Origin of the sequence: Lonsdalea britannica, assembly GCF_002111595.1 — a bacterium.
Lineage (GTDB): Bacteria > Pseudomonadota > Gammaproteobacteria > Enterobacterales > Enterobacteriaceae > Lonsdalea > Lonsdalea britannica.
This window is the reverse complement of record NZ_LUTN01000002.1, coordinates 173,015-288,357: the sequence shown is the minus strand read 5'-3', so window position 1 is coordinate 288,357 and position 115,343 is coordinate 173,015. Positions and strand designations below refer to the sequence as shown.

The following is a 115,343-nucleotide window of genomic DNA, read 5'->3' as shown; positions in this document are numbered from 1 at the left end:
TCCGCAGACTGTCGCAGTTCCGCCCCAGCTTTCTTTCCGGCCTGATCTTGATCATCGGTTTATTTTCCCTACTGCAGCTGCTGTCCATCGGCGTCCTCTCGCAGACCGTGACACAGGTAAAGCAAGGCAGCCACACACAGGATATTCAGGGACAACAACAGGCATTGATGGATCAGACCCGCATGGAGGTCATGAACGCCAGCGATAAACTTAACCGGGCGGGCATTTACCTGCTTTATGATAAGGAGAGTGGCTCGGTTGGCAGCTGGCAGAGCCTGATGGAAGAAGCCGAAACCTCATTAAAACTGGCGAAGTCGCACTATCAGCAGTTAATGAACGCGGTGCCTTCCGACCAGCGCGACGCGGCGTTTTCCGAGTTGACCACCCATTATCAGCAGCTTTACGACGGTCTGGTTGAGTTAGCGCAAGGCATTAAACAGACCAACGAAATCGATATTTTCTTTGCGGTGCCCATTCAGGCTTATCAAAATATGTTCACCCAAAGTTATGCCAGATATCTCAAGGACAGCGATCAGCGTCAGCAGCAAACCGCTCAGCAGTTGATCGGTCAGTTGGACCGGACGCAAACCGTGTTTATCGCGGTGCTTGCCGCCCTGCTGGTGATTGCGGCGCTGGTGTGGTCCGGCGTGACGCGCCTGATCGTCCGACCGCTGCACCATATCCACCAGCATCTCCAAAACATTGCCGCAGGCGACCTTTCTCAACCGCTGACGCAAAGTGGTCGCACTGCACGGGAGATTAATCAGTTAAGTCAGAGCATTATCGTGATGCAGACCGGGCTGGTCACCCTGATCGATCAAGTCCGCGAAGGAATGGAAACGATGTTGGGCCACGTTGCTCAGGCCAATGACGACAACCAAAAACTATCAACGCAGGCCGAATGTCAGTTCAAAGAACTGCGCGCGGCGACAGAACACGTTGAGGAACTTAACCAGCACTTGGAAAAACACGAGCGGCATACGCAGCAAGCCAGTAGACACGCCGAAGAAACCAGCCACATCGCCGGAAAAGGCGAGAAAATGATGGACGACGTCAGGGTCGCCATGCGGGCAATATCCGATCGCAGCCAGCAAATGACCGATGTCATCAGCCTGATCGACAATGTCGCCTTCCAGACGCATATCCTGTCATTGAATGCGGCAATCGAAGCCGCACGGGCGGGCGTTCAAGGACGTGGTTTCGCGGTTGTGGCGCGTGAAATCGGCACATTGGCGTCACAAAGCAGTCACTCGGCGCAGAATATCAACGCCCTGATCAGTCAATCGGATCAGAGCGTATCCAGCGGTGCGCAGCGAGTTAATCAACTCAATGACAGCTTGCAGAACATTATTCGCGCGGCGAGAGAAACGAGTTCGTTTCTGAATGAGATAACGACGATTGCGCAGCAACAAAACCGCAGCATTCACGAGGTCACGCATCGCATTAGCTCATTGAATGAATCCGTGAAGCAAAATGCCGGTCAGGTCGCCGCGTCGGCCGACACCTTCTCGTCGTTGTTACAGCAGGCGGCGCAGTTAAATAGCGCCGTCTCGGTGTTCCGTTTGCCGGAACCCTCGCAGAATGAGGTGGATTATTCCGCGCCAGAACGACACGCGGTGTCAAATGCCAGCGTTATGGCAGACGGGCATCCATCGGAGCCTCAAGCCAGAGTTAGCGTTTTGTCGGTGAAAAACCCAATCGCGTCAGCGGATTACCATTCGTAGGCGACGGCGTAGAGCAGCGCACGGCGCTGTTTCTTCTGCTGTAAATAGCGAGCGGAGTGGATATGACGATAGCCGCGGGACTGGGCCTCTAGCCAGCGGCGTCGGCGGCGCTGAACCTGGCGTTGCATACGCCAGCGGCTGACTTCGTTAGGGCTGCGTTTCATGGAAGACTCTTTTTGTCAGAAAGCGGAACGCCGCACATTATACGCCCCCGACCGCATCATCCAAGTCGTCTTTGCGTTTTTCGCCCCGTATTGCCGTCAGTCGTCGCCTATTCTATTCAGACTCAAGACATTTCCTCTTTCGGTCAACTATGCGTACACTTTGCTGATAAGCATTCGCTGAAGGGAACGGTGCGCTTTGCCATGACTACTTTTTATACGGTATTGAGCTGGATGTTGGTATTCAGCTATTGGCTGTTAATCGCCAGCGTCACGCTGCGCATTTTGATGAAACGACGGACTGTTCCCTCCGCCATGGCCTGGCTGCTGGTGATTTTTATCCTTCCGCTTTTTGGTATCGTCGCCTATCTGTCTTTCGGCGAACTGCATCTGGGTAAACAACGCGCCGAACGCGCTCGCAAAATGTGGCCCTCCACCGCAAAGTGGCTGCGAGAACTCAAAAGTTACAGCCGAATTTTCGCCACCGAAAACAGCGAAGTCGCGAGCGCCCTGTTTCAGCTTTGCGAGCGACGTCAAGGGATCGCCGGCGTCAAAGGCAACCAGCTACAGCTCATCACCTCCTTTCCAGACACCATCAAAGCCTTGGTGCGCGACATTGAACTCGCGCGCAACAATGTTGAAATGGTGTTTTATATCTGGCAACAGGGCGGGCTCGTCGATGAGGTCATGGCCGCGTTGCAGACGGCGGCGAAACGAGGCGTCCACTGCCGTATTCTGCTGGACTCCGCGGGCAGCAGAACCTTTTTGCGCAGCACGTATCCGGACATCCTGCGCACCTCGGGCATTGAGGTGGTTGAAGCGCTGAGGGTCAATATTTTCCGTGCATTCCTGCGCAGGATGGATCTGCGCCAGCACCGCAAAGTCATTCTGGTCGACAACCGCATCGCCTATACCGGCAGTATGAATATGGTCGATCCCCGCTACTTCAAGCAGGAGGCTGGCGTCGGACAGTGGATCGATCTGATGGTCCGCGCGGAAGGGCCCGCCGCCACGACGATGGGCGTGATTTACAGCTGTGACTGGGAGATGGAGACCGGTAAACGCGTGCTGCCGCCGCCGCCGGACGTCAACATCATGCCGTTTGAGCAAGAGAGCGGTCATACCATTCAGGTCATTGCCTCCGGGCCCGGCTACCCTGAGGACATGATCCATCAGGCGCTGCTGACCTCCGTTTACGCCGCCCGCCGCCGTCTGATCATGACGACGCCCTACTTCGTTCCCAGCGACGATCTGCTGCACGCCATCTGCACGGCGGCGCAGCGAGGCGTAGACGTCAATATCATCGTGCCGCACAAAAACGATTCGGTTCTGGTGGGATGGGCCTGTAAAGCCTTTTTCAGCGAACTGCTCAGCGCCGGGGTAAAAATCTATCAGTTCCAGGGTGGGTTGCTGCATACCAAAAGCGTCCTGGTCGACGATCAGCTGTGTTTGGTCGGCACCGTCAATCTCGACATGCGCAGCCTGTGGCTCAATTTTGAGATCACGATGGTGATTGACGATGCGGACTTCGGCAACGACTTGGCCTGTGTGCAGGACGACTACATCGCCCGTTCGCGCCGGCTGGAAGAAGGGAAATGGCAAAAGCGGCCCTATTGGCAGCGCATTGTTGAGCGCCTGTTCTACTTTTTCAGCCCGCTGCTGTAAACCCCGTGCCCTTCATGGTCTAATAACACGCCTTGTGGATGAATAGGACTGTCTCATGGATTTAAATAACCGCCTGACTGAAGATGAAGCGCTGGAGCAGGCATATGACATCTTTCTGGAGTTAGCCCCGGATAATCTCGACCCCGCTGACGTCTTGCTGTTTAACCTGCAGTTTGAGGAGCGCGGCGGCGCCGAACTGTTTGACCCGGCAGAAGACTGGCAGGAGCACGTCGATTTCGATCTGAATCCGGACTTTTTCTGTGAAGTTGTGATCGGCCTGGCCGAAAGCGAAGACGCGGAAATTAATGATGTGTTTGCTCGCGTGCTGATTTGCCGCGAAAAAGACCATAAGCTGTGCCACATTTTGTGGAAAGCGTAATCCCTCTTTTTCAGTGTCACTCCGGCCTGAATCAGGCCGCCAACGTCGCCGCAAGCTAAGCCTCTTTCCTACTCTGCAACATAGCAGGCGCTGTGCGGCGATAGCCTCTCCCTGCCAACAGGGAGAGGCTGGTACAAACGCGACCGTACAACCTTGAATTACGACAAAGGCGAGACTTTAAGACACGAGACCGCGTGCTCAATTCCGCCTTCTAATTGCGGACGCGTTTGGCTGCACTCGGGGCCGACGATCGGACAGCGCGTACAGAATACGCAGCCCGACGGCGGGTTGATGGGGGAAGGAAGATCCCCTTCCAGCAATTGAATCTGCTTGTTGCGCTCTTTGTCCGGATCCGGGATCGGCACGGCCGACATCAGTGCCCGAGTGTAGGGATGCAGCGGATTGCGATATAGCGCGCTGTCTGTGCCCAGCTCCACCGCATGTCCCAAATACATGACCAGAACACGATCGGAAATATGCTTCACGACCGACAGGTCATGAGCGATGAAGATTAGCGCCAGCCCCATTTCCCGCTGCAACTGCTGCAACAGATTTACCACCTGAGCTTGTATAGACACATCCAGCGCGGAAACCGGCTCGTCGCAGATAATCAGCTTGGGCTGCAAAATCAGCGCCCGAGCGATGCCGATGCGTTGGCATTGGCCGCCGGAAAACTCATGCGGGTAGCGGTTGATGTGACTCGGCAGAAGTCCGACTTTTTTCATCATCGTCTTGACCCGCTCTTTGACGTCGGCACGGGAAAGCGCCGGACGATAGGTTTTAAGCGGTTCCGCGATGATTTCACCTACCGTCATCCGAGGATTCAGCGACGCCAACGGGTCCTGAAATATCATCTGGATATCGCTACGCACATCGTGCCATTGTTTGTCGTTGAATCCCTGCAGATCCTGCCCCAACCAGCTGATTCTGCCGCCGCTGGCTTTGACCAGCCCAATGATGGCCCGCGCCAATGTTGATTTGCCGCAGCCGGACTCGCCGACGATCCCTAAAGTTTCTCCTTCATAAAGACGGAAAGAGACGCCGTCGACCGCTTTTAATTTCTGAGGCGGCTGCCAGAACCACTGTTTTTCGCTGCGCACATCGAAATGGACTTTCAGGTCATCGACCTCAAGCAGCGTCTTGCGTTGTCCTATTGAACTCATAGCGTCACCTCCTCGACACGACGGAAGCAGGCGCGCATCCGCCCCTCTTCAAACTCGGTCAACACGGGCGTCTGCTCGCACTCCGGCAAGGAGTACGGACAACGCGGTTGGAAAGGACATCCCAACGGCAATCGCAGTAAGTTTGGCGGATTACCGGGGATCGTCGCCAACACGTCATTCTCGACATCCAGCCGCGGCACCGCATTCAACAGCCCGATCGAATATGGGTGCGTCGGCGTGTAAAAAATATCGCGCGCGGACCCGTATTCCATTGTGCGTCCAGCGTACATTACCAGCACTTTGTCGCAGATCCCCGCGACCACGCCAAGATCATGCGTGATCATAATAATGGCCGTATTGAACTCTTGCTGTAGCTCGCCGAGCAGCGTCATGATCTGCGCCTGCACGGTCACGTCCAGCGCCGTCGTGGGCTCATCGGCGATCAGCAGTTTGGGCCGGCACAACAGGGCCATGGCAATCATGACGCGTTGACGCATTCCTCCGGAAAACTCATGCGGAAACATACGCATCCGCTTTTTCGCTTCCGGCATTTTCACCGCATCCAGCATCTGCACTGACTGGGCGAAAGCATCATGTTTACTCAGTTTTTTGTGCAACATCAGGACTTCCATCAGCTGCTCGCCTACGCGCATGTAAGGATTCAGGGATGTCATCGGGTCCTGAAAAATCATGGCGATCTCCTGGGCACGCAGACGATTAAGCTGAGATTCTGGTAGGTTGAGTATCTCGCGTCCGTCGAAGCACGCGGAGCCACTCACTTTCCCATTAGCCGCCAGTAGCCCCATCAGCGCAAACGCTGTCTGCGACTTTCCGGAACCCGATTCGCCCACGATGCCCAGCGTTTCGCCCGCATGGAGCGAGAAGTTCAGGTCATTCACCGCCGTGGCCGCGCCATCCGGCGTATTAAAGACGACCCGCAGGTCGTTGACGCTGAGCAGCGGTTCGCGGGATTGTGTCGTTGTTATCATCTCGCCTCTCCTCAGCGGTCTTTCGGATCGAGGGCGTCACGTAAGCCATCGCCGATAAAGTTGAAACAGAACAGCGTCACCACCAGGAAACCCGCCGGGTAGAACAACAACCAAGGCGCCACTTCCATCGAGTTGGCGCCATCGTTCAAGAGCGCGCCCCAACTGCTCATGGGTTCTTGCGTGCCCAACCCCAAAAAACTCAGGAAGGATTCAAACAGGATCATGCTAGGAACCAGCAACGAGGCATATACCACAACCACGCCCAACACGTTCGGGACGATGTGTCTGAGGACGATGCCGCGTGTCGACACGCCGCCGACCAACGCAGCCTCGATAAACTCTTTGCGCTTGAGACTTAGCGTCTGCCCCCGGACAATGCGCGCCATGTCCAGCCACGACACCATGCCGATGGCGACAAAAATCAAGAGCATGTTCTGCCCAAAAAACGTCACCAGAAGAATCACGAAAAACATAAAAGGAAATGAGTTCAGAATTTCCAGAATACGCATCATGATCGAGTCGACCGCCCCGCCCATGTAACCGGACAACGCGCCATACAACGTGCCTACCACGACCGCCACTAACGCCGCAGCCACGCCCACCATCAGCGATACCCGACCGCCCACGGCCACGCGTACCAGCAAATCGCGTCCTGAAGAGTCCGTGCCGAAATAGTGTCCACTCGCCCTATCCGGCGCGGCCGACATCATGTTCCAATCCGTATCGGCATAATCAAACGAAGAAAATTGCGGCGCGATCGCAACAAACAGCGTGATTAATAACAGTAACAGAAGGCTCGTCAGCGCCGCGCGGTTATGTATGAAACGGCGACGGGCGTCCTGCCACAGACTGCGGCCTTCCACATCCAGCTGTTCGCTAAAGCGGTCCAACGCATCACGATTTTTTTTATTCCAAAACATCTGCGCCTCGACTTAATAGCGAATTTTGGGGTCGATTACCGCGTACAGCACGTCAATAATCGCGTTAAACAAAATGGTTAGCGCCCCGACCAAAATGGTCAGGCTCAACACTAGCGAGTAGTCTCGGTTCTGCGCGCCATTGACGAACAGTTGGCCAATACCCGGCAGGCCGAAAATAGTCTCTATGACCATCGATCCCGTGATGATGCCGACGAAGGCGGGCCCCATGTAAGACAACACCGGCAACAGCGCCGGTTTCAGCGCGTGGCGCAGGATAATCTTGCGCATCGGCAATCCTTTAGCGCGCGCGGTACGAATAAAGTTGGAATGCAACACTTCGATCATGGAACCGCGTGTGATGCGGGCAATACTGGCGATATAAGAGAGCGAAAGCGCGACCATCGGCAAAATAATGTATCTGGGCGCCCCGCCATTCCAGCCACCGCCAGGCAGCCATTTCAGTATGATCGCGAAGACCAATACCAGTAGCGGCGCGACGACAAAGCTCGGGATCACCACGCCCGTCATCGCAAATCCCATCACCGTAAAGTCCCATTTCCCGTTCTGGTTTAACGCCGCCACCACGCCCGCGGATACGCCCAAAATGATAGCCAGCAGAAACGCAGCGGCGCCAAGTTTGGCTGATACAGGAAAGGCGCGTAGCACCAGATCGTTCACCGAATAGTCTTTGTATTTGAACGAGGGTCCGAAATCCCCGTGCGCGAGCTGCACTAAATAGTGCCCATACTGCGTGAGAATAGGATCGTTCAGATGGTATTTGGCCTCGATATTGGCCATGACTTCCGGCGGGAGATTGCGCTCGCCGGTAAAAGGACTGCCGGGGGCAAGCCGCATCATGAAGAAAGAGAGGGTGATGAGTACGAAGAGTGTCGGTATCGCTTCCAGACACCGACGAAAAATAAATTTAAGCATGGGCCTTACCTATCAAACCGGTCAAAAAAAGCGGTTTTTATTATTGCAAGGCTGCCGCCCGTGCTGGCGCGGCAGCAATGAGCTTATTGTTTGATAATGTAAAGATCTTTGACTTTTACGTAGTCCAGCGGATCTTTCCCGGTCAATCCGCCGACGTACGGTTTAACCAACCGCAAATTGGCGTAATAATAAATTGGCGCGATCGTCGCATCCTTATCCAGCTGCGCTTCCGCCTGCTGATAAAGTGCGGCTCGTTCAGCATCGGTTTTTGCCGCCAGCGCTTTATCCATCAATTGGTCAAACCGCGGACTGTTATAGTGCGAGGTATTACTACTGCTGTTAGAGACCATGCTATTCAAAAAGCCGGACGGCTCGTTGTAATCCGCACACCATCCGCCCCGCGCCAGGTCGTAATTGCCCTGATGTCGATTATCCAGGAAGGTTTTCCATTCCTGATTTTCCAGTTTTACATTGACGCCGATATTGCTTTTCCAGATTGACGCCGCCGCAATCGACATCTTTTTATGTAAATCGGAGGTGTTGTACAGGAGTGTCAAAGTCAGCGGTTTTTCCGCGCTGTAGCCGGCCTCGGCCAATAATCTTTTCGCTTCTTCGTTACGTTTCTGCTGAGACCAGCTTGCCCACTCCGGTTTCAACACGGCCATACCATCAATATATGGCGGGGTGTAACCAAAGGCTGGCGTATCGCCCTGATTTTTTACCTTGTTGGTCAGGATGTCCTGATCGAGTCCCAGACGCAGCGCGTTGCGCACTCTGACATCATTAAACGGCGCTTTCTGATTATTGATTTCGAAATAATAGGTGCACAGATAAGGATCGGCGTGAACTTCGCTCGGGATCTCTTTTTTTAATTTTTGGAACAATTCGATCGGAAGGTAATTATAGGTCATGTCGATTTCACCGCTGCGATAGCGATTGACGTCGGTCACTTCCGAAGTGATAGGCAGGTAAACGACTTTGTTGATGACGGTATGCGCGTTGTCCCAATAATTGGGGTTTCTCTCAAGCACAAGTTTCTCATTGACCACCCACTCTTTCAGCTTATAGGCACCGTTACCGACCCAGTTTGCAGGCTGCGTCCATTTTTCGCCGAATTTTTCGACGGCTTTTTTATATACCGGGAAGGTCGCCGGATAGACCAGCAATTTATAGAAATAAGGGACCGGCTGACTTAATGTGACCTGTAGCGTGTGATCGTCTAGCGCCTTAATGCCCAACGTATCGGTGGCTTTTTTACCGGCCACCACATCGTCAATATTCACGATATGGCCGAATTGCAGGTAAGAGGCATAGGGAGAAGCCGTTTTTGGATCGGTCACTCGCCGCCAACTATATACAAAATCGTCTGCGGTCACCGGATCGCCATTAGACCAACGGGCATCTTTACGCAGATGGAAGGTCCAGACCGTAAAATTCTGGTTATCCCAGCTTTCCGCCACGCCAGGAATGATCTTCCCGTCGGGGTCGGTGTTGACCAGCCCTTCCAACAGATCGCGCGACACATTGGTTTCCGGTACGCCTTCGATTTTATGCGGGTCCAGCGACGCAACTTCTGCGCCGTTATTTCGCACCAGCTCCTGTTTATCCGCCAGCTGCACACCGGGCGGGACCACGGCAGCCCAGCTCGACATCGATACTGCTGCGCTAAACATGCCCAGTGCCGTCATGAACCGCCGCGGTTGAAATCTGAGTTTTGCCATTGTTGATTATGCTCCTGTTGTGCTTTTTTATTGCACGACGTCGACCCACCACGCGGCGCTTTCAGGGAACGAGTCTGATGGTCGCCACGTGCTGCCCCTATCGTTTTCATCATTAAGGAACACAATGCGTTCCCCAGCAATGAAATCAGGCTCATCGAGTCTCAGTCATGCGTCTACCCTAACCTCGCCGTTTACAGAGAAACGCAGCGTCTCGCTATCCCCTGAGAAAAATGGCTGAAGAGAAACGGCATGGTAAGTTTAAATTAACTTACCTTTAGTAATGATTAAACACCTAATCAAGCCGACGCTAGCAAAAGAATGACGCTACGCCAATAGAATTCACGTGCTGTTACTTAATTTTCTATTGTGAGAAAACTCTGCGGAAAATATGAACAAAGCCTTCCGTCATCACATTAAAATTATAGCGTTATGTAGGTTATTTTTTATGTAAAACAGGATATCAACCTACCATAAGAAGTTGTTATTACTGATTCACGCATTTGCTCCTACAGAGCTCAGCGTGTCACTTTTGATAATCATTCGTCAATGACTGTGGGGATAATCACAAAAAACAGAGTGCGCGGTCTCAACCTCGCACGCTAACATCAAGATCCATGCCGTTATTTGTTTCGCTCCGCCTCAATAAACCATCAATATTTTTTATATAAAAAACCGGCTGACGCATGGGCGACAGCCGGTAAGTCCAGTGATCGAATAATCAGATAATAGAAACGGCGCTTATAACAATCCGGGGAACGTCGATCTCAGGCCGGTCACAATAAATTCGATACCGAGCGACATCAGTAATAAGCCCATGATACGAGTGACGACGTTAATACCGGTTTGCCCCAGTAGCCGGACAAGCATTGGGGCGGCACGAAATAATAGCCAACAACAAAATGAAAACAGGGCGATGGTTAATGACAACCCAACCAGGTTGGGCCAACCATGATATCGAGAGCTCCATACAATGGTGGAGCTGATAGCACCGGGTCCCGCCATGAGCGGTAGCGCCAAAGGGACGACCCCAACGCTTTCGCGGTTGGCGTTTTCCGTTTTTTCCTGCTTATTCTGTTTATGCTCACCCAGCTTACCGCCAATCATCGACATCGCGATCGTCATCACCAGAATGCCCCCGGCGATACGAAATGAATCAATGGAAATACCGAACAACCGCAGAATGCCATCACCGAAAAATAAGGAGACCCAGAGAATAAGAACAACGGAAACATTCGCCGTTAAATTCGTTCTGTCTCGTTCATTATTATCCTGATAACTGGTCATCCCTATAAATACGGGTAAAACGCCGATAGGGTTAACGAGGGCGAATAAGCCGACGAAAAATTTTATAAAACTGGAAAAATCCAGCACAGAATGCATCACACCGCACCTCAGACAGTCTTCAGGAAGATAAGAGAATTACGGGCGCATTGTAATGAAAATAAGACGACACGTCCCTCTCGATAATCGAATATTCCTCTGTTTTTTTCTATGTAAGTAAAATAAACAGGTAAATACACTTTTCAACCAAAAACGTTAACTTTTCGAAATGACCTGATTTTGATTGGTTTTAACTATCAATCAAAATAAGCTGAATGGAGTCAGCCGGTAAAATATTGGACCAGGATCACAAAAAGACGATTGATAACCCTGTAGTCTGATCGCAATCGCTAAAACGAGACCCACAGAATAAATAGCCAAAAAAGTATTTGGCTTCAGCCCCCCATGGGGGGTAGCAGAGCAGCAGCCAACAACGACCCGTGTTGACTTCGGTAATGAGTATAGCGCGAGCTCTTTGAGTCAATGGGGCGCGGACAGATGCCACGGCATTGCCCCCCGTAATACCAGCATGTCGACAGACGTGACTGCCCGTTAAGCGGCAACTATTGACTGAAAGAGTTTGAATAATTACAGGAGATCATTATGGCCGTAACCAATGTGGCAGAACTTAACGCACTGGTTGAACGTGTAAAACACGCTCAGCGCAAGTTTGCCAGCTTTTCACAAGAGCAAGTGGATACCATTTTCCGTGCTGCCGCTCTGGCTGCCGCAGATGCCCGTATCCCTCTGGCGAAAATGGCCGTTGCCGAATCAGGCATGGGGATTGTCGAAGATAAAGTGATTAAAAACCATTTTGCCTCCGAATATATCTACAATGCCTACAAGGATGAAAAAACCTGTGGCGTTCTGTCCGTCGACGATGCTTTCGGTACCATCACCATTGCAGAACCTATCGGTCTAATCTGCGGTATCGTCCCCACGACCAACCCGACCTCCACGGCGATTTTTAAAGCATTAATCAGTCTTAAAACCCGTAACGGCATCATATTCTCCCCTCACCCACGCGCCAAAGACGCCACGAATAAAGCGGCGGATATCGTGCTGCAAGCCGCCATTGCGGCGGGCGCGCCGAAAGACATTATTGGCTGGATCGATGCGCCTTCCGTCGAGCTGTCTAATCAATTAATGCACCATCCGGATATCAATCTGATCCTGGCGACAGGCGGTCCCGGCATGGTGAAAGCAGCCTACAGTTCCGGTAAACCGGCTATCGGCGTCGGCGCAGGCAATACGCCGGTCGTAATTGACGAAACCGCGGATATCAAACGTGCGGTGGCTTCCATCCTCATGTCCAAAACCTTCGATAACGGTGTGATTTGCGCGTCGGAGCAGTCCGTCGTCGTCGTGGATGACGTCTATGACGCCGTACGTGAACGTTTCGCCTCCCATGGGGGCTATTTACTGCAAGGTCAGGAGCTGACGGCCGTTCAGGGCGTCCTGTTGAAAAACGGCGCGCTGAACGCCGCAATCGTCGGTCAGCCAGCTGCAGATATCGCTAAACTGGCTGGCATCACCGTGCCGGCAAAAACCAAAGTGTTGATCGGCGAAGTCAGTAAAATTGATGAATCTGAACCGTTTGCACACGAAAAACTGTCTCCGACACTGGCGATGTACCGCGCGAAAGACTTTGACGATGCGGTAGCGAAAGCGGAGCAACTGGTCGCGATGGGCGGTATCGGCCATACCTCCTGCCTTTATACCGATCAGGACAACGAAAAAGCGCGCATTGATACCTTCGGCGACAAAATGAAGACCTCGCGTATTCTGATCAACACCCCGGCATCTCATGGCGGGATCGGTGATTTGTACAACTTCAAACTGGCGCCGTCATTGACGCTGGGCTGTGGCTCATGGGGCGGTAACTCGATTTCAGAAAACGTCGGGCCGAAACACCTGATCAACCGTAAAACGGTAGCGAAGCGAGCTGAAAATATGTTGTGGCACAAAATTCCCAAATCTATCTATTTCCGCCGGGGGGCTTTGCCGCTGGCGCTTGAAGAAATCGCGACGGAAGGCGCCAAGCGCGCTTTCATCGTCACAGACCCGTTCTTGTTCAACAATGGCTACGTCGATCAGGTCACCAGCGTGCTGAAACGCCATGGCATGGAAGTGGACGTGTTCTTTGAAGTGGAAGCCGACCCCACCCTGAGCGTTGTACGACGCGGCGTGGAGAAGATGAACGTATTCAATCCTGATGTGATTATCGCGCTGGGTGGGGGTTCCCCGATGGATGCGGCGAAAATCATGTGGGTACTATATGAACATCCAGACGCACACTTCGCGGACCTGGCTCTGCGCTTTATGGATATTCGCAAACGCATCTATAAATTCCCCAAAATGGGGGTCAAAGCGAAGATGGTGGCGATTACGACCACTTCCGGTACCGGTTCAGAAGTGACGCCGTTCGCCGTCGTCATCGACGATGCGACAGGTCAAAAATACCCACTGGCAGACTATGCGTTGACGCCGGACATGGCCATCATCGATGCCAATCTTGTGATGAATATGCCGAAATCGCTGTGTGCATTCGGCGGTCTGGATGCGGTAACACATGCGCTGGAAGCCTATGTTTCCGTACTGGCTAACGAATACTCGGATGGTCAGGCCTTGCAGGCATTGAAACTGCTGAAAGACAATCTGCCGGCAAGCTACCACGAAGGCGCCAAGAATCCGGTTGCCCGTGAGCGTGTGCATAACGCCGCCACTATCGCCGGTATCGCATTTGCTAACGCCTTCCTCGGCGTATGCCACTCCATGGCTCATAAGTTAGGGTCAGAGTTCCATATTCCACACGGCCTAGCCAACGCCCTGTTGATCTGCAACGTTATTCGTTATAACGCGAATGACGTACCGACCAAGCAGACGGCGTTCAGTCAGTATGACCGCCCGCAGGCACGTCGTCGCTATGCTGAGATTGCCGATCATCTGGGTCTGAGCGCAGCAGGCGACCGGACGGCGCAGAAAATTGAGAAGCTGCTGGGCTGGTTGGAGTCGCTGAAGAAAGAGCTGGGTATTCCTGCTTCTATTCGTGAAGCGGGCGTTCAGGAAGCTGACTTCCTGGCCAAAGTGGATAAGCTGTCTGAAGATGCTCTGGACGACCAGTGCACTGGAGCAAACCCACGCTTCCCGCTGATTGTCGAAGTGAAGCAAATTCTGCTGGATAGTTATTATGGCCGCACGTTCTCAGAACAAGACGACGCGGCCCCGGCCGTTGAACAAACAAAAGCGCCCGCTAAAAAGCGCAAAAGTGGTAAATCGTAAGTTAATTAAATACCCACTGTTGTGACTCTCCAAACCCCGTGTCGTTGACGCGGGGTTTTTTATTAACCGTCAGCAAAGCCGCACATAAGCCGACATTGCATGCAGGGCTAAAAGAACGTGGCGTCACAAGAACACGGCGCCAGCGTTGTATTGAGGCTACGGATGGGAAGGATATGCCTGGGAGAAGCGTTGACGCGTTATTTTTTATCAGTGGGAAGGTATCGCCCTCCTGCGCCAATTAAGATTCTGTGGTTGTTCGTGATGAGCCGTTTGTGTATGCCTAGCCATAGGCGTGAATCTTTTAAACACAGAAACACGACTAACATGCGCGACGTAACGTGATGCACCCCAACATAATACGGAGTAAAAACACCACAATTTCAGGTTGAAACGGTCAGGCCGAAAGATTCATGGTGCTTATTAATATGACTTAACTGAAAAGTGTGGACGGGATAAAATTTTCTTTATATCAATAGTTACAAAAGTAAGTATGTCCTAGGGTTACTCAATTATTTCATACCTTTTGCTATAAAACCGTTAACCTGCGGACTCATTTGGCGTGAAAATAATATGGATAAATTAAGGGTAACGCCGTATGGCGACCTTCCGAATGAAGGATGGCGAGATGCCAACATATAATTTATGAGTCAATAGTTCTGGTCAGAGGTTCTTTTCTTATTCGGTTTTAAATAGACCTTCATAATCCACATGATACGTTGTTCATCAGGCTAAGAAGTGCGCCCATAGCGCAATCTTTTGCGTTGTATTGTAAATAGCCTCTCTCTGGGAACACTTGGCTTATTTACGCGAAGAACGAGTCTTTGGGCTCTGGTTAGCCTTAAAATAAATTCGACCGATATCAAATACAGTGAGGATCTCTACATCACGCGTCATGATTTGGAATTGATTGTAACAATCTCACTAAAGAGACTTTAGGCGAGCAGCATTTACGCTATTCCCTGCGGAGACAGCGCGAGTAATTGAGCCGTTTAAACAGGACAAATTGCGATTAATTGTTGGCTAAACAAACCGTGACAACAGGTCGGACCATAATTCATCCAGCAGGACGTAACCAAATGTATTAGCAATTCTGAAAGATTTATATCGGTCACCCGATACGTGATGACTGTATTAGATTTGTTATTTTTGGGGATAATACAAATCTACCTATTGCAGAAAATAAAATAGCGCTCTATTATCTCTCGTACAGCCACTAATTAAATATATTTTGAGACTAATACAATGAGCGAAGCACTAAAGATTCTAAACAACATCCGTACCCTGCGCGCCCAGGCAAGAGAATGTAGTCTGGAAACGCTGGAAGAAATGCTGGAAAAACTGGAAGTCGTGGTTAATGAACGCCGCGAAGAAGAAAGCCAAGCTCAGGCAGAAATTGAAGAACGTACCCGCAAATTGCAGCAGTACCGCGATATGTTAATTGCAGACGGTATCGATCCGAATGAACTGCTTCAGTCTTTAGGCTCTACTAAAGTTGCCGGTAAAAGCAAACGCGCTGCTCGCCCTGCTAAATACCAGTACACTGATGAAAATGGCGAAGTCAAAACCTGGACTGGTCAGGGCCGCACTCCGGCAGTGATCAAAAAAGCTATCGAAGAACAGGGTAAATCTCTGGATGACTTTCTGCTGTAATAGCATTACATAATTAATTCTTATGAAATACCCCCTGCATGCAGGGGGTATTTTTTTATCTTGATGACAGGAGAATTACGCTGGGCGGGATAAGGTGAAAGCCTCTGTACTTGCACAGAGGGCTAAAAATAATTAGCTATTTTCTTCCTGAACAGCAGTTTTCAACCACTCGTTGAACTCTGTACCCAGCGTTTTATGACGTAACCCATATTCAACGAAAGCTGACATGTAACCCAGCTTATTACCGCAGTCATGGCTGATACCTTTGAGGTGATAAGCCTCAACGGTCTCTTTATCCATCAACATGGCGATAGCATCGGTCAGCTGAATTTCGTTACCCGCACCCGGAGGCGTTTTCTTCAGGAAGTCCCAGATTTGATCTGAAAGGACATACCGCCCCACCACGGCCAAATTAGACGGCGCCTCATCCGCTTTAGGTTTTTCAACCACGCCAACCATTGGTGCGCTATCACCGGGCTTCAGCGCCCTTCCCTGACAATCCACAACGCCATAGCTGCTGACGTCTTCAACAGGCTCAACCATAATCTGGCTGTGTCCTGTTTCTTCGAAACGTTGTAGCATTTCGCTCAAATTGTCTTTCTTCAGGTTACTTTCGTATTCATCGATAATCACGTCCGGCAAAATAACCGCTACGGGTTCGTCGCCTACCAGCGGGTAAGCACACAATACGGCATGCCCCAGGCCTTTAGCGACGCCCTGACGTACCTGCATAATAGTGACATGCTCAGGACAAATAGATTTAACCTCATCCAACAACTGACGCTTAACGCGCTTTTCCAACATAGCTTCAAGTTCAAAGCTGGTATCGAAGTGGTTTTCAATCGAGTTTTTGGAGGAGTGCGTAACCAGAATAATTTCGTTAATGCCTGCCGCAATACATTCATTGACTACGTATTGAATTAAAGGTTTATCAACCAGCGGTAACATTTCCTTAGGAATAGCCTTAGTGGCTGGCAGCATACGCGTACCCAGCCCGGCCACAGGAATGACCGCTTTTTTTACTTTTTTATTGACAGCTGACATAAACAACCTCGTATATTTCGTTCAAATAATGAGCTTTATTTATCTTCTAAACATAAGCACTGAGTATATCAGTTCCGATACGCATTGCCCGGTACTGACTCATACTCGGAAAAAGAAAGCGCATTACCCCTCAAATTGTAGAAAATCAAATAATCACAATGCGTCGCTACAGGTTGAAGTATGCTTATCTCGGTGACCATCGGATTAATCCGTAGAAACCATTAAACGTAACTGCCCACCACTTCCCCATATCTGACACTGCCACGATTCGCACTGATAGCCGAGTTGATTGAGATAAGCGCTGTCCTTTGCACCCAGCGGAATACCGCTGTGCAGCATCAACTGATTTTCTTTTACGCTAAGCGTCGCATGTAATCCTGCAGAAATAAGAATCAGTTTTTTTACACTGTGATGGTAATACCCAACCAATAATGGAAACTCGCCTTTAAGCCCGGCATGGCGCAACAATTGATTCACTTGTCTTAACAACATAGATAATTCAGGTTGCTTCCGCTGCTGGTTAGTAAGGTGCTCACGTAACAGCCCATTGAATAATGCGCGTAATAACAATGCAGCCACCACACCATTATTATGATCGGCCTGTGTCACATCCAGACAGTAAAAAGCCAGTTCATCTTCCGATAACGCCACGATATCCAATACCAACCCTGGATGATCCGCAACGGTTAGCTGCCGATAATTAATACGACACTGGGCAATCGTTTGATTAACGGGCGGCTGTAATTGCTCGAGAAGCTTGTTGACATCGGCCGGGCATTGATTCAGCGATTCCATATCCTGCATTAATTTGTCGACTTCACTGACTTGGGAAGTAAACATGTCAGGATAGAGGCATGACATTACCGTTTCACGTAATCGGTTATAATCATTGACCGGTTTCAGCAGGACATCCTGCACGCCGAGCCGTAATATTTTCGCCACATCCGCCATATGACTGGTCGCCGAAATAACCAGAATGGGCGTTTCTGTATTCTGCTGACGAAATCGATCGACAAACTCAAATCCACCCATCGTAGGCATATTCAAATCGCAGATGATCAAATCCGGCTGTTGGTGAGTAATCATATCGAAGGCATTCTGGCCGTTGTCCGCTTCAATGATGTTGGCACCCAGTGAAGTCAGATAACCCGCTAGCACAGAGCGGAAAACAGCCTCATCCTCAACGATTAAAATCTCTTTCCCCGTTAATGGTCGTGCCATTAGTTACCCCTTAAAACTCAGTCTGTTCATATTCATCTTGCTGATGTTGTAATTCAGGCTACCCGACGGTGATCAGGTAGCCCGGTAAACCAATGGCAATAACATCTCTCGTTGTTTTTCCACCGCCAGTCTGCCCGCATCCATGGCTTCCTGCGCGCGATGAAAATCCAACGTCGCTATCTGCGGGCAGTAGGGTTGAATCAGCACGTCTGGCGGATCGCCGGCCATACGACTCATTTTCAGACGGTTCTCGAGCACCTGAATTGAGGTGCTCATAATCTCCATCGCCGTGGGTCTGACTTCCGCAGGCTGTCGCCCTCCCAGATGAAGTCGTTCACGTATTCGCTGCGACCATCCCCCCACAGACACGACATCCATCTCCGGTTGCGGCGGTTTCACTGAAAGCAAATCGTGACTTTTCAGACTTGCATCATGCTGTAAGTCAACGGCAATCACGATATCTGCCCCCATCGCCCGCGTTAATGACACGGGGACAGGATTGACGACCGCGCCGTCCACCAGCCAGTAGCCGTTGAACGCAACCGGCGATAGCAATCCCGGCATACTGCATGAAGCGCGTATAGACAGGTGTAGGTCACCTTCTGTTAACCAGAGTTCACGACCTGTACTCAAATTGGTGGCGACCGCGCCAAACTTGATCGCGCAATCTTCAATACACTGGGTACGCAACAGCCGACGAACCTGTTCGAAAACGCGATCGCCCCGCAGTAATCCCCCTCGCGCCAGGATAGATCCATCAATCGGATCACATCCCAATAGCCAAAACCACCGACCCAACGGGCCATGCTGTCCAACTGGTTGGTCGCATAAGCAGCGCCGACCAACGAGCCGACCGAACATCCGGCGACGATCTCAGGCTCAATGCCGAGTTCCTTTAACGCTTTAATGACACCAATATGTGCCCATCCCTTTGCGGCACCGGACCCCAAAGCCAATCCGACCTTGACCTTACGCATGGTTTCCCCCCTGCCTGCTTTATTCTAGACTACATTGCCATGCGTCAAACTCGCTGGGTACTATATGAAGCGTTTTTAAGATACGTCTCAATTATTTAATTCATAAAAAAATTATTAAGGTAGATATTGTGTCCGAATGTTGCTTTTGCGGCAATCAACAACCTTTTTCACGCTGCTGTGAGCCTTATATCAACGGTGTAAAGACTCCTCCCACCCCTGAATCCTTGATGCGATCGCGTTATAGCGCTTATGTTCAGCAAAACGTCGACTACCTGATCGCCACATGGCACCCCTCGTGCCTCGCCGAGAATTTCAGAACAGAGATCGCGGCAACCTGCAACAACACCGAATGGCAGGGTCTAAACGTATTGGCGAAGCGTGAGGGAAAGGAGGCTGATGAGGGATTCGTCGAGTTTGCGGCACGCTATGCAGACAAGGACACGCCTCAGCGCAACGTGTTGATGAGAGAGCGCTCACGCTTCCTTCGCCATCACGATCGCTGGTACTATGTCGACGGCGTTCATCTGTCGACCGGCAGAAATGAAGCCTGTCCCTGCGGCTCAGGTAAAAAATACAAAAAGTGCTGCGGACAATAGAGTAACAGCCCGCCTTTTCGGCACGGCTCAATAAAAATGATTGATATTTGCTTTGGACAGGATCGACACCCCCATGCAATCCCATAATATGCAAAGAAAAGTTCTACGGACTATCTGCCCTGATTCAAAAGGGTTGATCGCGAAAATCACCAATATTTGCTACAAGCACGAACTGAACATCGTGCAAAACTCCGAGTATGTCGACCATCGTACCGGACGTTTCTTCATGCGCACCGAATTGGAAGGCATCTTCAACGATACGACGCTGCTGGAAGATCTGGACAGCGCTTTACCGGTAGGCTCTGTTCGTGAACTGAGCGACGCAGGCCGTCGCCGCATTGTGATTCTGGTGACCAAAGAAGCCCACTGCCTGGGCGATCTGCTGATGAAAAATGCCTATGGCGGTTTGGATGTCGAAATCGCGGCGGTCATCGGGAATCATGAAACATTACGAACATTGGTTGAGCGTTTCGATATTCCGTTCCATCTGATCAGCCACGAAGGGTTGTCCCGCGACGAACACGATCAACAGATGATCGCTCAGATCGACCAGTATCAACCGGACTATGTTGTGCTGGCGAAGTACATGCGTGTCCTGACCCCGGCATTCGTTCAGCACTATCCGAATCAGGTCATCAACATCCACCATTCATTCCTGCCCGCTTTTATCGGGGCACGCCCATACCATCAGGCGTACGAGCGCGGCGTTAAAATCATCGGCGCCACCGCTCACTATGTAAACGACAGTCTGGATGAAGGCCCGATCATCATGCAGGACGTCATTCATGTTGATCATACCTATACGGCTGACGACATGATGCGCGCAGGTCGCGACGTGGAGAAAAACGTCCTTAGCCGGGCTCTCTACCAGGTGCTGGCTCAGCGTGTTTTCGTCTACGGAAATCGCACGATCATCCTGTAACGCACAGCCTCATGCCGTATAGCTGCTCAAGACAGCGGCAGAAGGCATAAAAAACCGGCAAACGAATCTGATTTTACCGGTTCAGACTTTACAGGGGCGCGGCATTTGATATGATGCGCCCCGCTTAACACAAAACACGTTTCAGGCCAGTGGTGGGGTTCCCGAGCGGCCAAAGGGAGCAGACTGTAAATCTGCCGTCACAGACTTCGAAGGTTCGAATCCTTCCCCCACCACCATCTTCCAAATAGTCCCCTCAAATTAATCCCATATTAAGAAATTACCTGTTCCCATTAGGGGGAAGGTGAGAACCTTCGACAAGGTTCGAGTCGAGCATCGCGAGACAACGTGCGCAGCACGGCCCGAAGGGCGAGGAACGGAGTGACGAGTCACCCTTCCCCCGCTACCATCTCCGAAAGATACTGGTTTACCCTTTCCACCGTCCGGGCATATAGGTGAATACCGGTAATTGCCATGACCAACGGATGGCCGCCAGTCGGACAGCGAGTCCAATAAGGAAGGAGATCAGTTGATTGATATCGTGATTGAGACCGACGTGCCGGAAACCGAGATAAAGCAGGGCCACCAGTAGCGAAACACAGGCATAGAGCTCTTTACGCAGCACCATCGGCGTACGGTTGCAGAAAATATCCCGTAGAATCCCACCGAAAATCCCCGTCGTCACGCCCGCGATAACCACAATCGTCAGCGAATAATTCAGATGAAGCGCCACATTGCAGCCAATAATGGTGAATGCGATGAGCCCCATCGCGTCCAGGACCAAAAACAGGCGATGCAGATGCTGCATGAAACGCGCGATGATGACGGTAAACAGACCCGCACCAACCGTGAGATAGATGTACGCCGGATGTTGTGTCCAGCCAATGGGGAAATTGCCGAGAAGAATGTCGCGGACGGTGCCGCCACCCAATGCCGTGATGAAGGCGATTAGCGAAACACCGAAAATGTCCATATTGCGGCGACCTGCCGCCAGCGCGCCGGACATCCCTTCGGCAGTAATGGCAATAAGATAGATATAGGTCAGCACACGAGCCTCTCGTAATTGTGCCCCTCCCTCTGTCCTTTTACCTGAGAGTTTGTGCAGCTTACGCCGCTTGCCCCTTCGGTGGGTTGTCTGGCAACCGCTCTCCAGTTGGCGTCTATAGAAGAATATGCAGTAAGGTGACCTGAGCGATTATGGGAGTTTGCGCCTTCGGCGGGATGGCTTGTGATGGCCTCCTCTCTCCTGCGAGTCGCGGAGTATACGGACTCTCCCGAGCGCCATCAACCCTGCAATATCGATGGTTACTATCGGCGTTTATGCCGGGTCATGACCGTGACTCACCGCCCGCATTTCTGCTACCATCTCGGCACATTTTCATTACAACGGCAGCGAACATGAAGTTTGTTTCTTTTAACATCAACGGCCTGCGGGCACGACCTCATCAACTAGCCGCAGTGGTCGAACAACATCAGCCAGACGTCATTGGTTTACAGGAAACCAAGGTACACGACGACATGTTCCCGCTGGAAGACGTCGCTCAGCATGGCTATCACGTCTTTTACCATGGACAGAAAGGCCATTACGGCGTGGCGCTGCTGACGAAGAAAGCGCCACTGGCGGTTCGACGCGGATTTCCGACCGATGAGGAAGACGCGCAGCGACGCATCATCATGGCGGATATCGACACGGTTCAGGGTCCGTTAACCGTCATCAACGGCTATTTCCCTCAGGGAGAAAGCCGCGACCATCCGACAAAGTTCCCCGCGAAAACGCGCTTTTATCAGGATTTGCAGAACTATATCGAAAACCATCACCCACAAGGGCAACCGCTGGTAATCATGGGCGATCTGAATATCAGCCCAACCGATCTGGATATTGGAATTGGGGAAGAGAACCGTAAACGCTGGCTGCGCACCGGCAAATGCTCTTTCTTGCCGGAAGAGCGTGAGTGGCTGGCCCGACTGCAAAACTGGGGACTGGTGGACACGTTCCGCGCCGCCAATCCGTCCTGTAACGACCAGTTTTCGTGGTTTGACTATCGTTCCAAAGGTTTTGATACCAACCGTGGCCTGCGCATCGACCTGATACTGGCGGACAAATCTCTGGCGGAGCGTTGCACTGGCACCGGTATTGACTACGTCATCCGCGCGATGGATAAACCATCTGATCACGCGCCTATCTGGCTGAGTTCTCACTCTAACGCGCATATTAGCGGGGCCGTCATTCCGCCCCGCCATGCGGTTATTTCACCATCCGCCACACCAGATTATTGGTGCTGAGCCGCTGCTTATCCTCAGCACACTGCAACAAAACGCCTTCCATCTTGATGACCGCTCCTTCGGAATACTGCTTGTTCTGGTAAGTGCAGCAGCGAATACATTGCTGACCGTTATCCTGTTGACCCGAATTGTTGCCGTTGCCCCAAATCACCTGCGGCGGTACCGGCACCACAATGTCCGTATTGGTATGACTTCCCGGATTGGCTTGCCCCCAGATAGGCAAAACCAGCAGCGTTGCCGCCAGAAACTGTCCCCATCGTACCGTCATGAATTTTACTCCTTCACCTTGGGCTGAGACTTACGCCGCTTGTTGGTTTTCGATTTGCCGGGCGCAGGCGGCAGGCCTCGTAATAAAGGCATACTGCCACGATGCCTGACCTGCTGGATGATGTCGCACAGAGAGTCGGTCAACGGCTGCATAAAGTCCTGATAGCGACACTGCTTTTCGCTGATTTTAGTCAGCGTGGACTCCCAATGCGCGGTCATATCCGGATGCGCCGCGCTGGGCGGCAACGAGTGAATCAGCGCTCGCCCGGTTTCGCTGGCGTGAATATAACGCCCTTTTTTCACCAGAAAAGCGCGTTTGAACAGGAGTTCGATGATCCCGGCTCTCGTCGCTTCCGTCCCTAAACCATCGGTCGCACGCAGAATTTTCTTCAGCTCTTTATCCTGTACGAACCGTGCGATGCCGGTCATGGCAGACAACAATGTAGCATCGGTAAAATGTCGCGGCGGCTGCGTCTGACGTTCTACCACCTCGCCCCGCTCGCACAATAGTTCATCGCCTTTGCTGACCACGGGCAGCGGCGTCCCTTCGTTCTCTTCATCCCGCTCTTTGCCGCCAAGCAACGTACGCCAGCCCGCTTCCGCCAGAAAACGCGCCTTAGCCACGAACTTACCGCCGGCGATATCCAGTTCGATCACACATTTGCGGAAAACCGCATCGGCGCAGAACTGCATCAGATACTGTCGGGCGACGAGTCCGTACACCTGACTTTCCTGCTGGGTCAGGGTGGTTTTGGCCGTGCGCGCCGTCGGAATGATTGCATGGTGAGCATCCACCTTGCCGTCATCCCAGCATCGATTGCGACGTTCACTATCGAAAATGGGTTCCGGCGGTTGTAAATCTGGCTGATGAACCCCTATCGCCTGCAACACGGCCTGCCGTCCCGCAAAATGCTCTTCGGGCAGATAGCGGCAATCCGAACGGGGATAGGTAATCAGCTTATGGGTTTCGTATAACCGCTGACAGGTATCCAGCACCTGCTGGGCGCTTAAGCCAAAGCGCCTCGCGGCTTCGATCTGCAACGTCGACAGCGAATACGGCAACGGTGCGATTTCTGATTCCCGTTTATCATTATAGCCGGTGACTCGCGCAGGCTGACCGGCAATACGGTTCACCACGTGCTCCGCCAGAGGCCGATGCAGCAAACGCCCTTCTTCGTCCTGATAAGGTTCGCAGGATTCGCTGGGCTGCCACAGCGCCGTAAAGCGTTCATCCGCAGGCGTCACGATGTGCGCTTTAACATCGAAAAAGTCTTTAGGCACAAAGTTCTCGATATCTTCATCGCGCCGAACCACCAGCCCCAACACGGGCGTCTGCACCCGGCCTACCGACAACACGCCGTCGTAGCCGGCATTGCGTCCGAGTATCGTGTAGGCGCGCGTCATATTGATGCCGTACAGCCAATCCGCGCGCGAGCGGGCCAGCGCCGAGACACACAATGGAATGAATTCGCGGTTTTCTCGCAGACGGGCGACCGCTCTCTCTACCGCCTGCGGGTTGAGATCGTTGATCAGGCAGCGTTGTACGCGTTGCCGTTTTTCGTCAGAGAGATCGAGGTATTCCAGCACTTCATCGACCAACAGTTGACCTTCCCGGTCGGGGTCGCCGGCATGGATCACGTCATCCGCCTGCTGTAATAGTTTTTTAATGGCATTCAGCTGCTTACTGACGGAAGGCCGCGGTTGCAGCCGCCATTTCTGCGGCACAATAGGCAGGTCGTCCAGCGCCCAGCGCGCATAGCGAGGATCGTAGGCGTCCGGCTGGGCCTGTTCCAGCAAATGGCCTACGCACCACGTCACGACGTCGTGTTGGCCGCAGGCAATATATCCCTCACCCCGCCGATGGGGTTTAGGCAAAACATCGGCGATAGCCCGCGCCAGGCTGGGCTTTTCGGCAATAAAAAGTCGCATGATTCACCGCACTACCGGCAGTTGTTATTGAGGCGCCCCTTCTCTCGTGATAAAGGGCGCGACATCGCGATTCGCCGCAGCGAAACGCATCAGAAATAGCGGACGATCTTATTCGGATCGTTCGGGGTCAGCGTCGAGGAGGCTTTCAGTTGAGGAGTACCCAAATAGAGGAATCCGACAATTTCATCCTGTGGACGACAGTCAAAGGCTTCACGCACCCGCTTGCTGTGCGTCCAGGCGCCGCTACGCCAGATACCGTTGAATCCCTGAGCCTGCGCGGCCATCTGCATGGCGTGTACGGCGCAACCCGCAGAGACCACCTGCTCCCACACGGGAACTTTGTGATTCTCTTCGCAATGCGCGATGACGGTGATAATCAGCGGCGCACGGAATGGCGACTTACGCGCCTTTTCGATCGCCGACTCATCCAGTTGGTTCTGCTGCGCCGCTTCAACCAGCACGTCGCTGAAACGACTGAGTCCTTCATCCTGAATGACAAAGAAGCGCCACGGCTGTAATGCGCCGTGGTCGGGAGCCCGCATGCCGGCATGAATGATATTGTCCAGCGCAGCGCCTGCGGGGGCCGGAGCCGTCAGTCGGGAAGCCGAACGACGATTAAGCAATAATTCCAGGGCATCCATCACACATCTCCTGTATTTCATCAGGTAGCAAGGGTTGAGACGAGATTGCGCGCAACGGTAGCACAGCCAGAAGTTTTGTTACAAGTTAACAACCTACCACACCCCGCTGGGCAAGATAAAAAGCTGACTTTTACCTGTCCGCTCATTAGGATACTAAACTGTTTTTCCCATTTTCGGAGTTATCATGCGCACGATGTGGCGGATTTTCAGCGGATTTTTTAAGTGGGGCTGGCGCCTGCTTAACTTCATCCGGGAATTCATCCTCAATATTTTCCTTATCATGCTGATCCTGGTCGGCGTCGGTATTTACAGTCAATTTAAGGCAACCCCGCCGGAAACCGCCAAGGGCGCGCTGATGTTGAACATCACCGGCGTCGTCATCGACAAACCGTCGGTCAATAATAAGCTGCGTCAGTTTGGTCGCGAGCTTTTAGGCTCCTCCGCCAACCGAAATCAGGAAAACTCGCTATTTGACGTGGTCGAGGTGATTCGGCAGGCCAAAAACGACCGCAACATTACCGGCATGGTGATGGACCTGTCCGACTTCGTCGGCGCAGATCAGCCGTCTTTACAGTATATCGGCAAAGCGTTGCGCGAATTCCGAGATGCAGGCAAGCCAATTTACGCCGTGGGCGATAACTACAACCAGCCGCAATATTATCTGGCCAGCTACGCCAACAAGATTTTCCTGACGCCTCAGGGCGGCATCGACCTGCACGGTCTGGCCACCAACAACCTGTACTATAAAACGCTGTTGGATAAGCTGAAGGTCACCACGCACATCTTCCGTGTCGGCACCTACAAATCCGCCGTTGAACCTTACATCCGGGATGACATGTCCCCTGCGGCACGCGATGCCGACGCTCGTTGGGTCAACGGTCTCTGGCAGAACTACCTGATGACGGTGGCCGCGAATCGTGAGATCACTCCTCAGCAGCTCTTCCCCGGCGCAGAAGCCCTGCTCACCGCCCTACGTTCAGTGGATGGCGACACCGCGCGCTACGCACTGGATAATAAACTGGTGGACGAAGTCGCCTCTCGTACGGCCATTGAGCAAAAGCTGATCAAGACTTTCGGCTGGGATGACAAGAATAAGGACTTTAACTACACCTCCTTGTATGACTACACGCTGAGCGATCCTCAACCGGATAACAATCAGATCGCCGTCATCTTCGCTAACGGCATGATCGTCGATGGTAATGAAGCGACCGGCTATGTGGGCGGCAATACCACTGCCGGACAAATCCGCGACGCGCGACTCGATCCGAAGGTGAAAGCGATAATCCTGCGGGTCAACAGCCCCGGCGGCAGCGTGACGGCGTCAGAACAAATTCGCGCCGAACTGGCCGCGGCACGCCAGGCGGGCAAACCGGTGGTAGTTTCAATGGGGGGTATGGCCGCCTCTGGCGGTTACTGGATCTCCACGCCGGCTAACGCCATTATCGCCAGCCCCACTACGCTCACTGGCTCCATCGGCATCTTCGGCGTGATCAACACCGTTGAGAATACTTTGGATAGCGTCGGCGTTCATACCGACGGCGTCGCCACCTCGCCTCTGGCCGATCTGTCCATGACGAAAGCACTGCCGCCGGAGTTTGGCGAACTAATGCAGGTCAACATTGAGCGAGGCTACAAAAACTTCCTCTCTTTGGTCGCTCAGTCACGGAATAAAACGCCGGAGCAGGTGGACGAAATCGCGCAGGGTCACGTCTGGATCGGCAGCGATGCTAAAGCCAACGGCCTGGTCGATACGCTCGGCGACTTCGATGATGCGGTGAAGAAAGCGGCTGAGCTGGCTAAGCTGGATCATCATCAATTGGTGTGGTTCGAAGAGAGTGATGGGCTGATGGATGCGATCTTTAGTCAGGTTCGTAGCTCAGTCTACGCACAGCTGCCGGACGCTTTGCAGACGCTGTTCCCCGCGCCTGTCGCAGAGCTGAGCGAGATGCTTCGCACTCAACCGTCCCTGTCGAATAAACTGACCGACCCGCAACATCGCTATGTGATTTGTCTCAGCTGCGGCAACGTTCGTTAATCGCACTACCCGCCCGGCGCACAATCGCCGGGCTGCTTTTCCCCTCGCTTCGCTCTATAATCCATTTTTTGATTTTGACGTAATCACATCCATGCAAAAGAAATCCATTTATGTCGCCTACACGGGCGGTACGATCGGCATGCAACATTCCGCTCAAGGCTATATCCCGGTTTCAGGCCATCTCCAGCAGCAGCTGGCGCAGATGCCCGAATTTCATCGGCCGGAAATGCCGTCCTTCACCATTCATGAATATACGCCGCTGATCGACTCCTCGGACATGACGCCGGAAGACTGGCAGATCATCGCCAACGACATCCGGCAGCATTACGATGACTATGACGGTTTCGTCATTTTGCATGGGACCGATACGATGGCCTTCACCGCGTCAGCGCTCTCGTTCATGCTGGAGAATTTGGCCAAGCCCGTTATCGTGACAGGGTCACAGATTCCGCTGGCCGAACTGCGTTCCGATGGGCAAACCAATCTGCTGAATGCGCTGTATGTAGCGGCCAACCATCCCATTAACGAAGTCAGCCTGTTTTTCAACAACAAGCTGCTGCGCGGCAACCGCACGACCAAAGCCCATGCCGACGGTTTCGATGCGTTCTCCTCCCCTAACTATCCTGTGCTGCTGGAGACCGGTATTCATATTCGCCGCCTCTCCTCGGCGCCGCTGATAGAGTCGACGGAGCCGCTGATTGTTCATGACATAACCCCTCAGCCTATTGGCGTTATCACGATTTACCCCGGCATTTCCGCGGACGTTGTGCGCAATTTCCTGCTTCAGCCGGTTCGCGCGCTGATCCTGCGCTCTTATGGCGTCGGCAACGCCCCACAGAACAAAGCGTTCCTGAAAGAGCTGCGGGAAGCGTCCGATCGCGGCATCATCGTCGTCAATCTGACGCAATGCATGTCCGGCTGCGTCAATATGGAAGGCTACGCGACAGGCAATGCCTTGTCGCAGGCGGGCGTGATCAGCGGATTCGATATGACCGTTGAAGCGACGCTCACCAAACTGCATTATCTGCTGAGTCGAGACGACCTGTCGCCTGATGATATCCGTCGTCTAATGCAGCAGGATCTGCGGGGTGAGCTCGGCAATAGCTAACATCCGGAGACAATATGAACAAAGCGCTGTTACTGATCGATTTACAGAATGACTTTTGTCCCGGCGGGGCTCTGGCCGTTGATGAGGGGGATAGCGTTATCCCGGTGGCGAACCGGATGATGGCTGCCTGCACCGCCGCCCAGATTACCGTGATCGCAAGCCTGGACTGGCATCCTGCCGATCATCGCAGCTTTGCCGTCAATTCCGGCACGACGATCGGTGAGATCGGCGAGCTGGAAGGATTGCCTCAGGTATGGTGGCCCACGCACTGCGTCGCTGGCGAAACGGGCGCGGAGTTTCACCCCGCTCTGGCGCAGCGAGCCATTGACCGAATCGTCCGTAAAGGCACCGATAGCGCCATTGACAGTTACAGCGCTTTTTTTGATAACGGTCACCGGGTCAAAACCGAACTGGACGACTGGCTGCGCGCCAATCACATCGATTCCCTTGCCATCATGGGATTGGCGACAGATTACTGTGTAAAGTACACGGTGCTGGATGCGCTGACGCTGGGGTATCGTACTGAGGTCTTGGTGGATGGCTGTCGCGGGGTCAACCTACGCCCCGCAGACAGTCAGAATGCGCTGCAGGAGATGCGAGCGCAAGGCGCGATCCTGACGGACTCACACTCTTTCATCAGCGCGCTCTCCTCCTCATAGGGCTAAAACGGCTGTGCGGTGACGATAACGTCATTCGTCCTGTGGTTTTAACACCGCAATCGACTCGGCTGAAGCGGCAAAACGTTGTTTAAGCGCCTGCTTACTTTTGATTTCGATTTCGCCCTGCTGATTGATGCTCATGTGATCCGCTTCCGCGTTATGTCGCGATTGCCACAGTAGAACCATCTGCAGGGCGTTGTCTTTCTGTTCCGACGTCAATGCCACACCGTCAGGCCATTTACCCAGCTCTACCGCCGTGACTAATCGCTGATAGATGTCCGGCGTCATCACCTTTAGTACATCCTCCATCTGCATATCCAGATTCCTTCTTGATGCGTTTTAGATTGTTGTTCAGACATTCCGCAGGGCGATTTCGTTGTCTGCATTTATTCTGGATTAGCGCCTGATTGGCCCTTAAACACCTCATCAGCTGAAACGTTTCAATTAAATAGACATCTAGCCGTCTATTTCGTGATTATTTTCAGCATTGATGAAACTCAGCGAAGCCGAGTTGACGCAATAACGTTCACCCGTGGTTTCCTTTGGACCATCAGGAAACACATGTCCGAGATGCGCATCGCAATGGCCGCAACGAATTTCCACTCGATGCATATTGTGCGAATTATCATCGAGATAACGAATGGCTTCCGCAGAGACGGGCTGATCAAAGCTGGGCCAGCCACAGCCGGAGTCAAACTTGTTGTCCGAATAAAACAGCGGTTGTTTACAACATAAACAATGGTAGACGCCGGTCTGCTTATTATGCAGCAGCTTGCCTGTGAACGGCGGTTCAGTCCCCCGCTGCTGGGTGACATATCGTTGTATTTCCGTCAGGTTATCGCGCTCAGGGGAGCCGGGAAGGTGTTTGTCCATATCATCGCTCACGAAAGAAGTTAAAACAGGTGTTAAAGAGTATAGACTGTTAGCGCTACAAAAATTTAACACTCAAAACGTTATTCGGCCTCTCATTACGATAGGCGAGCGTCTGACGGGGTGCTAATTGTGATCTGGGTCACAATAATACCCCCATCGGGTGTTCTCATCCCCGGCCAATGCTCCTATCATGTTGTCCAACAACTTAAATGACCGAATAGATGATTTATCGTGCAAGGGTTGCCCATAGTTTTGACATACAGCAACTATTGACACGATTCCGCTTGACCCTCGGGAAGGTTTTTGTAATTTTACAGCCAACCTTTTATTCACAAACCAAATAGCTGGTGGAATATATGACTATCAAAGTAGGTATCAATGGATTTGGCCGTATCGGCCGTATTGTTTTCCGCGCTGCCCAGGAGCGTTCAGACGTTGAAATCGTTGCAATCAACGATTTGTTAGATGCGGAATACATGGCTTACATGCTGAAGTATGACTCCACTCACGGCCGCTTCAACGGTACTGTTGAAGTTAAAGACGGTCACCTGGTAGTTAACGGCAAAACCATCCGTGTTACCGCAGAAAGAGATCCGGCTAACCTGAAATGGAACGAAGCAGGCGTTGACGTTGTTGCAGAAGCTACAGGTATCTTCCTGACTGACGAAACTGCACGTAAACACATCCAGGCTGGCGCGAAGAAAGTCGTACTGACTGGTCCTTCCAAAGACAGCACTCCGATGTTCGTTATGGGCGTAAACCATAAAGAATACGCGGGTCAGGATATCGTTTCTAACGCATCTTGCACCACTAACTGCCTGGCACCGCTGGCTAAAGTCATCAACGACAAATTCGGTATCGTTGAAGCGCTGATGACCACTGTTCACGCAACTACCGCGACTCAGAAAACCGTTGATGGCCCGTCTCACAAAGACTGGCGCGGCGGCCGCGGCGCATCTCAGAACATCATCCCTTCTTCTACCGGTGCTGCTAAAGCTGTAGGTAAAGTTATCCCGGCTCTGAACGGTAAACTGACTGGTATGGCGTTCCGCGTTCCTACTCCTAACGTATCCGTCGTTGACCTGACTGCACGTCTGGAAAAAGGCGCTTCTTACGACGCTATCTGTGCTGCGATCAAAGAAGCTTCTGAAGGCGAACTGAAAGGCGTTCTGGGCTACACCGAAGACGCAGTTGTTTCTACCGATTTCAACGGTGAAAAACTGACTTCCGTATTCGATGCTAAAGCCGGTATCGCTCTGAGCGACAACTTCGTGAAACTGGTTGCTTGGTACGATAACGAAACGGGTTACTCCAACAAAGTTCTGGATCTGGTTGCTCACATCTCCAAATAATGAGCTGAAGATCGGTAACTGATATCAAGGGCGACGCAAGTCGCCCTTTTTTATGCACGTTTGTTTACATGCTCGCCCCAGTGCCACGCCCCCTGCCCCAGCGGTGTTTTCATGCTTCCTCCGACAGACTTAGCTCGCCGTTTTTAATGACTTTACCGCCGCTCCGTTAGGGATGTTCTGCCGCATGCACGCCTTGTTCCGCCTGCAGCTAGTGTAGATGAGTCAATTCAGTCCGATTGAAAAATGTGATAGCCGGTACCACTATAGTTAACGCGGCTCAATGAGACAGCGAATTCCTATTGGGGAATGACGTTATGAGTGCCACAATATTCATTATCGATTTCTACTCATAGATGAATAGGCCCGCCCATGACTGATGCCATTTTCTCCCTTCCCGTCAGCAAAACCATTTCTCCCCACATCACGTTACGCCAACAGGACCAACTGTCGATCGTCGTCATCGATCATCCGCAGTTGAGAGCCGCCGTCGCGCTGCAAGGGGCTCATCTGATCGCCTGGCAGCCCACCGACGCCGCGCCGGTCATTTGGCTCAGCGACAACACGCTGTTTCAGGAAGGGAAAGCGATTCGCGGTGGGATCCCCATCTGTTTCCCGTGGTTTGGTCCCGTTGCCGAACCGAGCCACGGCTTTGCGCGCATCATGCCTTGGACCTTTTCATCGCATATTGATGATGCTGACGGCGTAACGCTGACTCTGACGCTACGGGACAATGAGGAAACGCGCGCCGTCTGGCCGCAAGCGTTTAAAGTGGATGCCCGTTTTGCACTCACTAAAACGTCTTGCGATGTTGAGCTGGAGTTCGAAGGGGAATACAGCATGACCAGCGCCCTGCACACCTATTTCAATATCGGGGACATCAGCCGCGTGAGCGTGAGCGGGCTGGGTGAGCGCTTTATCGATAAGGTCGACCCGGAAAATCCCGGTCTCCAGCAAGGCGATCTCTCGTTCCCCAACCGCACCGATAGGATCTATACCGAGCCTGAGACGATCAGTGTGATCCACGATCCGGTTCTTGAGCGCACTATAGAAGTGCACCACCATAACCATAGCGATGTCGTAGCCTGGAACCCGGGGGAGCAGTTGTCAAAAACGATGTCGGATCTCACCGATGAGGGTTACAAAACGTTCGTGTGTGTGGAAACTGCCCGTATCAGTCAACCATTTAACATCACCCGGCATGCGCCGGCTAAATTGGCGACCTCGATACGCGTTCATACCACACAGGCGAATTAATCCTTTTTTTAAATATAAAACAGCACGCTTATGGTTTCACCGTGCTGGTTATCCAAACAGACTGCGCCTCACCATAAAGCAAACGCACCGTAAACTGACGTTCACGGTGCGTTTAAAGCACAAAGATAGTGCATTCCAGCTTAGAAGGCGTAGCTGATTCCGCCGCCGAGCATCACACTATCGCTTTTCTCTACCATCGGGCTACTTTTCACTTCATCGCTAAGACGGGTGTAGCGACCGATAATCCAGGTGTTCCAGCGCGGCGTAATGGTGTACCCCACGCTCAGCTCCAGATACGGATCCCAACTGTCTCCCGGACGGTAGGTTTGAATGCCTGAACGCGCTGACTCACCGCTGCTGACGCCGTAGTAGTAGCGGTTCTGACGTTCACTCGACCAGTTAACGCCAATCCCCGGCGTAATATGCCACTGGTCAGCGTCAATGCGGTAAAGATAAGCGGTATCCCACACAATGCCATCGCTGTTGCCCAGCGTGTCAGCGGCCAGGACGCTACGAATCGTGCCCCATTGCGCATCATGACGGTAAGCCAAACCACCCATCAACGTGCCGCGGCGTTTGTCCAGCTGTTTCATACTGCCGTCGTCACTGTCGCCCGGCTTGAATCCGAACGGATTGTAGTAGGCGGTCAGAGAAAGTTTATTTTGCTCGTCATTCCACAGATAGTAGCCGCCGCCCAGCCCGCGAAAATAGAAGTTATCACTCTCATAAACCACCTGCGGGAAGGGGTAAATGTGGTTATCGTCGCCGCGATAAACCGACGTTTCCCCGATGGCGCCCACCCCCAGAGAAAAGGTATCCGCCAGTGCCGGCGACGCCGCCGTAACGCCCAGCGCCAGCATTACACCTAATGATTGAAGTTTTTTCACTGCTGACTTTCTCCTGTTCCAATCGAGCCTCCCGTAGGAGTAGGCTGACATTATGGTCACGCCGGGGAAATAACGCTACTACAGACTGAATCGGATAACTTATAACCATTTTTTCTAGTGCCGAAAAGGCGGTCTGGCATACTCGTTCAGACCCGCTGCAAAGGGGAATCGCCCCTACTTCGACAGACTGAGTCATTGAAATTTATTAAAAATCTGAAGGAAGAATAGAGGAAATTTCACCGAGGCAAACTACGCTTTAAATTGAAGAGGACATTCCCTTACCGTGCACGCCGATGTTGAACCTGCGCGGCGCGTCACAAGTTGGCATAAGGGTTGCTGTACTCTGAAGGGGAATTCTTCTTTAGGAGAGCCAACCATTATATAGACGGTATTCATACTCTCGCTCTCTTATTCTGTGTTGTTAATCGACGAAGGACGGGCATCGCTATGAACATATTTGATCATTACCGTCAGCGCTACGACGCTGCCAAGGACGAAGAGTTCACACTGCAAGAGTTCCTTAACATCTGCCAGCAGGATCGCAGTGCTTACGCGAATGCTGCCGAAAGATTGTTAATGGCTATCGGTGATCCAGTCATGGTGGACACCGCGCAAGAACCGCGTCTTTCCCGTTTATTTTCCAACCGGGTCATAGCCCGCTACCCTGCTTTCGAAGAGTTTTACGGTATGGAAGAAGCGATCGAGCAAATCGTCGCTTATCTCCGCCATGCTGCTCAAGGTTTAGAAGAGAAGAAACAGATTCTGTATCTGCTCGGCCCCGTGGGCGGGGGGAAATCCTCTCTCGCCGAACGGTTAAAAGCCTGATGCAGCTGGTGCCCATCTATGTACTCAGCGCCGACGGCGAACGCAGCCCGGTCAACGACCATCCGCTAAGCCTATTCAACCCGCATGAAGACGCCGCCATATTGGAAAAAGAGTATGGCGTGCCACGTCGTTATCTCGGCACCATTATGTCGCCGTGGGCGGCCAAGCGACTTCAGGAATTCGGTGGCGACATCACCAAGTTCCGCGTCGTCAAAGTCTGGCCTTCCATTCTGGCGCAGCTGGCTATTGCCAAGACCGAGCCTGGCGATGAGAACAACCAGGACATTTCCGCGCTGGTCGGGAAAGTGGATATCCGCAAACTGGAGCATTTCGCCCAGAACGATCCTGATGCCTATGGCTACTCCGGCGCACTCTGCCGCGCCAACCAAGGCATCATGGAATTCGTGGAGATGTTCAAAGCCCCGATCAAAGTCCTCCACCCCCTGTTGACCGCGACGCAGGAAGGCAACTACAACGGGACGGAAGGGATTGCCGCCCTGCCGTTCAACGGCATCATATTGGCTCACTCCAACGAATCGGAATGGGTACAGTTCCGCAACAACAAAAATAACGAGGCTTTCCTCGACCGTGTGTATATCGTCAAGGTGCCTTACTGCCTGCGCGTGTCGGAAGAGGTCAAAATCTACGACAAGCTGCTGCAAAACAGCGAGCTGAGCCAATCGCCATGCGCCCCCGGCACACTGGAAACCTTGGCGCGTTTCTCTATCTTGTCGCGACTGAAAGATCCTGAAAACTCCAGCACCTATTCGAAGATGCGGGTTTACGACGGGGAAAGCCTGAAAGATACGGATCCGAAAGCCAAGTCTTATCAGGAATACCGCGACTATGCGGGCGTCGATGAAGGCATGCAGGGATTGTCCACGCGTTTTGCCTTTAAGATTCTCGCGCGTATTCAACTTCGATCATAGCGAAGTCGCCGCTAACCCAGTGCACCTGTTCTATGTATTGGAACAGCAGATTGAACGCGAACAGTTCCCGCAGGACGTCGCGGAAAAATATCTGGAGCACCTGAAAGGCTATTTGATTCCTAAATACGCGGAGTTCATTGGTAAAGAGATTCAGACCGCCTATCTCGAATCGTATTCGGAATACGGCCAGAACATCTTTGATCGTTATGTCACCTACGCTGACTTCTGGATTCAGGATCAGGAATATCGCGATCCCGATACCGGGCAGCTGTTTGACCGTGAAGCGCTCAACAGCGAGCTGGAAAAAATCGAGAAACCGGCAGGCATCAGCAACCCTAAAGACTTCCGTAATGAAATCGTCAACTTCGTGCTGCGCGCGCGCGCGGGCAACAACGGGCGCAATCCTAACTGGACCAGCTACGAGAAATTGCGCACGGTGATCGAGAAGAAAATGTTCTCCAACACCGAAGAGCTGCTGCCGGTAATTTCATTCAACACGAAAACTTCTACCGAGGAGCAGAAAAAACACGATGACTTCGTCGACCGTATGATGGAAAAAGGCTATACCCGCAAGCAGGTTCGATTGTTATGCGAATGGTACCTGCGCGTGAGAAAGTCGTCTTAATGCGACAGACCGACAGGCAACGTCGTTTGGGGGAAACATGGCTTATTTCATCGATCGCCGGCTAAACGGTAAAAACAAAAGCGCGGTTAACCGCCAGCGCTTTATACGCCGCTATAAGTCGCAGATAAAACATTCGATCGCCGATGCCATTAACAAGCGTTCGGTAACCGATGTGGACAATGGGGAGTCAATCACGATTCCTAATTCGGATATCAGTGAGCCGATGTTCCATCAGGGCCGCGGTGGCGTACGCCACCGCGTACACCCTGGCAACGACCACTTCGTGCAGAATGACAAAATCGAGCGGCCGCAGGGAGGCGGTGGCGGCGGTTCCGGTCAGGGTGAAGCGAGCCAGGACGGCGAAGGCCAGGACGATTTCGTTTTTCAGATCTCCAAAGACGAATATCTTGACCTGTTGTTCGAGGATTTGGCGCTTCCCAACCTGAAAAAAACCGAACATCGCCAGATGGCGGAGTACAAGAACCATCGCGCGGGCTACACCTCAAACGGCGTGCCCGCCAACATCAGCGTTGTACGTTCGTTGCAGAACTCCCTCGCCCGCCGTATGGCGATGACGGCGGGAAAACGGCGCGAGTTGAGTGCGTTGGAGGAAAATCTCGCGTTGCTGAAGAACTCCGAGCCCGCCCAGCTTTTGGAAGAGGAGCGGCTGCGCGCGGAGATCGCCGAACTTCGACAGCGCATTGCGCGCGTACCGTTTATCGATACGTTCGACCTCCGTTACAAGAACTTCGAGCGCCGACCGGAGCCTTCCAGTCAGGCGGTGATGTTCTGTCTAATGGATGTTTCCGGCTCTATGGATCAAGCCACCAAGGATATCGCCAAACGGTTCTACATCCTGCTGTACCTGTTCCTCAGCCGGTCTTACCGGAATGTGGATGTGGTCTATATCCGGCACCATACGCAGGCCAAGGAAGTGGACGAGGAGGAGTTCTTCTACTCGCAGGAAACCGGCGGCACGATTGTGTCGAGCGCCCTGAAATTGATGGAGGACGTCGTCAAGGAGCGTTACGACCCCGCGCTGTGGAACATCTATGCCGCGCAGGCGTCGGACGGCGATAACTGGGCGGACGACTCACCGCTATGCCACGATTTGCTGGCCAGTCATCTACTGCCGTTCGTGCGCTACTACAGCTACATCGAGATCACGCGGCGTTCTCATCAAACATTGTGGCGTGAATATGAACGCCTGCAGGAAAAGTACGAGAACTTCGCCATGCAGCATATTCGCGATCAGGACGATATTTATCCTGTCTTCCGCGAGCTGTTTCACAAACAAACCGTCAACAACTGACCCCTATTCAGCCAGCAGCAACCGTGCTGGCTGATTTTCTTCATTCCATCATCTTCAGAATTTCCCTCAAGCAAACTTCCGCCGTGCATGCATACCGCTTTATCTTTGATGATGGAATTGTTATGTTATCACATATCAATAGCCACCTATGTGAGTCCGCCTCGTGCTTGACGTTACCCACCTGCAGTTAGCGATCCAGGGCCAGACAAAAGTTCACGACATCAGCTTTTCTCTCGCCGCCGGCGAACGCGTCGGCTTACTGGGCGCCTCCGGTTCCGGGAAATCGCTCACCGCCCGTGCGTTACTGGGCGCACTCCCCGCCAGCACCCAGGTGAGCGGCAGTATTCAATTCTGCGATGAAGAGATCGCTCACCGTCCGGTACAGCGGCGTCCTGCCCGGTGCCGTCCCGCCGCCTTATTTCAAGACGCTTCGACGGCGCTCAATCCGCTGGTCACGGTAGAAAAACAGCTGCGAATGGCGATGCAGCCAACCGTTCTCGATCATCATCAGGCGCGTCAGTCGCTTCGCGCCCTGCTGCTCTCCGTCGGTTTTGACGATCCCGAGGCGATTCTTCCTCGCTATCCCGGAGAGTTGTCTGGCGGCCAGCGTCAGCGCGTATGCCTTTCGCTAGCGTTGCTGTGCCAACGCCCCCTGTTGATTGCCGACGAACCCACCACCGCACTCGATGTCATTTCACAGGCACAGGTCTTGAGCACGCTGCGGGCCTATAGTTGCAGCAACCCGGATTCCGCATTGTTGTTTATCACGCACGACATCGCCGTGGCCGCCTCACTGTGTCATCGCCTGCTGGTCATGAAGGACGGACATCTCGTCGAACAGGGGGATACCCGCACGGTGATCGAGCATCCGCAGCATGACTACACACGCGCTCTGGTGCAGGCCGCTCGGCAGCTAGACCAAGCGTTGACTATCTCCTCGCTACCGACGCTGCAATGGGCAAGCTAATCCGATGATCACGCCCTTTCTTCAACTGTCACAGGTCGCGCATCGATACCCTCAGCCCAGTCATTGGCTACAGCGGCCACGATTTTATCAGGCGCTAAGCGACATCAGTCTGAAATTCCACGATGGAGAACGTATCGGATTGGTGGGCGCTTCCGGCTCAGGGAAATCCACGCTGCTCAACGCGATGCTGGCGTTGGAGAAGCTGTCCGAGGGCGAGATACGCTGTGATGGTCGCCTTGTACGGCCCGGCCGCGCATCAGCTCTGCGCTGGTATCGCCAACGCGTGCAGTACATCCCGCAAGATCCCGCGGGATCGCTGGCGCCGCACCTAAACGTCTTCGAACTTATCGCCGCGCCGCTAAGACAACTCGGATATCGCGGAAAGATAGAGCATCTCGTGCATGAAGCGCTCGAACAGGTCGCGTTGCCGCCGGATTTACTAACGAGAAACGCGCAGGCGTTGTCCGGCGGACAGGCCCAGCGAGTGGCGATAGCCCGCGCTATCGCTTTAAAACCCCGCTTTCTGCTGGCCGACGAACCGCTCAGCGGGCTGGATCTCCCGCTCCGCCAGCAGATCATCACGTTGCTGGATCAGATGGCCCGCCGTCATCAGATGGGCCTGCTGGTCGTCTCGCACGATATTTCCGCCGTCGCGACGCTGTGCGAACGGGTATTGGTCATGCATCAAGGCCGCATCGTGGAAGATCGCCCGCTTGCTCAGCTCCTGACACAACCCGCTCACCCCCACAGTGCCGCGCTATTGGCCGCCGTCCCCATGCTATCAACCGAACAGCCGCCGACGCGCTATTAAAATAAGAAGGATTTTTGTATGAAGCTCCTTTTATCGCTTAAACGCCCTTCCCCGGCCTGGTTAATCGGCAGTTTGCTACTTGCCGGTTGTTTCGACACGGAAACGCCGACCACGGAGGGGGCCGACTCACCGCGTATCCGTGTGGCTATGCTGCTGCCGCCACGCTCTGCGTTGTCTCCCTTCAGCGATGACGCCTTTAAACTATCCCGCTGGAGCACCGCCGAAACCTTGGTCAAGCTGGACGCGAATGGAGACGCGCAGCCAGCGCTGGCAACCCAATGGCAACAGCAGGACGAAACGACCTGGCAGTTTAGCCTGCGCCCCGGCGTCGAATTTCATGATAGCAGCAGCATGGATGCGGCATCGGTGGTCAACGCGCTGACGGCGGCGACACGCGCGGTTCCTAAGCCGCGCATTTTGGACGGCGTCGAACTGACGATTCGGGCCGACGGCGATCGTGCCGTCATCATCAAAACGACGCGCCCCGACCCGCTATTACCGCAACGTTTATCCAGTCCCCAGTTGGCGATCCTCTCGCCCGCCGCCTATGGAAAAAACGGTATCGTGAATCCCCTCAATGCCGGAACCGGCCCGTTTGTGCTGACCCGCGTTAACGGCACGTCCAGCGCGCATCTCGACCGATTCGAGCACTATTGGGGAACACCCGCGGCTGCGCCCGGTATCGACGTTGATTTTGTACCGGACGGCGCCGCGCGTGCCGCGGCGCTGCGTACGCATTCAGCGGATGTCGTCGAGACCATCCCCGTCTCTCAGGCGCCGTTACTTGACGCGAGCCGCGTGCATGAAGTCCCGATGCCGCGCACCAATACGCTGTACCTGAATACCCGCCGCGGCGCATTTAGCGATCCGGCGCTGCGCGCTGCCGCACGCGACGCCATTGATCGCAAGGCGCTGGTGGATGGCGTCTATGAACAGCGGGCGGATGTGGCCGTCGGGCTACTGGGGCCAGCGTTGCCGTGGGCGGCCCCGCTACGTCAGCCTGTCACCTCGCCGACGCCTGCCGGAGCCCCCCATGGCGCGACCATTACGCTGGCGACCTTCAGCGACCGTACCGAGCTGCCGGAAGTCGCCGTTTATCTGGCGCAACAGCTCAGTGCAGCCGGCTTCACCGTCAAACAAGAGGTACGTGAATACGCGCAGATAGAGTCTGACGCGCTGGCCGGCAAATTCGATGCTTTCATTCTGTCCCGGGCGACGGTTTTGGACTCTGGCGATCCGGTAGCTTACATGTACAGCGATTTCGCCTGCCATGGTTCTTTCAATATCTCGCAGCTCTGTCACCCCGACATCGACCATGCCTTACAGGAGGCGGCTGGAATACCGGCAGGCGAGGCTCGTCGGCGAGCCATCATGCGCGCCGAAAGACACATTCTTGCCACCGATGCCGCCATACCGCTACTGCATGAACGGGTTATTCAGGGCGAGTCTGTTCGGGCGCGTCAGGTTATGCGCGATCCACGAGAGCGGGAGTTGATTACCCCGCAGACCGTGCTTAATGAGGCGCAGCCAATACCATGATCGAACCGATGGTTTGTCGAGACTGCGCCCGCACGTCCACCCAAGCCGCGCTGGCAGGACCGGGGCTAGCCCTATTGTCCCGTGTGTTGATGGCCGCAGGCATTGTAACGCTGATCGGACTCTTACCCTGGCTTTCGGGCAGCGATCCAGCGCTTACTCTCCTGCGCGCGCGCTCCGGAGAGCAGGAAGCCACAGAGGAAGCGTTGACGGCGATCCGCCAGCATTACGGGCTTGACCAGGGACCATTCCCCCTGCTGTGGCGATGGCTCATCGGTCTGCTGCATGGCGATGCCGGTGTTTCCTGGGTATCCGGCAACCCGGTGCTGCCGGGCATGTTGTCGGCCACCAGCGTCTCGTTACTGCTGATGAGCTGCGCGCTGCTGGTCGCCTTCATGGTGACGATCTTGCTGTGCGCGCCCACGGTGATCCGGGGGCTTCGCGGCGATAGCCGGAGCGGCAGCGGACTTCTCGCCGTCGCCCTCACCGCCATGCCGGAGTTTTTATTGGCGGCCTTTCTGCTGCTCGCCGGTGCCGTATGGTTGCATCTGTTTCCGCCCTACGGCTGGCGTGGCTGGGAGTTCGCCGTACTGCCCGCGCTGGCATTGGGACTCCCCGCGGGTGGACTGCTGGGAAAACTGTTCAGCGACACGCTGGCGTCCACCTTTGCCGAGCCCTGGTTAATCACATGGCATGTCGCCGGATTCTCGCGCTCGGCATGCCTGTTGGCCGTCATTCGACGCACTCTTCCGGCAGTTCTGCCTCAGGTCGGGCTGGTATTAGTCGGATTGACCGGTGGCGCGGTGGCCGTCGAAAAAGTCTTTGCGATTCCCGGATTAGGACGCGCCACGTTAGGCGCCTCCGCCGCGCAGGATCTGCCCGCGTTACAGTGCGGCATTCTGCTTCTGCTGCTGATCGCCACGGCGACGGGCGGCGGTATTGCTCTGCTGCGCCATGCGCTATTGGGTCGTGCGACCGCGACGGCATCTTTGCCGGTCCCGATCAATGCCTCTCCAGTCCGCCCGAGTGCTTTCTGGGTCCCCGCGCTGGCGGGAGGTCTGCTGACGCTGCTGCTGGTTGTCGGGCTTCCGCGCGACCCACTCTCTTCGGACTTCCTGCGCCTGCAGGCACCTTCGCTGAGGCTGCCTTTTGGCGCGGACGCGACCGGGCGCGACCTGTTGGCCCGCGTCGCCCACGGCGCGATCGTCACCTTACTGACGGCTCTGGTCGTCACGCTGGCCAGCCTGGCGGTCGGAATAACCGTCGGTCTGTTTCCCCGGTTATTTACCGGACCGATTGAAATGACGAACGCTCTGCCGCCCGTCATTTCGGGTATGGTGGTGACCGCGCTGTATGGGCCTTCTATCCTTGGCGCGGCCATCGCCGTTATGTTGGTCAGTTGGGCGCCGCTGGCCGCGCATACCGCCGCGCTGGTAACCGAAATTCACGCACGCCCCTATGTACGCCTAGCCCCCATTTTGGGGATGGGACGCCGTCAGTGCCTGATACGTTATATCTTGCCGGGCCTGCTGGGACCGCTCATGCGCCACGCCATGTTACGCCTGCCGGGCATCGCGCTGGCGCTGGCTTCTCTGGGGTTTTTGGGCCTGGGACAACAGCCGCCCGCACCTGAATGGGGACGAATTCTGGCGGAAGGCATGCCGTATGTCGAACGGGCACCCTGGAGCGTCGTCGCGCCGGTCAGCGCATTGATTCTGCTCTCGGTGCTGATGGTTTCGCTGAGTCACCTATCACGCCGCTAATAGTGTGACGCATCGCCCGCGGGATTCGTTCCCCGGGCCGTGCGCACCATCTCAGCCGCGCGAATATTCTCCCCACAGTGAAAGCCGTATAACAAACTGAGTTCACTTCCCAACGCGGCTTTCCGACACACGAATTTGCGTTGATATAGCTTTTATTTATTACGCGGATGAGACGACAGGGACGTAAGATGAATCACTCGCCAACCGAATAATACACATCCATGGCACTGATTTTTCAGATTGAACTACGATTAAAAAGTGTCACACGCTAATGTGGTGACAAGTAATTGTGAGGGCGCGCAGATGGCTGTATCAATTGATGATCGGGTAAGAAACCCACAATGTCTGAGCGATGGGCCAGACTGGACGTTTGACTTGCTTCAGGACTATCTGGATGAAATCGACCGGATCGCCAAGTCATATCGGTTAGACACCTACCCCCACCAGATTGAAATTATCACTTCCGAGCAGATGATGGATGCCTACTCCAGCATCGGCATGCCCATCAACTATACGCACTGGTCGTTTGGCAAGAAGTTCATCGAAACCGAACAGCTTTATAAGCACGGGCAGCAAGGGCTGGCGTATGAGATCGTCATCAACTCCAACCCGTGTATCGCCTACCTGATGGAAGAGAACACCATGACCATGCAGGCGCTGGTTATCGCGCACGCCTGCTACGGCCATAACTCTTTTTTCAAAGGCAACTACCTGTTCCGCAGTTGGACCGACGCCAGTTCCATCGTGGACTATCTGATTTTCGCCCGTCAGTACATCGCGCGCTGCGAAGAACGCTACGGCGTGGTGGAAGTCGAACGCCTGCTGGACTCGTGTCACGCCCTGATGAACTACGGCGTGGATCGCTATAAACGTCCGCAGAAAATCTCGCTGGAAGAAGAGCAGCTGCGGCAGAAAAGTCGTGAAGCCTACCTGCAAAGTCAGGTGAACGATCTTTGGAAAACCCTGCCGCGCCGCGAGCTCGAATCCGCGCCGGAAAAAACGCCGCGTTACCCCACGGAGCCGCAGGAAAACCTGCTCTACTTTATGGAGAAGAACGCGCCGCTGCTGGAACCCTGGCAACGTGAAGTCTTGCGCATCGTGCGTAAAGTCAGTCAGTATTTCTACCCGCAGAAGCAGACGCAGGTCATGAACGAAGGCTGGGCGACCTTCTGGCATTACACCATCCTGAATCACCTGTACGACGAGGGCAAAGTCTCCGACCGCTTTATGATGGAGTTTTTGCACAGCCACACCAACGTGGTCTATCAGCCGCCGTATAACAGCCCTTATTACAGCGGTATCAACCCGTATGCGCTGGCTTCGCCATGTTCCAGGATATCAAGCGCATCTGTCAGGAACCCACGGAGGAAGATCGCTACTGGTTCCCGGATATCGCCGGTGCAGACTGGTTGGACACGCTGCATTTCGCGATGCAAAACTTCAAAGACGAAAGCTTTATCAGCCAGTTCCTGTCGCCGAAGGTGATGCGTGATTTCCGGTTGTTTACCGTGTTGGATGATGACAGTAATAACTACCTGGAGATTGCGGCCATCCACAACGAGGAAGGCTACAAGAAAATTCGTCAGGAGCTCTCAGCTCAGTACAACCTGAGTAATATCGAACCCAACATACAGATTTGGAATGTCGACCTGCGCGGTAGCCGCTCGATGACATTGCGCTATATCCCGCAGAACCGGGCCCCGCTTGATAAGAGCAGCCATGAAGTGATGAAACACGTTTATCGACTGTGGGGTTTTGAAGTGTTTATGGAGCAGTTGAATGACGATGGCAGCGTAGAGCTTATTGACCGCTGCCCGCCACGCAATCAGCCCTAGTCGTTAAACCGATGAAGCAACGGGTAACCGCTTTGACAGGGTTACCCGTTTTTATTCGCTCAGATCAGCGGCCGCCCCCGGCCAGATCGTGAGGAATGGCGTTCTGCATGCCATGCCAAAGGGCGCCGCTCTCTTTGCCATACTCACGCACGGTTTCCTGAACCTGTTCGTAACGACCTTCGCGACACAAGGTGCCAAGCTGGCGATAAAACTTCAGCGCCAGTTCGCGGGCGTCAAGATTGGAAAAGTAGTAGCGAGCAACGCGGATGTACAACCCTCTCAACCCATTAAGAATCAGGCTGTAAATCGGGTTGGTCGACACAAAAGCCAGTCCTCGAAATATCGCGTAATCCAGTTCCGCGAAAGCATCAGCGGTGTCGCTAACGGTATCGGCCTGCTGAAGGATTTCCAACGCTTGTTCGGGATGTTGGCGCACCGCAGTCCGAATGAAAATACCCGCGATATTGGTTCGCGCAGACAGGAGGTTATCGATGAGCTGCGGCACGCGATCATGGTCGAGACGCGCCAACGTTTCAAGGATGTTCAGACCGGAAGTTTCCCAGAAATTATTAACCTTGGTCGGCTTACCGTGCTGAATCGTTAGCCATCCGTCACGAGCCAGACGCTGCAAGACTTCCCTTAGCGTGGTGCGCGTGACACCGATGAGTTCGGATAACTCCCTTTCTGCGGGCAGGAGAGTCCCCGGGGGGAATCGATTATTCCATATACTTTCAACAATATACTCTTCCGCGAATCCCGCCGGACTTTGCGCCTTTATAACCATAAGTTTATATTCCGTAGCGATGCTTACCCATGAAAGTAAACATCATCATAACAAACCCCTTTACCATCACATAGTTTCCGGGAGTGACAAATCAATCCAGTAGCAAACCCCCGTACACCGGCTCAGACAGCGACACTGAGGCTCACATCACCGAGAAATTCGTATCAAGACATCATTTTATATTGTAAGAAGTTTTAAGGGGGAGAAAAATGTCGAGTTATGACATGGAACACATCCTGGGCAGCTTTTGTCTATTAACGGATCGTCAGGGTTGATTTATCCGCGTTATTCAACATGCCCATGGCGATGAGCAAAGCCCGCGCCGCTCTCGCCTGAGAATTTACAGCCTGACACATATTTGTTGCGATCGCTGCCGATATAACGCGCCGCGCGAGTCCATCCGCCAGCCTATATCGTGTATAGTAACACTCAGGTGAAAACATCCAGTTCTTTCTGATATCACCTTTAAAAACAAAAGAGTATGGGCTACACGGCGTAAAATTTCCGCTCTGAAGAAAAGATGATTTCATCTCTCAGACAGTGATTATTGTTGAGAGCACCACTCTTTGTGAGGACAGCGAAATTGATAGCGCTGTTATAATTCGAACGTTTTGCATGGAATACTTTTATGCTGCTGATGTTGCGATATTTAAACCGTTGCTCGCATGGCCGGACGGCTGGCTGCTCCTGGCACTGACCAGCCTAATCTTCGAACTGATCGCGCTCTATTTCCAGCATGTTATGTTGTTGAAACCCTGCGTTCTCTGCATTTATCAACGTAACGCGATGTTTGGCATCATGGCGGCCGGACTTGTCGGCGCTATCGCGCCAGGCAGCGTCGTGATTCGTTTACCAGCCATCGCCCTGTGGCTCTACAGCGCGTTCGAAGGCCTGTTGCTGGCGTTGAAACATACCGATATTCAGCTTCACCCTTCGCCTTTCGCCACCTGCGACTTTTTCGTCAACTTCCCTTCATGGCTGCCTTTGGACAAATGGGCCCCGGCCGTGTTCAGCGCCTCGGGTGACTGTGCCGAACGTCAGTGGCACTTTATGGGACTGGAAATGCCGCAGTGGATGATCGTGATCTTCGGCGCCTATCTGCTGGTTTGCGCGCTGGTGCTGATTGCTCAATTGTTTAGACCCAAACGCCGCGACCTTTTCCGTTAATCACGCCGTCTTCCGCCCGGCTACCTGTCAGCACCCAGCCGGGCGTTTTTCCTCCCGCACCACGATAATATCTCCCTCTCCCTCTCCCTCTCCCTCTCCCTCTTCCTTTCTTTCTTTCTCTTCCGTTGCCGTTCAGTCATCGTCGCCGTTTCATCGGTTTTACCGCTGGCAGCAATTGATGGCCTTTTTGTTGCTTTCCTCTAACATCTTCAGCCAGCCTGACTATGGTCAGGCTAATAATAACCAACCTCTTTTTAGGCTCGAGTAGATGAAAAAAGTAAAAGCATTTCTTTTGATGGCTGCAGCTTTGGCCGTGTCCGTGAAAGGCTACTGTGAATCTGGCAAGGTCACAGGCAGCGAAGAAGTTAGAATCCCCGCAATCAAACTGATCAACGTCGAGGGTGACAATTCCAGCTTCGTTAAAGGCAGTATTCCTGCGCTGGAAAAGATCCCGACACAAAAATTTTGGATCAGCAACTCGACTGAGGATTGGGAAAAGAATACCCATGCTGCTCCGAGAAAACAGTATGTAATCACGCTGAAAGGTACGCTGAAATTCAAAGTCAGCAATGGCTCTACCTTCATCATCGCACCAGGCACCGTTCTGTTGGCTGAAGATCTGAAAGGTCCTGGCCATAGTTGGGAAATTATTGACGGTAACGAATGGGTCCGCGCCTACATTCCGATGGAAGGCGATAAAGACTACTTTACGTCCGACAAATAACCCCCATCTTCGTAGAAGCCCTGACATTCAGGGCTTTTTTGATGATGTCATGCGTTAGGAGATAGCGCTGAGCGATTTCCCCCCTGGTACTTCCTCCGCTCCTGACGACGCGCACCCTCCACTCTCCAACCCTCTTCAGCCGTGAAACGGTTTCTCCCTTCGTAAATACCCCTTGAATTTATGCGCTATATTGAAAGTGAAACTCCATCGCTACTCTATGGGATATACGACCATGATCACTGCCGATCTCTATCTGTTGAAAGAAGTTACCGCGCTGCGAACCGTTATTGGATTTATGATTTCCATCATGAACGACGAGCAAAGGGAAAGCCTGCGAAAGCTGGCAGAAACGCGGGTGGTGAAATCGGACTACGAGCATTTGTCCAAGCTGGACGATGAGGACGCCGCTGCGGTGGCCGAAGACATCAACGATATGATTGTGGAAACTATCAAACTGGGTACGGTCAAAAAAACTGACCAGGAGTAAGAGCTTAAAGCCGAAGCCGTGTTGATAAAGGCTGAGGCATAAATCACGCAATAAAACAGCACGCCGGATACCGATATTCCCGTGGTAAAACATTGACCACGAGGATATCCCATACCGAGTTCAGGCAACCAGAGATCAGATTTCTGCGGCTCCCCATCAGCGCCAAGTCGATTCAGCGATATTCATGTTTTAAGCCCTGTTTTATGCTCTGTGTCCTGTCCATACGCCCGCTCTTTGGTGCGTCAGATCTGACGACGTGCCAGAATGTCCCACCTGTTTCACTGCACTGACGACTCATATCTTTATTGGGAAACCCACATGGATTTAATTGATCAGTATTTGCCTGCCTGCCATTTCAGCGAAAACCATTCCCTGGGCGTCGCTGCAACACCAGAACATATTATGGCCGCCGTGCTTAGCTATCGACCCGATAATGATTATTTATTCCGCAGTGCAATTACCCTGCGCGAACTGCCAATCCGTCTTTATGACCGAATGAAGGGCAAAGATTTTGCGTATCGAAAACCCTTCAACATGGACAATTTCACGATGTTAGAACAAAGAAGCGATCAGGATGTTGTGTTTGGATTAGCGGGAAAGTTTTGGCGCTCAGATTACGGTCAAACCACACTCGTTGATGCCGCAGATTTTCTGGCGTTTAATGAACCAGGCTCAGCCAAACTGGCCTTGAGTTTCTCCATTGAGCGATTAAGCAACACCTCTTCTCGACTGAGAACAGAAACACGGGTGCTCTGCCTGGATAACACCGCACAACGTAAATTTGCTCCCTACTGGTACATAATTAGACCGGTAAGCGGATTGATCAGACTGAGGATGCTGAAATCAATCAGCCAGGACGCCCAACACAAGGCCAACGTCTAATTCGCCGCGCTCAACAATGCTTACACGGCGCATACGATTCAAAGGGAGTGGCGGCAGAGTGGCAACAATGACGGAAAAAAGACGACGAACAATAGCGAAGATCAGCCCAGTATGGGCGCAAAACTAGGCGGATATTGCCCCACCGCTGCCACAGGCTTGAAACCCGCAGCAGCTTTCCTTTAAGAGATCCTAAGCTTACCTAGCCCAATCAGGTTTATTCAGAATATGGTCCTGCCAGTCAACGACGTCACGCTCGCGGACAGCAATATTGCGTACCGAAATACGTTCCTGATGCATCGCCTGTTTTGAACCGGCAATCAGCGGATGCCAGCTCGCCAGACCTTTGCCTTCGTGGATCCGGCGGTAAGCGCAAGTTTCCGGCAACCATTCGAACGACAACAGATTTTCCCGTGTCAGCTTGATGCAGTCCGGCTCGTATTCGAAGCGGCGGGCGTAGTTGCGGCATTGGCAACTTTTGATGTTCAGCTGATTACAAGCGACATTGGTGAAGTACAGCTCTTCGGTATCAGCATCAATAAGCTTATTCAGGCAACAGCGGCCACATCCGTCGCAGAGGGCTTCCCACTCTTCGTCAGACATTTCAGCCAGTGTTTTATGTTGCCAAAAAGGTGATTGATTCATTGCAATAGTATCCAAGGTGACGGGAAACAGCCCGTCTAACAGTGTTAATTTTAACGAGGTCGTTTAATGAGGAGAAGCCACCTGCCACACCGGACAGATGGCCTGAGTATGACTAAATCACGCGGGTTTCCAGCGTTTTATCGTTCAAAGCAATTTTCAGCGTATCGCCCGACAGCAGCGGCCCGACGCCCTGCGGTGTCCCTGTCAGGATGATATCCCCGGCGCGCAAGGTGAAGAAACGGCTCATATAGGCGATCAACGGTAAAATCGGCGTTATCATGTCGCGCGTATTTCCCTGCTGCCGGACTTCGCCGTTGATGCTCAGCGTCAGATCCGTATTCTGCGGATCGCCGAATTCTGCGACAGGGATGAAACCGGATACCGGACATGAACCATCAAACCCTTTCGCTTTTTCCCACGGCTGACCGGCTTTTTTAAAGGACGCCTGTAGCTCACGCAGCGTTAAATCGAGCGCCACGCCGTAGCCAGCGATGGCCCGAGCGACGCGATCTTCGTTTGCCTGTTTCAGCGGAGTGCCGATCAATACGGCCAGTTCAACCTCGTGATGTACCGCGCCCAAATCGTGAGGAATGGAAAGGGGCTGACGGAGATCGCAGATCGCCGTTTCAGGTTTGATAAACAACACCGGCTCTGGAAACGTGGAACTGCCCATTTCCCGGACGTGTTCGGAATAGTTGCTGCCGACACACACTACTTTATTGACAGGGAAGTCCAGTAACGCTCCCTGCCAGTCTCTGTGCTGATACATGCATCATCTCCTGACCTGTCTGTTGAGATATTGACCCCGGCACGCCGCGGCGCCAGGCTCCCCATCATACCGATACTGATGACAAAAAGATAAGCACGCAAACGTGAGCGAAAGTGTCGTCAGATTTCGTCATTATCCATGGCTAAAAAAAGCCCGTTGGATAAATTCAAAACGGGCGGATAAACAATTAAGCCGACAAATCACTGTATATAAAATCAGGAAATAAAACACGGCCTGAATAAAAGTCAGCCTGTAGATTAATTTGCGCCCTGACTATTTTCCGTTACGAGGCCATTAATATCTCGTGGCGATAAGGGATTGTCCGAAAATAATAACCCTATTATTTTTCAACTGCCGACTGATGTATATTTAGCAAATTTTCCGGCGGGGGCGGTACCTGAAGGTAAAACCCTTGTTCTTTAAGCGATTGCCGCACATTGTCGATATCAGCCGACGCCAGTTTTTTCCTACCATCTAGCGGTAAAAGCATCACGAAAGTCGGCGCACCGAAACTTTTCATCAGCGTTTCAGGAATGCGCGAAAAATCGTCTTTTTTTTCGACATAAAGATATGTCTGATCCCGTTTGTTACTTCTATAGATCGCACAAAACATATTTTTACTCTAAATTAAATGGGTATCGTGTATTGCCTGTATATACATGTGACTATAACATGCTTATAGCGCTCTGGAATATCATAGTTAAATGTTACTCTGGGGGTTTAAAGATGCCGAAACTGAGTCAGGATAGATGTCACAATCGCCAATTGAGTTAAAAGGCAGCAGCTTTACCTTATCGGTGGTTCATTTGCATGAATCTCAACCCGAGGTAATTTACCAAGCCCTGCAGGAAAAAATCGAACAGGCTCCCGCGTTTCTTAAAAACGCGCCCGTTGTCATCAATGTCTCAACACTGACCGCCGACACCGATTGGGTGACGCTGCAGCAAGCCGTCGCCGCTTCCGGTCTGCATGTGGTCGGCGTTAGCGGCTGCAAAGACGAACAGCTCAAGCAAGCTATCGTCCGCGCAGGACTACCGCTGTTGAACGAAGGTAAAGAGCGTCGGGCTTCCGAACCCGCCGCCCCGCCTCCGGAGCCGGTGAAAACCAAGGTGATCAGCGCGCCCGTTCGTTCCGGGCAACAGATTTACGCGCGTAACTGCGATCTCATCGTCACCAGCAGCGTGAGCGCGGGCGCCGAAATCATCGCAGACGGCAATATACACATTTACGGCATGATGCGGGGCCGTGCCCTGGCAGGCGTATCTGGCGACGTTAACAGCCAGATCTTTTGCACCCATCTGGCCGCAGAACTGGTCTCCATCGCGGGCCGTTATTGGCTTAGCGACCAGATACCGCAAGATTTTTTTGGGCAGGCTGCACGGGTAAATCTCAACCTGCTGGACAATGTTCTTAACATACAAACTCTAGACTAAGCCCTTGACAAGGAATCATTTATGGCACGCATCATCGTTGTTACATCGGGTAAAGGGGGCGTTGGCAAGACTACTTCAAGCGCGGCCATTGCTACCGGTTTAGCCCAAAAAGGCAAAAAAACAGTTGTCATCGACTTTGATATCGGCCTGCGCAACCTTGACCTGATCATGGGATGCGAGCGCCGCGTCGTTTACGATTTCGTCAACGTCATTCAAGGTGACGCGACGCTAAATCAGGCGCTAATTAAAGATAAACGCACTGAAAATCTGTACATCCTCCCGGCTTCTCAGACCCGTGACAAAGACGCGCTGACACGTGAAGGCGTCGAAAAAGTGCTGGATGGTCTGAACGAAATGAATTTCGACTTCGTCGTGTGTGATTCTCCGGCGGGGATTGAAACCGGTGCGCTGATGGCGCTCTACTTCGCGGACGAAGCGGTGATTACCACCAACCCGGAGGTCTCATCCGTACGCGACTCCGACCGTATTCTCGGCATTCTGTCATCCAAATCTCGTCGCGCAGAACGTGGCGAAGATCCGATCAAAGAGCATCTGCTGCTGACCCGTTACAATCCGGGCCGCGTCAGCCGTGGCGACATGCTGAGCATGGAAGACGTGCTGGAAATTCTGCGCATTCCGCTGCTGGGCGTCATTCCGGAAGACCAGTCGGTGCTGCGCGCTTCCAACCAGGGCGAACCGGTGATTCTGGACGACTCGGCCGATGCGGGTAAAGCTTATGCCGACACTGTAGATCGCTTGCTGGGTGAAGAACGCCCTTACCGCTTTATCGAGGAAGAGAAGAAGAGCTTCCTCAAACGACTTTTTGGGGGGTAAACCATGGCCTTACTCGATTTCTTTCTGTCCCGCAAAAAAGCGACAGCCAATATCGCCAAGGAACGGCTGCAAATTATTGTCGCGGAGCGGCGCCGTGGGGATAGCGAACCCCATTATCTGCCACAGTTGAAACGAGACATTCTGGAAGTGATCTGCAAATACGTGCAGATTGACCCGCAAATGGTATCTGTTCAGCTGGAACAGAAAGGTGACGATATTTCCGTTCTGGAGCTCAACGTCACCTTGCCGGAAGCGGAAGAAACGCCGAAGTAACCATCGCGCCGCGGCTGAGCCAGACACCTGCTAATCGCAGTCGGGCCTGGTCGCGGCGATCATGCTCTTGCCTTTATTCCCCGCCAGTCGTCATACACCCGTGATGCAAGACCTCAGCTTACCGTTGCCCTTTCCGGCAAGATCTGGACATCGCAGCCGCCAGTATTCCACCGCCGACCGCCACGTCCTCCGCGATTAATCGCGGTTTAAAATCGCCCGCAGATCGTCGCCGAACAGCGTGTTGCGCCAGCCGCTAACCAGTTCAGGCGTATTCCCACCGACAGACAGTTTCCAGTACCAGTTGAGCAGGCGGTTGATCTGACGACGCGAGGCTAGCAGTTCCGCAGATAGTCCGCTGCTGGCGCTGGTCGCCTGAATCAGCGCCTTGATCTCCTTGAATACCGACTTGTAACCGGGGTAGTCGAGAAGGTTCGCGACCGGCGGCGGGAAGTCAGCCTCATTCCGATCCACGGTCTCCGCCACCAGCGAGAGCAACGTTTTACCATGATAGCGAATTTCCGGACCGCTCAGCCCCAGCGAATCCAATTCGCCCAGCGAGGTCGGCAAATGACGTGCTACCTGCACAAGTGCTCCTCGCGTACCACGAAATTCACCGCGCTATCGCGTTCGCGCGCTTTACGCAGACGCCAGTCAGCCAGACGTTGCAGGCACGCCAGCTGTCGGCCGCGCAACTGCCAGGCGTTGCCGACCTCACGGTAAGCGAGTTCCGGCGCCAAAATATCCTGACGTCGGCGGCACAGCAGCTGACATTCGTCCAACGCCGCCTCCGTCCAACCTGTCGCCTGAATTTGCTCCACCAGCGTTTTTGCCATGGGCAGCAGGTAGAAGACGTCGGCCGCCGCATAGTCGCACTGTTTTTGGCTCAGCGGGCGCGCCATCCAGTCTGTGCGGGACTCGCTTTTATCCAGCGTCACCTGCTGATAGTCCGCCACCAGTGCGGCAAAGCCATAGGACAACGGTTTGCCTAAAAAAGCGGCCAGAATTTGCGTGTCGATAAACGGCGACGGCACACAGCCGAACGCGTTCAGGAAGACCTCCAGGTCCTCGCTGCCGGCGTGCAGAAATTTGGTCACCTTGGCGTCGGTAAGCAGGGCCTTAAACGGCGCCCAGTCCTCGATCGGGAGGGGGTCAATCAGCGACAGCGTTTCACCGTCATACAGTTGAATCAGTCCCAACTGTGGATAATAAGTGCGCGTCCGGACAAATTCGGTGTCCAGCGCCACTTGCGTTGTAGCGCGCGCCTGCGCGCAAACCTGTGATAAGCCGGCATCGGTAGTGATCAACTGATAATTCAAAACATTATTCTCTTGGTTATGTCCAACAATGGTCATGACGATAAAAGGAACGCCGGAAAAGACCGGCGAGCCTGACATGAAAACGCAAAAATGCACATCTTATGAAGTCAAATAGCGGCGACACGGCGCAAGGAAAGGAGGCCGAGTCATGGAATCAGGTCAACCGGGCCAGATGTCTGACAGCCAAGATCATGAGGTAACCATACCCTGCTAACACCCTGCAAACAGTCCGGTATAACAATCACCTGGGATGCTTCGTCTCGTCCCGGAGTTCACGCCGCAAGATTTTACCGACGTTCGATTTCGGTAATTCGTCACGAAACTCGAACTGGCGAGGCACCTTATAGCCCGTCAGATAACGACGGCAATGGGCAATCAGCGCATCCGTATTCAGCGCGCTGCCGGGACGACGGACAACGAACACTTTGACCGCCTCGCCTGACAGCTCGTTCGGTACGCCAACGGCCGCCGCGCTTCGATCACGTCAGGATGACGGACGATGACATCTTCGATCTCATTTGGATAGACGTTAAATCCTGACACCAGAATCATGTCTTTTTTGCGATCGACAATCTGTAAGAAACCCTGCGCGTCAGACGTGACAATGTCACCTGTCGCCAGCCAGCCATCCTTCAGCACCGCTGCCGTCTCGTCCGGCTGATTCCAATAGCCTTTCATGACCTGCGGCCCTCGAATCCACAGCTCACCGGCCTCTCCCAGCGCCACATCGTTGCCTTGCTCATCTACAATGCGAATTTCAGTCGAGGGGATCGGCAAACCGACACTGCCCGTATACTGCTCCATATCGTAAGGGTTGCCGGTGACCAGCGGCGAGCTTTCCGTCAGCCCGTACCCTTCCAGCAAATGATTGCCGGTGAGTTTTTCCCAGCGTTCGGCAACCGTCTGCTGGACCGGCGCGCCGCCGCCAACGGACAGGTGCAGCATCGAAAAGTCCAGTCGATGAAAATCGTCATTATTCAATAGCGCGTTGAACAGCGTGTTGACGCCGCTGAAGACGGTAAACGGATGACGAGCCAGCTCTTTGACCATCCCCGGAATATCTCTCGGGTTGGTAATCAGCAGGTTCTGCCCCCCCATTTCGATGAACAACAGGCAGTTCACGAGGAGCGCAAAGATGTGATACAGCGGCAACGCTGTGACGATCAAATCGTTGCCTTCATTCAGTAACGAACCATAGGCCGCGCGGATTTGAGTCAGGTTAGCCAGCAAATTGCGATGCGTGAGCATGGCGCCTTTGGACACGCCGCTGGTGCCGCCGGTGTATTGCAAAAAGGCCAAATCGCCGCGATCCAGTTCAGGACGCACGTAAGGCATCTGCTTACCCTGCTGCAGTACGCTGCGGAAGGAAATGGCGTCGGGAAGATGGTATTTCGGCACCAGTCGTTTAATGTATTTGACGACAAAATTCACCAACGTGCCTTTTGCCGCTGACAGCTGGTCTCCCATGCGGGTGAGGATCACATGCTTCACCGGGGTATTGAACACCACCTTTTCCAGCGTATGAGCAAAGTTGGACACAATCACCATCGCGCTGGCGCCGCTATCGTTCAGCTGATGTTCCAGTTCACGCGGCGTATAGAGCGGATTGATGTTCACCACGACCATGCCCGCCCGCAGGATACCGAACAGCGCGACGGGATATTGCAACAGGTTGGGCATCATCAGCGCAACGCGATCGCCCTTCTGCAATTTGAGCTGATGCTGCAAATAGGCGGCAAACGCCCGGCTGCGCTCATCCAACTGACGATAGGTCATCGTCTCGCCCATATTGATGAACGCAGGCCGATCGGCATTTCGCGCCATAGAATTTTCGAACAGCTCCACCAATGACGAATAGCGATCCGGGTCGATCTCTGCGGGAACATCGGCCGGATAGCGCGCTAACCAAATTTTTTCCAAGACTTCACTCCATAGGTCTTCTTAGGCGGCGAACGGGCTGGCGAAATCTCTCATCCCCTGTCCCAGACAGGGCGAGCTTCTCGGCCTGTATCAAACGTTCAACCGCCTATGCCATCATCCACAAAAAATAAGGTGACCGGAGTCACCCTAGTTAATCATTGCATCGGTCATCGCTATCCAGCGCGCCCCCACACGAGACATCGTGCCGCGCATCGTCGTGCAAAAGACAATCGCGGGTCGCGCTGTTATTCCGTGACGATCGTTTCCAGTCTGGCCGGTCCGGCCCCATCGTCCCAGCCCCAGCGAGGTCCCCAGCCGGGGCGACCGCGATAGCCCCACCAAGGATCGTACATCCCTGCGGTCGGCACCAGTTGCTGCACGACGCGCCAGCGTTTATAGCGGTCTGCCTGCACGACGACAAAGCGGTACGGGCGGTTGCCTATCTTGCCCGATTCGGATCCGGTGATAGGCCCCACAACGGTGACCAGTTGATTGGTGTAATCCGTTGGTTCCAGGAAGCCATTAACATAAGCCACGAAGCGACCTTCCGACGGCGCGCCCAAGATCGGTTTGGCGCCCTCATCCAGCGGCATGCTGCTGATTTCCAAACGGGTGCGATTCGCCTCGTTGCTCACCGCCACCACTTTGCCCCCCAGCCGTGCCTCTTGACCGACGTAAACGGCGGGTGCGCTCATCACCCGGACCAAGTCCATCTGCGGCGTCGCCGATGTCCCTTGTAAGGACTCGGGTACGGTCACGCACGCGCTCAGCGCGCCCAGCGAAAGCAATAGCAGGCCGCAGCGGCCCGTTCTACAGACAACGCGTTTCACCCGACGACTCCACTGCCGTTCACTCGACATAGCATGCCTCTCGTTTAATAGCCTGATTATTAGACTATAAGCCATGCAATAAGTTGCGGTTGTCCGTTATTCGCGGCCCGCTAATTTTTTCCAGGCGACTTCATTACGCAGATAGCGCGGCTGAGCCTGCTCAACGCGCAATGTCGCGCCTGAGCGATACTGTTGCAAAGCCAGCGGCAACATATCTTCCGCCTGCGGCAACAGATAGTGACCATCTTGCAACACCGCGTCGGCGGGTTGGGTTAAATCGGGGTACGTTTGCCAGCCGGTACCGGCCGTCGCCCACGCACCGTTGAGCGCTGCCGTTTGTGTCTGCACCTGCGAGGGCGCGAGTACGGCTTCCGTCTCTTCACCACGCCAGAAACCCTGTTCGTCGCGGTGATATTGCGCCCAGTAGACTTCGCTCATGCGGGCATCGATCGCCGTCAGCACCTGGGTCGCGCCAGTCAGGCGGAAAGCGCCCTGCGCCAGCGTGGCCAACGTGGAGACGCCGATCATCGGCAAGTCGGCGCCTAGCGCCAACCCTTGCGCGATACCGATACCGATACGCACGCCGGTAAAACTGCCGGGGCCAAGGCCGAACGCCAACGCATCCATATCGCTCAGCGTCAGGCCCTGTTCGCTCAGGACTTGCTGAACCATCGGCAAAATACGCTGGGTATGTTCGCGGGGACAAACTTCAAATAATGCGTGGACTTTACCTTCATTCCACAACGCAACGGAACAGGCTTCCGTTGCGGTATCAAGCGCTAAAATTCGCGTAGACATGCCAACCTCAGGCGGGAAATAAACGTATAACGGCGCGCATGATAGCACAGAGTCGGAACGCCGTTACGCTTTGCGCGTCAGGAAATCCACCGCCTGCGGCAGGCTTCTTGTACGCGGCGCGGGCGGCAGACTATTGAGAAAGACTTCGCCGTAGGGACGCATCACCAGACGATTGTCGCAAATCACCAGTACGCCACGATCGTCGACATCGCGGATCAAGCGTCCCACCCCCTGCTTGAGGGTAATGACGGCGTCGGGCAACTGCACATCATTGAAGGGATCGCCGCCGCGCAGACGGCAGTCTTCCATGCGCGCTTTCAGTAGCGGATCGTCCGGCGAGGTGAACGGCAGTTTATCGATGATGACGCAGGACAGCGCATCGCCCCGCACGTCCACCCCCTCCCAGAAACTGCTGGTCGCCACCAGCAGCGCGTTGCCCGCCGCCAGAAACTGCGACAGCAACTGGGTTTTACTGGTTTCGCCCTGCAGCAAGACCGGTAGCGTCAGGCTGGCGCGAAACTCCGCGGCCAATTCACGCATCATCAAATGCGAGGTACACAGCATAAAGCAGCGCCCCTGATTAGCCTGAATCAGCGGCGTCAACATCTGCGCCAGCAGCTTACCGCTGCCCCGGCGCGCGGTTTCCGGCAGAAAACGCGGTACGCACAGCAGCGCCTGACGGGCATAGTCGAACGGACTCGGCAACAGCAACGTTTCGGCCTCTTCCAGTCCCAGCCGGGCGGTGAAATGATCCATTTTGTCGTTCACGGACAACGTAGCGGAGGTGAAGATCCAGCTCGCAGCCTTCTCTTTCATCACGTCATGAAAACGGTCAGACACCGACAGTGGCGTTAAAGCCAGCACAAAGTGGCGACTCGTGCATTCATACCAGTAGCTGTAACCGGGCTGTTGTACGTCCAGCAGCCGCTTCAACCGGTTACGGTAAATCGTGGCGCGTTCAAACGCGGCATCCAGCAGCGCGGAGCGCCCCAGAGAAAGCTTGGCGACGTCGTAACACAGCTCCAGCGCATCATCGAGCAGCAATAGCGCGCGCTGCAGTCCAGTATCCGTGACAACGTCACGAAGGTTGCCGCGATAACCGGGGTCGCCGAGCGCCAGGCGAAAATCCTGTGTGCTTTGCGACAACCGATCGGCGCTTTTCTGTAACTGCGCCGCGTCACGCACTTCGGTGCGATAGGCGATGATCATATCTCGCGCCAAATCGAACAGCTGTCGGCTGCTCAGTTGCTGACCGAAATATTGGCTGGCGATGTCGGGAATTTGATGGGCTTCGTCGAAAATCACAACGTCGCCGTCGGGGATCAGCTCGGCAAAACCGCTCTCTTTCACTACCCGATCCGCCAGATACAGATGGTGGTTAACCACCACGACATCAGCATCCATCGCCCGACGGCGCGCTTTGACCACGAAACACGCTTTATAGTGCGGGCAATCGTTGCCGAGGCAGTTGTCATTGGTGCTGGTGACCAACGGCCAGATATGGCTGTCTTCCGGCACATCGCGGCAGGCGCTGGTGTCGCCGTCGTCAGTCAGCGACGACCAGCTACGCAGCTTAACCAGCTCGCGCAGGTTATCTTTGGAAAGATCCCCCCCGGTCATGGACTGCTGTTCCAGACGTTCAATACACAGATAGTTGGAGCGCCCTTTCAGCAACGCCAGTTTGCCGGGATAGTTAAGCGCACGCGCCACGGTCGGCAGATCGCGGCTGTACAGCTGATCCTGCAAAGCTTTGGAGCCGGTGGAAATAATCACTTTTTTTTCGGCGCGCAACGCGGGCGCCAAATAAGCGTAGGTTTTTCCCGTTCCGGTGCCCGCTTCAACCACCAGCGGCTTCTGCCGGGCGATGGCATCGGCGACGGCGGCCGCCATTTGCCGCTGCGGTTCTCGAGGCTTAAATCCCTTGATGGCCTTTGCCAATGCGCCCTCGGGGGCAAAATCATCGATCTCGTTTGCTGCTGCAGCCACGCGTTCTCTCTTTGCTGGGGAATAAATCGGCACCGGAGGCTCCGATGCGAGTGAGGGGATTATGCCAAGCTCGTCCCCCGGCCTCCACCTTAATATGTTGGCACGCCGTCGTTGGAAGCACGCGCCGCAGACGCTGTTCCTGTGTTTACCTCGGACAGGATGAATAGGTGGAACGCATGGTTAGCGCTAGGGCGGGAGGTTTTCTCCTCTGAAGCGAAAAGGTAAAATGGCGACGTTCGATAACGATAAATCAGGGATTTTGATTTTGAGCCATGTTTATACCTTTACGATTCCCAGCACACCCTTCACACCCAACGCAGGCTCCAGCGGATATTATTTGCGCCTCACTCACCAAGGCCATACGTTTTATACCCACAAAGCTAACTACAGCAACCCCGAACAATTTGAACGCCTATCCCCTCAGGGAAACTGGTACATTTGCGCCCATCGATTATGGGATGGAAGCTACTGGATACATTGGATTGCCGATGACAACGGTTTGATACTCGAACCTGAAAGCGCGTCTCAAAAAGTGGGGCCGATGCTGATTCAAAGCAGTGTGTCATTAGCGATAACGTTGCTGGCCGTCATCGCGTTGTACGTTTTTTTTCATTCTTCCCCCGCCCTTGCCACGATCGCAGCGTTGGTCGGTATATTCGCGGGGATAGGAGCGTCAGTCAGTCTGAGCAACCTGTTCGCTTTTTATCATCCGGTAAGCAGATTGTCGTTGAAATATCTCGCTCAAGCGAAGACCCGGGACAGACGTTTTTTTACGTCACCCCCTACTAACACTTCCCATTTTATCGTCAAACAACTCGATGAACAGTGGCGTCGTCAGGCAAAAGGCAGCGATCTCCTGCTGGAAGGCAATGTGAATCACGTACAAGACATGTCATGGAGTGCAAGGAAAGGAGAGGATGAAGTCCGCTACAGAGCGTTCTTTTTTACCTGTGAATATCGCTCGCTGATCATGTGCTGGCATCAAAACGATTCGTCCGTACACCAACCGGTGCGTTTAACTTCCGCACCGCCGTTTATGGCCATCAACGACCGTATCAGCTGCATCTATGAACAAAAAGAGAAGAAGTCCATGCTGACACAGCGATTACCCAGCCAGACGCATAAAGTCATCAGCTTAATTAACCTGACGGAAGGCAGTGTTTATCGCCTTCGTGGCGAGGGCGTTCTCGGTATCAGGCCGAACATCATCGAGCGCTGTCCGCTTTATCTCCAGGGGTAACCGCGTCACTTACCCTCATCATAGAATAAAGGACTCACAGGCCCTAAGTGTCTCCTCGTCGACGCGTCGAACCGATGGGGAGACAACGCGCCGGACGCCTGAGGCCACCGCCTGACAACACATCACATCGTTGCCAGACGATGATCCGCCGCGTCTGGACCGCGTCGAGCATCAGTTACTCTTGCTGCCCGGCATCCTCTTCGTCATCTTCGAAGCGCGCGACGATACGCTCTCCCTGATGTCCCTGACGTAGCGCCTCCGCCACACGGGCAATGGCTTCGCCGCTGCTCATTCCTTCCGAAATCAAGCGGTGGATTTCTTCGACGGCTTGCTGCTGCTGTTCATGCGTGAGCGACGGAATACCTGCAAACATTTTTCTCTCCTGAATCTGGCGGGATCGTCCCGGCATCATTGACGTCGCACGTCTCACGAGTGTGGTACGCTTGCATTTTGTGATGCCTTCGTGTCCACGCGACCGGTATACTTCCGGTCACTACCCGTATGAGATCGCCCGAAAATCTATATGCCAATGTCGTTAGTCTACCATGCTCTGCCTTACCAACCGGACGCTTTGTTGACCCAGTTCGCCCCGCTCTCCGAGCTGCCCTGGGCGATGCTGTTGCACTCCGGCACCGCTGAACATACGCATAACCGGTTCGATATCCTGGTCGCCGATCCGCGCGTCACGTTACAGACCCGCGGCGACACCACGGAGATAGCCGAAGGCGGCAACGTTCAGACCTCACCGGCCGACCCGTTCGAACTGCTGCAAGACCAGTTGAAACGATTAGGTCTGACCGCAACCCCGACGCCGGATCTGCCGTTTCAGGGCGGCGCATTGGGACTGTTTGGCTACGATCTGGGCCGTCGAGTGGAACGCCTGCCGACGCGGGCCGCACAGGATATCGATATCCCCGATATGGCCGTCGGTTTGTATGACTGGGCGCTGATCGCCGACCATCATCAGCGCAGGCTCACGCTAATCACATACGGCGACCCGACGCCACGACTCGCCTGGCTCAAAGCGCAACAGGACGCGCCTAACGACGCCTTCACGCTGACTTCCGCATGGCAGGCCAGCATGTCGCGGGAAGAGTACGGCGCCAAGTTTCGTCAGATTCAGGATTATCTGCACGCCGGCGACTGCTATCAGGTCAATCTGGCGCAACGCTTTCAGGCCCGTTATGAAGGCAGCGAGTGGCAGGCGTTCCTGCGTCTTTCCGCCAGCAATCGCGCGCCCTTTTCGGCCTTTATCCGACTCCCGCACAACGCGGTCATCAGCGTGTCGCCCGAGCGTTTCTTATGGTTGAACGACCATCATATTCAGACTCGCCCCATCAAAGGCACGCTGCCCCGCCAGCCTGACGCCGACGACGACGCCAGACAAGCGGAACGTCTGGCGGCCTCCACCAAAGATCGCGCGGAAAATCTCATGATCGTCGATCTGCTGCGCAACGATATCGGCCGCGTGGCCTCCCCCGGCAGCGTCCGTGTGCCGGAGCTGTTTGTGGTCGAAGCTTTTCCGGCTGTGCATCATCTGGTCAGCACCATTGAAGCGGAACTGCCCGCAGAGCTGCATGCGACCGACCTGTTGCGGGCTTGTTTCCCCGGCGGCTCTATCACCGGCGCGCCGAAAGTCCGGGCGATGGAGATCATCGAAGAGCTGGAGCCGCAGCGCAGGACGGCTTATTGCGGCAGCGTCGGCTATCTGAGCCTCTGCGGCACCATGGATACCAATATTACCATCCGCACGCTCGTCACCGACCGAGGTTCCATTTACTGCTGGGCCGGCGGCGGGATTGTCGCCGACAGTCAGGAGCAGGCGGAATATCAGGAAACGTTCGATAAGGTCGGACGTATTCTGCCTTTACTGTTGTCCCATGCTTGATGGCGATGTGGCGAGGAGCTGACGTGACAGACACGATCCTGCAAAACCCTGCGATGACCGCTGAGGCCGATCCGCCATTCGATTTGGCGCAGTTCATCACCCGTTTTCAGTTGCAAACGCCGGAAGCGACGCCGCCCAGCCGCTATCAGCGACAGGCTGCCGTACTGGTGCCGATTATTCGCCGTTACGAACCCACATTGCTGTTGACCCGACGTGCCGCGAACCTCCGCACACACGCGGGTCAGGTCGCCTTTCCCGGCGGCGCGGCCGACCTGGAAGATCCTTCCCTGATCGCCACTGCGCTGCGGGAAGCGTATGAAGAGGTGGCAATCCCGACGTCCCGCGTTCAGGTGCTCGGCACGCTGCCCTCGCAAGACAGCGTCAGCGGCTTTCAAGTCACCCCGGTGGTGGGCCTGCTGCCCCCCGACATGACGTTCACGGCGCAGGCGGACGAGGTGGCCGCCCTCTTCGAGATGCCGCTACGGGAAGCCTTTGCCTTACACCGCTATCATGGGCTGGAGATCGAGCGCGAACACCGCCGACATCGCGTTTATCTACGCAGCTATCAGCAGCAGTGGGTGTGGGGACTGACCGCGACAATTATTCGCCAGCTCGCGTTGCAGGTCGAGGCGCTTTGAACGCCAACGCACGACTTTGATCTCTCCCGGTATTCGCCCCTTTCGATAGCGCCCAAGCGCGGTGCGCACGTCGTCAGCAAGGCGTGTTTACCGTTCTACCGACCTCGGGCGTGTCATCGGAAACACGTTCGACACCACCCTGTGCCGTCTCGATTTAGCCCCACTTCACGTAATGACGGCTTTTAATCCGGACGACTCGCATAACCGCTGTACACCTTGCCGTTTCCCCTCTTTAGCATTAGATTTTTGTGGGCTTCACGCCTGCATTAAATAAGTTTATTTCATGCGAAAAGACGCTTTCCAACTGGGGATTACCACTACAATAGCGCCCATATTTAGCCGCCTAATAAAGGCATTCGACGGACGTTTAAAGGAGTGGTGCGTGATAAGCGTTTTCGACATGTACAAAATCGGCATCGGGCCGTCCAGTTCTCACACTATTGGACCGATGAAGGCCGGTAAACAGTTCGTCGATGAACTGGAGCAGGTCGGCCTTCTCGCCAACACGGATAGCGTAAAGGTAGACATTTATGGCTCGCTGGCGTTGACCGGCAAAGGCCACCATACGGATATTGCGATCATTCTGGGGCTCGCTGGCAATCAGCCAGATACCGTTGATATCGATGCCATTCCCACGTTCATTCAGGATGTCGCCCTCCACCAGCGTTTGCCGCTGAACGGGCAGCATGACGTGACGTTTTCCCAGACGGAAGATCTGACGTTCCATTGGGACAATCTGCCGCTGCATGAAAATGGCATGACGCTGAGCGCATACGCGGGCAATACGTTGATTTACCGTCAAACCTACTACTCTATCGGCGGCGGATTTATCGTTGACGAAGCTCACTTTGGTCAACCGGTCATCGCCCCCGTTGAGGTGCCCTATCCTTACGATTCAGCGCAGCAGCTGCTCGCATTGTGTAAGGCTAACGGTCTGTCCATCTCCGCACTGATGTTACGCAACGAGCGCGCGATTCGGCCTCAGGCCGAGATCGATGACTATTTTGCGAATGTCTGGCGCGCCATGAGCCAGTGCATCGACCGCGGTCTTAATACTGAAGGACTGCTGCCCGGCCCGCTACGCGTTCCCCGGCGTGCGGCCGCGCTGCGACGTATGCTCATGTCATCCACCGCCCTGACGCAAGATCCTATGTCCGTCGTAGATTGGGTCAATATGTTCGCTTTGGCCGTCAATGAAGAAAATGCGGCGGGCGGTCGCGTCGTCACGGCGCCGACCAACGGGGCCTGCGGCATCGTACCTGCCGTACTGGCGTACTACGATCGCTTCATTGAGCCCGTCGGTCCGCAGGTGTTCTTGCCCTATTTCATGACAACAGGCGCAATCGGGATTTTGTACAAAATGAATGCCTCCATTTCGGGCGCTGAGGTCGGCTGTCAGGGCGAAGTCGGGGTGGCATGCTCGATGGCTGCGGCCGGTCTGACCGAACTGCTGGGCGGCAGTCCTGAACAGGTCTGCGTCGCCGCTGAGATTGGCATGGAGCACAATCTGGGGCTGACCTGCGATCCGGTCGCCGGTCAGGTACAGGTGCCCTGTATTGAGCGCAATGCTGTTGCGGCCGTCAAAGCGATCAACGCATCGCGCATGGCCATGCGGCGCACGTCCGAGCCTCGCGTGTCGTTAGATAAAGTGATCGAAACGATGTATGAAACCGGTAAGGATATGAATGCGAAATATCGGGAGACGTCGCGCGGCGGATTGGCAATCAAAGTCCAATGTGATTAAACGGCGCCGAATGTAGAAGGCTGTGCGCGGATGCGCACAGCCGATAGCGAAGCGAGTTACGCCTCTTCGTCTTGATCCTGTTGGTCAACGACGCGTTCAATACGCACCAGTTCGATACGGTATTCGCTGGCCGCCATGATGGTAAATCTCAGGTGGCTGAACTCCAGCACCTCTCCAACATGCGGGAACTCATTGCTGTGAGCCAGCAGCAATCCGGCGAGCGAGGTGTAATCCTCTTTCGGGTCCACCAGATCCTGCATGTCCAGCGCCTGCTGCAGCGAGTGCAGATCGGTTCCGCCCTTCACCAGCCAGCCAGTGGCGTCGGCGACAATCTCCGGCGTTTCATCCTCGTCAGGGAATTCACCGGCGATCGCTTCCAGCACGTCCAACGGCGTCACCAGACCCTGTACGACGCCAAATTCGTTGGTCACCATCACCAGACTGCCTTTCGCGCGTCGCAGGACCGGCAGCAGATTGATGACATCCAACGTTTCCGGCACCACGATAGGCGACGTCACGGCGGCGAAGGTTTCCACATCCTGACCCTCTTCCAGCGCCACCAGCAGATCTTTCGCACGCACGACGCCCACCAGCTCGTCCAGCTCACCACGGCAGACCGGGAACAAGCTATGCGGCGTATCCAGCAGCTGAATGCGGATCTCTTCCGTGGAGCGTTCGCTATCCACCCAGGAAATTTCCGTCCGCGGCGTCATGACGCTGCGCAGTGAACGCGATGCCAGCGTCAGGACACCGCTGATCATATAGCGCTCTTCCTCGGCGAATGTCTCTTCGATACGCGCCTGAGGCTGTTCTTCATCATCCTGTTCGTTGTGTTTGGCGCGTGCGCCCATCAGACGCAAAATCGCTTCGGCGGTACGCTCACGCATGGGGCGATGAGACTGGTGCTTAGCGAAGTTATGACGCGCAATCTGATTAAACAGTTCGATGACGATGGAGAAACCGATCGCCGCGTAGAGGTATCCCTTAGGAATATGGAAACCAAAACCTTCGGCCACCAGGCTAAGCCCGATCATCAGCAGGAAGCTCAGACAGAGCACCACGACCGTGGGGTGTTCATTCACGAAGCGCGTCAGCGGTTTGGAAGCCAGCAACATCACGCCCATGGCGATGATCACCGCGGTCATCATGATACCCAGGTGGTTAACCATCCCGACGGCGGTGATTACCGCATCCAGAGAGAACACCGCATCGAGAATCACGATCTGAATGACAACGGCCCAGAAATTGGCATGCTCGCGGCTGGCGTTAGGATCGTGCGGACGGTTTTCTAACCGCTCATGCAGCTCCATCGTCGCCTTAAAGAGAAGGAATATCCCCCCGGCAAGCAGAATCAGGTCGCGACCGGCAAAGCTGAATTCACCGACGTGGAACAGGGGACGCGTCAGCGTCACCATCCAGGAAATCAACGAAAGTAGTCCCAGACGCATCAACAGTGCGAGCGACAGGCCGATGATACGGGCCTTGTCACGCTGTTTCGGCGGGAGCTTATCCGCCAGAATCGCGATAAACACCAGGTTGTCGATGCCCAGAACAATTTCGAGTACCACCAACGTCAATAAGCCTGCCCAGATTGAAGGATCTAGCAAAAATTCCATGTCAGACTCCGAAAAATGAACGAACTAATGACATTAATGTCACGGCGTTTTTGAATAAGGTTGAGATGTGTGCACGATCGGCTTGAGGCTGATGTGGGCCGGAAGGGCCGGTTAAGAAGTACCAATCACCCGCCGCAGCCGGTGTAATAGAAATGAATCGTCGATGACAGTCCATAGGAAAGGCGTCCGCCTGTAACTCCTCTTTAATTGAAAGAAAGTTAACTCTAGCAGGTTGTTTCTGGTTTTAACAAAGTTTTTCTATAGTCGCACTTTCTTCGCCAATATTGATAACAAGACCACACTTTTAACTATTCATATAACTGATTACTTTCCGCCCCGAATGATTGGAGATCGTCATCACACTATTTATTTTTTCGCAACATAAAATAAGTCGCGGCTGACTGAGACATTTCCGAACAGCTTGAATCGTTTCATAGCTCGTCCCAGACGGAATTCGCTTTCTTGATAACACAGACTCGGAAAAGCCTTTTGTGCACTTTTGTCAACAAAATGGGAAACCATTCACTTAGGCGTATCCCGTCATCTCTGTACACAGCACACCTGATAATGAAGGGTGTTTAACGAGGAGGTAGCAAGTGAGTATCGCAATTATCTTATGCACTCACGGTGCCACTGCCGGGCCCTTACTCAATACGGCTGAAATGATCCTGGGAAAACAGGACAACGTCGGTTGGATTGATTTTGTTCCCGGCGAAAATGCAGAAACACTGTTGGAAAAATACGAGACCAAGCTCGGCGAGCTGGATACGGATCAGGGCGTTCTCTTCCTGGTTGATACCTGGGGAGGCAGCCTTTCAACGCGGCGAGCCGCCTGGTCATGGATAAACAAAACCATGAGGTGGTCACCGGGACCAACATCCCCATGCTGGTTGAAACGTTTATGGCGCGTGACGATGATCCGCGCTTTGCCGATTTGGTCGCCATCGCCCTCGAAGCGGGTCGCGCGGGCGTCAAAGCGCTGAAAACGGCGGATGCCGCTCCTGCCAAACCCGCGGCGAAGCCTCCGCCGCCCCCATGGCCACCCCTGGCTCCGGCGGCCACATGAAAATCGGTTTGGCGCGTATCGATGACCGGTTGATTCATGGCCAGGTCGCCACCCGCTGGACGAAAGAAACCAACGTCAACCGCATCATCGTTGTCAGCAATGAAGTGGCGGCCGACAATGTGCGCAAAACGCTGCTGACGCAGGTGGCTCCGCCCGGAGTCAGCGCGCATGTGGTGGATGTCGCGAAAGCGATTCGTGTCTACAACAATCCCAAATATGCGGGCGACCGCGTCATGCTGCTATTCACCAATCCGACCGATGTCGAGACGCTGGTTGAAGCCGGTGTGGAGTTGCCGTCAGTCAATATTGGCGGCATGGCCTACCGACAAGGAAAAATACAGGTCAATAACGCCGTATCCATAGACGAAAAAGATATTGAGGCATTCCGCAAGCTGGCTGCGCGCGGCATTGAACTTGAGGTCCGTAAAGTTTCAAGCGACAGCAAGATCAATATGATGGATTTAATTAACAAGGCGACTCGTTAATACACCAAATATAGTGATGCGTAACCATTTAAACACTTAGAACGCTATTCATACAGGAGAAGTACAATGGAGATCACCACGCTTCAAATTGTGCTGATATTTATCGTAGCTTGTATATCAGGAATGGGTTCCATTCTTGATGAGTTCCAGTTTCATCGTCCTTTAGTGGCCTGTACCTTAATTGGTTTTGTTCTCGGAGATATTAAGACCGGTATTATTATCGGCGGAACATTGGAAATGATTGCCTTGGGCTGGATGAATATCGGGGCCGCCGTGGCCCCCGATGCCGCCCTGGCTTCCATCATTTCCACCATTCTGGTTATAGCTGGCGGACAGAGCGTCGGCGCCGGGATCGCGCTGGCTATTCCGCTGGCAGCGGCGGGTCAGGTGCTGACGATTATTGTCCGGACCATCACCGTGGCTTTCCAGCATGCGGCGGACAGCGCAGCCGAGCGCGGCAACCTGTCGGCCATCAGTTGGCTCCATATCTCCGCTCTGTTGTTGCAGGCCATGCGTATTGCCATTCCGGCCGTACTCGTCGCGATTTCCGTCGGAACCGAAGTGGTTCACACCCTGCTGTCCTCCATACCGGACGTCGTCACTAACGGCCTCAATATCGCGGGCGGCATGATTGTTGTGGTCGGTTACGCGATGGTCATCAACATGATGCGCGCCGGCTATCTGATGCCGTTCTTTTACCTCGGCTTCGTCACCGCGGCCTTCACTAACTTCAACCTGGTGGCCCTGGGTGTGATTGGCGTCGTGATGGCCATGCTGTATATCCAGCTCAGTCCGAAATACAACAAGGTTCAAGGCGCAGCGGCTCCCGCCCAAGGCAATAACGATCTCGACAACGAACTGGATTAACCGGAGTGACATCATGACTGATTCAACCGAAGTAAAAAAACTCACTGCCAGCGACGTGCGAGGCGTGTTTATTCGCTCTAACCTGTTTCAGGGATCGTGGAACTTCGAGCGTATGCAAGCGCTCGGCTTCTGTTTCTCGATGGTGCCGGTGATTCGGCGCTTATACCCGGAAAATTCGGATGAACGCAAACAGGCCATCAAGCGCCATCTGGAGTTCTTCAATACCCACCCCTTCGCCGCCGCCCCGATACTGGGCGTCACCATGGCGATGGAAGAACAGCGGGCCAATGGCGCCCCCATCGACGACGGCGCTATCAACGGACTTAAAGTGGGGCTGATGGGGCCATTAGCCGGCGTCGGGGATCCTATCTTTTGGGGAACCGCCCGTCCGGTATTCGCCGCACTCGGTGCTGGGATTGCCATGACGGGTAGCCTGCTCGGCCCGGTCTTGTTCTTCGTGCTCTTTAATCTGGTGCGTCTGCTGGTGCGTTATTACGGCGTCGCTTACGGTTACAAAAAAGGCGCGGATATCGTCAGCGATATGGGCGGAGGTCTTCTGCAAAAAATGACGGAAGGGGCGTCCATCCTCGGCCTGTTTGTCATGGGCGCATTGGTTAACAAGTGGACGCACGTTAACATTCCCATGGTGGTGTCGCGTGTGACCGGTCAGGATGGACAGACCACGGTCACGACCGTGCAATCCATTCTCGACCAACTGATGCCGGGTCTGGTGCCACTGCTGCTGACTTTCGGCTGTATGTGGCTGCTTCGCCGCAAGGTAAACGCACTTTGGCTGATCATGGGCTTCTTCGCGATCGGCATTTTTGGTTACTGGATTGGTCTTCTGGGTCTGTAACGTTCTCCTGCCGGGGAGGGTTGTTGCTGTCCCCGGCCCATTTATGGAGTCGCCATGAGTTTCTCCGATATCGTCATTATCCTCTGCATCGCCCTCACCCTTATCTACGCCGTTTATGATGAATTTATGATGGACCGACGCAAAGGCCCGACACGTCTGCGAATTTTATTACGCCGTCGTAGTCATTTAGATGCGTTAATTTATATCGGGTTGATTGGCATTTTAATCTATAAAAATATCACGAGTTACGGGACTACATTAACGACTGTATTACTGTTCTCGCTGATATTGATGGTTATTTATCTTTCTTTCATTAGATACCCAAAATTGTTATTTAAACCGCAAGGTTTCTTTTATGAGAATATCTTTATTTCTTATGGGAGAATAAAAAAAATTACATTATCCGAGGACGGCATTCTGGTTATTTCTCTGGAGAAAAAAGCGTTGCAAATCAGCGTCAACGAGTTAGATGACTTGGAAAGAATCTATCAGTTTATGATTGAAAATCAATGAATTGAAATCATGCGAACCAACGAGGAATGACTGAAAGATAATCAGCATCATGCCTATCGGTTATTATCCATGCAATCCATGCAGTCATCCATCTGGATTGTTTCACAGATGTCAAAGGTGAAAATAATTATCAGTTGCGTTTGTTTTCCTTAATCTATTTATTGTTGTTTAGCTCGGAAATAATATGTTAAGGTTGCGCGGTCATTTGGGGAGTAGCCAATTTCTGACGATTTTTTATCAGGAATGTTCGTGTCAACATGCTCGTTTTTCTAAAAAACGTGGTGCGAACGGCCAGACAGGCAGGCGAGACCATATGCACGCGATCTATTATCTGGTTGGGGGATAGATAGCGTGATATGGAGAAATGCCCCGCCGAGGCTATTTACAATGAATCTATCAGCAACTTTAATTCTTGCCTTTGGCATGTCCATGGATGCTTTCGCCGCTTCAATCGGTAAAGGCGCCGCCTTACACAAGCCCCGCTTCAGCGAAGCCGTCCGTACCGGACTTATTTTCGGTCTTATAGAAGCTATTACGCCTTTGATCGGTTGGGGCCTCGGCTTTTACGCCAGCCGCTTCATCATCGAATGGGATCATTGGGTCGCTTTCAGCCTGCTGTTTATCCTCGGCGCGCGTATGATTGTCGAAGGATCCAAGGGGGAAGACACCTCGTCTCAATCTGGAAAAATCCGCAAACACGGTCTCTTCACGTTAGTCTGCACCGCTATCGCCACCAGTCTCGACGCCATGGCGATAGGAGTGGGACTCGCTTTCTTGCAGGTCAATATTGTTCATACCGCGATGGTGATTGGCTGCGCCACCATGATTATGGTGACCTTCGGAATGATGATTGGCCGTTACGTCGGACCGTTGCTCGGCAAAAAAGCCGAGATCATGGGAGGCGTGGTGTTGATTGGTATCGGTTGTAATATTCTCTACAGTCACCTGTCCAATCTGGCCTGATAGATGAGGCAGGTGCAGCGACTCTTTCGCTGTCCTGCCTATCCATTTATCCATTACCGCTACAACTTGCGGTGAGTTCGAATCAGAAAATCCGTTTCACATTCAAACAACGATTCTGCCATTAATGTTGCCATCACTTCCGGCGTCGCTTTCCATGCAAAAGGCGTCATCTGCAACAAGGCTGCTGCTTCCTCTCCCGTCAGCGACAACGTGTAGCGAAGCGTTTCCGTGTTCTCCAGTTCAAATCCCACCAGCATTTCTTCCTTCATCGGATGCAGTTTTACATCTCGATAAATGCGTTCTTTTAGCTGATATAAATGCCGTGGACCTGGGGAAACCGTCATCACCAAACCGCCCGGCTTCACGACGCGATCCAGCTCTTTATCGTTACACGGAGCGTAGATCTTCAATACCGCATCTAATGAGTGCGCGTTGAACGGCAAGCGCTGACTCGACGCAACGCAAAAATTCACCTGACGGTAGCGGCGAGCGGCGCGTTGAATCGCCACTTTAGAGACATCTAAACCGAACACCTGTACGCCAGCATCCGCCAGGCATGATGATAAAGCATCGGTGTAGTACCCTTCGCCACAGCCAATATCCAGCACTGACTCAACCTGCCCCGTCATCTGGTTCGTCAGCGCATCGCAAAGATGACTCCGTAGAGGCAAATAATGACCTGCGTCCAAAAAAGCGCGGCGGGCTTGCATCATCTCCGCGTTGTCTCCGGGTTGTTTCGACCGTTTGAACTGCACCGGGAGGAGGTTAACGTACCCTTCTTTCGCGCGATCAAAATGGTGCTGTCCGCAGGTCCAGCGGGAGGATTCTGGTTGGAGGGGCTGATGGCACAGGGGACATTGATACGGCGCAGACGACATCTTGTTACCTTTTTGTTGCATACTTTGGCTTACGACAAAAACAAAAAACCCGCATCGAGGCGGGTTTTATTACGCAGAATTTGTAAATTACAGTGCAGTAACGTTTACTGCTGAAGGACCTTTCTGGCCATCCTGAATTTCAAACTCAACGTTCTGGCCTTCAGCCAGAGTTTGAAGCCGTTACCCTGGATTGCAGAGAAATGTACGAATACATCTTTGCTGCCGTCAGCCGGAGTAATGAAGCCAAAACCTTTAGACTCGTTGAACCACTTAACCTGACCTTTAATCTTTGCCATTTCAATATTTCCTTTAAACGTTCTAGACCGCCCGAGGGCGTTGTACAGATAAACTTGAGTCGTTGCTGCTAGAGGCACCAAAGTAAGGATCGACAGAGAAGTGGTATTCAACGTGAACGTTAGTACTCAAGACTTCTTTACGGAAAATGCCATTCATATACAGAACTGAACCTCGTTTCATCCAAATGCGTTATCACATACTCTGTGATCCTTGGCAAGCCATTTTTTACCAATGACCGGCACGACGCACAAATTCGTATATTTCATGCTTTATTCACATATCTATTTCTAATAACTGGCATTATTAGTGCGCAGTTTGATGATAAAAATGAATACGCGAGATAACCTTACTTTGGTTAGCATTATTATGGCACCCTACCGTGAGGTCGCCACCATCCTGATTAATTAATTTTTTATTATTGGTAAAGACCTCAAAATGTGATTGAACATTAAAACATCAGTCACGATAAGTACTAACATTTAACGCTTGGTCTTTAATGCCTCCCCCACTTCCTTGTCTGCGGATATACGCGATTCAATCCCACATTTGGACCCATCGGTACCTCTGAAACCGTTACTTTCGCCTTTCGATAATGATGTGCTGAAGCCTACGTCATTAGATTCGTGAGTTTCATGACGCTGACGTCTATGAAGTCTCGTTGTGTCATCAGGAGCTAATAACTGATTCTGGCCACAAAACCACCCTCTCACTACATCCACACAAAGATTGTAACATTTTACGATATTCATTAATCTTGCGCTAACCTCATATCGGATGCCGATACCCTCTGCGACGAGCGCTTTGGTCAGGTTTGCTGACCGACGATTGTTTAGAATTTGAAGAGATTGACACCTTTCAGGGAGCATCATACCATCCATAAATGATAACCATTATCATTTAAACAATTAAGTCAGCCTCTGAGGATCTCGAATGAAGCCGTTCCGAAACTGTCTTGCCTTCTCGTCTCATGCCCTCATCGGGATATTTTTCAGTGTATTCACCTTAGCCCCCGCGCACGCGGCGGAGAAATTTCGTGTCGTCACAACCTCCACGATTATTCAGGATATGGCCCAAAACGTGGCTGGCGATGCCGCGACGGTGGTTTCCATCGCTAAGGCGGGCGCGGATATCCACGATTATCAACCGACACCGAGAGACATCGTCAAAACCCAATCGGCTCAGCTAATTTTGTGGAACGGGATGAATCTGGAGCGTTGGTTCACACGCTTTTTCGAGAACATTAAAAACGTGCCTGCCGTGGTGGTAACTGAAGGCATTACACCTCTCCCCATCAGAGAAGGCGCCTACAACGGCAATCCGAATCCTCACGCCTGGATGTCTCCTTCCAACACACTGATTTATGTTGAGAATATCCGCCAGGGGCTGGTGAAGTACGATCCCACCCATACCGCGATTTATAACGAGAACGCCCGCGTCTATGCCGAAAAAATCAAAGCCATTGACGCCCCGCTGCGCGAACGACTCGCTCGCATTCCCGAGGATCAACGCTGGTTGGTGACCAGCGAAGGTGCGTTTAGCTACCTCGCCAAAGATTATCAGTTGGGAGAGATTTACCTGTGGCCCATCAATGCCGATGAACAAGGCTCGCCGCAACAAGTCCGCCGGGTTATCGATCAGGTTCGTCAGAAGCACATTCCGGTGATCTTCAGCGAAAGCACCGTATCCGATAAGCCCGCGCGTCAGGTCAGTAAGGAAACCGGGGCCAAATACGGCGGTGTTCTGTATGTCGACTCCCTGTCTACGCCGGACGGCCCTGTGCCCAGTTATCTGGATCTGCTTCGCGTTACGGTGGACACCATAGCGAAAGGATTCGAACGATGAGCCAAACAGCCGCAGCAGCGCTCGGTCCGCTGTCATTGGACGTACAGTCAGTATCCGTCACCTATAACAACGGCCATCAGGCCATCCATGACGCCTCTTTTTCGTTGACCGACGGCACAATTTGCGCGCTGGTCGGCGTCAACGGCAGCGGCAAATCCACGCTGTTCAAAAGCATTATGGGGCTGGTGAAACCCACCAGCGGCGCGGTACAGCTGAATCAGCAACCTATCTCTGTCGCCCTGAAACAAAACCTGGTCGCCTATGTACCGCAAACCGAAGAGGTCGACTGGAATTTCCCAGTGCGCGTTTCCGACGTCGTCATGATGGGACGTTACGGCAAGATGAACTTCCTACGGATACCGGGGGCGAAAGATAAAGCCCTCGTCGCGGAAGCGCTGGAGCGCGTCGGGCTGTCCGCCCTGCGCGATCGCCAAATCGGCGAGCTGTCCGGCGGACAGAAAAAACGTGTTTTCCTCGCGAGAGCGTTGGCTCAACAGGGCCGCGTTTTATTGTTGGACGAACCGTTTACCGGCGTGGATGTTAAAACAGAAAATGCCATCGTCGACCTGCTACGCGCCCTTCGGGCTGAAGGACATCTCATCCTCGTCGCCACCCACAATCTCGGTAGCGTGCCGGAGTTCTGCGACCACGTCATTTTGGTCAACCGCACCGTACTTGCCGCCGGCCCCACTCACAGTACCTTCACCCAGTCTAATCTGGAGAAAACTTTTGGCGGCGTACTTCGCCACATCAATTTGGGGGGAACCCACCTGCACGATGATGACGATAGTCGCTGTGTCACGGTACTGACGGATGATGAGCGCCCGGCCGTATTCTATGGCTCCACGAAAAGCGATCCGCCGACGTTCAGCCAGTTGCCGGGGGAGAAAAAAACGCCATGAGCGAATTACTCCTTCCCTTTAGCTACGACTATATGCTGAAAGCCATCTGGGTCAGTGGCATGGTCGGCGCCGTCTGCGCATTTCTTTCCGCCTATCTGATGCTGAAGGGCTGGTCTTTAATGGGCGATGCACTGTCACATTCGGTCGTTCCCGGCGTCGCCGGCGCCTATGCGTTGGGCTTGCCTTATGCCGCTGGCGCATTTTTCAGCGGGATGCTGGCCGCGTTGGCTATGACATTTGTCAAACACCTGACACGCCTGAAAGAAGACGCCATCATCGGCTTTATCTTTTCGACCTTCTTCGCCGTCGGACTGCTGATCATTTCGCTGAACCCAACATCCATCAACGTGCAGTCGATTATCTTCGGCAATATACTCGGTATCGCCGATGAAGACGTCCTGCAGGTGCTGGTCATCATCACTGTCACCTTCATTATCTTGTGCCTGCGTTGGAAGGATTTGCTGGCCGTGTTTTTCGACGAAAACCATGCCAGCTCGATCGGTCTGTCGCCGATGAGGCTGAAAATATTGTTCTTTACCCTATTGAGCGCCTGTACCGTCGCGGCGCTACAAACCGTCGGCGCGATTTTGGTGATCGCGATGGTGATTACGCCGGGCGCGACGGCCTATCTGCTGACCGACCGGTTTGGTTACCTGATTTTGATCTCAATCGCGGTGGGCACGCTGACCAGTGCGATAGGCGCTTATGTCAGTTTCTTCCTCGACGGCGCCACCGGCGGCATCATTGTCACGCTACAAACGCTGGTGTTCCTGATCGCCTTTGTGTTTGCGCCGAAACATGGTCTGCTGGCCGCACGTCGCCAACGGCGGCAGGCCAGCCGGGGAGAGCACGTATGAGTTTGCTTCACTGGATTATCGACCCGCTGAGTTACCCCTTCATGCAACGTGCCCTATTGGCAGCGGTGATCACCGGCGTCGTTTGCGCGGTGCTGTCCTGTTATTTGGTGCTAAAGGCTGGTCGTTGATGGGAGATGCGATTTCCCACGCCGTGCTGCCGGGGATTGTGCTGGCCTTTTCGCTTGGTATTCCACTGGCCATAGGCGCGTTCGCCTCGGGCCTGTTTTGCGCGGTCGCCACCGGGTATGTAAAAACCCACTGCCGGGTGAAAGAGGATACCGTCATGGGGATTATTTTCTCCGGTATGTTCGCGCTGGGACTGGTGATGTTTGCCCGCGTCGACAGCGACCAGCATCTCTCTCACATCCTGTTTGGCAACGTGCTGGGGATTTCATCGGATGATCTGTGGCAAATCGCCATTATCGCTGCCGTCACACTATCCATCGTGCTGCTGCGCCGCCGGGACTTCATGTTGTATTGCTTTGACCCTAACCACGCCCGAGTGATCGGACTGCCGGTAACCTGGCTGCACTATGGGCTGTTATGCCTGCTGTCGCTGACCATCGTCGCCTCATTGCAGGCCGTTGGCGTCATTCTGGTCATCGCCATGCTGATCGCTCCCGGCATCATCGCTTATATGATCTGCAAGACGTTTGACCGCATGCTGTTCGTCGCGACGATCGTATCCGTTTTATCCTGCGTTTCAGGCACGCTGGTCAGTTTTTATATCGATGGCGCAACCGGTCCTTGTATCGTCATTATTCAGGCATGTTTGTTTGCTGCCGCACTGAGTTACCACCAAATACGTTCTCGCCGCCCGCGCGTCAGCGCCTAATCGCACAAATTCAGACCGCCGACCGTGACAAGAGATTGCGGTTGGCGGTATGGTAAGTCTAACGCTGCTTTTTTAACCACAACACTTCAATACCCTACCCGCCGCCCGCTCAAATCGAAACAACGGCCGACGGTGACAAATTTCAGAGGACACAACTTACACACGTAACGATATAGCGCATCATTCCAACAGGAGGTTTCTCTATGTGGCACTCGATCGGTCAATTATTGGCAGAATACCTGGGGCCGGGAGAATTACAGGATCGCAGGGAACTGCCGGGCGGGGAGATCCATTCCGCAGGTTATCTTCGTTACGGCGAGCAAGATGTCTTTATCAAAAGCGACACCCGGGAAATGTTGCCGAAATTTCGGGCGGAGGCGGAACAGCTCGAGCTATTAGCCCGCAGCGAAACGGTACACGTTCCTCAGGTGTATGGCGTCGGCAGCCACCGGGACGTCAGCTTTCTTCTACTGCAATACATTGAATTTAAACCCCTGGATGCGCACGGCGCATGGCGCCTCGGCGAACAGCTGGCACGCCTGCATCAGTGGAGCGAGCAACCTCAGTTTGGTTTCGACTTCGATAACGATCTCTCCACCACCCCTCAGCCCAATGCCTGGCAGCGCCGCTGGTCCAGCTTCTTCGCCGAACAGCGTATCGGCTGGCAACTGCAGCTGGCCGCGGAAAAAGGGATGTTTTTCGGCGATATCGATACGTTGATTTCAGCCGTAGAACAAAAACTCTCCGGCCACCAGCCGCCGCCTTCATTGCTGCATGGCGACTTGTGGTCGAATAACTGGGGGAACAGCGCCAATGGGGTGTATTTGTTCGATCCGGCCTGCTACTGGGGCGATCGTGAGTGCGATCTGGCGATGCTGCCGCTGATGCCAGCGCTACCGCCGCAAATCTACGACGGTTATCAACACGTCTGGCCGCTGGAAAAGGGATTTTTGGAACGGCAACCGATTTACCAAATTTATACGCTGCTTAATCGGGCAAATCTTTTTGGTGGGGAATTTATCGCGGCCGCTCAACGGGCAATCGATGCCCAGTTACACGCTGCGGACTCGCATTGACGGAGTGGGAGTGGGCCTCGCCCACTCTCATTCTCGTTGTCAGGCAATCAGACCGATGACTTTTAACACGACATAACCAATAGCGGCGACGATGATCGGCAAAATGTACAGCGGGAAGAATTGCAGCAGCACGGTATGACGGGGAAGCTTGACCCGGGTTTCCAGCTCTTCACGCGTTTTCCCGTCACTGCCTTTGGCGTTTTCCAGGATCATCTGATCTTCCAGACCTTCACGAATATGCTTCACCTGCCGCGAAAGACGCGCGCCGGACACCTGCAACGCCAGTCCAACAAAGATCAGGATATAAATGAGCCAGAACATCATGGTCGGCGAAGCAAAGGCGCGGCTAAAATCCGGCACCGGCGAGTTATACCAAAAGAGATTGAGAAACGGTGTGTTGAAGCGAAGGACTTCCACGACCAAATGCAAAAAGTCCTGCATCACCCCATTTATGCCCTGCTTTCTCTCCGTGAAGTCATAAATGACATTCGCCAGAGATATGATCGTTGAAAGCACGGCCGGAATAAAAATGATCCATCCCGCGATACGCTTAACCACGGCGATGAGGCCTGCCTGTTGATACGTCATGAGTTCCCCTTGATGAGTGACGCAGCCTAAATATCTCAATGAGATAACACTTAGTGTAGACACATAAAAACCCGTTAGCAGGGTACTTCAGGTTTCCAACGAGTCAACGTTTTCTTGAGGGATGGCCTTTTGAAGCAATGATTTAGCGTCTAACTGGTTTATAATTGCCACTCTCTTTGATTGTCCCCACCACAGGAGCCCAACCCTATGCCTGCTATTTACCCCATCGACGCGGCCATTTTTGACATGGACGGATTGCTGATTGACTCCGAACCGTTCTGGGAGCGCTCCATACATGAAATCATCAGCGGATTGGGCGTGGACATGTCATCAACCGACGGCATGCCGGACCTGCTGGGTCTTCGCATCGATATGGTCGTTGCGCTCTGGTATCAGCATTCTCCCTGGAAAGGGCCCAGCAAAGAAGAAGTCACCACCCGCATCATCAAACGCACCATTCAGAGCGTGGAAGAAACTCGTCCTTTATTGCCTGGCGTGGAGCAGGCTCTGCAACTGTGCCGCAGTCAAAATCTGAAAATTGGGCTGGCTTCGGCCTCGCCGCTGTTTATGCTGGAACAGGTGTTGGAGATGTTTAATTTGCGCGGTTACTTCGACACGCTGATGTCCGCAGACCAACTTCCCTATAGCAAGCCGCATCCTGAGGTCTATCTGCGGGCTGCACAAGCGCTGGAGGTTTCCCCTCTCGCCTGCGTCACGCTGGAAGACTCGGTCAATGGCATGATCGCGACCAAGGCTGCCCGCATGCGCTCTATCGTCGTTCCGGCGGCAGAGATGCGCAACGACGCGCGCTGGGCGTTGGCGGACGTCAAATTGGAGTCGCTGCAACAACTCACCGCCGCCCACATATCCTGAACCACATCGCGGTGCTCCGTGCGTCTGGAGCACCCGTTCATCCCGCTTAAATCCAGCACTGACTTACCCGTTTTTTCCTTACAAAAAACAGGGACGTGATCTTCGTCGCCAAAAACGGTTTTAACAAGCATATCAAACTGTTAATGAGAATGAATTTGCTTCTTCTTTCACATTTTTTATCTCACCGATATGCTACGCTTACTATCGATATACCACCAATACAACGGAGATGGTTTCATGATGATGAAAGCAGCAGTCGCAAAAGCCTTTGGACAGCCTCTGGTAATCGAGCAGGTGCCGGTGCCGGAAGTGGGTCCAGGTCAGATATTGGTTAAAATTGCCGCAACCGGCGTATGCCACACCGATCTCCATGCCGTAGAAGGCGACTGGCCGGTTAAGCCCAACCCGCCCTTTATTCCGGGTCATGAAGGCGTCGGACACGTGGTGAAAATCGGCGCAGGCGTCACTCACCTGAAAGAAGGCGACCGCGTGGGCGTTCCCTGGCTGTATTCCGCCTGTGGACACTGTGATTACTGTCTGGACGGCTGGGAAACACTGTGTGAAAAACAGCAGAACTCCGGCTATTCCGTTAACGGCAGCTTCGCCGAATACTGCCTGGCCGATGCCAACTACGTGGGTATCCTGCCGGACGACGTCGAGTTTAATGAAATCGCCCCGATCCTCTGCGCAGGTGTAACGGTTTATAAAGGTCTGAAAATGACCGATACCAAACCGGGCGACTGGGTCGTCATTTCCGGTATCGGCGGTCTGGGCCATCTGGCGGTTCAGTATGCCAAGGCGATGGGCCTGAATGTTGCCGCTGTCGATATCGACGACAGCAAACTGGCGTTCGCCAAACGTCTTGGCGCGACCGTCACCGTCAATGCCAAAAGCACCGACCCGGTGGCGTATCTGAAAAAAGAAATCGGCGGTGCGCATGGCGTGCTCGTCACCGCCGTCTCTCCGAAGGCGTTCGAACAGGCTATCGGTATGGCCCGCCGCGGCGGCACCATCGCGCTGAACGGTCTGCCGCCGGGCAAATTCGACCTGTCGATCTTCGACATGGTGCTGGATGGCATCACCGTGCGGGGTTCCATCGTGGGAACGCGTAAAGATCTGCAGGAGTCACTGGACTTCGCCAGCAAAGGCAAAGTAAAAGCGAATATCGCCGTTGAACCGCTGGAAAATATCAACGACATTTTCGCACGTATGCATGCTGGCAAGATCGAAGGCCGTATCGTCGTCGATATGGCGTTGTAATCGTCTCTTCCCCGTGGATCTCGCCACGGGGATATTTCGTTCTTGTCACTTCGACGTCCCTTTTCGCCTCATGCTTGCCACATCAGCCTCACTAAATCTGCTTGAATACACCGGTTAACAGGGCTCGCTGTCACAAAGAGTTACGCCGTCACGTCTTTCACCTCTCCTCACATTATTTTATACTGTATAAAATGACAGCCTCCTGAGATATCGCATGACCGCCGAAGGCCACCTTCTATTCGCTGTTGCCAGCGCCATATTCGCCAAAAAAGCAGAGCTTTCTCCCGCGCTTGCGGCCGGAGACTGGTGGCACATCATTCCTGCGGCCATGTTGACGTCCTTGCTGCCTGATATCGACCATCCCAAGTCGGTACTCGGCCAACGCTTAAAGTGGATATCCATTCCGGTGGCGCGCCTGTGTGGACATCGCGGCTTTACCCATAGCCTGTTGGCGATTATCGCCGGGCTGTATTTTATCCACACTCAGCTTCCCACAAATTGGCCCATTCCGGGCGACGTCTATCACGCCATGATCGTGGGCTACCTCAGTCATATCGTGGCCGATATGCTAACCTCCGCGGGCGTGCCGCTATTGTGGCCGTGTCGCTGGCGATTTCGCTTCCCTATATTACAAAGCCAAAAAGGTAATCAGCTTGAGCGAATGCTGTGTTCGGGCCTCATTATCTTGTCGTTGTGGCAGCCTCAACGGTCGTTGGAGAGTTGGAACTACCCGCAGCCGACGAAATGGCTTCAGGGCCTCAATTTGCAACTCCACCAATTACTCACGCCGCAACGTAGCACCCTGCTGCGTTTTTAGGTGCAACCTGCCCTGTTTCCCGGTAACACCTACCGATAAGACCTGCTATTCTAGCGCGCCTGCCTCCCCACGCTGGGGAGCAAGATAAAAGATAACCAACGAGGGAGAAGTGGAGATGAATTTTCCGCTCATACTGAATATTATCGTTTTCGCCCTACTGCTGATCGCGCTAAGTTACTGCGGCAATGCACGCTGGAGTCTGGCGAAGAAAGTCCTGCTGGGTCTGGTGATCGGCGTCGTATTAGGTTTGGGGCTGCACCTAATCTACGGTAGCAACGCGCCGGTCGTTGCACAGTCAATTGCCTGGTTCAATATCGTCGGCAATGGTTATGTCCAGCTGCTGCAGATGGTTGTGATGCCGCTGGTCTTTGTATCTATTCTCAGTTCGGTCGCCAAGTTGCACAATGCCTCGTCGCTGGGAAAAATCAGCTTGCTGACCATCGGTACGCTGCTTTTCACGACGTTAATTGCCGCACTAGTCGGCGTCTTCGTCACTCATCTGTTCGGGCTTAACGCCTCGGGGCTCGTACAAGGGGCTCAGGAAACGGCCCGGTTGTCAGCGATTGAAAGCAACTATGCAGGTAAAGTCGCCGATCTTTCGGTGCCGAAGTTAATCCTGTCGCTTCTCCCCAAAAACCCGTTCGCCGATCTCACCGGCGCCAGTCCGACAGCCATCATCAGCGTGGTCATCTTCGCCGCTTTTCTGGGTGTCGCCGCGCTCCAACTACTGAAGGATGACGCTGAAAAAGGCCAACGGGTTTTGATCGCCATTGATACGCTTCAGGCGTGGGTAATGAAACTGGTGCGGTTGGTGATGCGTCTGACGCCATACGGTGTCCTCGCGCTGATGACTAAGATGGTGGCCAGTTCAAACTTACAGGACATCATTAAGCTCGGTAGCTTTGTGGTTGCCTCTTATCTGGGGCTGGCCATCATGTTTGTTGTCCATGCCCTGCTGCTCTCACTGACTGGCGTTAACCCGGCTCGCTTCTTCCGTAAAGTCGGCCCGGTACTGTCCTTTGCCTTCACCAGTCGCTCCAGCGCAGCCACGATTCCGCTGAGTATTGAAGCGCAAACCCGACGCCTGGGCATTCCCGAGTCTATCGCAAGTTTCGCCGCCTCTTTCGGCACGACCATCGGCCAGAACGGGTGTGCAGGACTATATCCTGCCATGCTGGCGGTGATGGTCGCACCGACGGTTGGTATTGACCCGTTCGATCCGGTTTGGATCGCCACGCTCGTCGGTATCGTCACCATCAGCTCCGCCGGCGTCGCTGGCGTGGGCGGTGGCGCAACCTTCGCGGCGCTGATCGTCCTGCCTGCGATGGGGCTCCCGGTGACACTGGTGGCATTGCTTATCTCAATCGAACCGCTGATTGATATGGGGCGCACCGCGTTGAACGTCAGCGGCTCTATGACCGCGGGGACGATAACCAGCCAGCTACTAAAGCAAACGGACAAGCAGGTGTTCAATTCACGGGAAGATGCGGAATTAAAGCAGCAGTAAGTCTGATAGATCGCGTTCAAAAACGAAAAAGCCGAACGAGATGTTCGGCTTTTTTATGACTCAGACTAACGTTAGCTCTGAGGATGGGTATCGTATTCCTGACAGCTCTGGAAGCCTTTATTCAGTACATGGCCCGTTTCATCAAAGCTCACGAAGTAGTACTGTATTTTCTTATCTTTAGTCCCCAGGATATAGGTGTTACAGGTACCACGTGCATTAATCATCGTGGCCTGGGTAGAGGCTGGACCTGCGATTTGATTGACCTGCTGTTTGGTCATCCCTTTTTTGACGTCTTTTACCACCGGCTTGGTAAAGTAATTCTCCGCACGGTCATACGCCGTACAACCAGAAAGGAGCACCAGCCCTGCAGCAATACACATTAATAATCGATTCTTGTTCATTGCATTACCTCTTTTGGTATTAGTTAGCTTAAGGCTAGATGGCAAGAGGCGGTTTATCAACCCGACCTCAATGCTTTAATGAACTGATTATGGGTAAGAAAATAGGCTACCAAGCGCAGTCCTATCCTGCGCACTTGTTCTTTTACTCCACGGGAAGTCACGTTAAACTGAGACAATCGTTCTAATTATGCTGCCGTATCAATAGGTTCAGGAGAGGCGAAATGTCATTACAGCAGAGCATCATTCAGGCACTCGGCGTCAAAAACACGATCGATCCCGCGCAGGAAGTCCGTGTTAGCGTTGATTTTTTGAAGAATTATCTTAAGGCGCATCCTTTCGTCAAAAGTCTGGTGCTCGGCATCAGCGGCGGCCAGGATTCCACGCTGACAGGCAAAATTTGCCAAACGGCCATCAATGAACTGCGTACAGAAACCGGCAACTCAGCCTATCAGTTCATCGCCGTCCGCCTGCCCTATGGCGTCCAGGCCGACGAGCAGGACTGCAGGATGCGATCGCGTTTATCCAGCCGGACCGTGTATTAACTGTCAATATCAAACCCGCCGTCGATGCCAGCGAAGCGACGCTTCGTGAACTTGGCATAGAGCTGTCTGATTTCGTGAAGGGAAACGAGAAAGCGCGTGAGCGTATGAAAGCGCAATACAGCATCGCGGGAATGAATGCAGGGCTGGTCGTTGGTACGGACCATGCGGCAGAAGCGGTCACGGGCTTTTTCACTAAATACGGCGATGGCGGTACCGATATCAACCCGATTTTCCGCTTGAACAAGCGTCAGGGTAAAGCGCTGCTGAAACTTCTGGGCTGCCCTTCTCATCTCTATACCAAAGCACCGACCGCCGACTTGGAAGAAGATCGTCCTGCATTGCCGGATGAAGTGGCTTTGGGCGTCACCTACGAGAATATCGACGATTATCTGGAAGATAAAAATATCGATCAGCGCGACGCGGCGATCATCGAGGAGTGGTACCGCAAAACGGAGCATAAGCGCCGTCCGCCGATTACCGTTTTCGACGATTTTTGGAAATAATCGACACTTTATCCCGCATTGTCATTAGCGTCCTCTCTCAAATATTAACGGCAGCCTGGCTGCCGTTTTCTTTTCTGCGCGTACCTCCGGTTCCCGATCTGGCAATTCCATCTACACTATGAGTCAAACGCTCTAATGTGAGACACAATGATGCACCGCTCTCCACCGGGTAAACGAATTCAGCGCGAGATTCGCACGGTTGAACAAATGATAAAACTGTATGCTAAGTCTCATCCCGTTCAGGTCGGCGATGACAGCTATACACTGCTATTTCGCTACGCAATAAAGCGTCTCAATAAGTGTTACTTCGGGGAGGAAAAACCGGCCTGCAAGCAGTGTCCAATCCACTGTTATCAACCCGCTAAACGTGAGGCGATGAAGCTTATCATGCGCTGGGCCGGGCCACGAATGCTGCTACATCATCCGGTGCTCGCCCTCCGACATCTTTGGGACGACCGCCGCCCTGTACCGGAGATTTCGCCAGTCAAAACAAAAATTCCTCATTTACAAGACGATATTTCAGAGGAAGCCGTAAAAGAAAAAGGCCGCTAAAGCGGCCTTTTCGTTTACTTAAAACTTACTCAGTCTTTAGGTGAAGCATTCTCAACCCGACTCTTTAACTTCTGCCCCGGACGGAATGTGACCACACGGCGCGCCGTAATCGGAATATCCTCGCCTGTTTTTGGGTTACGTCCCGGCCGTTGGTTTTTGTCTCGCAGGTCAAAATTGCCGAACCCTGACAACTTGACTTGCTCGCCATTTTCCAAAGCGCGACGAACTTCTTCAAAAAACAACTCGACTAGCTCTTTGGCATCCCGTTTACTCAGCCCAAGCTTTTCAAACAGGTATTCTGACATTTCAGCTTTTGTAAGCGCCATAGGTTTAATCCCTCAAGGATGCTTGGAATCGCTGTTTTAGTGCTGCCACACATTTCGCGACTGTGGCGGCAATTTCCTCTTCTGCCAGTGTACGAGCGGTATCCTGCAATACCAGACTGATAGCCAGACTCTTATATCCGTCTTCCACGCCCTTGCCTCGGTACACGTCAAACAAGTTTACGCCAACTAACTGATTTGCGCCAACTTTCTTGCACTCAGCCAGAATATCTCCCGCAGGCACGTTTTCAGCGACGACAACGGCGATATCACGACGGTTCGCCGGGAAGCGGGAAACATCAGCAGCTTCCGGCACAACACGGTCTGAAATTTTGTCCCAGAGAACTTCAAATACGACGGTACGACCGTTTAAATCCAACTTACGTTCCAGTTCTGGGTGAATAACCCCAATAAAACCAATACGTTGTCCATCCAGATAAATTGCAGCGCTTTGACCTGGGTGCAGAGCGGCGTTCGCTTCAGCTCTGAATTCAACGGCAGAAAGTTTGCCCGTCAAAGCCAGTACCGATTCAAAATCACCTTTTAAATCATAGAAGTCAACTGGCTGTCGTGCCAGGTCCCAATGTTCTTCAAATCGGGAACCGGTGATCACACCCGCTAACATCATTTCCTGACGGATACCCTGTTCCGCATTGCTGTCGGGAACAAAACGCAAACCACTTTCAAAAATACGGATTCGGCTCTGCTGACGATTCTGGTTATAAACAACTGCGCCCAGCAATCCGGTCCACAGCGACAAGCGCATTGCCGACATATCGACTGAGATCGGACTAGGCAGGATCAGCGCTTCTTCGCCTGGATGAACCAGCGCCTGAATTTTAGGATCCACAAAGCTGTAAGTGATCGCTTCCTGATAGCCGTGGTCCACCAGCATGGTTTTCACACGTTTAAGCGACAGATTAGCTTCTCGGTGGCTCGTCATTTTCAACGGCGCCAGTGCGGCTTCGTTAGGAATATTGTCGTAACCGTAGATGCGAGCAACTTCTTCGACCAGATCTTCTTCAATTTCCATATCGAAACGCCAGCTTGGCGCCGTCGCCTGCCAGCCATCAGCCGTACGTGTCACCTGACAGCCCAGACGTTCCAGAATATCGCTCACCTTGTCGTCAGCGATATGATGGCCGATCAGGCGATCTAATTTTTCACGACGCAGCGCAATCGTAGCGCGAACAGGCAGGTTTTTATCGTGAGTCACATCAACAACCGGACCGGCTTCGCCACCGCAAATATCCAGCAGCAAACGAGTCGCGCGTTCCATTGCCTGATACTGCAGCTCTGGATCAACACCGCGTTCGTAGCGGTGAGAAGCATCTGTGTGCAAGCCGTAGCGACGCGCGCGACCGGTGATTGCCAACGGGTTGAAGAAGGCGCATTCCAGTAAAACGTCCTGCGTTTCTTCGTTTACGCCGGAGTGTTCGCCGCCGAAAATCCCAGCCATTGCCAGCGCTTTGCTGCTGTCGGCAATAACCAGCGTCTCCGCATTCAGTTTCGCATCGTTACCGTCCAGTAAACGCAACGTCTCGCCTTCCTGAGCCATGCGCACCGTGATGTTCCCCTCCAGGCGACCGAGATCGAAGGCGTGCATCGGCTGGCCGAGTTCCAACAGAACGTAGTTAGTGACATCGACAACCGGATCGATAGAACGGATCCCACAACGACGCAATTTTTCACGCATCCACAGCGGAGTCGTCGCTTTGACATTAATCCCCTTCACCACGCGGCCGAGATAGCGAGGACAAGCCTCTGCGGCATCCACGTTGATGGGGAACGTATCGGTGATCGTCGGTTCGACGGGCGTGATTTCCGGAGTAGTGAAGGCAACGCCATTCAACACGGCGACATCACGAGCGACGCCCTGCAGGCTCAGGCAGTCGGCACGGTTAGGCGTAACACTGATCTCGATGATGTTGTCATCCAGCTTCAGGTATTCACGCAGGTCGGTTCCAATCGGCGCATCGGCAGGCAGTTCCAGAATTCCGTTATGGTCATCGGCAATCCCCAACTCGGAGAATGAGCACAGCATCCCTTCGGACGGTTCACCGCGGAGTTTGGCGGCTTTGATCTTGAAATCGCCCGGCAATACCGCGCCGATGGTCGCAACGGCCACCTTCAAGCCTTTACGGCAGTTAGGCGCGCCACAGACGATATCCAGCAGACGTTCGCCACCGACATTCACTTTGGTGACGCGCAATTTGTCGGCATTAGGATGCTGGCCGCACTCTACCACTTCACCTACAAACACACCGTTAAACGCACCGGCGGCTGGCTCTACGCCATCCACTTCCAAACCGGCCATCGTGATTTGTTCAGATAAGGCTTCGCTGCTGATAGCTGGGTTAACCCATTCCCGTAACCAGAGTTCACTGAATTTCATAATGCTATTCCTGCCTTATTTAAACTGTTTGAGGAAGCGTAAATCGTTTTCAAAAAATGCGCGCAGATCGGTTACGCCGTAGCGCAGCATGGTCAGTCGTTCCATCCCCATGCCGAATGCGAAGCCGGAATACACATCAGGGTCGATACCGACATTACGTAAAACATTGGGGTGCACCATCCCACAGCCCAGCACTTCGAGCCATTTACCGTTTTTACCCATGACATCCACTTCTGCGGACGGTTCGGTGAACGGGAAATAGGAAGGACGGAAGCGAACCTGTAAATCTTCCTCGAAGAAGTTACGCAGAAAATCGTGCAGTGTACCTTTCAGATGAGTAAAGCTGATGTTTTTATCCAGAATCAGCCCTTCCATCTGGTGGAACATCGGGGTATGCGTCTGGTCGTAATCATTACGATAGACACGGCCCGGTGCGATAATACGAATAGGCGGTTGTTGCTTTTCCATCGTTCGGATCTGGACGCCAGAGGTTTGCGTACGCAACAGGCGTTTGGCGTCAAACCAGAAAGTGTCGTGGTCGGCGCGGGCAGGATGGTGGCCGGGGATGTTGAGCGCATCGAAGTTATGATAATCATCTTCAATTTCGGGACCTGATACGACAGAGAAACCCAATTCGCCGAAGAAGGTTTCAATGCGATCGATGGTCCGGGTAATCGGATGCAGACCACCGTTCTCAATGGTGCGTCCCGGCATGGACACATCAATGGTTTCCGCAGCAAGGCGAGCGTTCAGTTCAGCGCTTTCCATTGCCTGTTTACGGGCATTCAAAGCCTCCTGTACTTCCTGCTTAGCCTGGTTGATGACGGCACCCGCTGCAGGACGCTCTTCAGCAGGCAGCTCGCGCAGCGAGGTCATCTGAAGGGTTAAGTGACCTTTTTTGCCCAGGTATTCTACGCGCACGTTTTCCAATGCGGCGATATCCTGCGCCTCTTCTATGGCTGTTCTGGCTTTGGCAACCAGTTCTGCGAGATGTTGCATTACATTCCTCTTCTTCTGCCTGTACGGCCACGGTGATAATTGGAAAAGTATGATTCTCAGTGCATCTGACGACACGACTTGTATGGTCCTGGACCTTTCCCTGACCAATAAAAAAGCCTCCGCACGGGAGGCTTAAGCGCTACTTTTCGTTTCTTTTCTTACGCGCAAAGCCTCCTGAGTTCAGGCGCTAAAGTAAAAAAAGAAACGGAAAATAGCAGTTTTCATACTTGCGTTACCTTGTCGTTATTGATGTCTGTGGGGTTAAGCGCTGCAATCAAACATTTCAGTGTTTATGACGAATGATTGACGCATCTTACGAGCTAAAAATCAAAAGAGGGAGCAAGCTCCCTCTTCTAACCGGCTTACGCCAGAGCTGCTTTCGCTTTTTCAACCAGTGCGCTGAAGGCCACTTTATCGAAAACTGCGATATCAGACAGAATCTTACGGTCGATTTCAACAGAGGCTTTTTTCAGGCCATTGATGAATTTGCTGTAAGACAAACCGTTCTGACGGGCTGCTGCGTTGATACGTGCAATCCACAGCTGGCGGAACTGACGTTTCCGTTGACGACGGTCACGGTAAGCGTACTGACCAGCTTTGATTACTGCCTGGAAGGCAACACGATAAACGCGCGAACGGGCACCGTAGTAACCTTTCGCTTGTTTTAATACTTTCTTGTGACGTGCACGAGCAACCACACCACGTTTTACGCGAGCCATATGCTCTCTCCTAAAATCTTATTCTGAATGAAAAGGTAACTTATGCGTAAGGCAGACAAGCTATGACCAGACCCAGATCGCCTTTGGAGACCTGAGCTTTAGGACGCAGATGACGTTTACGTTTAGTCGCTTTTTTGGTCAGAATATGACGCAGGTTAGCATGCTTACGCTTAAAACCACCGCCGGCGGTTTTCTTAAAGCGTTTAGCGGCGCCACGTACTGTTTTGATCTTTGGCATTGTTATTTCCACTTCGCATTGTTAATAAAACGAATCAGATAAGGCGAACGAAACCGCGCTACGCGAGCATAACGCGGATTCGATTACTTGAATGCCTTACTGTTTCTTCTTCGGTGCAAGCACCATGATCATCTGACGGCCTTCGATCCTTGATGGGAAGGATTCGACGACGGCCAGTTCACTCAGATCGTCACGAACGCGGTTAAGCACTTCGATACCAATCTGTTGGTGCGCCATTTCACGTCCACGAAAACGCAGAGTGATTTTAGCTTTGTCACCGTCTTCCAGAAAGCGAATCAGGTTGCGTAGTTTGACCTGATAGTCGCCATCATCGGTACCAGGCCGGAATTTGATTTCCTTGACCTGAATAACTTTTTGTTTCTTCTTCTGCTCTTTAGTGGCCTTACTCTTCTCATAGAGGAACTTGCCGTAATCCATGATTCGGCAAACCGGCGGTTCGGCGTTCGGGCTGATTTCTACTAAATCAACGCCTGCTTCTTCGGCTTTTTCTAGCGCTTCATTCAGGCTGACAATACCGATCTGTTCGCCATCGACGCCAGTCAGGCGTACCTCTTGTGCGCGAATTTCTTTGTTGATGCGATTAGGACGCGCCGGTTGAACTCGTTTTCCGCCTTTAATACCTTATTCCTCCAATTGATGAAGACTACGGCTGCGAATCTCTTGTTGCAGCTTACTGATAACTTCGCTGACATCCAGACTCCCCAAATCTTTGCCGCGGCGTGTGCGGACAGCAACTTTACCTGCTTCCACTTCTTTATCGCCACAGACCAGCATATAGGGAACACGCCGCAATGTGTGCTCGCGGATTTTAAAGCCAATCTTCTCATTTCTCAAGTCTGCTTTGACGCGAATGCCCGCTTCTTGCAATTTTTGGGTCAATTCGCTGACATAATCAGACTGACTATCGGTGATATTCATAATCACCACCTGTACCGGAGCTAACCAGGTCGGGAAGAATCCCGCAAACTCTTCGGTAAGAATACCGATAAAGCGCTCCATTGAGCCCAGTATAGCCCGGTGAATCATTACCGGGACCTGACGTTCGTTGTTTTCGCCAACGTAAGACGCACTTAGACGGTTCGGCAATGAAAAGTCGAGCTGTACAGTACCACACTGCCACGCACGATCCAGGCAGTCATGTAAAGTAAACTCGATTTTCGGACCATAGAAGGCCCCTTCTCCCGGCTGATATTCGAATGGAATTTCATTTTCAGCCAGCGCCGCCGCCAGATCTTCTTCCGCACGGGTCCATGTCTCATCAGAGCCGATGCGTTTTTCCGGACGGGTTGACAGCTTCACCTCGATTTTTTCAAAACCGAAAGTGCTGTACGTGTCATAAACCATTTTAATACAGTTATTTACTTCAGAGCGAACCTGATCTTCCGTACAGAAGATATGAGCATCATCCTGAGTAAATCCGCGTACGCGCATCAGGCCATGCAGAGATCCCGAAGGCTCGTTACGATGGCAGCTACCGAACTCGGCCATACGCAGCGGCAGGTCGCGGTAAGATTTCAATCCCTGATTGAAGATCTGTACATGACCTGGGCAGTTCATCGGCTTGATGCAGTATTCACGGTTTTCAGACGAGGTGGTAAACATCGCGTCTTTGTAGTTGTCCCAGTGCCCGGTTTTTTCCCACAGCACACGGTCCATCATGAACGGACCTTTAACTTCCTGATACTGATACTCTTTCAGCTTAAGACGCACAAACGCTTCCAGTTCACGGAAAACTGTCCAGCCGTCGTTATGCCAGAACACCATACCCGGCGCCTCTTCCTGCATATGATACAGGTCGAGCTGCTTACCGATCTTACGGTGGTCACGCTTGGCGGCTTCTTCCAACCGTTGCAGATAAGCATTCAGCTGCTTTTTGTCTGCCCAGGCAGTACCGTAAATACGCTGCAGCATTTTATTGCTGCTGTCGCCGCGCCAATACGCCCCAGAGGTTTTCTGCAGTTTGAAATGGTGACAGAAACGCATGTTAGGAACGTGCGGACCACGACACATATCAACATACTCTTCATGATGATATAGGCCGGGACGATCGTCATGGCTGATGTTTTCATCCAGAATAGCGACTTTATAAATTTCGCCGCGAGAGACGAAAGTATCGCGCGCTTCCTGCCAGCTCGCAGTCTTCTTGATAACGTCGTAGTCTTTATTGGACAGCTCATGCATCCGCTTTTCGAGCAGTTCCACATCTTCCTGCGTCAGCGTGTGATCCAGATCGACATCGTAGTAGAAACCGTTATCAATCACCGGACCGATAGCCATTTTGGTGTCTGGCCAAAGCTGTTTAATCGCATGACCCAGCAAATGAGCGCAGGAGTGTCGAATAATTTCAAGACCCGCTTCATCCTTTGCCGTGATGATCGCCAGTTGCGCATCAGATTCAATCAGATCCGTTGCATCAGTCAGTTCACCATTGACCCGACCAGCGATACACGCTTTGGCCAGACCCGGACCGATATCCAAGGCGACATCAAGAGGAGAGACGGCGTGGTCATAGTGACGCTGGCTACCGTCGGGAAGCGTAATAACAGGCATGATAATTCCCTTATTTGCAGTGGTGACCCACACGCAAGATCACATACAAAAGATAATTGTGTTTATTTCAGTTGTCGGCAGCGTGTTTAACCCACAATTGTCAAAACGCTGCCACGACAGTTATTCGTAGCGGGATAATAAAGACGGCAACATCGATAAGGATATTCGCAACAAGCCCCTATTACCTGACGGCGTAGAGTACCATCATGGCTCCTGACATGCCACCCGCGGCCGGAAATGGGCTGATAAAACAGTGAAGTATTTGAGCGACTGACGAAGATAAGAAGAAGGGATAACGCTGATGATGCCTGCCGTTTTTTATGAAACCGATAATAGACAGACTCCAAGGCTACCCCCCATTTTGCGACGGGCAGCCAGGGGAATGCAGACAATCAACGCTCGGGGATAACGTTTTTGAAGTAAACGTCTGTTTCGTCGTCTTCTTGCTTAGTCTCCGGCACAGGCTCTGCGCTCGGCGGAACAGGGATAAGTGTTTGCATTAAAGCAAGCTGCTGTTTTTGCTGTTTAACAATTTCCCGCAGGAGTCTAATTTGCTCATTGGCCCGCACGCTTGCGCGGTTCACGAAGAACCAGACCACCAGCGCCAACAAAACAATCAGCATCACTAAAACCATTTCTAACATGTTTGATACCGCCCCACTCATGCTTAAAACCTACGATGTTTTGACTAAAAGCACATTTTACCACTGAGCTCACCAGCAATTCGATAACGGCACGATAATTTACATCTCAAACGGTTAGCGATGCATGATTTTGACTGCAGAGAGCACGCAATATGGCCCCGCATAAACACATCCTAAAAACAGCAAAGGCCCCGAAGGGCCTTTTTACACAACACAAACACAGCGTGAATTACTTCAGGTAAGCCCCGCTGCGCAGCGCCTCAATGCGTTTGTCCAACGGAGGATGCGACAGGAACAACTCGCTGAATGATTTTGATTTGCCGTTGATGCAAAACGCCATCATGCTGCTTTCTTCCTGAGGCTCATAACTGGTTTTCAGGCGCTGCAGCGCCGCAATCATTTTCTCGCGCCCCACCAGTTTGGCGGAACCGGCATCCGCATGGAATTCACGGTAACGAGAAAACCACATGGTGATGATGCTAGCCAGAATACCAAACACCAACTCCAGCACGGTCGCCACGACGAAATAAATCATCGGATTGCCGTTACTGCTCTCGCTGTCATCGCGGTTGCCGGACAGGAAGCCTGACGCAACTTGAGCAAGCAGACGCGAGATGAAAATCACGAAGGTGTTTACCACGCCCTGAATTAGCGTCATAGTCACCATATCGCCGTTAGCCACATGGCTGATTTCATGTGCGATCACCGCTTCCGCCTCATCGCGGCTCATATTTTGGAGCAGCCCAGAACTCACGGCGACAAGGGACGCATTCCGTCGGGCCCCAGTAGCAAAGGCATTGATATCCGGCGCTTGATAGATCGCAACCTGCGGCATAGCAATGCCCACCTGCTGGGACTGCGCACGTACCGTCTCGACCAACCAGCGCTCGGTTTCATCACGTGGCTGCTCAATGACTTCACCACCCACAGAGCGCAAGGCCATCCATTTCGACATCAGCAATGAAACGATCGCACCGCCAAAGCCAAACAGACCGGCCATAATCATCAAGCCGTAAGTACTACTGGGCCGAATGCCCGTTAAGCTAAGTACTAGCCCAAAAACCAACATCACCGCCAGGTTGGTGATTAGGAAAAGCGCAATACGCATCATATAAGTCTGATTTCCTCTCTCAGGCAAAAGCAACAATAGGGATGCAACGCTTACATGGTATGGGCTGCAATGGCATTTTCAAGCATTCTTAACGTCTAAGTTACCGAATCAACATAACTTTACGTTCTTGAGGCTTAACATCGCGCAAAAGGTCAGCAATCCGTGAAAAACCGACTCGTCACGCAAAAACAAGGTGGAATATATAAGATTAAAAGCAAGTTCCCGCTCATCGTAGACGGCCTGTGAAACACTCGCCTTGCGGTCAATAAAAATATCGATGCGATATGACGCGTGGCCTAGAATCCCCGTCTCTCTCATCGACATCGCGTCTCCGCTGCCCCCTACCGTTATTCGCATATCACACAGAGATCAGGCTTTCGCCACACCTAATTGGCGTGCAAATTCAGCGGCGGGCATCGGACGTCCAAAAAGATACCCCTGCGCCTGCTCGCACCCTTTATTCCTAAGCCGTTCGCACTGTTCCTGCGTTTCCACACCTTCAGCGATGACATCCAGCCGAAAACTTTTTCCTAAATACAAAATGGCTCTGACGATAGCCGCATCCGGCGGAGATTCGCACATGGCGCGGACGAAAGTCTGATCGATTTTGAGGCGGGTCACCGGATAATTCTTCAACATGCTCAACGACGCGTATCCCGTGCCGTAATCGTCGAATGCGATACCAATCCCTTCATTACGCAGCTCATTCAGGGGACTCAGCATGTTCTCGTCGTAACGAATGATGATGTTTTCGGTGATCTCCAGCTCCAATGCACTTGGCGGTAGACCGGTCTTTTCCAAAACGGACCTGATCTTCTGTGACAACATGCCAGAGCGAAATTGGGCTGCACACAAGTTGATGCTGATACGGAAATTCTCGGCTCCCGCTTTGCGCCATTCCGCCGCTTGCTGACAGGCCTGCTGCACAACCCAATCGCCGATACGCTCCGCCCAAGGCCCCTTTTCCAGCGCGGTTAAGAAGGCTCCCGGCGCCAGTAGGCCTTTGAAAGGATGCTGCCAACGCAGCAACGCTTCAGCGCCGACGATTTCATTATTCATCAGGCTCACCTGAGGCTGGTAAAACACCTCAAATTCATTTTTCTCATAGGCGCGGATAAATTCCAGTTGGAATGCATGCTTGGCCTGAAAAATTTCGCGCAGTTCGCGCGTATAAAAACGGTAGCAATTGCGTCCATCCGCTTTTGCCTGATAAAGGGCCAAATCAGCGCTGGTCAATAATTCCTGAGTCGTCACGCCGTAGGAACGAAACATTACCAGTCCCATACTCGCGCTGGTATTCACCTGCTTGTCTCCGACAACCACCGTCTGAGAAATATCGTGATTAATCTGCCGGGCTATTTTTTCCACCACCTGCAGATCTTCCAGTTGCGGCAGTAATATCGCGAACTCATCGCCGCCCATACGAGCCACAAGATCGCCCTGTCGGACGTTGGCCAATAATTTTTGCGCCACGCTGACCAGAATTTCGTCGCCGCTGGCATGACCCAGGCTGTCATTAATGTCCTTGAAGCCATCGAGATCGACGATCATCAGACAACCTGAGGGATGCTGCTTTAAAATCTGATTCAGCGATGTAGCCAGCAACGTACGGTTGATTAATCCCGTAAGAGGATCACGATGCGCTTGCAAAAACAGTCTTTCTTCATAGCGTTTACGTTCGGCGGTATCGCGCAAAATCAGGCTGTAACTCTCCTCCTCGCCTTGTTGCCACATGCCGACAGACAGTTCGACAGGCAGCAATGCACCTCCTTGGGTCGCCACATCCAGCTCAATTCGACTACCCTTCAACCGCGCTGTTTCGTCAGTCGACAAATGGTGCAGCTGCACAATAAACATATCCGGTATGACACTGCTGATGTGTTGTCCTACTATTTGCTCTCTGGAATATTCCAACAGGTTTTCAGCTGCCTCATTCCAGAAAGTAATAATCCCTTGGTGATTCACACACAAGATAGCGTCGGGCGACAACCTGGACACCTGTTCGAAGCTCGTCTGGTCTGTTTTCCTGGCCACTTCAAGACGCCGCATTTCCAGTTTGTCCATGACCAGCGAGGATAAATCCTGCAGGTTATGGGCATCACGCGCGCTTAAACCGATTCGCGGCTTAACATCGACAATATTCAATGTCCCGATAGTTTGGCCAAGGGGTGAACGTAACGGTATGCCGGCATAAAATCGGATATGCGGGTCGCCGGTCACCAACGGGTTATTTTTGAATCGCGGATCCCGCCGCGCATCCGGCACCACCAAGATGCCCTTCTTTTGGATGGCGTAGTTGCAAAAGGAATCGTCCCGCGCCGTTTGGCAAACGGGAAAACCCACGCTCGCCACGAAGAGTTGACGATCTGCATCCAGAATCGAGATAGCAACGATGGGGACATTGAATACATTCGCCGCCAGTGTAACCAGGCTCTCCAGTTCAGGATCATCAGACAACGGGCCGTCGATGCCGTACTCCCGCACCGCGTCAAGTCGGCTGCGCTCATCTTTTTTATTCACTGGGGCTCGACTCATGGGGGTTCCCCTTACTGTTACATTGTTATTACAGTCAGAAATACCGGTGGTCATGGAGAGTAATCATTTGATGGACTAACACATCCAACGCAGTTTGATGAAGCGAATCTTTACCTCGTTTAAATCAACACCGAGTTCTTATACCAGCACGGTTTTATTTCCGTCCTGGCACAAAGCGTTCGCTTCATAATATAGAATTTTTGTTCTCCTCAACAAAGAATAGCAAATTGCCGCCCCTGAGGGAGCGACGCCTAAAGAATTTGTATTCTTTCAGTCACTCCTCGCAAAATATGAGCATTTTTGAACCGGAAATTGTACTGGTATTACTCATGTATGCATCGTCATGTATCCACAACAGACCGTACGTCATATTCATACTGGTAATACATGAAGACTTTGCGGCAGAAGTCTTCAACCCCCTAGAAACATACATTTCAGCCTAATATTTCCAGAATAAAATCTTTTCACGACGGATTTAGCGCGATAAAGAAAACGTCGTTGGGCTCTGCGCAAAATAGATGAAGAGTGGGATTTAATGGCCCCCGTTAGGAATAGTCATGCGGAGACTCGGTTACGATGCAATCAGCTCACATTAATATTGTCATTCACAGCTAATTAAGGGGTGATGGCGAGTTAATGCCCTATCACTGCAAGCGCCGTGATTCGGTTACGATGAAAACAGCGCACTCTGGAGATATATGCCTAAGAAGGGGCAGCAACAAATAGGGGCCACACGGGCCCCCATAAATTCATTTGTCACTGCGGCGATCACATGTGTTCGATGATAGCGTCGCCGAATTCAGAACATTTCAGCAGTTTCGCCCCATCCATCAGACGTTCGAAATCATAGGTCACGGTTTTATTTTTGATCGCGCCTTCTACGCCTTTAATGATCAAATCCGCGGCTTCGAACCAGCCTAAATGACGCAACATCATTTCAGCGGAGAGAATAACGGAACCTGGGTTCACTTTATCTTGACCCGCATATTTTGGCGCAGTGCCATGCGTCGCTTCGAACAAGGCGCATTCATCGCCAATATTCGCGCCGGGAGCGATGCCTATACCGCCTACCTGTGCCGCTAATGCGTCAGAAATATAGTCACCGTTCAGGTTCATACAAGCGATAACGTCATATTCCGCTGGACGCAGCAGAATCTGTTGCAGGAACGCATCCGCGATCACATCTTTGACAATGATATCTTTGCCGGTTTTCGGATTTTTGATTTTCACCCACGGACCGCCATCAATCAGTTCACCGCCGAACTCTTCCCGCGCCAACTGGTAACCCCAGTCTTTGAAAGCGCCTTCGGTGAATTTCATAATGTTGCCTTTGTGCACCAGCGTCACGGAATCGCGCTCGTTGGTGATGGCGTAGTCAATTGCCGCACGCACCAGGCGTTTGGTCCCTTCTTCGGAACACGGTTTGATCCCGATGCCGCACTGCTGCGGGAAACGAATTTTGGTGACGCCCATCTCATCGCGCAAGAATTTGATGACTTTGTCCGCTTCAGCCGAACCGGCTTTCCACTCGATGCCCGCATAAATATCTTCGGCATTTTCACGGAAAATCACCATGTCCGTCAGTTCCGGGTGTTTGACAGGGCTTGGCGTGCCGTCAAAGTAGCGCACCGGACGAAGGCAGATGTAGAGATCAAGCTGCTGACGAAGGGCGACGTTGAGCGAGCGGATCCCCCCGCCGACCGGCGTGTCAGTGGGCCCTTAATGGCGACGCGGTATTCACGAATCAGATCCAGTGTTTCTTCCGGCAGCCACACATCTTTACCGTAGACCTGTGTTGACTTTTCGCCGGTGTAAATTTCCATCCAGGAAATCGAGCGCTGACCCGAGTAAGCCTTTTTCACTGCGGCATCAACAACATTGATCATCGCTGGTGTGACATCGACACCGATACCATCCCCTTCGATAAAGGGAATAATCGGGTTATTCGGCACCACCAATTTTCCTTCTACATCTGCCGTAATCTTCTGACCTTTAGCCGGTACAACTACTTTGCTTTCCATTAACCTCTCCTTCGAGCGCGTTTTGTTAATGAGATGTAATATGCGTGTCAATACTACTGGAATATCAAACCCGCGCCAACCGCAACCCTTTCGAGTATAATGGCTTTGTCATTCTCAGCCATTAATAAAATGAATAAAATCCCTGTTAAAAATCACAAACTTAAACGATTCAGTTCACGTTCTACCGCGAAAAAAACCGCGGCGCCGAAACCGCGTCGAATCATCTTGTTCAACAAACCTTTCGATGTGCTTTCTCAGTTCACAGATGACTCAGGCCGCGCCACATTGAAAGACTTTATCCCCATCGGCGACATTTATGCCGCCGGACGTCTGGATCGCGACAGTGAAGGACTTATGGTGCTCACCAATGATGGCGCATTGCAAGCGCGCCTGACCCAGCCGGGAAAGAAAACAGCCAAAATTTATTACGCGCAGGTTGAAGGCATTCCCGACTCCGAGGCGCTGGCGCGATTTCGCGCGGGATTGACGCTAAACGACGGCATCACCCTGCCCGCTGGCGTCGAATTAGTGGATGAACCCGATTGGTTATGGCCGCGCAATCCGCCGATACGCGAGCGAAAAGCCATCCCGGTTAGCTGGTTGAAAATTACGTTGCAGGAAGGTCGCAACCGGCAGGTCCGTCGCATGACGGCTCACATTGGTTTCCCAACGCTGCGCTTAATCCGCTACAGTATGGCTAATCAGACTCTGGCCGGGTTATCGCCCGGGGAATGGAAGGAAATCACGCATGTTTAAACCTCATGTCACCGTCGCCAACATCGTCCAGGCAGAAGGCCGCTTTTTGGTGGTGGAAGAAACCGTCAACGGCAAAAGCCTTTGGAACCAGCCAGCCGGTCATCTCGAAGCCGAAGAGACGCTGATTCAAGCCGCCAGCCGCGAGCTGTATGAAGAAACCGGAGTCAAAGCGCAGCCTCAGCATTTCCTCCAGCTTCATCAATGGGTGGCGCCGGACGGTACGCCCTTCCTACGCTTCAGCTTTACGATTGATCTGCCGCATCAGGCCGCCACCGCGCCTCGGGACAGCGATATCGATTGCTGTCACTGGCTGACCGCCGAGGAAATTCTCCATTCAGACAGATTGCGCTCGCCGTTGGTTGCGGAAAGCATACGCTGCTATCAAAGCGGCACCCGCTACCCCTTGAGCGCGCTGGGCGCGTTCAATTGGCCCTATCAGGCCTAACCCGTTGGCCGTGGTGCGACGCTGCGGCCAATGTGCTACCCTATGCGGCCTGTCATTTTGTCCTTATTTGTTGCATTAAATATTTTCTATTCGCGAGACTGTCATGTCAGATAACAGCCAGAAAAAAGTCATTGTCGGCATGTCCGGCGGCGTTGATTCTTCCGTTTCCGCATACCTCCTCCAACAACAGGGTTATCAGGTCGAAGGCCTGTTCATGAAAAACTGGGAGGAGGACGACGACACGGAATATTGTTCTGCCGCTGCCGATTTGGCCGATGCGCAGGCCGTCTGCGACAAACTCGGCATAGAACTGCATACCGTCAATTTCGCGGCGGAATATTGGGACAACGTGTTCGAGCACTTCCTGGAAGAGTACAAGGCCGGTCGTACGCCTAACCCCGATATCCTGTGCAACAAGGAAATCAAATTCAAAGCGTTCCTGGAATTCGCCGCCGAAGATTTGGGTGCGGATTACATCGCCACCGGCCACTACGTGCGCCGTCAGGATATCGATGGCAAGAGTCGTCTCTTACGCGGTCTGGATGGCAACAAGGACCAGAGCTATTTCCTCTACACCCTCAGCCATGAGCAGTTGGCCCAGAGCCTGTTCCCGGTCGGTGAGCTGGAAAAACCCGAGGTGCGTAAGATCGCCGAACAGTTAGAACTGGCCACGGCCAAGAAAAAAGACTCTACGGGGATCTGCTTCATCGGCGAACGTAAATTCCGCGACTTCCTGGCCCGTTACCTCCCTGCACAACCGGGTCCTATCATCGCGGTGGATGATGGCAGTGACATGGGACAACATCAAGGCCTGATGTACCACACGCTGGGGCAGCGCAAGGGCCTCGGCATCGGCGGCGTGAAAGAAGGCGGCGAAGATCCCTGGTATGTCGTCGATAAAGACGTGGCGAACAACGTACTGTACGTGGCACAGGGCCATGAACATCCGCGTTTGATGTCCAACGGGTTGATCGCTCAGCAGTTGCACTGGGTCGATCGTGACACCGTCACCGAACCGTTCCGCTGCGTGGTGAAAACGCGCTATCGTCAGGCCGATATCCCCTGCACCGTCACGCCGTTGGATGCCGATCGTATCGAAGTTCGCTTTGATAATCCGGTCGCCGCCGTCACGCCGGGACAGTCCGCGGTATTTTATCAGGGCGAAATCTGTCTCGGCGGCGGTATTATCGAGGAACGCCTGCGCGATAACTGATGATGTCCGCGTCTGAGCGCTTGCGTACGGCTGACCACGGGAGCCCTCGCGAATACATCGCCCGCGCCCATAGCCCTATCGCCCGTTTATCGCGCGCTACGCGGATAGCACTCTCCTGACGGCCGACGTCATGGAGCACTAAGAATGACAGGAGCCATCGTGGCCAAAAACTATTACGACATTACGCTGGCGCTGGCAGGAATTTGTCAGTCAGCTTGTTTGGTGCAGCAGCTTGCGACGACGGGAACCTGCCCGCAGGCGGCATTGCAGACGTCGCTCAACAGCGTTCTGGTGATGAACGCAGACAGCACGCTGGAGATTTTTGGTAACGACGAAAATAATCTGAAGCTGGGCGTTGAGACCCTGTTGGGCATCCTCAGTTCATCGTCGCGCGAAAAAATCGGCGCCGACCAGTCCCGCTACACCTTCAGCCTCATGGCTCTCGAGCGTCGTTTGCACAAAAACAGCACGGCGCTCAATGAGCTAGGCAACCGTGTCGACCAGCTAGACCGCCAGCTGGAGCATTATGAATTAGTGTCCGACCCGATGATTAACGTGCTGGCAGGCATCTACGTGGACGTCATCAGTACGCTTGGGCCGCGCATTCAGGTCACCGGCTCACAGGAAGTCCTGAAAAACCCACAGGTACAAGCCAAAGTCCGCGCCATTTTACTGGCGGGCATCCGCGCCGCGGTCCTGTGGCAGCAAATCGGCGGAGGACGCCTACAGCTAATGTTTTCCCGCTCAACGTTGGTCAAACAGGCACAGCAGATTTTGTCGCGTTGCCGCGACCAATAAACAGGCTGGCGGACGACGATTCCGGTTCGTCCGCCAGCATGAGATACTCGTAGTCACGCTTTTGTCTTTTATTAAAAACGATCCCAGGAGTTGCTCGCGATGGAATTAACCTCACTGACCGCCGTTTCCCCTATCGATGGACGCTACGGCGATAAAGTCAGCGCCCTGCGCACCATTTTCAGCGAATATGGCCTGCTGAAATTCCGGGTGCAGGTTGAAGTACGGTGGCTGCAAAAGCTGGCCTCCTGTGCGGCGATCAAAGAAGTTCCTTCATTTGACGCCGACGCAAACGCTTACCTTGATAAAATCGTCGCTGAATTCAGCGTTGAAGATGCCGCCCGCATTAAAACCATCGAACGCACCACCAACCATGACGTCAAAGCCGTCGAGTATTTCCTGAAGGAAAAAGTCGCCGCCGTACCCGCTCTTCAGGCGGTTAACGAATTCATCCATTTCGCCTGCACATCCGAAGATATCAATAACCTGTCTCACGCCCTGATGCTGGAAACGGCACGACGCGACGTGGTGCTGCCGTTCTGGCGTAAAACCATTGACGCGATCGCCGCGCTGGCGCAGGAATATCGCGATATCCCGCTGCTGTCGCGGACGCACGGTCAACCCGCCACGCCGTCCACCATCGGTAAAGAGTTTGCGAACGTGGCCTACCGCATGGAGCGCCAATTCCGCCAGTTAGCGCAGGTGGACGTGATGGGCAAAATCAACGGCGCGGTCGGCAACTATAACGCGCACATGGTTGCTTACCCGGACGTTGACTGGCATACCTTCAGTGAAGAGTTTGTCACGTCGCTTGGCATTACCTGGAACCCGTACACCACGCAGATTGAGCCGCACGACTACATCGCCGAGCTGTTCGATTGCATCTCCCGCTTTAACACCATTCTGATCGACTTCGACCGAGACGTGTGGGGCTATGTCGCGCTCAACCACTTCAAGCAGAAGACCATCGCTGGAGAAATCGGCTCGTCCACCATGCCGCATAAAGTGAACCCGATCGATTTCGAAAACTCCGAAGGGAATTTGGGATTGGCGAATGCCGTGCTGGGACATCTGTCCACCAAATTGCCGGTCTCTCGTTGGCAGCGTGACCTGACCGACTCCACCGTGCTGCGCAACCTGGGCGTGGGATTGGGCTATGCGCTGATTGCATATCAATCTACACTCAAAGGCATCAGCAAACTGGAGGTCAACCGGGACCGTCTGCTGGATGAGCTGGATCACAACTGGGAAGTCCTTGCTGAACCCATTCAGACCGTGATGCGTCGCTACGGTATCGAAAAACCGTACGAGAAGCTGAAAGAGCTGACGCGCGGTAAACGCGTAAATGCCGAAGGCATGAAAACCTTTATCGAGAGTCTGGCGATTCCTGAGGAAGAGAAAATCCGTCTGAAAGAGTTGACCCCAGCCAACTATATTGGCCGCGCCGTCAAAATGGTGGATGAGCTGAAATAGCAGACAATCGAGCAGGCGGACCGCATTCCGCCTGCTTTCTCTCCTTCATTCCCGCAGTTTGTTGACCCTAAGTTTATTGCCGTAGTGAATAATATGTTTTTCGATCAAACCCGCTAAACCGACAATCTGAAGCGAGGCGACCTTCGGATAAGCCTGGTTTCATAGGAAGACACTATGCGAATTCTGGTTGTTGAAGATAACGTTCTTTTACGACATCACTTAACTGTTCAGATGAACGAGATGGGCCATCAGGTCGATGCCGCCGCAGACGCGAAAGAAGCCGACTACTTTTTACATGAACATGCGCCCGATATCGCTATCGTTGATCTCGGACTGCCCGACGAGGACGGCGTTAGCCTGATTCGCCGTTGGCGGGCTCAGCAGGTCAAAATGCCCATTCTGGTTTTAACCGCGCGTGAAAGCTGGCAAGAGAAAGTCGTCGTGCTGGAAGCCGGCGCCGACGACTACGTAACCAAACCTTTTCATCTGGAAGAGGTGATGGCGCGAATGCAGGCCCTAATGCGCCGTAATAGCGGTCTGGCGTCTCAGGTCATCAGCATGCCGCCGTTTGAGGTCGATCTGTCGCGACGTGAACTGCTTGTCCACAGCTCGCCGATAAAACTGACGGCCTTCGAATATACGATCATCGAAACGCTCATCCGTAACCACGGCAAAGTCGTTAGCAAAGAGTCGTTGATGCTGCAGCTTTACCCTGACGCCGAGTTACGCGAAAGCCACACTATCGATGTCCTGATGGGGCGCCTGCGCAAAAAACTGCAGGCCGCCGACTCGCATGAAGTCATTACCACCGTGCGCGGACAGGGTTATCGCTTCGATATTCATCCCCGTCAGGACGGATAGATGAGTAGGAAATCACCGCTGTCGTTGCGCTTTCGCTTCTTGATCGCTACTGCCGCCGTCGTACTGGCGCTGACCCTCTCCTACGGCGGCGTTGCTATTGTCGGCTACAGCGTCAGCTTTGATAAAACGTCTTTTCGCCTGCTTCGGGGCGAAAGCAACCTGTTCTACAGTTTGATCCAGTGGCGGGATAATCAGCTGACCATCGCCCCGCCGCCTGAAATCGACATTAATTACCCCACGCTGGTCTTCATCTACGATCAAAACGGCAAACTGCTTTGGCGTGAGCGCGCAGTGCCCGAGCTGGAGGCGCGGTTCAAACCGGAGTGGCTGGCGAAAACCGATTATCACGAGCTGGATACCGACACCGGCACCAGTAATGCCGTGTTACAAGGCAGCCCGGCGATCCAAGATCGCCTACGGGATTACCATTCGGAAGACAAAACGCCTTTTACGCACTCCGTGGCCGTCAACGTCTATCCCGCCACCGACCGCCTGCCGCCGCTGACCATTGTCGTTGTGGACCGTGTTCCGCAAGAATTACAGCAGGCCGATGTCGTATGGGAATGGTTCCGCTATGTCTTTATCGCCCATCTTCTTCTGGTACTTCCTCTGCTGTGGCTCGCCGCCCACTGGAGCCTGAGACCGATCAAGAAACTGGCTAATCAGATACAGGAGCTCGAAAACGGCAGTCGTGAAAATCTGGATGAGCGCCCGCCTCAGGAATTGAATAGTCTTGTCCGCAACCTCAACACGCTGCTGAAAAACGAGCGCCAGCGCTACCACAAATACCGCACTGCGTTGACCGACTTGACCCATAGTCTCAAAACGCCATTGGCCGTGTTGCAAACGACACTACGCGCGCTGCGGACAGGCAAAGAGCAGACCATCGAACAGGCTGAGCCCGTGATGCTGACGCAAATTAGTCGGATTTCTCAGCAAATCGGCTACTACCTGCACCGCGCCAGCGTACATACGGATCACCTCAGCATTCCCCGAGAAATCCATTCTGTGCCTGCGATGCTGGACGGCCTCTGCTCCGCCCTCAATAAGGTGTATCAGCGTAAAGGGGTCTCTCTTTCCCTCGATATCGCGGCAGAAACCACATTCATTGGCGAGAAAAACGACTTTATGGAAGTGATGGGCAATATCCTCGATAACGCCTGCAAATACAGTCTGGAGTTCGTCGAGATCAGCGCCCAATATTCAGGCCAGATGCTGCATCTAATCGTTGAAGACGATGGGCCCGGCATCCTGACCAGCAAACGCGAAGTCATATTCCAACGGGGCCAACGCGCGGATACGCTGCGTCCGGGTCAAGGCATCGGGCTGGCCGTGGCGGTAGAGATTATCGAGCAGTATGAGGGAGAGATTATCATCGGCGAAAGCCCTTTGGGCGGCGCCAAAGTCGAAGCCATTTTCGGCCGCCAGCACCTCAATCAAAACGACCGCTGAAAGGTCCGCACAGACACAACGGTTCAGCTATAATCGCCTTCAGCCCTCTGATAATGGAAATGCATGATGGACTACCAACTTAATCTCGACTGGCCGGATTTTCTGGCTCGCTACTGGCAAAAACGCCCTGTGGTAATCAAAGGCGGCTTTACCTCGTTTGTCGATCCCCTTAGTCCTGACGAACTGGCCGGACTAGCGCTGGAAAACGAAGTGGACAGCCGCCTGGTGAGTCATCAGGACGGACGCTGGGCCGTCAGCCACGGTCCCTTCGACAGTTACGATCACCTTGGTGAAACCAACTGGTCGCTGCTGGTGCAAGCCGTTGATCATTGGCATGAGCCCTCCTCCGCGCTGATGCGCCCTTTCCGCTATCTTCCCGACTGGCGTATCGACGACCTGATGATCTCATTCTCCGTCCCCGGCGGCGGCGTGGGTCCACATCTCGATCAGTACGACGTTTTCATTATTCAGGGTACAGGTCGACGCCGTTGGCGTGTCGGCGAAAAGGTGCCGATGAAGCAACATTGCCCGCATCCCGACCTGCTACAGGTCGATCCATTCGAGGCCATCATCGACGAAGAGCTGCTGCCGGGCGACATCCTGTATATTCCGCCAGCCTTCCCACACGAGGGCTATGCGCTCGAAAATTCGATGAACTACTCTGTGGGATTCCGGGCGCCGAGCGCACGAGAGTTGGTCAGCGGGTTTGCGGATTATGTACTGGCGCGTGAATTGGGCAGTCACCGCTACAGCGATCCGGATATCACGCCGCGTGAACATCCGGCTACCGTGCAACCCGAAGAGCTGGATCGTTTTCAGCAGATGATGTTGGATCTGGTTCAGCAGCCGGAGTCGTTCAGACAGTGGTTTGGCGAGTTTATTTCCCAGTCGCGTCACGAATTGGATGTGTCGCCGCCGGAGCCGCCTTATCAATCCGGAGAAATCTACGAGTTGATGCAACAAGGCGAAACATTGCGCCGACTCGGCGGGTTGCGGGTGATCTGGCTGGAGGGCCAGTGCTTTATTAATGGCGAACCGTTAAACAGCCCGCATCAGGAGGCACTGTCGGCGCTGGCGGAACACTACGTCATCGACGGCAAAATGCTTAAAGACGCGTTGGACGATCCCTCTTTCCTTGCCGAGCTGACCGCATTAATCAATAACGGCTACTGGTACTTCGCGGATTAACCTCGATACGCCGATTGAACCACGCATCCCGATATCGGGATGCGTCACACCCTTCCCTTTAGTCTCTTTACCTACCAAGCATGACGTCGAAAGAACCGCACTCAGAGCTTCACCGCAAAGCTGTGCTTCGTTTGAGATGATTCACGCGTGTTCTGCGCGGTCAGTTCAGCGATATTCATGATGACGGCCACGGCGCTTTCCATGCCTTCTACCGTCACGAACTCATGTTTGCCGTGGTAGTTGTAGCCGCCGGTGAATAAATTGGGACACGGTAATCCACGAAATGACAGCTGCGCGCCATCCGTACCGCCGCGAATCGGCTTCATGACCGGTTCAATTCCACACTTGCGCATGGCCTGCTGCGCCAGCGCGATGACATGCGGATGCTGTTCAACCTGTTCGCGCATGTTGTAGTAGCTGTCGCTCATGCTCAGTTCGATATAGCACTCAGGGTGAAGTCCCTTGCCGACCTTTTCGGCGATATCCATCATGGTCTTTTTGCGTTGTTCGAATCCACTGCGTTCGAAATCGCGAATGATGTATTTCATCTCCGCCCGTTCGACCGTGCCTTTGATGCCGTGAAGGTGATAAAAGCCCTGATAGCCTTCGGTATTTTCAGGAGACTCATCGGCCGGGACTAGCTGGTGGAAACGAGTGGCCAGCGTCAACGCGTTGACCATCACCCCTTTGGCGCTGCCGGGATGCACGTTGTTACCCACGATTTTTACCGTCGCGGAAGCCGCATTGAAGTTTTCAAACTCCAGCTCGCCGATACCACCGCCATCGACGGTGTATGCCCACTCAGCCCCAAAGCCCTCCACATCGAAGTACTGAGCGCCTTTGCCCACTTCTTCATCCGGTGTGAAAGCGATACGGATATCGCCATGCGGGATCTGTCGCTTTTTCAGACGCGCTATCGCGGTAATGATCTCGGCAATACCCGCTTTGTCGTCAGCGCCCAGCAGCGTTTTGCCGTCGGTGGTAATCAGCGTGTGGCCCAGTAGTTGATGCAATACGGGGAACATCACCGGCGACAGCACTTCCTCGCCCACGCCCAGCGCAATGTCGCCGCCGCGATAGTTTTCAACAATCTGCGGATTAACATGTTTAGCGGTGTAATCCGGGGAGGTGTCCATATGGGCGATAAAACCGATGGTGGGGACAGACCAGGCGACATTGCTCGGCAGCGTCGCGGTAACACAGCCATGATTTCCGACCGTTACCTGCTCCAATCCCAAGGCCATCAGTTCTTGTTGTAAAACATGTGCCAGCTTCCATTGCCCATCGGTACTCGGCACCTGCCGAACGCCGGATTTGGATTGGGTATCAAAAGATACATAGTTCAAAAAACGATCGAGTAATTTTTCCATCTTTAACTCCCTTGGATGGACCGCAGGTTGCATTATGAATAGGGCTCTCCGGGTAGATATTGCGTCACATCAGTTTTTATTAGTTTCGCTACATAACGATAGCCTATAAATCGCCGCAGAAGCCGCAGCACGCCGGAAAAGGAGACGCAGGTGAGAATGTATGTAGCAAAACCGCCGCAGGCAATAACACGGTCAACGCAAGTGAATAACAAAAAAGAAACAAAAAAATCCCGCTAAACCTGATACAGATCTAGCGGGAGATGAGCGAGGAACAATCAGCGCGTTGCGATCTCGGAGGGCGTGTCGAGCCACTCGTAATACTGGCCAAGACTTTTATCGCACGAGCAACAGCCGCCGCATTGAGTGCTCACCGCCGCTTCGTGGAAGCGAATCAGCCCTTTGCGAACCCAAATCGCCATCATGCCGTCGATCACGCTGGGTTCGACATGAAAAGCGGCGCTGATATCGCGCACCGAGACTTTTTGTTTTGCATGAACGAAATCGCGCAGTTCAATTAAGGTCATACGTTACCCCCTAGTGACCCTTTCAGTGACGCCGGGTCATTGCACATCCTGGGCTAGCTGCTGCTGCGATAAACCATGACGACGCAGCAATAGTGCAGTCATGCTCCACATCACGACAACGCCCGCGATCGCAATTGTCGAGTACAGCGGGTGTTGAGCAAAACGCCCGCCCTGATACGCCAACACGGCGGCGCCATAGCCCAGCTCGATTGTCCAGGCGACACAGAACAGTGTCCAGCCAGTCCCTACCTCACGCCAAATCGCGGAGACTGCCGCAATACACGGCACGTAAAGCAGTACCATCAGCAAATAGCTGAATGCGCCCAATCGACCATCGAACAGTTGAGCAATGACCGTCAGTGAGGTGACAGAGAACTCATTGTCCTTCGCGACGGTTGCCGTATCACTCAGATCGCCGATTTCGATGCCAAGAGGATTTAACAACGCCTCACCCAACTTGCCGAAGTTTTCCGGCAGCGTGGCCAACGCTTCTTGAATACCCCCCCACAGGCTAAATGGCGCGGCCTCTTCGCCATCGGTACCGCTTTGCTGACTTGCCATCGTGCCGTAGAGCGAATCTAACGTCCCTACGACCGCTTCTTTGGCGAAAATCCCCGTGAATACGCCGACGGCTGCCGGCCAGTTCTCCGGCGAAATCCCCATTGGTTTAAATACCGGCACAATTTCCTGACCAATCGCCGACAGAACAGATTTCTGGGTATTCTGGTTGCCGAAGGTGCCGTCAGTCCCCAGCGAGTTGAAGAAACTGAGCACGGTCACGACCACGACAATCAGTTTGCCCGCACGCAGGACAAAGCCCTTGAGGCGCTCCCAGGTTCTGACCAGCACGCTGTTCAAACCGGGTAAGTGATAGGGTGGGATTTCCATGACAAAGGATGAGGCATCGCCTTGCAGTGCGGTCTTTTTTAATAGGAATCCCGTGCCAATCGCAGCGGCAATACCAATCAGGTATAGGCCGAAGACCAGATTCTGTCCGCCCTGAGTGAATAACGCCGTCGCAAACAATACGTACACCGGCAGACGCGCGCCGCAGGACATAAACGGCGCCATCATCACCGTGACGATTCTGTCGCTGTGCTTTTCCATCGTGCGCGTCGCCATCACGGCAGGCACGTTACAGCCGAAACCGACGATTAGCGGTACAAAAGCTTTACCCGGCAGCCCGATACTGCGCATGAAGCGATCCATAACAAAGGCGGCTCGCGCCATATAACCGGAGTCTTCCAGATAGGACAGAAACAGGTAGAGGCAGGCAATGACCGGGATAAACGTCGAGACGGTCTGAACCCCGGAGCCTACCCCATCGGCAAGCAGCGTCTTCAGCCATTCAGGGCAATGGAGCGCCAACAAGAGTTCGCCGAATCCTTTGACAAAAAGGGTTTCGGACACTTTGTCGAAGAAGTCGATGAAGGCGCTGCCAATATTGATGGTGAAGATAAACATCAGGTACATCACCAGCAGGAAAATCGGTATCCCCAGAAAACGGTGCAGTACAACCCGGTCGATTTTGTCAGTCAGTGTGGCCGACACTTCGCCGCGGCGAACCACGACATGGTTGGCAATCGACGCGACAAAGCGATAACGGCATCCGCCAGAAAGATATCCAGTTCGTCGCCGTAGTGTTCTTCCAGCGCAGCAACCTTTTGATCGGCCACCGCGAGCACATCAGACGGGATTTGACCGCGCACAGTGATATCGCGCTCCAACAGCTGGATTGCCGACCAGTAAGCGTTCACCTTCGGCGATTGGCGTTTCAGCACGTCGGCAATTGACAGCGCGGCCTCATGCAACGGTGGATCGTAAGGAACATCAACCGGAGGAATTTCGGGATGGTCCAGCGCTTCCTGACACATCTCCTTCAGCAAACCGATCCCCCGCTTCTGCGTCGCGGTAATCGCGATGACCGGACAGCCTAACTCTCGTCGCAGCGCTTCCATATCGATGTCCAGCTTGCGGGACACGGCGATATCCATCATGTTCACCGCCACCACCATCGGCACTTTCATGTCCAACAGCTGTGAGGTGAGGTACAAGTTGCGCTCCAGATTGGAGGCATCAACGATATTCAACACCAGTTGGGCTTCGCCAGCCAGAATGTAATCCCGTGCGACGCGTTCATCCTCCGAGCTTTCGGAGGCCGGGTTGAGCGAGTAAACGCCCGGCAAATCGACGAGGGTTATCTGACGATCTTTGAGACGACATTCGCCGACCTTTTTTTCAACCGTCACGCCCGGCCAGTTGCCGACCGTTTGTTTACTCCCAGTCAATGCATTGAAAAGCGTGGTTTTCCCGCAGTTGGGGTTACCTACGACACAAATAACGGATTGCGTATCCATAACGTCCTTACTCGCTGAGCAGCATTAACATTGTTCTAAGATCATGATTTTTGCTTCGTTTTTACGCACGCTGATGGCGGAGCCACGCACACGCAATTCGATGGGATCGCCCAGCGGGGCCACCCGAGAAACCGTAAATTGAACGCCCGGTGTGACGCCAAGCGCCAGTAGGCGTTTGCGGTAATCTGCCTCCCCTTTCTGATATCCCAGGACTTTCCAGTGAGTGCCTGCGGTCAGGGTTTCTAATGACATATTATTCACTCCTTCCTGACTGCTGTGGCGATACCCATACCTGTTTGCCCATATCCCAATTGATGGCAATGCGGCTGTCTCCAGCGGCCAGCATCAACGGCTGGTTGGCTTCGCGTTGAATGACCCGGACATCTCGTCCGATGCGGATCCCCAGATCCATTAAGCGTTGCTGCTGCTCGCCCGCAAGCCGAATGCGCGCGACCACGCTATGGGTGTTAAGAGGAATATCGAGTAGTGTTTGAATACGTAAGGTCATCTGCGGACCTCCAATCTGCCCCGGTAATATGGGAGTGCTAAAACGGCTGTCTTTATGCGAGATAAAAAGACAAGTAAGAATAATTCTTACTATATTTCAGTCAGCGGATGGGCGTTTGACACATGTCAAAACAGGTATAGGTAGGCGAAATAAAACAGAAAATGTGATGATTTGTTGATAATCGCGCGTGTCGATGTTTTGAAAAAATGCGGCAGAAACAAACAGGCCCCGACGTTATCCGCCAGGGCCTGTTATTCATACGACAGGACTTATCATTTAACCTGCTTTTGCTGAGCTAAATCTTCAGCAATCTGCACCGTCTGATCCAGGTACGGATCCGGCTCCTGATAATCCTTAGGCAAAGCATCCAACGTCTTCAACGTCGGCTTGCCTGCCGGGTCAAACGCTCGTTGATTCGCTGCAGACGAATGGCTTCATCGTCATTATTCTCTTTCTGCCGTTGAACCAGGTTCAGAGAAACACGATCGCGTTTGTCTTTAAGCGCCTTGAAGCGAGCAACATCCTGCTGGATATATTGGAACTCCGGATCTTTGGCGATACGCTGGTCGTAATCCGTCTTCAGGACCGGCAACAGCGAGGAGAAATCACCCATTTTGGTGTAATCCGCCGGCTTAATGCTGTCCCACGGTAACGCGTTATCTTCGAATTTCTCCCCGGTTTCAATGGTTTCCAGCCCAGTTGGCATGATGATGTCAGGCGTGACGCCTTTGCGCTGGGTGCTGCCGCCATTAATACGGTAGAACTTCTGGATTGTGTACTGCACCGAGCCAAGCGCCGGCCATTCCGGACGCAGCATCTGGTCGTAAATGCGGTTCAACGATCGATATTGCTGCACCGTGCCTTTACCAAAGGTCGGTTCACCCACGATCAACGCGCGTCCGTAATCCTGCATTGCAGCGGCGAAGATTTCCGATGCGGACGCGCTAAAGCGGTCAACCAGCACCACCAGCGGCCCTTTGTAATACAAGGTGGCATCGGTATCGCTATCTTCACGAATCTTGCCGTTATTATCGCGGATCTGCACAACGGGACCGCTAGGAATAAACAGCCCGGACAGGCTGACAGCTTCGGTCAGCGCACCGCCGCCGTTGCCGCGCAGGTCGATGATGACGCTGCTGACGTTTTCGGCTTCCAGTTTCTGGAGCTGAACTTTCACATCGTCAGTCAGGCCCACGTAGAAACCGGGGATATCCAGCACGCCGACTTTATCCTGACCGGCATTTTTGATGGTCATTTTAACCGCGCGGTCTTCGAGACGAATACGCTCACGCGTCAGCGTCACCGTTTTGGCTTTCGTCCCTTTACCAGCAGGGAGGATCTCCAGGCGCACTTTGCTGCCTTTCGGTCCTTTGATCAGCGCAACAACATCGTCCAAACGCCATCCGATAACATCCACCATCGGTTTTCCCGTCTGGCCGACAGCGACAATACGGTCGCCGACCACGATGCGTTTACTTTTCATCGCCGGGCCGCCCGGCACCATGGAATTGATCACAGCGTAATCTTCATCCATCTGCAATACGGCGCCGATACCTTCAAGAGACAGGCTCATTTCCGTATTGAACTGTTCGGTATTACGCGGGGAAAGGTAACTGGTATGCGGGTCGATCTCACGCGCGAGCGAATTCATGATCAGCTGGAAAACGTCTTCGCTGTTGGTCTGAACCAGACGACGAAGAGAAGCCTGATAGCGTTTGGTCAGAATATCTTTGATCTCGCTATCGCTTTTTTCCGTCAGTTTCAGACTGAGCCAGTCGAACTTGACCTTCGCGTCCCACAGACGATTCAGCTCGTCCTGCGATTGCGGCCACGGGGCTTTGTCTCGATCGAGATCGATGTAATCGTTCCCGGTGAGATTCACCGGTTTATTCAGCAGTGACAATGCATATTGATAGCGTTCGAAACGGCGTTTCTGCGCCAGGTTATACAACGCATAAGGTAGATCGAGCCGACCGTTATTCAGATCTTGACCCAACTGCCCTTTGCGCTTGTCGAACTGCGCCACATCAGATGCCAGCAGCACATTGTGGCTGTAGTCGAGCATGTTGAGGTAGCGAGCAAAAATTTTATCTGAGAACTGTTCATCCAGCATGAATTGCCGGTAATGGGAACGCAAAAACCGCGACGAGACGCGCTCGCTAACGGTGGCATCCTGCGCTTCCGGCTGCAACTGTGGAATCTGATCGACTCGTGTGATGTTCTCATTGGCAAAGCTGCTGCCAGCCAACAGAAGGCAGCTCAATACGGTCGATTTTACGAATTTGTTCATGCCGAGGTTGGCCTCCGTATCAGAACTGCAAGTGTTCTGCGCGTACGATCATCGCCATTCCTGAAGCCAACTGCACTCTGACTCCATCTTTGGCGACTTCAAGCACAGTGGCATCCATGGCACTTTTGCCCGCTCTGACTTTGATTTCCTGGCCGATATGCAGGCTGGAAATGTCCGTCACAGCCTGTCGCGGCGCCTGCTGATCTTCTCGAGCCGCACGAGACTGGCGCGGTTGATCCGATGAGGAAGTCTGTGCTGTACGAGAGGAAGGCTGGCGTGGCTTACGTGCGGCAGAAGCGGCGTTATCGCGGCGGGGAGCATTTTTCCCTGCGGAAGGACGTTTACGCGTAGGTTCGGCGGCGTCGCCCCCTTCAGCCCGTTTTTTCGCCTGCTGTTCAGCACGACGAGCCTGGACACGGGCTTTTGCTTCTTCCAGCTGTTTGCGCGCATGTTCTACGTGCTGTTCTTCCAGCTCTCCGCAAGGATTACCGTCCAAATCGACACGCTGTGCTCCCAGCTTGATGCCATACAGATAACGCCAGCTGGAGGTATAGAGCCTCAATGCTGAACGCAACTGCGTTTTACTGATGTTATCGGACTCGGGCACACGGGTGACCAGATCCTGAAAAATACCGATTTTTAACGGTCGTGCTTCGCCTTCGGTGGAGAAACAGAGCGGGAAATGCTCTGCCAGATAAGCGATGACTTCTTTGCTACTATTCAACTTAGGTTGATTTTCCATGAAATTTCCTGATTACAACGGGTTCGCCAACCGGCGCAGGCATGAACAGGCGTCATTATAATGACGCCATCGGCAATTGCTACGTTATCCGTGTCTCAACTAAGAGAATTGATGAAACTAAGTGCATCACTGTTTTCCAGTTGAGCATTTAGCGTTGAGACAACGGCCTTCAACCCAGCTTCATCATCGGCATCAAACCGCTGATATTCCGGGCTATCGATATCCAGCACGCCGATCAGTTGTCCATTGACCACCAGCGGCAATACGATTTCTGCATTGCTTGCCGCATCACAGGCGATATGGCCGGGAAAAGCGTGAACATCCCCCACCCGCTGTACCTGTTTCTCCGTGACCGCCCGACCGCATACGCCTTTTCCCGCAGGGATACGAACACAAGCAACACGCCCCTGAAACGGGCCAAGGAACAGCGTATCCTGATCGAGCAAGTAGAAACCAGCCCAGTTAACGTGTTCCAAACGTTCGAACAGCAAGGCGCTGCTGTTTGCCAGTATAGTAATAAAACGGTTTTCACCCGCGATCAGTGACGATAAATCCCTCACCAACTCTTCGTAAAATTCTTGTTTTTTCATCATACGGTAAGATTGTCTTTTCAAACTGCTCAGTGTTTTACACCAACGCGCCATTAAATAAGTATTCAGACCAGGATGCTACTAGATTTCTTCATCAGCATAAAATCAGCAAATGCTGTTACGGCAAAATTCGGGACAGTCTCACTTCCCGACTGATGGCCTGCCAGCATTTCAGCCGCCCTGAACAGGCGAACACCGTCCCCAAGCCTGTGAGACA

The 115,343-nt window shown here is 53.2% G+C and carries 96 protein-coding genes, 1 tRNA gene, 1 other RNA gene, 13 pseudogenes, 2 riboswitches and 1 other annotated feature (1 of these 114 cut by a window edge); of the genes and pseudogenes, 57 read left to right on the top strand and 54 right to left on the bottom strand.

Going from position 1 to position 115,343, the window contains the following annotated elements; genetic code table 11:
• Positions 1 to 1,724, top strand: partial view of a methyl-accepting chemotaxis protein gene (locus AU509_RS02755; protein ID WP_254901503.1) — the 3' portion only. Its footprint begins 73 nt before the window's first position; 1,724 of the gene's 1,797 nt are visible here — the last part of the coding sequence; its start codon lies beyond the left edge, outside the window; its stop codon occupies positions 1,722 to 1,724.
• On the opposite strand, the gene AU509_RS17785 is transcribed toward AU509_RS02755, so the two are convergent.
• Positions 1,712 to 1,888 (bottom strand): YciY family protein, encoded by a 177-nt coding sequence (locus AU509_RS17785; RefSeq protein ID WP_099045355.1) that lies wholly within the window; start codon positions 1,886 to 1,888, stop codon positions 1,712 to 1,714. The two genes, AU509_RS02755 and AU509_RS17785, sit on opposite strands and share 13 nt — an antisense overlap.
• A gap of 201 nt (positions 1,889 to 2,089) precedes the next feature.
• Between AU509_RS17785 and cls the strand changes: the two genes are divergently transcribed.
• Positions 2,090 to 3,550 (top strand): cardiolipin synthase, encoded by a 1,461-nt coding sequence (gene cls, locus AU509_RS02750; protein WP_085651368.1) that lies wholly within the window; start codon positions 2,090 to 2,092, stop codon positions 3,548 to 3,550.
• Positions 3,551 to 3,605: 55 nt separating this feature from the next.
• The gene (locus AU509_RS02745) at positions 3,606 to 3,929 is read left to right on the top strand and encodes an HI1450 family dsDNA-mimic protein (protein WP_085651369.1); all 324 of its coding nucleotides are present in this window, start codon (positions 3,606 to 3,608) and stop codon (positions 3,927 to 3,929) included.
• Positions 3,930 to 4,087: 158 nt separating this feature from the next.
• Here AU509_RS02745 and oppF read toward each other — a convergent pair whose 3' ends face one another.
• From oppF to AU509_RS02715, 6 genes are all read right to left on the bottom strand, one after another.
• Positions 4,088 to 5,092, bottom strand: a complete 1,005-nt coding sequence (oppF, locus tag AU509_RS02740; RefSeq protein ID WP_094117589.1) for a murein tripeptide/oligopeptide ABC transporter ATP binding protein OppF — start codon at positions 5,090 to 5,092, stop codon at positions 4,088 to 4,090.
• Positions 5,089 to 6,081, bottom strand: a complete 993-nt coding sequence (gene oppD / locus AU509_RS02735; RefSeq protein ID WP_085651371.1) for an ABC transporter ATP-binding protein — start codon at positions 6,079 to 6,081, stop codon at positions 5,089 to 5,091. The genes oppF and oppD overlap by 4 nt, the downstream gene beginning before the upstream one ends.
• Positions 6,082 to 6,092: 11 nt before the next feature.
• Complete coding sequence (gene oppC, locus AU509_RS02730) at positions 6,093 to 7,001, bottom strand: oligopeptide ABC transporter permease OppC (protein WP_085651372.1); 909 nt, start codon at positions 6,999 to 7,001, stop codon at positions 6,093 to 6,095.
• A gap of 12 nt (positions 7,002 to 7,013) precedes the next feature.
• Positions 7,014 to 7,934 carry an oligopeptide ABC transporter permease OppB gene (gene oppB, locus AU509_RS02725; RefSeq protein ID WP_085651373.1) on the bottom strand — a complete coding sequence of 307 codons (921 nt, stop codon included), beginning with the start codon at positions 7,932 to 7,934 and terminating at the stop codon, positions 7,014 to 7,016.
• Positions 7,935 to 8,017: 83 nt separating this feature from the next.
• Positions 8,018 to 9,622 (bottom strand): oligopeptide ABC transporter substrate-binding protein OppA, encoded by a 1,605-nt coding sequence (oppA, locus tag AU509_RS02720; protein ID WP_085651399.1) that lies wholly within the window; start codon positions 9,620 to 9,622, stop codon positions 8,018 to 8,020.
• A 771-nt stretch (positions 9,623 to 10,393) separates the two neighbouring features.
• On the bottom strand, positions 10,394 to 11,038 hold the full coding sequence (locus AU509_RS02715; RefSeq protein ID WP_099045357.1) for a YchE family NAAT transporter: 645 nt from the start codon (positions 11,036 to 11,038) through the stop codon (positions 10,394 to 10,396).
• Positions 11,039 to 11,578: 540 nt separating this feature from the next.
• On the opposite strand from AU509_RS02715, the gene adhE reads away from it, so the two are divergent.
• A complete protein-coding gene (gene adhE / locus AU509_RS02710) occupies positions 11,579 to 14,257 on the top strand; it encodes a bifunctional acetaldehyde-CoA/alcohol dehydrogenase (RefSeq protein WP_085651375.1) in 2,679 nt (892 codons plus the stop codon).
• A 1,242-nt stretch (positions 14,258 to 15,499) separates the two neighbouring features.
• Positions 15,500 to 15,907, top strand: coding sequence for a histone-like nucleoid-structuring protein H-NS (gene hns, locus AU509_RS02705; protein WP_026739418.1), 408 nt, complete (start codon positions 15,500 to 15,502; stop codon positions 15,905 to 15,907).
• 132 nt (positions 15,908 to 16,039) lie between these two features.
• Here the strand turns inward: hns and galU are convergent, their stop codons facing one another.
• The 3 genes and pseudogenes from galU to rssA all read right to left on the bottom strand — a co-directional run bounded on the left by galU (position 16,040) and on the right by rssA (position 19,149).
• Positions 16,040 to 16,951, bottom strand: coding sequence for a UTP--glucose-1-phosphate uridylyltransferase GalU (galU, locus tag AU509_RS02700; protein ID WP_085651376.1), 912 nt, complete (start codon positions 16,949 to 16,951; stop codon positions 16,040 to 16,042).
• A gap of 204 nt (positions 16,952 to 17,155) precedes the next feature.
• A complete protein-coding gene (gene rssB, locus AU509_RS02695) occupies positions 17,156 to 18,172 on the bottom strand; it encodes a two-component system response regulator RssB (RefSeq protein WP_085651377.1) in 1,017 nt (338 codons plus the stop codon).
• A gap of 72 nt (positions 18,173 to 18,244) precedes the next feature.
• Positions 18,245 to 19,149 (bottom strand): annotated as a pseudogene (gene rssA, locus AU509_RS02690) (patatin-like phospholipase RssA).
• A 128-nt stretch (positions 19,150 to 19,277) separates the two neighbouring features.
• On the opposite strand from rssA, the gene AU509_RS02685 reads away from it, so the two are divergent.
• From AU509_RS02685 to AU509_RS02670, 4 genes are all read left to right on the top strand, one after another.
• Positions 19,278 to 19,745: a YchJ family protein gene (locus AU509_RS02685; protein WP_085651379.1), complete on the top strand. Its 468-nt coding sequence runs from the start codon at positions 19,278 to 19,280 to the stop codon at positions 19,743 to 19,745.
• A gap of 73 nt (positions 19,746 to 19,818) precedes the next feature.
• On the top strand, positions 19,819 to 20,667 hold the full coding sequence (gene purU, locus AU509_RS02680; RefSeq protein ID WP_085651380.1) for a formyltetrahydrofolate deformylase: 849 nt from the start codon (positions 19,819 to 19,821) through the stop codon (positions 20,665 to 20,667).
• A 151-nt stretch (positions 20,668 to 20,818) separates the two neighbouring features.
• Positions 20,819 to 20,903: transfer RNA gene (locus tag AU509_RS02675), tRNA-Tyr, on the top strand.
• 45 nt (positions 20,904 to 20,948) lie between these two features.
• A non-coding RNA gene (locus AU509_RS02670) (RtT sRNA) lies at positions 20,949 to 21,073 on the top strand.
• 18 nt (positions 21,074 to 21,091) lie between these two features.
• Here the strand turns inward: AU509_RS02670 and AU509_RS02665 are convergent.
• Complete coding sequence (locus tag AU509_RS02665; protein WP_085651381.1) at positions 21,092 to 21,712, bottom strand: trimeric intracellular cation channel family protein; 621 nt, start codon at positions 21,710 to 21,712, stop codon at positions 21,092 to 21,094.
• A 19-nt stretch (positions 21,713 to 21,731) separates the two neighbouring features.
• Positions 21,732 to 21,827: riboswitch (glycine riboswitch) on the bottom strand.
• A gap of 2 nt (positions 21,828 to 21,829) precedes the next feature.
• A riboswitch (glycine riboswitch) is annotated at positions 21,830 to 21,923 on the bottom strand.
• A gap of 139 nt (positions 21,924 to 22,062) precedes the next feature.
• Between AU509_RS02665 and xthA the strand changes: the two are divergent.
• Positions 22,063 to 22,851, top strand: a pseudogene (gene xthA, locus AU509_RS02660) (exodeoxyribonuclease III); the annotation flags it as partial.
• 58 nt (positions 22,852 to 22,909) lie between these two features.
• Here xthA and AU509_RS02655 read toward each other — a convergent pair.
• The 3 genes from AU509_RS02655 to AU509_RS02645 all read right to left on the bottom strand — a co-directional run bounded on the left by AU509_RS02655 (position 22,910) and on the right by AU509_RS02645 (position 25,784).
• Positions 22,910 to 23,215 (bottom strand): DUF1496 domain-containing protein, encoded by a 306-nt coding sequence (locus AU509_RS02655; protein ID WP_085651383.1) that lies wholly within the window; start codon positions 23,213 to 23,215, stop codon positions 22,910 to 22,912.
• Positions 23,216 to 23,220: 5 nt separating this feature from the next.
• Positions 23,221 to 25,143 carry a DNA topoisomerase III gene (locus tag AU509_RS02650; protein WP_094117587.1) on the bottom strand — a complete coding sequence of 641 codons (1,923 nt, stop codon included), beginning with the start codon at positions 25,141 to 25,143 and terminating at the stop codon, positions 23,221 to 23,223.
• A gap of 89 nt (positions 25,144 to 25,232) precedes the next feature.
• Positions 25,233 to 25,784 carry an NAD(P)H nitroreductase gene (locus AU509_RS02645; RefSeq protein ID WP_094117586.1) on the bottom strand — a complete coding sequence of 184 codons (552 nt, stop codon included), beginning with the start codon at positions 25,782 to 25,784 and terminating at the stop codon, positions 25,233 to 25,235.
• A gap of 184 nt (positions 25,785 to 25,968) precedes the next feature.
• Here AU509_RS02645 and sppA point away from each other — a divergent pair, with 184 nt between their 5' ends.
• From sppA to pncA, 3 genes are all read left to right on the top strand, one after another.
• Complete coding sequence (sppA, locus tag AU509_RS02640) at positions 25,969 to 27,819, top strand: signal peptide peptidase SppA (RefSeq protein WP_094117585.1); 1,851 nt, start codon at positions 25,969 to 25,971, stop codon at positions 27,817 to 27,819.
• Positions 27,820 to 27,910: 91 nt separating this feature from the next.
• The gene (gene ansA / locus AU509_RS02635) at positions 27,911 to 28,927 is read left to right on the top strand and encodes an asparaginase (RefSeq protein ID WP_085651387.1); all 1,017 of its coding nucleotides are present in this window, start codon (positions 27,911 to 27,913) and stop codon (positions 28,925 to 28,927) included.
• 14 nt (positions 28,928 to 28,941) lie between these two features.
• Positions 28,942 to 29,586 (top strand): bifunctional nicotinamidase/pyrazinamidase, encoded by a 645-nt coding sequence (gene pncA, locus AU509_RS02630; protein WP_094117584.1) that lies wholly within the window; start codon positions 28,942 to 28,944, stop codon positions 29,584 to 29,586.
• A gap of 30 nt (positions 29,587 to 29,616) precedes the next feature.
• On the opposite strand, the gene AU509_RS02625 is transcribed toward pncA, so the two are convergent.
• Together AU509_RS02625 and msrB are read right to left on the bottom strand one after the other, a co-directional pair.
• Positions 29,617 to 29,901: a YeaC family protein gene (locus tag AU509_RS02625; protein ID WP_094117583.1), complete on the bottom strand. Its 285-nt coding sequence runs from the start codon at positions 29,899 to 29,901 to the stop codon at positions 29,617 to 29,619.
• A 141-nt stretch (positions 29,902 to 30,042) separates the two neighbouring features.
• Positions 30,043 to 30,459, bottom strand: coding sequence for a peptide-methionine (R)-S-oxide reductase MsrB (gene msrB / locus AU509_RS02620; protein WP_085651390.1), 417 nt, complete (start codon positions 30,457 to 30,459; stop codon positions 30,043 to 30,045).
• 356 nt (positions 30,460 to 30,815) lie between these two features.
• Here msrB and gapA point away from each other — a divergent pair, with 356 nt between their 5' ends.
• Complete coding sequence (gene gapA / locus AU509_RS02615; RefSeq protein WP_085651391.1) at positions 30,816 to 31,811, top strand: glyceraldehyde-3-phosphate dehydrogenase; 996 nt, start codon at positions 30,816 to 30,818, stop codon at positions 31,809 to 31,811.
• A 369-nt stretch (positions 31,812 to 32,180) separates the two neighbouring features.
• Complete coding sequence (locus AU509_RS02610; RefSeq protein WP_094117582.1) at positions 32,181 to 33,065, top strand: D-hexose-6-phosphate mutarotase; 885 nt, start codon at positions 32,181 to 32,183, stop codon at positions 33,063 to 33,065.
• A 140-nt stretch (positions 33,066 to 33,205) separates the two neighbouring features.
• On the opposite strand, the gene AU509_RS02605 is transcribed toward AU509_RS02610, so the two are convergent.
• On the bottom strand, positions 33,206 to 33,925 hold the full coding sequence (locus AU509_RS02605; protein WP_100053495.1) for a MipA/OmpV family protein: 720 nt from the start codon (positions 33,923 to 33,925) through the stop codon (positions 33,206 to 33,208).
• A gap of 474 nt (positions 33,926 to 34,399) precedes the next feature.
• Here AU509_RS02605 and AU509_RS02595 point away from each other — a divergent pair.
• The 7 genes and pseudogenes from AU509_RS02595 (at position 34,400) to AU509_RS02565 (ending at position 44,555) form a co-directional block, all read left to right on the top strand.
• A pseudogene (locus tag AU509_RS02595) lies at positions 34,400 to 36,331 on the top strand (PrkA family serine protein kinase).
• A 37-nt stretch (positions 36,332 to 36,368) separates the two neighbouring features.
• Positions 36,369 to 37,643, top strand: a complete 1,275-nt coding sequence (locus tag AU509_RS02590; RefSeq protein WP_094117579.1) for a YeaH/YhbH family protein — start codon at positions 36,369 to 36,371, stop codon at positions 37,641 to 37,643.
• A gap of 163 nt (positions 37,644 to 37,806) precedes the next feature.
• Complete coding sequence (locus AU509_RS02585; protein ID WP_099045359.1) at positions 37,807 to 38,610, top strand: ATP-binding cassette domain-containing protein; 804 nt, start codon at positions 37,807 to 37,809, stop codon at positions 38,608 to 38,610.
• Positions 38,611 to 38,614: 4 nt separating this feature from the next.
• Positions 38,615 to 39,421: an ABC transporter ATP-binding protein gene (locus tag AU509_RS02580; protein WP_085651395.1), complete on the top strand. Its 807-nt coding sequence runs from the start codon at positions 38,615 to 38,617 to the stop codon at positions 39,419 to 39,421.
• A gap of 18 nt (positions 39,422 to 39,439) precedes the next feature.
• Positions 39,440 to 40,960, top strand: coding sequence for an ABC transporter substrate-binding protein (locus AU509_RS02575; RefSeq protein ID WP_094117578.1), 1,521 nt, complete (start codon positions 39,440 to 39,442; stop codon positions 40,958 to 40,960).
• Positions 40,957 to 42,720 (top strand): ABC transporter permease subunit, encoded by a 1,764-nt coding sequence (locus AU509_RS02570; RefSeq protein WP_094117577.1) that lies wholly within the window; start codon positions 40,957 to 40,959, stop codon positions 42,718 to 42,720. Before AU509_RS02575 ends, AU509_RS02570 begins: the two co-directional genes overlap by 4 nt.
• Positions 42,721 to 43,023: 303 nt before the next feature.
• Positions 43,024 to 44,555, top strand: a pseudogene (locus tag AU509_RS02565) (SpoVR family protein).
• A gap of 64 nt (positions 44,556 to 44,619) precedes the next feature.
• On the opposite strand, the gene fadR reads toward AU509_RS02565, so the two are convergent.
• Positions 44,620 to 45,339 (bottom strand): fatty acid metabolism transcriptional regulator FadR, encoded by a 720-nt coding sequence (gene fadR, locus AU509_RS02560; protein ID WP_085652467.1) that lies wholly within the window; start codon positions 45,337 to 45,339, stop codon positions 44,620 to 44,622.
• A 637-nt stretch (positions 45,340 to 45,976) separates the two neighbouring features.
• On the opposite strand from fadR, the pseudogene dsbB reads away from it, so the two are divergent.
• The 4 genes and pseudogenes from dsbB (at position 45,977) to AU509_RS02540 (ending at position 48,599) form a co-directional block, all read left to right on the top strand.
• Positions 45,977 to 46,506, top strand: a pseudogene (gene dsbB, locus AU509_RS02555) (disulfide bond formation protein DsbB).
• Between the two features lie 268 nt (positions 46,507 to 46,774).
• Entirely contained in the window at positions 46,775 to 47,230 is a 456-nt protein-coding gene (locus tag AU509_RS02550) for a cupin domain-containing protein (protein ID WP_094117576.1), read from the top strand.
• Positions 47,231 to 47,462: 232 nt separating this feature from the next.
• On the top strand, positions 47,463 to 47,717 hold the full coding sequence (locus AU509_RS02545; protein ID WP_139824007.1) for a hypothetical protein: 255 nt from the start codon (positions 47,463 to 47,465) through the stop codon (positions 47,715 to 47,717).
• 318 nt (positions 47,718 to 48,035) lie between these two features.
• On the top strand, positions 48,036 to 48,599 hold the full coding sequence (locus tag AU509_RS02540) for a hypothetical protein (RefSeq protein WP_094117575.1): 564 nt from the start codon (positions 48,036 to 48,038) through the stop codon (positions 48,597 to 48,599).
• A gap of 195 nt (positions 48,600 to 48,794) precedes the next feature.
• Here AU509_RS02540 and AU509_RS02535 read toward each other — a convergent pair whose 3' ends face one another.
• The 3 genes from AU509_RS02535 to AU509_RS02525 all read right to left on the bottom strand — a co-directional run bounded on the left by AU509_RS02535 (position 48,795) and on the right by AU509_RS02525 (position 50,623).
• Entirely contained in the window at positions 48,795 to 49,241 is a 447-nt protein-coding gene (locus tag AU509_RS02535; protein ID WP_026739388.1) for a YcgN family cysteine cluster protein, read from the bottom strand.
• A 112-nt stretch (positions 49,242 to 49,353) separates the two neighbouring features.
• Positions 49,354 to 50,010: a fumarylacetoacetate hydrolase family protein gene (locus AU509_RS02530; RefSeq protein WP_094117574.1), complete on the bottom strand. Its 657-nt coding sequence runs from the start codon at positions 50,008 to 50,010 to the stop codon at positions 49,354 to 49,356.
• 340 nt (positions 50,011 to 50,350) lie between these two features.
• A complete protein-coding gene (locus AU509_RS02525; RefSeq protein ID WP_085652473.1) occupies positions 50,351 to 50,623 on the bottom strand; it encodes a YcgL domain-containing protein in 273 nt (90 codons plus the stop codon).
• Between the two features lie 136 nt (positions 50,624 to 50,759).
• On the opposite strand from AU509_RS02525, the gene minC reads away from it, so the two are divergent.
• The 3 genes from minC to minE are packed head-to-tail and all read left to right on the top strand — an operon-like array spanning position 50,760 to position 52,550.
• On the top strand, positions 50,760 to 51,443 hold the full coding sequence (minC, locus tag AU509_RS02520; protein WP_085652474.1) for a septum site-determining protein MinC: 684 nt from the start codon (positions 50,760 to 50,762) through the stop codon (positions 51,441 to 51,443).
• Positions 51,444 to 51,464: 21 nt separating this feature from the next.
• Positions 51,465 to 52,277, top strand: a complete 813-nt coding sequence (gene minD, locus AU509_RS02515) for a septum site-determining protein MinD (protein WP_085652475.1) — start codon at positions 51,465 to 51,467, stop codon at positions 52,275 to 52,277.
• Positions 52,278 to 52,280: 3 nt separating this feature from the next.
• Entirely contained in the window at positions 52,281 to 52,550 is a 270-nt protein-coding gene (minE, locus tag AU509_RS02510) for a cell division topological specificity factor MinE (protein WP_026739383.1), read from the top strand.
• A 195-nt stretch (positions 52,551 to 52,745) separates the two neighbouring features.
• On the opposite strand, the pseudogene rnd reads toward minE, so the two are convergent.
• From rnd to AU509_RS02485, 5 genes and pseudogenes are all read right to left on the bottom strand, one after another.
• Positions 52,746 to 53,866: pseudogene (gene rnd, locus AU509_RS02505) on the bottom strand (ribonuclease D).
• Between the two features lie 241 nt (positions 53,867 to 54,107).
• Positions 54,108 to 55,786: pseudogene (fadD, locus tag AU509_RS02500) on the bottom strand (long-chain-fatty-acid--CoA ligase FadD).
• Positions 55,787 to 56,031: 245 nt separating this feature from the next.
• Complete coding sequence (locus AU509_RS02495) at positions 56,032 to 56,646, bottom strand: Slp family lipoprotein (protein ID WP_094117573.1); 615 nt, start codon at positions 56,644 to 56,646, stop codon at positions 56,032 to 56,034.
• Positions 56,647 to 56,712: 66 nt separating this feature from the next.
• A complete protein-coding gene (gene tsaB / locus AU509_RS02490) occupies positions 56,713 to 57,414 on the bottom strand; it encodes a tRNA (adenosine(37)-N6)-threonylcarbamoyltransferase complex dimerization subunit type 1 TsaB (protein ID WP_094117572.1) in 702 nt (233 codons plus the stop codon).
• Between the two features lie 63 nt (positions 57,415 to 57,477).
• Positions 57,478 to 59,400 carry an ATP-dependent DNA helicase gene (locus AU509_RS02485; RefSeq protein ID WP_085652479.1) on the bottom strand — a complete coding sequence of 641 codons (1,923 nt, stop codon included), beginning with the start codon at positions 59,398 to 59,400 and terminating at the stop codon, positions 57,478 to 57,480.
• Positions 59,401 to 59,626: 226 nt separating this feature from the next.
• Between AU509_RS02485 and AU509_RS02480 the strand changes: the two genes are divergently transcribed.
• Positions 59,627 to 60,640, top strand: a complete 1,014-nt coding sequence (locus AU509_RS02480; RefSeq protein ID WP_094117571.1) for a hypothetical protein — start codon at positions 59,627 to 59,629, stop codon at positions 60,638 to 60,640.
• A 175-nt stretch (positions 60,641 to 60,815) separates the two neighbouring features.
• On the opposite strand, the gene AU509_RS02475 is transcribed toward AU509_RS02480, so the two are convergent.
• Entirely contained in the window at positions 60,816 to 61,013 is a 198-nt protein-coding gene (locus AU509_RS02475; RefSeq protein WP_094117570.1) for a YoaH family protein, read from the bottom strand.
• Between the two features lie 150 nt (positions 61,014 to 61,163).
• On the opposite strand from AU509_RS02475, the gene pabB reads away from it, so the two are divergent.
• The 3 genes from pabB to AU509_RS02460 all read left to right on the top strand — a co-directional run bounded on the left by pabB (position 61,164) and on the right by AU509_RS02460 (position 64,910).
• A complete protein-coding gene (gene pabB / locus AU509_RS02470; protein ID WP_094117569.1) occupies positions 61,164 to 62,528 on the top strand; it encodes an aminodeoxychorismate synthase component 1 in 1,365 nt (454 codons plus the stop codon).
• A gap of 53 nt (positions 62,529 to 62,581) precedes the next feature.
• A complete protein-coding gene (locus AU509_RS02465) occupies positions 62,582 to 63,166 on the top strand; it encodes a CoA pyrophosphatase (RefSeq protein ID WP_094117616.1) in 585 nt (194 codons plus the stop codon).
• 382 nt (positions 63,167 to 63,548) lie between these two features.
• A complete protein-coding gene (locus AU509_RS02460; protein WP_094117568.1) occupies positions 63,549 to 64,910 on the top strand; it encodes an L-serine ammonia-lyase in 1,362 nt (453 codons plus the stop codon).
• A gap of 56 nt (positions 64,911 to 64,966) precedes the next feature.
• Here AU509_RS02460 and AU509_RS02455 read toward each other — a convergent pair whose 3' ends face one another.
• Complete coding sequence (locus AU509_RS02455) at positions 64,967 to 66,526, bottom strand: TerC family protein (RefSeq protein ID WP_094117567.1); 1,560 nt, start codon at positions 66,524 to 66,526, stop codon at positions 64,967 to 64,969.
• Between the two features lie 596 nt (positions 66,527 to 67,122).
• Between AU509_RS02455 and manX the strand changes: the two are divergent.
• From manX to mntP, 5 genes and pseudogenes are all read left to right on the top strand, one after another.
• Positions 67,123 to 68,077: pseudogene (gene manX, locus AU509_RS02450) on the top strand (PTS mannose transporter subunit IIAB).
• A gap of 66 nt (positions 68,078 to 68,143) precedes the next feature.
• Positions 68,144 to 68,944 (top strand): PTS mannose/fructose/sorbose transporter subunit IIC, encoded by an 801-nt coding sequence (locus tag AU509_RS02445; RefSeq protein ID WP_085652486.1) that lies wholly within the window; start codon positions 68,144 to 68,146, stop codon positions 68,942 to 68,944.
• 13 nt (positions 68,945 to 68,957) lie between these two features.
• Positions 68,958 to 69,800, top strand: coding sequence for a PTS mannose transporter subunit IID (locus AU509_RS02440; RefSeq protein WP_085652487.1), 843 nt, complete (start codon positions 68,958 to 68,960; stop codon positions 69,798 to 69,800).
• Positions 69,801 to 69,854: 54 nt separating this feature from the next.
• On the top strand, positions 69,855 to 70,313 hold the full coding sequence (locus AU509_RS02435; RefSeq protein ID WP_094117566.1) for a DUF986 family protein: 459 nt from the start codon (positions 69,855 to 69,857) through the stop codon (positions 70,311 to 70,313).
• 387 nt (positions 70,314 to 70,700) lie between these two features.
• The gene (gene mntP, locus AU509_RS02430) at positions 70,701 to 71,276 is read left to right on the top strand and encodes a manganese efflux pump MntP (protein ID WP_085652489.1); all 576 of its coding nucleotides are present in this window, start codon (positions 70,701 to 70,703) and stop codon (positions 71,274 to 71,276) included.
• A 59-nt stretch (positions 71,277 to 71,335) separates the two neighbouring features.
• On the opposite strand, the gene rlmA is transcribed toward mntP, so the two are convergent.
• From rlmA to AU509_RS02415, 3 genes and pseudogenes are all read right to left on the bottom strand, one after another.
• Positions 71,336 to 72,154 carry a 23S rRNA (guanine(745)-N(1))-methyltransferase gene (gene rlmA, locus AU509_RS02425; protein WP_085652490.1) on the bottom strand — a complete coding sequence of 273 codons (819 nt, stop codon included), beginning with the start codon at positions 72,152 to 72,154 and terminating at the stop codon, positions 71,336 to 71,338.
• A gap of 87 nt (positions 72,155 to 72,241) precedes the next feature.
• Positions 72,242 to 72,450: pseudogene (cspE, locus tag AU509_RS02420) on the bottom strand (transcription antiterminator/RNA stability regulator CspE).
• A 22-nt stretch (positions 72,451 to 72,472) separates the two neighbouring features.
• Positions 72,473 to 72,607: a DUF2627 domain-containing protein gene (locus AU509_RS02415; protein ID WP_085652505.1), complete on the bottom strand. Its 135-nt coding sequence runs from the start codon at positions 72,605 to 72,607 to the stop codon at positions 72,473 to 72,475.
• Positions 72,608 to 73,426: 819 nt separating this feature from the next.
• Here AU509_RS02415 and AU509_RS02410 point away from each other — a divergent pair.
• The 5 genes and pseudogenes from AU509_RS02410 (at position 73,427) to AU509_RS02390 (ending at position 77,963) form a co-directional block, all read left to right on the top strand.
• On the top strand, positions 73,427 to 74,293 hold the full coding sequence (locus AU509_RS02410; protein ID WP_409359743.1) for a metal ABC transporter substrate-binding protein: 867 nt from the start codon (positions 73,427 to 73,429) through the stop codon (positions 74,291 to 74,293).
• The gene (locus tag AU509_RS02405; RefSeq protein WP_094117564.1) at positions 74,290 to 75,195 is read left to right on the top strand and encodes a manganese/iron ABC transporter ATP-binding protein; all 906 of its coding nucleotides are present in this window, start codon (positions 74,290 to 74,292) and stop codon (positions 75,193 to 75,195) included. Before AU509_RS02410 ends, AU509_RS02405 begins: the two co-directional genes overlap by 4 nt.
• The gene (locus AU509_RS02400) at positions 75,192 to 76,052 is read left to right on the top strand and encodes a metal ABC transporter permease (protein ID WP_094117563.1); all 861 of its coding nucleotides are present in this window, start codon (positions 75,192 to 75,194) and stop codon (positions 76,050 to 76,052) included. Before AU509_RS02405 ends, AU509_RS02400 begins: the two co-directional genes overlap by 4 nt.
• Positions 76,049 to 76,887, top strand: a pseudogene (locus AU509_RS02395) (metal ABC transporter permease). Before AU509_RS02400 ends, AU509_RS02395 begins: the two are co-directional and overlap by 4 nt.
• Before the next feature lie 203 nt (positions 76,888 to 77,090).
• On the top strand, positions 77,091 to 77,963 hold the full coding sequence (locus AU509_RS02390) for a fructosamine kinase family protein (RefSeq protein WP_094117562.1): 873 nt from the start codon (positions 77,091 to 77,093) through the stop codon (positions 77,961 to 77,963).
• Between the two features lie 39 nt (positions 77,964 to 78,002).
• Here AU509_RS02390 and AU509_RS02385 read toward each other — a convergent pair whose 3' ends face one another.
• The gene (locus AU509_RS02385) at positions 78,003 to 78,551 is read right to left on the bottom strand and encodes a YniB family protein (protein WP_094117561.1); all 549 of its coding nucleotides are present in this window, start codon (positions 78,549 to 78,551) and stop codon (positions 78,003 to 78,005) included.
• A 207-nt stretch (positions 78,552 to 78,758) separates the two neighbouring features.
• Here AU509_RS02385 and hxpB point away from each other — a divergent pair, with 207 nt between their 5' ends.
• From hxpB to AU509_RS02365, 4 genes are all read left to right on the top strand, one after another.
• Positions 78,759 to 79,424: a hexitol phosphatase HxpB gene (gene hxpB / locus AU509_RS02380; RefSeq protein ID WP_094117560.1), complete on the top strand. Its 666-nt coding sequence runs from the start codon at positions 78,759 to 78,761 to the stop codon at positions 79,422 to 79,424.
• A gap of 243 nt (positions 79,425 to 79,667) precedes the next feature.
• Positions 79,668 to 80,684, top strand: coding sequence for an alcohol dehydrogenase AdhP (gene adhP / locus AU509_RS02375; protein ID WP_176223445.1), 1,017 nt, complete (start codon positions 79,668 to 79,670; stop codon positions 80,682 to 80,684).
• 214 nt (positions 80,685 to 80,898) lie between these two features.
• Positions 80,899 to 81,501: a metal-dependent hydrolase gene (locus AU509_RS02370; RefSeq protein WP_094117559.1), complete on the top strand. Its 603-nt coding sequence runs from the start codon at positions 80,899 to 80,901 to the stop codon at positions 81,499 to 81,501.
• A 115-nt stretch (positions 81,502 to 81,616) separates the two neighbouring features.
• Entirely contained in the window at positions 81,617 to 83,008 is a 1,392-nt protein-coding gene (locus AU509_RS02365; protein ID WP_094117558.1) for an L-cystine transporter, read from the top strand.
• A 71-nt stretch (positions 83,009 to 83,079) separates the two neighbouring features.
• On the opposite strand, the gene osmE is transcribed toward AU509_RS02365, so the two are convergent.
• On the bottom strand, positions 83,080 to 83,409 hold the full coding sequence (osmE, locus tag AU509_RS02360) for an osmotically-inducible lipoprotein OsmE (protein WP_026739355.1): 330 nt from the start codon (positions 83,407 to 83,409) through the stop codon (positions 83,080 to 83,082).
• A 221-nt stretch (positions 83,410 to 83,630) separates the two neighbouring features.
• Between osmE and nadE the strand changes: the two are divergent.
• Positions 83,631 to 84,454, top strand: a pseudogene (nadE, locus tag AU509_RS02355) (ammonia-dependent NAD(+) synthetase).
• Between the two features lie 150 nt (positions 84,455 to 84,604).
• Entirely contained in the window at positions 84,605 to 85,006 is a 402-nt protein-coding gene (locus AU509_RS02350) for a nitrous oxide-stimulated promoter family protein (RefSeq protein WP_094117615.1), read from the top strand.
• Between the two features lie 29 nt (positions 85,007 to 85,035).
• Here AU509_RS02350 and ihfA read toward each other — a convergent pair whose 3' ends face one another.
• From ihfA to icd, 12 genes and pseudogenes are all read right to left on the bottom strand, one after another.
• Positions 85,036 to 85,332 (bottom strand): integration host factor subunit alpha, encoded by a 297-nt coding sequence (ihfA, locus tag AU509_RS02345; RefSeq protein ID WP_026739352.1) that lies wholly within the window; start codon positions 85,330 to 85,332, stop codon positions 85,036 to 85,038.
• 4 nt (positions 85,333 to 85,336) lie between these two features.
• Entirely contained in the window at positions 85,337 to 87,724 is a 2,388-nt protein-coding gene (gene pheT, locus AU509_RS02340; protein WP_094117557.1) for a phenylalanine--tRNA ligase subunit beta, read from the bottom strand.
• Between the two features lie 15 nt (positions 87,725 to 87,739).
• A complete protein-coding gene (gene pheS, locus AU509_RS02335) occupies positions 87,740 to 88,723 on the bottom strand; it encodes a phenylalanine--tRNA ligase subunit alpha (protein WP_026739350.1) in 984 nt (327 codons plus the stop codon).
• Positions 88,724 to 88,829: 106 nt separating this feature from the next.
• Positions 88,830 to 88,953: a sequence feature (Phe leader region), on the bottom strand.
• Complete coding sequence (gene pheM, locus AU509_RS17895; RefSeq protein WP_123225455.1) at positions 88,904 to 88,948, bottom strand: pheST operon leader peptide PheM; 45 nt, start codon at positions 88,946 to 88,948, stop codon at positions 88,904 to 88,906. (Overlaps the previous feature by 45 nt.)
• Positions 88,954 to 89,085: 132 nt before the next feature.
• On the bottom strand, positions 89,086 to 89,442 hold the full coding sequence (gene rplT / locus AU509_RS02330; RefSeq protein ID WP_026739349.1) for a 50S ribosomal protein L20: 357 nt from the start codon (positions 89,440 to 89,442) through the stop codon (positions 89,086 to 89,088).
• Positions 89,443 to 89,482: 40 nt separating this feature from the next.
• Positions 89,483 to 89,680 (bottom strand): 50S ribosomal protein L35, encoded by a 198-nt coding sequence (gene rpmI / locus AU509_RS02325; protein ID WP_085653740.1) that lies wholly within the window; start codon positions 89,678 to 89,680, stop codon positions 89,483 to 89,485.
• A 96-nt stretch (positions 89,681 to 89,776) separates the two neighbouring features.
• Complete coding sequence (gene infC, locus AU509_RS02320) at positions 89,777 to 90,319, bottom strand: translation initiation factor IF-3 (protein ID WP_071999762.1); 543 nt, start codon at positions 90,317 to 90,319, stop codon at positions 89,777 to 89,779.
• 3 nt (positions 90,320 to 90,322) lie between these two features.
• On the bottom strand, positions 90,323 to 92,251 hold the full coding sequence (thrS, locus tag AU509_RS02315) for a threonine--tRNA ligase (protein WP_094117556.1): 1,929 nt from the start codon (positions 92,249 to 92,251) through the stop codon (positions 90,323 to 90,325).
• A 392-nt stretch (positions 92,252 to 92,643) separates the two neighbouring features.
• On the bottom strand, positions 92,644 to 92,916 hold the full coding sequence (locus AU509_RS02310) for a YebO family protein (protein WP_085653738.1): 273 nt from the start codon (positions 92,914 to 92,916) through the stop codon (positions 92,644 to 92,646).
• A 208-nt stretch (positions 92,917 to 93,124) separates the two neighbouring features.
• Positions 93,125 to 94,006 carry a protease HtpX gene (gene htpX / locus AU509_RS02305; RefSeq protein WP_085653737.1) on the bottom strand — a complete coding sequence of 294 codons (882 nt, stop codon included), beginning with the start codon at positions 94,004 to 94,006 and terminating at the stop codon, positions 93,125 to 93,127.
• A 369-nt stretch (positions 94,007 to 94,375) separates the two neighbouring features.
• Complete coding sequence (locus tag AU509_RS02295) at positions 94,376 to 96,541, bottom strand: sensor domain-containing phosphodiesterase (protein WP_094117555.1); 2,166 nt, start codon at positions 96,539 to 96,541, stop codon at positions 94,376 to 94,378.
• A 768-nt stretch (positions 96,542 to 97,309) separates the two neighbouring features.
• Positions 97,310 to 98,562, bottom strand: a pseudogene (icd, locus tag AU509_RS02290) (NADP-dependent isocitrate dehydrogenase).
• A gap of 129 nt (positions 98,563 to 98,691) precedes the next feature.
• Between icd and rluE the strand changes: the two are divergent.
• The 8 genes from rluE to AU509_RS02250 all read left to right on the top strand — a co-directional run bounded on the left by rluE (position 98,692) and on the right by AU509_RS02250 (position 106,745).
• A complete protein-coding gene (gene rluE, locus AU509_RS02285; RefSeq protein ID WP_094117554.1) occupies positions 98,692 to 99,318 on the top strand; it encodes a 23S rRNA pseudouridine(2457) synthase RluE in 627 nt (208 codons plus the stop codon).
• Positions 99,311 to 99,763, top strand: coding sequence for an NUDIX hydrolase (locus tag AU509_RS02280; protein WP_094117553.1), 453 nt, complete (start codon positions 99,311 to 99,313; stop codon positions 99,761 to 99,763). The genes rluE and AU509_RS02280 overlap by 8 nt, the downstream gene beginning before the upstream one ends.
• 88 nt (positions 99,764 to 99,851) lie before the next feature.
• Entirely contained in the window at positions 99,852 to 100,976 is a 1,125-nt protein-coding gene (gene mnmA / locus AU509_RS02275) for a tRNA 2-thiouridine(34) synthase MnmA (RefSeq protein ID WP_254901505.1), read from the top strand.
• Between the two features lie 159 nt (positions 100,977 to 101,135).
• Complete coding sequence (gene hflD, locus AU509_RS02270) at positions 101,136 to 101,774, top strand: high frequency lysogenization protein HflD (protein ID WP_094117614.1); 639 nt, start codon at positions 101,136 to 101,138, stop codon at positions 101,772 to 101,774.
• Between the two features lie 99 nt (positions 101,775 to 101,873).
• Complete coding sequence (gene purB, locus AU509_RS02265) at positions 101,874 to 103,244, top strand: adenylosuccinate lyase (RefSeq protein ID WP_094117551.1); 1,371 nt, start codon at positions 101,874 to 101,876, stop codon at positions 103,242 to 103,244.
• 174 nt (positions 103,245 to 103,418) lie between these two features.
• A complete protein-coding gene (phoP, locus tag AU509_RS02260; RefSeq protein WP_085651998.1) occupies positions 103,419 to 104,105 on the top strand; it encodes a two-component system response regulator PhoP in 687 nt (228 codons plus the stop codon).
• The gene (gene phoQ, locus AU509_RS02255) at positions 104,106 to 105,557 is read left to right on the top strand and encodes a two-component system sensor histidine kinase PhoQ (RefSeq protein ID WP_085651997.1); all 1,452 of its coding nucleotides are present in this window, start codon (positions 104,106 to 104,108) and stop codon (positions 105,555 to 105,557) included. It begins immediately after the preceding gene.
• A 66-nt stretch (positions 105,558 to 105,623) separates the two neighbouring features.
• Positions 105,624 to 106,745, top strand: coding sequence for a ribosomal protein uL16 3-hydroxylase (locus AU509_RS02250; RefSeq protein WP_094117550.1), 1,122 nt, complete (start codon positions 105,624 to 105,626; stop codon positions 106,743 to 106,745).
• A 101-nt stretch (positions 106,746 to 106,846) separates the two neighbouring features.
• On the opposite strand, the gene pepT is transcribed toward AU509_RS02250, so the two are convergent.
• From pepT to AU509_RS02210, 9 genes and pseudogenes are all read right to left on the bottom strand, one after another.
• Positions 106,847 to 108,115 (bottom strand): peptidase T, encoded by a 1,269-nt coding sequence (pepT, locus tag AU509_RS02245; protein ID WP_085651995.1) that lies wholly within the window; start codon positions 108,113 to 108,115, stop codon positions 106,847 to 106,849.
• Between the two features lie 275 nt (positions 108,116 to 108,390).
• Complete coding sequence (locus tag AU509_RS02240; RefSeq protein ID WP_085651994.1) at positions 108,391 to 108,639, bottom strand: FeoC-like transcriptional regulator; 249 nt, start codon at positions 108,637 to 108,639, stop codon at positions 108,391 to 108,393.
• A gap of 36 nt (positions 108,640 to 108,675) precedes the next feature.
• Positions 108,676 to 110,190, bottom strand: a complete 1,515-nt coding sequence (gene feoB, locus AU509_RS02235; RefSeq protein WP_254901502.1) for a ferrous iron transport protein B — start codon at positions 110,188 to 110,190, stop codon at positions 108,676 to 108,678.
• On the bottom strand, positions 110,175 to 110,996 hold the full coding sequence (locus AU509_RS18435) for a FeoB small GTPase domain-containing protein (RefSeq protein WP_254901501.1): 822 nt from the start codon (positions 110,994 to 110,996) through the stop codon (positions 110,175 to 110,177). Before AU509_RS18435 ends, feoB begins: the two co-directional genes overlap by 16 nt.
• 24 nt (positions 110,997 to 111,020) lie before the next feature.
• Complete coding sequence (locus tag AU509_RS02230) at positions 111,021 to 111,248, bottom strand: FeoA family protein (protein ID WP_085651992.1); 228 nt, start codon at positions 111,246 to 111,248, stop codon at positions 111,021 to 111,023.
• A gap of 1 nt (position 111,249) precedes the next feature.
• On the bottom strand, positions 111,250 to 111,504 hold the full coding sequence (locus tag AU509_RS02225) for a FeoA family protein (protein ID WP_094117549.1): 255 nt from the start codon (positions 111,502 to 111,504) through the stop codon (positions 111,250 to 111,252).
• Positions 111,505 to 111,776: 272 nt separating this feature from the next.
• Positions 111,777 to 113,794, bottom strand: a pseudogene (prc, locus tag AU509_RS02220) (carboxy terminal-processing peptidase).
• 19 nt (positions 113,795 to 113,813) lie between these two features.
• Complete coding sequence (gene proQ / locus AU509_RS02215) at positions 113,814 to 114,536, bottom strand: RNA chaperone ProQ (protein WP_085651989.1); 723 nt, start codon at positions 114,534 to 114,536, stop codon at positions 113,814 to 113,816.
• A 95-nt stretch (positions 114,537 to 114,631) separates the two neighbouring features.
• The gene (locus tag AU509_RS02210) at positions 114,632 to 115,126 is read right to left on the bottom strand and encodes a GAF domain-containing protein (RefSeq protein WP_094117613.1); all 495 of its coding nucleotides are present in this window, start codon (positions 115,124 to 115,126) and stop codon (positions 114,632 to 114,634) included.
• Between the last annotated feature and the right edge of the window lie 217 nt (positions 115,127 to 115,343).

Excerpts from the sequence above, each read along its gene's own strand:
- AU509_RS17785 (WP_099045355.1), bottom strand. The coding sequence starts at position 1,888 with ATGAAACGCAGCCCTAACGAAGTCAGCCGCTGGCGTATGCAACGCCAG.
- cls (WP_085651368.1), top strand. The coding sequence starts at position 2,090 with ATGACTACTTTTTATACGGTATTGAGCTGGATGTTGGTATTCAGCTAT.
- AU509_RS02745 (WP_085651369.1), top strand. The coding sequence starts at position 3,606 with ATGGATTTAAATAACCGCCTGACTGAAGATGAAGCGCTGGAGCAGGCA.
- oppF (WP_094117589.1), bottom strand. The coding sequence starts at position 5,092 with ATGAGTTCAATAGGACAACGCAAGACGCTGCTTGAGGTCGATGACCTG.
- oppD (WP_085651371.1), bottom strand. The coding sequence starts at position 6,081 with ATGATAACAACGACACAATCCCGCGAACCGCTGCTCAGCGTCAACGAC.
- oppC (WP_085651372.1), bottom strand. The coding sequence starts at position 7,001 with ATGTTTTGGAATAAAAAAAATCGTGATGCGTTGGACCGCTTTAGCGAA.
- oppB (WP_085651373.1), bottom strand. The coding sequence starts at position 7,934 with ATGCTTAAATTTATTTTTCGTCGGTGTCTGGAAGCGATACCGACACTC.
- oppA (WP_085651399.1), bottom strand. The coding sequence starts at position 9,622 with ATGACGGCACTGGGCATGTTTAGCGCAGCAGTATCGATGTCGAGCTGG.
- adhE (WP_085651375.1), top strand. The coding sequence starts at position 11,579 with ATGGCCGTAACCAATGTGGCAGAACTTAACGCACTGGTTGAACGTGTA.
- hns (WP_026739418.1), top strand. The coding sequence starts at position 15,500 with ATGAGCGAAGCACTAAAGATTCTAAACAACATCCGTACCCTGCGCGCC.
- galU (WP_085651376.1), bottom strand. The coding sequence starts at position 16,951 with ATGTCAGCTGTCAATAAAAAAGTAAAAAAAGCGGTCATTCCTGTGGCC.
- rssB (WP_085651377.1), bottom strand. The coding sequence starts at position 18,172 with ATGGCACGACCATTAACGGGGAAAGAGATTTTAATCGTTGAGGATGAG.
- purU (WP_085651380.1), top strand. The coding sequence starts at position 19,819 with ATGCAATCCCATAATATGCAAAGAAAAGTTCTACGGACTATCTGCCCT.
- AU509_RS02655 (WP_085651383.1), bottom strand. The coding sequence starts at position 23,215 with ATGACGGTACGATGGGGACAGTTTCTGGCGGCAACGCTGCTGGTTTTG.
- AU509_RS02650 (WP_094117587.1), bottom strand. The coding sequence starts at position 25,143 with ATGCGACTTTTTATTGCCGAAAAGCCCAGCCTGGCGCGGGCTATCGCC.
- AU509_RS02645 (WP_094117586.1), bottom strand. The coding sequence starts at position 25,784 with ATGGATGCCCTGGAATTATTGCTTAATCGTCGTTCGGCTTCCCGACTG.
- sppA (WP_094117585.1), top strand. The coding sequence starts at position 25,969 with ATGCGCACGATGTGGCGGATTTTCAGCGGATTTTTTAAGTGGGGCTGG.
- ansA (WP_085651387.1), top strand. The coding sequence starts at position 27,911 with ATGCAAAAGAAATCCATTTATGTCGCCTACACGGGCGGTACGATCGGC.
- pncA (WP_094117584.1), top strand. The coding sequence starts at position 28,942 with ATGAACAAAGCGCTGTTACTGATCGATTTACAGAATGACTTTTGTCCC.
- AU509_RS02625 (WP_094117583.1), bottom strand. The coding sequence starts at position 29,901 with ATGCAGATGGAGGATGTACTAAAGGTGATGACGCCGGACATCTATCAG.
- msrB (WP_085651390.1), bottom strand. The coding sequence starts at position 30,459 with ATGGACAAACACCTTCCCGGCTCCCCTGAGCGCGATAACCTGACGGAA.
- gapA (WP_085651391.1), top strand. The coding sequence starts at position 30,816 with ATGACTATCAAAGTAGGTATCAATGGATTTGGCCGTATCGGCCGTATT.
- AU509_RS02610 (WP_094117582.1), top strand. The coding sequence starts at position 32,181 with ATGACTGATGCCATTTTCTCCCTTCCCGTCAGCAAAACCATTTCTCCC.
- AU509_RS02605 (WP_100053495.1), bottom strand. The coding sequence starts at position 33,925 with ATGCTGGCGCTGGGCGTTACGGCGGCGTCGCCGGCACTGGCGGATACC.
- AU509_RS02590 (WP_094117579.1), top strand. The coding sequence starts at position 36,369 with ATGGCTTATTTCATCGATCGCCGGCTAAACGGTAAAAACAAAAGCGCG.
- AU509_RS02580 (WP_085651395.1), top strand. The coding sequence starts at position 38,615 with ATGATCACGCCCTTTCTTCAACTGTCACAGGTCGCGCATCGATACCCT.
- AU509_RS02575 (WP_094117578.1), top strand. The coding sequence starts at position 39,440 with ATGAAGCTCCTTTTATCGCTTAAACGCCCTTCCCCGGCCTGGTTAATC.
- AU509_RS02570 (WP_094117577.1), top strand. The coding sequence starts at position 40,957 with ATGATCGAACCGATGGTTTGTCGAGACTGCGCCCGCACGTCCACCCAA.
- fadR (WP_085652467.1), bottom strand. The coding sequence starts at position 45,339 with ATGGTTATAAAGGCGCAAAGTCCGGCGGGATTCGCGGAAGAGTATATT.
- AU509_RS02550 (WP_094117576.1), top strand. The coding sequence starts at position 46,775 with ATGAAAAAAGTAAAAGCATTTCTTTTGATGGCTGCAGCTTTGGCCGTG.
- AU509_RS02545 (WP_139824007.1), top strand. The coding sequence starts at position 47,463 with ATGATCACTGCCGATCTCTATCTGTTGAAAGAAGTTACCGCGCTGCGA.
- AU509_RS02540 (WP_094117575.1), top strand. The coding sequence starts at position 48,036 with ATGGATTTAATTGATCAGTATTTGCCTGCCTGCCATTTCAGCGAAAAC.
- AU509_RS02535 (WP_026739388.1), bottom strand. The coding sequence starts at position 49,241 with ATGAATCAATCACCTTTTTGGCAACATAAAACACTGGCTGAAATGTCT.
- AU509_RS02530 (WP_094117574.1), bottom strand. The coding sequence starts at position 50,010 with ATGTATCAGCACAGAGACTGGCAGGGAGCGTTACTGGACTTCCCTGTC.
- AU509_RS02525 (WP_085652473.1), bottom strand. The coding sequence starts at position 50,623 with ATGTTTTGTGCGATCTATAGAAGTAACAAACGGGATCAGACATATCTT.
- minC (WP_085652474.1), top strand. The coding sequence starts at position 50,760 with ATGTCACAATCGCCAATTGAGTTAAAAGGCAGCAGCTTTACCTTATCG.
- minD (WP_085652475.1), top strand. The coding sequence starts at position 51,465 with ATGGCACGCATCATCGTTGTTACATCGGGTAAAGGGGGCGTTGGCAAG.
- minE (WP_026739383.1), top strand. The coding sequence starts at position 52,281 with ATGGCCTTACTCGATTTCTTTCTGTCCCGCAAAAAAGCGACAGCCAAT.
- AU509_RS02495 (WP_094117573.1), bottom strand. The coding sequence starts at position 56,646 with ATGTCGAGTGAACGGCAGTGGAGTCGTCGGGTGAAACGCGTTGTCTGT.
- tsaB (WP_094117572.1), bottom strand. The coding sequence starts at position 57,414 with ATGTCTACGCGAATTTTAGCGCTTGATACCGCAACGGAAGCCTGTTCC.
- AU509_RS02480 (WP_094117571.1), top strand. The coding sequence starts at position 59,627 with ATGGCGACGTTCGATAACGATAAATCAGGGATTTTGATTTTGAGCCAT.
- AU509_RS02475 (WP_094117570.1), bottom strand. The coding sequence starts at position 61,013 with ATGTTTGCAGGTATTCCGTCGCTCACGCATGAACAGCAGCAGCAAGCC.
- pabB (WP_094117569.1), top strand. The coding sequence starts at position 61,164 with ATGCCAATGTCGTTAGTCTACCATGCTCTGCCTTACCAACCGGACGCT.
- AU509_RS02465 (WP_094117616.1), top strand. The coding sequence starts at position 62,582 with ATGACCGCTGAGGCCGATCCGCCATTCGATTTGGCGCAGTTCATCACC.
- AU509_RS02455 (WP_094117567.1), bottom strand. The coding sequence starts at position 66,526 with ATGGAATTTTTGCTAGATCCTTCAATCTGGGCAGGCTTATTGACGTTG.
- AU509_RS02445 (WP_085652486.1), top strand. The coding sequence starts at position 68,144 with ATGGAGATCACCACGCTTCAAATTGTGCTGATATTTATCGTAGCTTGT.
- AU509_RS02440 (WP_085652487.1), top strand. The coding sequence starts at position 68,958 with ATGACTGATTCAACCGAAGTAAAAAAACTCACTGCCAGCGACGTGCGA.
- AU509_RS02435 (WP_094117566.1), top strand. The coding sequence starts at position 69,855 with ATGAGTTTCTCCGATATCGTCATTATCCTCTGCATCGCCCTCACCCTT.
- mntP (WP_085652489.1), top strand. The coding sequence starts at position 70,701 with ATGAATCTATCAGCAACTTTAATTCTTGCCTTTGGCATGTCCATGGAT.
- rlmA (WP_085652490.1), bottom strand. The coding sequence starts at position 72,154 with ATGTCGTCTGCGCCGTATCAATGTCCCCTGTGCCATCAGCCCCTCCAA.
- AU509_RS02415 (WP_085652505.1), bottom strand. The coding sequence starts at position 72,607 with ATGAATGGCATTTTCCGTAAAGAAGTCTTGAGTACTAACGTTCACGTT.
- AU509_RS02405 (WP_094117564.1), top strand. The coding sequence starts at position 74,290 with ATGAGCCAAACAGCCGCAGCAGCGCTCGGTCCGCTGTCATTGGACGTA.
- AU509_RS02400 (WP_094117563.1), top strand. The coding sequence starts at position 75,192 with ATGAGCGAATTACTCCTTCCCTTTAGCTACGACTATATGCTGAAAGCC.
- AU509_RS02390 (WP_094117562.1), top strand. The coding sequence starts at position 77,091 with ATGTGGCACTCGATCGGTCAATTATTGGCAGAATACCTGGGGCCGGGA.
- AU509_RS02385 (WP_094117561.1), bottom strand. The coding sequence starts at position 78,551 with ATGACGTATCAACAGGCAGGCCTCATCGCCGTGGTTAAGCGTATCGCG.
- hxpB (WP_094117560.1), top strand. The coding sequence starts at position 78,759 with ATGCCTGCTATTTACCCCATCGACGCGGCCATTTTTGACATGGACGGA.
- adhP (WP_176223445.1), top strand. The coding sequence starts at position 79,668 with ATGAAAGCAGCAGTCGCAAAAGCCTTTGGACAGCCTCTGGTAATCGAG.
- AU509_RS02370 (WP_094117559.1), top strand. The coding sequence starts at position 80,899 with ATGACCGCCGAAGGCCACCTTCTATTCGCTGTTGCCAGCGCCATATTC.
- AU509_RS02365 (WP_094117558.1), top strand. The coding sequence starts at position 81,617 with ATGAATTTTCCGCTCATACTGAATATTATCGTTTTCGCCCTACTGCTG.
- osmE (WP_026739355.1), bottom strand. The coding sequence starts at position 83,409 with ATGAACAAGAATCGATTATTAATGTGTATTGCTGCAGGGCTGGTGCTC.
- AU509_RS02350 (WP_094117615.1), top strand. The coding sequence starts at position 84,605 with ATGCACCGCTCTCCACCGGGTAAACGAATTCAGCGCGAGATTCGCACG.
- ihfA (WP_026739352.1), bottom strand. The coding sequence starts at position 85,332 with ATGGCGCTTACAAAAGCTGAAATGTCAGAATACCTGTTTGAAAAGCTT.
- pheT (WP_094117557.1), bottom strand. The coding sequence starts at position 87,724 with ATGAAATTCAGTGAACTCTGGTTACGGGAATGGGTTAACCCAGCTATC.
- pheS (WP_026739350.1), bottom strand. The coding sequence starts at position 88,723 with ATGCAACATCTCGCAGAACTGGTTGCCAAAGCCAGAACAGCCATAGAA.
- rplT (WP_026739349.1), bottom strand. The coding sequence starts at position 89,442 with ATGGCTCGCGTAAAACGTGGTGTGGTTGCTCGTGCACGTCACAAGAAA.
- rpmI (WP_085653740.1), bottom strand. The coding sequence starts at position 89,680 with ATGCCAAAGATCAAAACAGTACGTGGCGCCGCTAAACGCTTTAAGAAA.
- thrS (WP_094117556.1), bottom strand. The coding sequence starts at position 92,251 with ATGCCTGTTATTACGCTTCCCGACGGTAGCCAGCGTCACTATGACCAC.
- AU509_RS02310 (WP_085653738.1), bottom strand. The coding sequence starts at position 92,916 with ATGAGTGGGGCGGTATCAAACATGTTAGAAATGGTTTTAGTGATGCTG.
- htpX (WP_085653737.1), bottom strand. The coding sequence starts at position 94,006 with ATGATGCGTATTGCGCTTTTCCTAATCACCAACCTGGCGGTGATGTTG.
- AU509_RS02295 (WP_094117555.1), bottom strand. The coding sequence starts at position 96,541 with ATGAGTCGAGCCCCAGTGAATAAAAAAGATGAGCGCAGCCGACTTGAC.
- rluE (WP_094117554.1), top strand. The coding sequence starts at position 98,692 with ATGAATAAAATCCCTGTTAAAAATCACAAACTTAAACGATTCAGTTCA.
- AU509_RS02280 (WP_094117553.1), top strand. The coding sequence starts at position 99,311 with ATGTTTAAACCTCATGTCACCGTCGCCAACATCGTCCAGGCAGAAGGC.
- purB (WP_094117551.1), top strand. The coding sequence starts at position 101,874 with ATGGAATTAACCTCACTGACCGCCGTTTCCCCTATCGATGGACGCTAC.
- phoP (WP_085651998.1), top strand. The coding sequence starts at position 103,419 with ATGCGAATTCTGGTTGTTGAAGATAACGTTCTTTTACGACATCACTTA.
- phoQ (WP_085651997.1), top strand. The coding sequence starts at position 104,106 with ATGAGTAGGAAATCACCGCTGTCGTTGCGCTTTCGCTTCTTGATCGCT.
- AU509_RS02250 (WP_094117550.1), top strand. The coding sequence starts at position 105,624 with ATGGACTACCAACTTAATCTCGACTGGCCGGATTTTCTGGCTCGCTAC.
- pepT (WP_085651995.1), bottom strand. The coding sequence starts at position 108,115 with ATGGAAAAATTACTCGATCGTTTTTTGAACTATGTATCTTTTGATACC.
- AU509_RS02240 (WP_085651994.1), bottom strand. The coding sequence starts at position 108,639 with ATGACCTTAATTGAACTGCGCGATTTCGTTCATGCAAAACAAAAAGTC.
- AU509_RS18435 (WP_254901501.1), bottom strand. The coding sequence starts at position 110,996 with ATGGATACGCAATCCGTTATTTGTGTCGTAGGTAACCCCAACTGCGGG.
- AU509_RS02230 (WP_085651992.1), bottom strand. The coding sequence starts at position 111,248 with ATGTCATTAGAAACCCTGACCGCAGGCACTCACTGGAAAGTCCTGGGA.
- AU509_RS02225 (WP_094117549.1), bottom strand. The coding sequence starts at position 111,504 with ATGACCTTACGTATTCAAACACTACTCGATATTCCTCTTAACACCCAT.
- proQ (WP_085651989.1), bottom strand. The coding sequence starts at position 114,536 with ATGGAAAATCAACCTAAGTTGAATAGTAGCAAAGAAGTCATCGCTTAT.
- AU509_RS02210 (WP_094117613.1), bottom strand. The coding sequence starts at position 115,126 with ATGAAAAAACAAGAATTTTACGAAGAGTTGGTGAGGGATTTATCGTCA.